The organism is Chryseobacterium sp. MYb328 (assembly GCF_037572595.1).
Classification (GTDB): Bacteria; Bacteroidota; Bacteroidia; order Flavobacteriales; family Weeksellaceae; genus Chryseobacterium; species Chryseobacterium pennae.
Map to the genome: position 1 here is coordinate 1 of NZ_JBBGZQ010000023.1, position 110,094 is coordinate 110,094.

The 110,094-nt window shown below is 36.5% G+C and carries 101 protein-coding genes and 3 tRNA genes; 53 read left to right on the forward strand and 51 right to left on the reverse strand.

Going from position 1 to position 110,094, the window contains the following annotated elements; genetic code table 11:
• The first annotated feature begins 940 nt into the window (after positions 1 to 940).
• The 4 genes from WH267_RS19345 (at position 941) to WH267_RS19360 (ending at position 3,567) form a co-directional block, all read left to right on the forward strand.
• Positions 941 to 1,780 carry a class I SAM-dependent methyltransferase gene (locus tag WH267_RS19345; RefSeq protein WP_340010369.1) on the forward strand — a complete coding sequence of 280 codons (840 nt, stop codon included), beginning with the start codon at positions 941 to 943 and terminating at the stop codon, positions 1,778 to 1,780.
• On the forward strand, positions 1,770 to 2,015 hold the full coding sequence (locus tag WH267_RS19350; protein ID WP_340010370.1) for a hypothetical protein: 246 nt from the start codon (positions 1,770 to 1,772) through the stop codon (positions 2,013 to 2,015). Before WH267_RS19345 ends, WH267_RS19350 begins: the two co-directional genes overlap by 11 nt.
• 594 nt (positions 2,016 to 2,609) lie before the next feature.
• A complete protein-coding gene (locus WH267_RS19355) occupies positions 2,610 to 2,750 on the forward strand; it encodes a bacteriocin-like protein (RefSeq protein ID WP_185018804.1) in 141 nt (46 codons plus the stop codon).
• 292 nt (positions 2,751 to 3,042) lie between these two features.
• Complete coding sequence (locus WH267_RS19360) at positions 3,043 to 3,567, forward strand: AAA family ATPase (RefSeq protein ID WP_340010372.1); 525 nt, start codon at positions 3,043 to 3,045, stop codon at positions 3,565 to 3,567.
• A gap of 9 nt (positions 3,568 to 3,576) precedes the next feature.
• On the opposite strand, the gene WH267_RS19365 is transcribed toward WH267_RS19360, so the two are convergent.
• The 11 genes from WH267_RS19365 to WH267_RS19410 form a co-directional block, all read right to left on the reverse strand.
• Positions 3,577 to 4,017, reverse strand: coding sequence for a tetratricopeptide repeat protein (locus tag WH267_RS19365; protein WP_123319487.1), 441 nt, complete (start codon positions 4,015 to 4,017; stop codon positions 3,577 to 3,579).
• 2 nt (positions 4,018 to 4,019) lie between these two features.
• Positions 4,020 to 4,943, reverse strand: a complete 924-nt coding sequence (locus WH267_RS19370; RefSeq protein WP_340010373.1) for an alpha/beta hydrolase family protein — start codon at positions 4,941 to 4,943, stop codon at positions 4,020 to 4,022.
• A gap of 572 nt (positions 4,944 to 5,515) precedes the next feature.
• A complete protein-coding gene (locus tag WH267_RS19375; protein ID WP_115973238.1) occupies positions 5,516 to 5,944 on the reverse strand; it encodes a hypothetical protein in 429 nt (142 codons plus the stop codon).
• Between the two features lie 15 nt (positions 5,945 to 5,959).
• Entirely contained in the window at positions 5,960 to 6,610 is a 651-nt protein-coding gene (locus WH267_RS19380) for an RHS repeat domain-containing protein (protein WP_340010375.1), read from the reverse strand.
• A gap of 194 nt (positions 6,611 to 6,804) precedes the next feature.
• Positions 6,805 to 7,005: an Imm43 family immunity protein gene (locus WH267_RS25200; RefSeq protein ID WP_115973244.1), complete on the reverse strand. Its 201-nt coding sequence runs from the start codon at positions 7,003 to 7,005 to the stop codon at positions 6,805 to 6,807.
• Positions 7,006 to 7,141: 136 nt separating this feature from the next.
• Positions 7,142 to 7,777 carry a hypothetical protein gene (locus WH267_RS19385; RefSeq protein ID WP_115973245.1) on the reverse strand — a complete coding sequence of 212 codons (636 nt, stop codon included), beginning with the start codon at positions 7,775 to 7,777 and terminating at the stop codon, positions 7,142 to 7,144.
• Positions 7,777 to 12,126 (reverse strand): DUF6531 domain-containing protein, encoded by a 4,350-nt coding sequence (locus WH267_RS19390; protein ID WP_340010376.1) that lies wholly within the window; start codon positions 12,124 to 12,126, stop codon positions 7,777 to 7,779. Before WH267_RS19390 ends, WH267_RS19385 begins: the two co-directional genes overlap by 1 nt.
• A gap of 6 nt (positions 12,127 to 12,132) precedes the next feature.
• Positions 12,133 to 13,521, reverse strand: a complete 1,389-nt coding sequence (locus WH267_RS19395) for a hypothetical protein (protein ID WP_340010378.1) — start codon at positions 13,519 to 13,521, stop codon at positions 12,133 to 12,135.
• Between the two features lie 4 nt (positions 13,522 to 13,525).
• A complete protein-coding gene (locus tag WH267_RS19400; protein WP_340010380.1) occupies positions 13,526 to 15,619 on the reverse strand; it encodes a type VI secretion system Vgr family protein in 2,094 nt (697 codons plus the stop codon).
• Between the two features lie 740 nt (positions 15,620 to 16,359).
• Positions 16,360 to 16,854, reverse strand: a complete 495-nt coding sequence (locus WH267_RS19405; protein WP_115973249.1) for a hypothetical protein — start codon at positions 16,852 to 16,854, stop codon at positions 16,360 to 16,362.
• Positions 16,855 to 16,977: 123 nt separating this feature from the next.
• Complete coding sequence (locus WH267_RS19410) at positions 16,978 to 17,328, reverse strand: immunity 51 family protein (RefSeq protein ID WP_123320102.1); 351 nt, start codon at positions 17,326 to 17,328, stop codon at positions 16,978 to 16,980.
• 811 nt (positions 17,329 to 18,139) lie between these two features.
• On the opposite strand from WH267_RS19410, the gene WH267_RS19415 reads away from it, so the two are divergent.
• The 12 genes from WH267_RS19415 to WH267_RS19470 all read left to right on the forward strand — a co-directional run bounded on the left by WH267_RS19415 (position 18,140) and on the right by WH267_RS19470 (position 26,551).
• The gene (locus WH267_RS19415) at positions 18,140 to 18,556 is read left to right on the forward strand and encodes a GNAT family N-acetyltransferase (protein ID WP_123319496.1); all 417 of its coding nucleotides are present in this window, start codon (positions 18,140 to 18,142) and stop codon (positions 18,554 to 18,556) included.
• A gap of 117 nt (positions 18,557 to 18,673) precedes the next feature.
• On the forward strand, positions 18,674 to 19,591 hold the full coding sequence (locus WH267_RS19420; RefSeq protein ID WP_340010384.1) for a GNAT family N-acetyltransferase: 918 nt from the start codon (positions 18,674 to 18,676) through the stop codon (positions 19,589 to 19,591).
• Between the two features lie 10 nt (positions 19,592 to 19,601).
• On the forward strand, positions 19,602 to 20,327 hold the full coding sequence (locus WH267_RS19425) for a class I SAM-dependent methyltransferase (protein WP_340010386.1): 726 nt from the start codon (positions 19,602 to 19,604) through the stop codon (positions 20,325 to 20,327).
• 78 nt (positions 20,328 to 20,405) lie between these two features.
• Entirely contained in the window at positions 20,406 to 20,744 is a 339-nt protein-coding gene (locus WH267_RS19430) for a nuclear transport factor 2 family protein (protein ID WP_340010388.1), read from the forward strand.
• 157 nt (positions 20,745 to 20,901) lie between these two features.
• On the forward strand, positions 20,902 to 21,852 hold the full coding sequence (locus tag WH267_RS19435; protein ID WP_340010389.1) for a helix-turn-helix domain-containing protein: 951 nt from the start codon (positions 20,902 to 20,904) through the stop codon (positions 21,850 to 21,852).
• A gap of 11 nt (positions 21,853 to 21,863) precedes the next feature.
• A complete protein-coding gene (locus WH267_RS19440; RefSeq protein ID WP_340010391.1) occupies positions 21,864 to 22,604 on the forward strand; it encodes a GNAT family N-acetyltransferase in 741 nt (246 codons plus the stop codon).
• A 3-nt stretch (positions 22,605 to 22,607) separates the two neighbouring features.
• On the forward strand, positions 22,608 to 23,087 hold the full coding sequence (locus tag WH267_RS19445; RefSeq protein ID WP_340010393.1) for a DUF7000 family protein: 480 nt from the start codon (positions 22,608 to 22,610) through the stop codon (positions 23,085 to 23,087).
• Positions 23,088 to 23,117: 30 nt separating this feature from the next.
• Entirely contained in the window at positions 23,118 to 23,684 is a 567-nt protein-coding gene (locus WH267_RS19450) for a Crp/Fnr family transcriptional regulator (protein WP_340010395.1), read from the forward strand.
• Between the two features lie 281 nt (positions 23,685 to 23,965).
• Positions 23,966 to 25,045, forward strand: coding sequence for a DUF418 domain-containing protein (locus WH267_RS19455; protein ID WP_340010397.1), 1,080 nt, complete (start codon positions 23,966 to 23,968; stop codon positions 25,043 to 25,045).
• A gap of 174 nt (positions 25,046 to 25,219) precedes the next feature.
• The gene (locus tag WH267_RS19460) at positions 25,220 to 25,519 is read left to right on the forward strand and encodes a thioredoxin family protein (protein ID WP_123319504.1); all 300 of its coding nucleotides are present in this window, start codon (positions 25,220 to 25,222) and stop codon (positions 25,517 to 25,519) included.
• Between the two features lie 12 nt (positions 25,520 to 25,531).
• Positions 25,532 to 26,020 carry a DUF2938 domain-containing protein gene (locus WH267_RS19465; RefSeq protein WP_115973259.1) on the forward strand — a complete coding sequence of 163 codons (489 nt, stop codon included), beginning with the start codon at positions 25,532 to 25,534 and terminating at the stop codon, positions 26,018 to 26,020.
• Positions 26,021 to 26,023: 3 nt separating this feature from the next.
• Positions 26,024 to 26,551, forward strand: coding sequence for a dihydrofolate reductase family protein (locus WH267_RS19470; RefSeq protein WP_340010405.1), 528 nt, complete (start codon positions 26,024 to 26,026; stop codon positions 26,549 to 26,551).
• Between the two features lie 118 nt (positions 26,552 to 26,669).
• On the opposite strand, the gene WH267_RS19475 is transcribed toward WH267_RS19470, so the two are convergent.
• The 4 genes from WH267_RS19475 to WH267_RS19490 all read right to left on the reverse strand — a co-directional run bounded on the left by WH267_RS19475 (position 26,670) and on the right by WH267_RS19490 (position 28,920).
• Positions 26,670 to 27,230 carry a DUF6624 domain-containing protein gene (locus tag WH267_RS19475; protein ID WP_340010406.1) on the reverse strand — a complete coding sequence of 187 codons (561 nt, stop codon included), beginning with the start codon at positions 27,228 to 27,230 and terminating at the stop codon, positions 26,670 to 26,672.
• A gap of 4 nt (positions 27,231 to 27,234) precedes the next feature.
• Positions 27,235 to 27,660 (reverse strand): GNAT family N-acetyltransferase, encoded by a 426-nt coding sequence (locus tag WH267_RS19480; protein WP_115973262.1) that lies wholly within the window; start codon positions 27,658 to 27,660, stop codon positions 27,235 to 27,237.
• 87 nt (positions 27,661 to 27,747) lie between these two features.
• Complete coding sequence (locus WH267_RS19485; protein ID WP_340010408.1) at positions 27,748 to 28,302, reverse strand: AAA family ATPase; 555 nt, start codon at positions 28,300 to 28,302, stop codon at positions 27,748 to 27,750.
• A gap of 261 nt (positions 28,303 to 28,563) precedes the next feature.
• Positions 28,564 to 28,920 carry a winged helix-turn-helix transcriptional regulator gene (locus WH267_RS19490; RefSeq protein ID WP_340010410.1) on the reverse strand — a complete coding sequence of 119 codons (357 nt, stop codon included), beginning with the start codon at positions 28,918 to 28,920 and terminating at the stop codon, positions 28,564 to 28,566.
• Between the two features lie 103 nt (positions 28,921 to 29,023).
• Here WH267_RS19490 and WH267_RS19495 point away from each other — a divergent pair, with 103 nt between their 5' ends.
• A complete protein-coding gene (locus WH267_RS19495) occupies positions 29,024 to 30,166 on the forward strand; it encodes an MFS transporter (RefSeq protein WP_340010412.1) in 1,143 nt (380 codons plus the stop codon).
• Positions 30,167 to 30,246: 80 nt separating this feature from the next.
• On the opposite strand, the gene WH267_RS19500 is transcribed toward WH267_RS19495, so the two are convergent.
• From WH267_RS19500 to WH267_RS19525, 6 genes are all read right to left on the reverse strand, one after another.
• Positions 30,247 to 30,882: an ABC transporter ATP-binding protein gene (locus WH267_RS19500; RefSeq protein ID WP_115973265.1), complete on the reverse strand. Its 636-nt coding sequence runs from the start codon at positions 30,880 to 30,882 to the stop codon at positions 30,247 to 30,249.
• Positions 30,869 to 31,780, reverse strand: a complete 912-nt coding sequence (locus tag WH267_RS19505; protein WP_115973266.1) for a hypothetical protein — start codon at positions 31,778 to 31,780, stop codon at positions 30,869 to 30,871. The genes WH267_RS19500 and WH267_RS19505 overlap by 14 nt, the downstream gene beginning before the upstream one ends.
• A gap of 26 nt (positions 31,781 to 31,806) precedes the next feature.
• Entirely contained in the window at positions 31,807 to 32,910 is a 1,104-nt protein-coding gene (locus tag WH267_RS19510) for a hypothetical protein (protein WP_340010414.1), read from the reverse strand.
• A gap of 284 nt (positions 32,911 to 33,194) precedes the next feature.
• Positions 33,195 to 34,691 carry a sodium/proline symporter PutP gene (gene putP / locus WH267_RS19515; protein ID WP_340010416.1) on the reverse strand — a complete coding sequence of 499 codons (1,497 nt, stop codon included), beginning with the start codon at positions 34,689 to 34,691 and terminating at the stop codon, positions 33,195 to 33,197.
• A gap of 442 nt (positions 34,692 to 35,133) precedes the next feature.
• Positions 35,134 to 37,701 (reverse strand): M1 family aminopeptidase, encoded by a 2,568-nt coding sequence (locus WH267_RS19520; protein ID WP_340010418.1) that lies wholly within the window; start codon positions 37,699 to 37,701, stop codon positions 35,134 to 35,136.
• 58 nt (positions 37,702 to 37,759) lie between these two features.
• On the reverse strand, positions 37,760 to 38,032 hold the full coding sequence (locus tag WH267_RS19525; protein ID WP_340010420.1) for a DUF7710 domain-containing protein: 273 nt from the start codon (positions 38,030 to 38,032) through the stop codon (positions 37,760 to 37,762).
• 167 nt (positions 38,033 to 38,199) lie between these two features.
• On the opposite strand from WH267_RS19525, the gene WH267_RS19530 reads away from it, so the two are divergent.
• The 5 genes from WH267_RS19530 to WH267_RS19550 all read left to right on the forward strand — a co-directional run bounded on the left by WH267_RS19530 (position 38,200) and on the right by WH267_RS19550 (position 47,320).
• Positions 38,200 to 39,081: a cupin-like domain-containing protein gene (locus tag WH267_RS19530; RefSeq protein ID WP_115973279.1), complete on the forward strand. Its 882-nt coding sequence runs from the start codon at positions 38,200 to 38,202 to the stop codon at positions 39,079 to 39,081.
• An 88-nt stretch (positions 39,082 to 39,169) separates the two neighbouring features.
• Positions 39,170 to 39,892, forward strand: coding sequence for a hypothetical protein (locus WH267_RS19535; RefSeq protein WP_340010422.1), 723 nt, complete (start codon positions 39,170 to 39,172; stop codon positions 39,890 to 39,892).
• 245 nt (positions 39,893 to 40,137) lie between these two features.
• A complete protein-coding gene (locus WH267_RS19540; RefSeq protein ID WP_340010423.1) occupies positions 40,138 to 40,674 on the forward strand; it encodes a TetR/AcrR family transcriptional regulator in 537 nt (178 codons plus the stop codon).
• Positions 40,675 to 40,733: 59 nt separating this feature from the next.
• Positions 40,734 to 41,576 (forward strand): tail fiber domain-containing protein, encoded by an 843-nt coding sequence (locus WH267_RS19545; protein ID WP_340010425.1) that lies wholly within the window; start codon positions 40,734 to 40,736, stop codon positions 41,574 to 41,576.
• A 95-nt stretch (positions 41,577 to 41,671) separates the two neighbouring features.
• On the forward strand, positions 41,672 to 47,320 hold the full coding sequence (locus WH267_RS19550; protein WP_340010427.1) for a hypothetical protein: 5,649 nt from the start codon (positions 41,672 to 41,674) through the stop codon (positions 47,318 to 47,320).
• Positions 47,321 to 47,406: 86 nt separating this feature from the next.
• Here the strand turns inward: WH267_RS19550 and WH267_RS19555 are convergent, their stop codons facing one another.
• Positions 47,407 to 48,006 carry a hypothetical protein gene (locus tag WH267_RS19555; RefSeq protein WP_340010428.1) on the reverse strand — a complete coding sequence of 200 codons (600 nt, stop codon included), beginning with the start codon at positions 48,004 to 48,006 and terminating at the stop codon, positions 47,407 to 47,409.
• Positions 48,007 to 48,182: 176 nt separating this feature from the next.
• Here WH267_RS19555 and WH267_RS19560 point away from each other — a divergent pair, with 176 nt between their 5' ends.
• The 6 genes from WH267_RS19560 to WH267_RS19585 all read left to right on the forward strand — a co-directional run bounded on the left by WH267_RS19560 (position 48,183) and on the right by WH267_RS19585 (position 54,579).
• Positions 48,183 to 49,016, forward strand: a complete 834-nt coding sequence (locus tag WH267_RS19560; RefSeq protein WP_340010430.1) for a sigma-70 family RNA polymerase sigma factor — start codon at positions 48,183 to 48,185, stop codon at positions 49,014 to 49,016.
• 44 nt (positions 49,017 to 49,060) lie between these two features.
• Complete coding sequence (locus tag WH267_RS19565) at positions 49,061 to 49,648, forward strand: FMN-dependent NADH-azoreductase (RefSeq protein WP_340010431.1); 588 nt, start codon at positions 49,061 to 49,063, stop codon at positions 49,646 to 49,648.
• A gap of 2 nt (positions 49,649 to 49,650) precedes the next feature.
• The gene (locus tag WH267_RS19570; RefSeq protein WP_340010433.1) at positions 49,651 to 50,007 is read left to right on the forward strand and encodes a nuclear transport factor 2 family protein; all 357 of its coding nucleotides are present in this window, start codon (positions 49,651 to 49,653) and stop codon (positions 50,005 to 50,007) included.
• Between the two features lie 156 nt (positions 50,008 to 50,163).
• On the forward strand, positions 50,164 to 50,547 hold the full coding sequence (locus WH267_RS19575; protein ID WP_340010435.1) for a hypothetical protein: 384 nt from the start codon (positions 50,164 to 50,166) through the stop codon (positions 50,545 to 50,547).
• A 119-nt stretch (positions 50,548 to 50,666) separates the two neighbouring features.
• Entirely contained in the window at positions 50,667 to 53,477 is a 2,811-nt protein-coding gene (locus tag WH267_RS19580) for a TonB-dependent receptor (RefSeq protein WP_340010437.1), read from the forward strand.
• Positions 53,478 to 53,481: 4 nt separating this feature from the next.
• On the forward strand, positions 53,482 to 54,579 hold the full coding sequence (locus WH267_RS19585; protein WP_340010439.1) for a phytase: 1,098 nt from the start codon (positions 53,482 to 53,484) through the stop codon (positions 54,577 to 54,579).
• Positions 54,580 to 54,712: 133 nt separating this feature from the next.
• On the opposite strand, the gene WH267_RS19590 is transcribed toward WH267_RS19585, so the two are convergent.
• Positions 54,713 to 56,962: an excinuclease ABC subunit UvrA gene (locus WH267_RS19590; protein WP_340010441.1), complete on the reverse strand. Its 2,250-nt coding sequence runs from the start codon at positions 56,960 to 56,962 to the stop codon at positions 54,713 to 54,715.
• Positions 56,963 to 57,014: 52 nt separating this feature from the next.
• Between WH267_RS19590 and WH267_RS19595 the strand changes: the two genes are divergently transcribed.
• On the forward strand, positions 57,015 to 57,437 hold the full coding sequence (locus WH267_RS19595) for a MarR family winged helix-turn-helix transcriptional regulator (protein ID WP_340010443.1): 423 nt from the start codon (positions 57,015 to 57,017) through the stop codon (positions 57,435 to 57,437).
• A gap of 156 nt (positions 57,438 to 57,593) precedes the next feature.
• The gene (locus tag WH267_RS19600; protein WP_340010445.1) at positions 57,594 to 57,872 is read left to right on the forward strand and encodes a hypothetical protein; all 279 of its coding nucleotides are present in this window, start codon (positions 57,594 to 57,596) and stop codon (positions 57,870 to 57,872) included.
• 266 nt (positions 57,873 to 58,138) lie between these two features.
• On the opposite strand, the gene WH267_RS19605 is transcribed toward WH267_RS19600, so the two are convergent.
• Positions 58,139 to 58,861 (reverse strand): sterol desaturase family protein, encoded by a 723-nt coding sequence (locus WH267_RS19605; protein WP_340010446.1) that lies wholly within the window; start codon positions 58,859 to 58,861, stop codon positions 58,139 to 58,141.
• A gap of 136 nt (positions 58,862 to 58,997) precedes the next feature.
• On the opposite strand from WH267_RS19605, the gene WH267_RS19610 reads away from it, so the two are divergent.
• Entirely contained in the window at positions 58,998 to 59,390 is a 393-nt protein-coding gene (locus WH267_RS19610) for a hypothetical protein (RefSeq protein ID WP_228438913.1), read from the forward strand.
• A 77-nt stretch (positions 59,391 to 59,467) separates the two neighbouring features.
• On the opposite strand, the gene WH267_RS19615 is transcribed toward WH267_RS19610, so the two are convergent.
• The 7 genes from WH267_RS19615 to WH267_RS19645 all read right to left on the reverse strand — a co-directional run bounded on the left by WH267_RS19615 (position 59,468) and on the right by WH267_RS19645 (position 68,947).
• On the reverse strand, positions 59,468 to 59,737 hold the full coding sequence (locus WH267_RS19615) for a hypothetical protein (protein ID WP_340010448.1): 270 nt from the start codon (positions 59,735 to 59,737) through the stop codon (positions 59,468 to 59,470).
• Between the two features lie 42 nt (positions 59,738 to 59,779).
• Positions 59,780 to 61,126 carry a S41 family peptidase gene (locus tag WH267_RS19620; protein WP_340010450.1) on the reverse strand — a complete coding sequence of 449 codons (1,347 nt, stop codon included), beginning with the start codon at positions 61,124 to 61,126 and terminating at the stop codon, positions 59,780 to 59,782.
• A gap of 6 nt (positions 61,127 to 61,132) precedes the next feature.
• A complete protein-coding gene (locus tag WH267_RS19625; RefSeq protein ID WP_340010452.1) occupies positions 61,133 to 61,873 on the reverse strand; it encodes a hypothetical protein in 741 nt (246 codons plus the stop codon).
• A 165-nt stretch (positions 61,874 to 62,038) separates the two neighbouring features.
• Positions 62,039 to 62,965: a T9SS-dependent choice-of-anchor J family protein gene (locus tag WH267_RS19630; protein ID WP_123319534.1), complete on the reverse strand. Its 927-nt coding sequence runs from the start codon at positions 62,963 to 62,965 to the stop codon at positions 62,039 to 62,041.
• Positions 62,966 to 63,043: 78 nt separating this feature from the next.
• On the reverse strand, positions 63,044 to 64,348 hold the full coding sequence (locus WH267_RS19635) for a hypothetical protein (RefSeq protein ID WP_123319535.1): 1,305 nt from the start codon (positions 64,346 to 64,348) through the stop codon (positions 63,044 to 63,046).
• 316 nt (positions 64,349 to 64,664) lie between these two features.
• Positions 64,665 to 67,946, reverse strand: coding sequence for a TonB-dependent receptor (locus tag WH267_RS19640; RefSeq protein WP_340010455.1), 3,282 nt, complete (start codon positions 67,944 to 67,946; stop codon positions 64,665 to 64,667).
• Positions 67,947 to 67,999: 53 nt separating this feature from the next.
• Positions 68,000 to 68,947, reverse strand: a complete 948-nt coding sequence (locus WH267_RS19645; RefSeq protein ID WP_340010457.1) for a FecR family protein — start codon at positions 68,945 to 68,947, stop codon at positions 68,000 to 68,002.
• Positions 68,948 to 69,189: 242 nt separating this feature from the next.
• Here WH267_RS19645 and WH267_RS19650 point away from each other — a divergent pair, with 242 nt between their 5' ends.
• Together WH267_RS19650 and WH267_RS19655 are read left to right on the forward strand one after the other, a co-directional pair.
• Entirely contained in the window at positions 69,190 to 69,816 is a 627-nt protein-coding gene (locus WH267_RS19650) for an RNA polymerase sigma factor (RefSeq protein WP_123319538.1), read from the forward strand.
• Positions 69,817 to 69,970: 154 nt separating this feature from the next.
• Positions 69,971 to 70,864 (forward strand): GNAT family N-acetyltransferase, encoded by an 894-nt coding sequence (locus WH267_RS19655; RefSeq protein WP_340010459.1) that lies wholly within the window; start codon positions 69,971 to 69,973, stop codon positions 70,862 to 70,864.
• A 16-nt stretch (positions 70,865 to 70,880) separates the two neighbouring features.
• On the opposite strand, the gene hxpB is transcribed toward WH267_RS19655, so the two are convergent.
• Complete coding sequence (gene hxpB, locus WH267_RS19660; protein WP_340010461.1) at positions 70,881 to 71,528, reverse strand: hexitol phosphatase HxpB; 648 nt, start codon at positions 71,526 to 71,528, stop codon at positions 70,881 to 70,883.
• 32 nt (positions 71,529 to 71,560) lie between these two features.
• On the reverse strand, positions 71,561 to 72,181 hold the full coding sequence (locus WH267_RS19665; RefSeq protein ID WP_340010463.1) for a helix-turn-helix transcriptional regulator: 621 nt from the start codon (positions 72,179 to 72,181) through the stop codon (positions 71,561 to 71,563).
• Positions 72,182 to 72,373: 192 nt separating this feature from the next.
• On the opposite strand from WH267_RS19665, the gene WH267_RS19670 reads away from it, so the two are divergent.
• The 6 genes from WH267_RS19670 to WH267_RS19695 all read left to right on the forward strand — a co-directional run bounded on the left by WH267_RS19670 (position 72,374) and on the right by WH267_RS19695 (position 75,978).
• Positions 72,374 to 73,000: a superoxide dismutase gene (locus WH267_RS19670; RefSeq protein WP_115973306.1), complete on the forward strand. Its 627-nt coding sequence runs from the start codon at positions 72,374 to 72,376 to the stop codon at positions 72,998 to 73,000.
• Positions 73,001 to 73,032: 32 nt separating this feature from the next.
• Positions 73,033 to 73,533 (forward strand): DUF2480 family protein, encoded by a 501-nt coding sequence (locus WH267_RS19675; protein ID WP_123319540.1) that lies wholly within the window; start codon positions 73,033 to 73,035, stop codon positions 73,531 to 73,533.
• A gap of 5 nt (positions 73,534 to 73,538) precedes the next feature.
• Positions 73,539 to 74,108 (forward strand): NADPH-dependent FMN reductase, encoded by a 570-nt coding sequence (locus WH267_RS19680; protein WP_340010465.1) that lies wholly within the window; start codon positions 73,539 to 73,541, stop codon positions 74,106 to 74,108.
• A gap of 1 nt (position 74,109) precedes the next feature.
• Positions 74,110 to 75,162 carry an NAD(P)/FAD-dependent oxidoreductase gene (locus tag WH267_RS19685; RefSeq protein WP_340010467.1) on the forward strand — a complete coding sequence of 351 codons (1,053 nt, stop codon included), beginning with the start codon at positions 74,110 to 74,112 and terminating at the stop codon, positions 75,160 to 75,162.
• 5 nt (positions 75,163 to 75,167) lie between these two features.
• Positions 75,168 to 75,491, forward strand: a complete 324-nt coding sequence (locus WH267_RS19690; RefSeq protein WP_115973310.1) for a 2Fe-2S iron-sulfur cluster-binding protein — start codon at positions 75,168 to 75,170, stop codon at positions 75,489 to 75,491.
• A 136-nt stretch (positions 75,492 to 75,627) separates the two neighbouring features.
• A complete protein-coding gene (locus WH267_RS19695; protein WP_115973322.1) occupies positions 75,628 to 75,978 on the forward strand; it encodes a 4Fe-4S dicluster domain-containing protein in 351 nt (116 codons plus the stop codon).
• Positions 75,979 to 76,071: 93 nt separating this feature from the next.
• Here the strand turns inward: WH267_RS19695 and WH267_RS19700 are convergent, their stop codons facing one another.
• The 3 genes from WH267_RS19700 to WH267_RS19710 all read right to left on the reverse strand — a co-directional run bounded on the left by WH267_RS19700 (position 76,072) and on the right by WH267_RS19710 (position 79,471).
• Positions 76,072 to 77,007 carry a ketopantoate reductase family protein gene (locus tag WH267_RS19700; RefSeq protein WP_340010470.1) on the reverse strand — a complete coding sequence of 312 codons (936 nt, stop codon included), beginning with the start codon at positions 77,005 to 77,007 and terminating at the stop codon, positions 76,072 to 76,074.
• Between the two features lie 888 nt (positions 77,008 to 77,895).
• Positions 77,896 to 78,474, reverse strand: coding sequence for a Crp/Fnr family transcriptional regulator (locus WH267_RS19705; RefSeq protein ID WP_123319544.1), 579 nt, complete (start codon positions 78,472 to 78,474; stop codon positions 77,896 to 77,898).
• A 202-nt stretch (positions 78,475 to 78,676) separates the two neighbouring features.
• Entirely contained in the window at positions 78,677 to 79,471 is a 795-nt protein-coding gene (locus WH267_RS19710) for a class I SAM-dependent methyltransferase (protein ID WP_340010473.1), read from the reverse strand.
• A gap of 287 nt (positions 79,472 to 79,758) precedes the next feature.
• On the opposite strand from WH267_RS19710, the gene WH267_RS19715 reads away from it, so the two are divergent.
• On the forward strand, positions 79,759 to 80,316 hold the full coding sequence (locus WH267_RS19715) for a GNAT family N-acetyltransferase (RefSeq protein WP_340010474.1): 558 nt from the start codon (positions 79,759 to 79,761) through the stop codon (positions 80,314 to 80,316).
• A gap of 162 nt (positions 80,317 to 80,478) precedes the next feature.
• On the opposite strand, the gene WH267_RS19720 is transcribed toward WH267_RS19715, so the two are convergent.
• The 3 genes from WH267_RS19720 to WH267_RS19730 all read right to left on the reverse strand — a co-directional run bounded on the left by WH267_RS19720 (position 80,479) and on the right by WH267_RS19730 (position 83,002).
• Positions 80,479 to 81,204, reverse strand: a complete 726-nt coding sequence (locus WH267_RS19720; protein ID WP_340010475.1) for a type 1 glutamine amidotransferase — start codon at positions 81,202 to 81,204, stop codon at positions 80,479 to 80,481.
• Positions 81,205 to 81,345: 141 nt separating this feature from the next.
• Entirely contained in the window at positions 81,346 to 82,293 is a 948-nt protein-coding gene (locus WH267_RS19725; RefSeq protein WP_340010476.1) for an NADP-dependent oxidoreductase, read from the reverse strand.
• Positions 82,294 to 82,453: 160 nt separating this feature from the next.
• Positions 82,454 to 83,002 (reverse strand): hypothetical protein, encoded by a 549-nt coding sequence (locus tag WH267_RS19730; RefSeq protein ID WP_340010478.1) that lies wholly within the window; start codon positions 83,000 to 83,002, stop codon positions 82,454 to 82,456.
• A gap of 293 nt (positions 83,003 to 83,295) precedes the next feature.
• Here WH267_RS19730 and WH267_RS19735 point away from each other — a divergent pair, with 293 nt between their 5' ends.
• The 11 genes from WH267_RS19735 to WH267_RS19785 all read left to right on the forward strand — a co-directional run bounded on the left by WH267_RS19735 (position 83,296) and on the right by WH267_RS19785 (position 93,343).
• A complete protein-coding gene (locus WH267_RS19735) occupies positions 83,296 to 83,673 on the forward strand; it encodes a hypothetical protein (RefSeq protein WP_340010479.1) in 378 nt (125 codons plus the stop codon).
• Between the two features lie 91 nt (positions 83,674 to 83,764).
• Positions 83,765 to 84,118, forward strand: a complete 354-nt coding sequence (locus tag WH267_RS19740; RefSeq protein WP_115972341.1) for a hydrogenase maturation nickel metallochaperone HypA/HybF — start codon at positions 83,765 to 83,767, stop codon at positions 84,116 to 84,118.
• A gap of 1 nt (position 84,119) precedes the next feature.
• Entirely contained in the window at positions 84,120 to 84,833 is a 714-nt protein-coding gene (gene hypB / locus WH267_RS19745; RefSeq protein WP_340010480.1) for a hydrogenase nickel incorporation protein HypB, read from the forward strand.
• A gap of 1 nt (position 84,834) precedes the next feature.
• A complete protein-coding gene (locus WH267_RS19750; protein ID WP_123319552.1) occupies positions 84,835 to 85,311 on the forward strand; it encodes an urease accessory protein UreE in 477 nt (158 codons plus the stop codon).
• Entirely contained in the window at positions 85,301 to 86,314 is a 1,014-nt protein-coding gene (locus WH267_RS19755) for an ABC transporter substrate-binding protein (RefSeq protein WP_340010481.1), read from the forward strand. The genes WH267_RS19750 and WH267_RS19755 overlap by 11 nt, the downstream gene beginning before the upstream one ends.
• Positions 86,314 to 87,324 carry a FecCD family ABC transporter permease gene (locus tag WH267_RS19760; protein WP_115972345.1) on the forward strand — a complete coding sequence of 337 codons (1,011 nt, stop codon included), beginning with the start codon at positions 86,314 to 86,316 and terminating at the stop codon, positions 87,322 to 87,324. Before WH267_RS19755 ends, WH267_RS19760 begins: the two co-directional genes overlap by 1 nt.
• Positions 87,321 to 88,091 (forward strand): ABC transporter ATP-binding protein, encoded by a 771-nt coding sequence (locus tag WH267_RS19765; RefSeq protein ID WP_340010483.1) that lies wholly within the window; start codon positions 87,321 to 87,323, stop codon positions 88,089 to 88,091. The genes WH267_RS19760 and WH267_RS19765 overlap by 4 nt, the downstream gene beginning before the upstream one ends.
• A 5-nt stretch (positions 88,092 to 88,096) precedes the next feature.
• Positions 88,097 to 88,615: a GNAT family N-acetyltransferase gene (locus WH267_RS19770; RefSeq protein ID WP_340010485.1), complete on the forward strand. Its 519-nt coding sequence runs from the start codon at positions 88,097 to 88,099 to the stop codon at positions 88,613 to 88,615.
• A gap of 29 nt (positions 88,616 to 88,644) precedes the next feature.
• Positions 88,645 to 91,080, forward strand: a complete 2,436-nt coding sequence (locus tag WH267_RS19775; RefSeq protein ID WP_340010487.1) for a TonB-dependent receptor — start codon at positions 88,645 to 88,647, stop codon at positions 91,078 to 91,080.
• A 327-nt stretch (positions 91,081 to 91,407) separates the two neighbouring features.
• Positions 91,408 to 92,163 carry a helix-turn-helix domain-containing protein gene (locus WH267_RS19780; protein WP_340010488.1) on the forward strand — a complete coding sequence of 252 codons (756 nt, stop codon included), beginning with the start codon at positions 91,408 to 91,410 and terminating at the stop codon, positions 92,161 to 92,163.
• Between the two features lie 25 nt (positions 92,164 to 92,188).
• On the forward strand, positions 92,189 to 93,343 hold the full coding sequence (locus tag WH267_RS19785; RefSeq protein ID WP_340010489.1) for an FAD-dependent oxidoreductase: 1,155 nt from the start codon (positions 92,189 to 92,191) through the stop codon (positions 93,341 to 93,343).
• 445 nt (positions 93,344 to 93,788) lie between these two features.
• On the opposite strand, the gene WH267_RS19790 is transcribed toward WH267_RS19785, so the two are convergent.
• The 4 genes from WH267_RS19790 to WH267_RS19805 form a co-directional block, all read right to left on the reverse strand.
• Complete coding sequence (locus WH267_RS19790; protein WP_340010490.1) at positions 93,789 to 96,833, reverse strand: reprolysin-like metallopeptidase; 3,045 nt, start codon at positions 96,831 to 96,833, stop codon at positions 93,789 to 93,791.
• Between the two features lie 618 nt (positions 96,834 to 97,451).
• On the reverse strand, positions 97,452 to 98,882 hold the full coding sequence (locus WH267_RS19795; RefSeq protein WP_340010492.1) for a tetratricopeptide repeat protein: 1,431 nt from the start codon (positions 98,880 to 98,882) through the stop codon (positions 97,452 to 97,454).
• Positions 98,883 to 98,919: 37 nt separating this feature from the next.
• On the reverse strand, positions 98,920 to 100,341 hold the full coding sequence (locus tag WH267_RS19800) for a tetratricopeptide repeat protein (RefSeq protein ID WP_340010493.1): 1,422 nt from the start codon (positions 100,339 to 100,341) through the stop codon (positions 98,920 to 98,922).
• Positions 100,342 to 100,448: 107 nt separating this feature from the next.
• The gene (locus WH267_RS19805) at positions 100,449 to 101,876 is read right to left on the reverse strand and encodes a tetratricopeptide repeat protein (protein ID WP_340010495.1); all 1,428 of its coding nucleotides are present in this window, start codon (positions 101,874 to 101,876) and stop codon (positions 100,449 to 100,451) included.
• Between the two features lie 521 nt (positions 101,877 to 102,397).
• Here WH267_RS19805 and WH267_RS19810 point away from each other — a divergent pair.
• Positions 102,398 to 102,847, forward strand: coding sequence for a GNAT family N-acetyltransferase (locus WH267_RS19810; protein WP_340010496.1), 450 nt, complete (start codon positions 102,398 to 102,400; stop codon positions 102,845 to 102,847).
• Positions 102,848 to 102,889: 42 nt separating this feature from the next.
• Here the strand turns inward: WH267_RS19810 and WH267_RS19815 are convergent.
• The 8 genes from WH267_RS19815 to WH267_RS19850 all read right to left on the reverse strand — a co-directional run bounded on the left by WH267_RS19815 (position 102,890) and on the right by WH267_RS19850 (position 108,638).
• Positions 102,890 to 102,962 (reverse strand) — tRNA-Lys (locus WH267_RS19815).
• Between the two features lie 252 nt (positions 102,963 to 103,214).
• Positions 103,215 to 103,916, reverse strand: coding sequence for a DAPG hydrolase family protein (locus WH267_RS19820; RefSeq protein WP_340010498.1), 702 nt, complete (start codon positions 103,914 to 103,916; stop codon positions 103,215 to 103,217).
• A gap of 250 nt (positions 103,917 to 104,166) precedes the next feature.
• On the reverse strand, positions 104,167 to 104,967 hold the full coding sequence (locus WH267_RS19825) for a helix-turn-helix domain-containing protein (RefSeq protein ID WP_340010500.1): 801 nt from the start codon (positions 104,965 to 104,967) through the stop codon (positions 104,167 to 104,169).
• 143 nt (positions 104,968 to 105,110) lie between these two features.
• Positions 105,111 to 106,436 (reverse strand): hypothetical protein, encoded by a 1,326-nt coding sequence (locus WH267_RS19830; RefSeq protein ID WP_340010501.1) that lies wholly within the window; start codon positions 106,434 to 106,436, stop codon positions 105,111 to 105,113.
• Positions 106,437 to 106,456: 20 nt separating this feature from the next.
• A complete protein-coding gene (locus tag WH267_RS19835; protein WP_340010503.1) occupies positions 106,457 to 106,939 on the reverse strand; it encodes a T9SS type A sorting domain-containing protein in 483 nt (160 codons plus the stop codon).
• A gap of 163 nt (positions 106,940 to 107,102) precedes the next feature.
• Complete coding sequence (locus WH267_RS19840) at positions 107,103 to 108,170, reverse strand: tetratricopeptide repeat-containing glycosyltransferase family 2 protein (protein WP_340010504.1); 1,068 nt, start codon at positions 108,168 to 108,170, stop codon at positions 107,103 to 107,105.
• A 254-nt stretch (positions 108,171 to 108,424) separates the two neighbouring features.
• Positions 108,425 to 108,497 (reverse strand) — tRNA-Lys (locus WH267_RS19845).
• A gap of 68 nt (positions 108,498 to 108,565) precedes the next feature.
• A tRNA-Lys gene (locus tag WH267_RS19850) sits at positions 108,566 to 108,638 on the reverse strand.
• 380 nt (positions 108,639 to 109,018) lie between these two features.
• Between WH267_RS19850 and WH267_RS19855 the strand changes: the two genes are divergently transcribed.
• Entirely contained in the window at positions 109,019 to 110,053 is a 1,035-nt protein-coding gene (locus tag WH267_RS19855) for a S66 family peptidase (protein ID WP_340010506.1), read from the forward strand.
• The last annotated feature ends 41 nt before the right edge of the window (positions 110,054 to 110,094 follow it).

The following is a 110,094-nucleotide window of genomic DNA, read 5'->3' on the forward strand; positions in this document are numbered from 1 at the left end:
AAAAAATATTTTAAAATTCAATGTTTTTTTTCGTGAAACATAAGGTTAATCAACCAAAACAGCCCTCAATTTTAAAGTAAAAGCGACAACCTTTAAATGCATTTTAATTATGATTAACGAAAACATTAAAATTGTACTCTTCAGTAAAATTGGAAACCTTATAAAAATTAAAAAAGGTTTAGTTTTTATATCTACACTTTCTTATAGTATAAGAATTCTATTATCTCTGTATTTGAATATCGAAACTAAAGCATATTTAGGTATGATCGTTAAGATTTTGTAGCTATTCAGATATAAAGAGTTGTGGCAAATTCGTGGCACTTTTGTAAAATATTTTAAAAATCAATTGATTTTCAATAACTTAAAACACAAGGTTCTAATCCATCACTCTCCACAATAAAGCAGAAAAAACCTACTGATTCCAGTAGTTTTTTTATTTACGGAAAATAATCCATATTTATTTGATTCACAGGAAATTTGCAACTTAGAGACAGCTACTATTGGTTATAGAGGTTTTAAACCCTATCTACCCTACCCACAAGCATCAAAAGACTAAAAATCAATAACTTTCAGTTTTTTTTAAAAAAAAAGTAAAATGGAGCGTATCAAAATGACCTAATTTACAGCATTCGATACAGCAGTGATAAAGATATCAAAAATTTGCTACTATTAAAAGTGTTAAATCTTAACGAAACCAATCCAAAATTTCTATCTTTGTGGTCTGTTATACTATATCTAACATATTATCTGCGTCTTACTCGAAAGACGAACTCAAAAAAGAGTGTTTAATGCATTAAATCTTTGATTTTTAATGCATAGAAATTATATCAACTTATTTTTTTAATCATAAATAAAACAAACGATTCTCAAATCGATTGCCCTACCACTTTTTGCAGTGTATTCTAACATTTCAAAATGATGATAATACGACAACAAAACAATGAATAGTAAACAGTTAATAAGTAGAAATATAGAGATATTTTATAATAAGGCATCCGAAGAAACTCGCCTTAACAAAGGAATGGGGGTATTTGAGTTTGAAAGAATTAAATCACTTATAGAAAAGTATATCTCAACTTCACCATTAAAAATAGTAGATATTGGTGGGGGTACAGGAAAGTATTCGGAATGGCTTGCCAAAAAAGGACATCAAGTTCATTTAGTAGAACCAGTCCCAAAACATATAGAAATAGCCCAAAAAAGAGCGAATAGATTAAAGAATACCTTTTCTGTTCACTTAGGAGAGGCCCGAAAATTAGAATTTCCAAATAGTTTTGCAGACCTAATAATACTTCATGGTCCTCTTTATCACCTCCAACGAAAGGAGGATAGAGACTTAGCTATTTGCGAAGCTAAACGTATTTTAAAAAATAATGGGATTATTTTGGGGTTTGCCATTAATTATACAGCATCAACTTTAGTTGGTCTTTTAAATGGCTTAATTCATAGTAAGTCATTTTTTGAAATGTGTAAAGAAGAATTAACAACGGGCAAACATAATCCGTCTGATGATTTTCCATGGCTTTTAGCTGAAGCATTTTACCATAAACCGGAACAATTAAGGAACGAATTTACAGACCAAGAATTAAAACACTTAAATACTTATGCGGTTGAGGGTATGGTATGGCTGGATAAAGATTTTTATGCCAGTATGCTAACCGATAAAAAGCGAAAGACATTGATAGAACTTATCCAAATCACTGAAAATGAAAGCTATCTTCTTCCATTCAGTCCACATATGATGATAGCTGTTCAAAAACAACATAACTATGGGAAATAAAGAAAAATATTATAAAGTATTAATAGAAAATGATGGTCAGCTAAATGAAATCGACCTCGGGGAAAGAATAGGACTTAGCGAAGATGAAACAAACGAAATAATTGTACAGCTTCTATCCGAATACAAAATCGAATATGTAGAAAATAAAGTTTGCAATTACAGCCAAATGAAAAGAGTTAAAAAAAGAATAACAGCAGAAAATGATGGCTCAAAATCAATTTTTAGATTGATGTAATGGAAAATTTCGCAATGAAACATTGACAAAACTGGAAATGACAATCAGCGAATTGGAGATTGAAGCTGATTACTCTATACAACGGATAGAAGCAGCTATAAATTTGATTTTAGAATGCCTTGGCAAATGAGCAAAAAGAGGACAACATCAAATAATACTGTCCTCTTTTTGGTAATTACATGTGTTTATAACGCTTTAAAAGCTTCATTATCCAGTTATGGTGCTACATTTGAAAATATTGTAAAAGAAAATTTACATACAACAGATATTGAAACCATGAAGAAATACAACTACGTTAGAAAGTGATTTTACAAAGGAGACTTTCCAGCCACCGCATGGGTACAAATAGAACGACTATATGCGCCGAAAGCAAAATTGGAAGTTGAATTGATTGCACACTTACCAAAATAATTTGATAGTTTTCCCTGCCACAAATATTATAAGAACTATAATTTCAAGACATTGTCCTTCTAATTTCCGCTATCTACGGGAATAAAAAAATCACCACCATATTATAGTTAAAATTTGTTAATCTCAACTATAATGCAATAATTATTTTTGACATTTGCTTTACAACATAAAAATATTATTAATATGAAAAATTTAAAAAAACTTGAAAAAGCAGAATTAAAAACAATTGTTGGAGGAGGAGATTGTATTAGGCTATGTTTTGTAAATGATAAATTAACATGTGTTCCATATAAATCATGTGGTGGTCCTGCACTAGAACCTTAAAAATTAAAAAGCTGTGTTTCAAAAAATATTTAAGAAACTACAGAAAGCAATAATTAAACTAAAATTAAAGGGATCTGTTAGCCTCTCGCTTTCTTGCTATAGAGACAACAGACCCTTTTCTCATAAATACCATACAGTCGTCCACAGAGAATCATTACACTCCTACCAAGTTCCTAAAACCTAGTTATAATTTCCAGAACTTAAGCAAACTACAAGAAACTGTTTAACAGAAATAATACTCTGAAAACTAATAATGAAAATGTAATTAACAGAATAAAGAAACTAATAAATTATGCGAATAGCTTTTACAGGTTCACATAGAGTCGGAAAAACGACTTTAGCAGAAGAGATTGTGGATAGTTTGCCTAACTATGAATTCAGGAATGAACCTTATCTACAACTTGAGGAGGAAGGATATTTATTCTCAGAAATCCCTTCATTGGATGATTATATAGAACAATTCAACTTTTCTGTAGAACAAATACAACACAGTGAAGGCAATATAATTTTTGACAGGTGTCCGTTAGATCTATTGGCCTACATTGATGTGATAAGCAAAACAAAAAATATATCAGCTCTTTACGAAGAAATGCGCTCCGCAATTTCCAAGCTGGACCTCTTAATTTTTGTTCCCATAGAAAAAGTAGATATAATAATATGTCCGGAATCAGACTTACCTAATCTAAGACACAAGGTAAATGATATTTTAGAGGATTGGATTGGAGACTTCAGCACTGAAATTTTAGAAGTAACCGGAACTTTAGAAAACAGAAAAAAGCAAGTATTGGACAAAATAATAAATTTAGAAAGGCTCTGATCCCAAAAGCTAGAATTTATACTTCCCCTTTTTGATGTCTCTTTTAAAGATCATCAAATTTGATTTTGCTGTCATTGAACCAAGCTCAGCTCCTTTTTTGTACAATTCATAGCTTTTCTTCAAATCTTGTGGAACTCCTTCTCCTCTTTCATAAAAATCAGCCAGATTATTGTAAGCTTCTGCATACCCTCCTTTTGCTGATTTTGAATACCAATAAATACATTTCTCAGGATTATATTGGGAATTATTGAAGGCCATAAATGACATTGTGTCAAACAATTGAGCATAACAATATTGTGCCTCTTTATTGCCTGAATAAGCGCTTTTTCTTATTAATTCCGAATATGTACAATAAAGTTCTATTCTTTCCTCATATGAGAGCACAGATGGATATTCAGTAATTTTTAATCCAATAGATTTGGCTGTTTCCAATTGTTTTTTCCCTTTCATATTCAGTTAGATGACTTTATATTTCTTATCCATTTAATAGCATAGTTAACAGGTTCATCAGAGCCTGAGAATGCAGTATTGTGTCCTAATTCCGGATACAATTTATATTCATAATTTTTGTTCCTAGACTTTAAAGAATTCAGATATTCAATAGATAAGTTCACAGGGACCTGTATATCTTTTCCTCCAAAAATCCATAATCCTGGAATTGATAATTTAGAAAGGGATTCTCGGGGGTTTGTGTCTATGAACTCATATTTATCAGGATCATTCATGATATGCTTCCGTGCATCTTCTTCTGAATGGGTATCCCAAAATTTTGAATTTCCATTGGTGTAAAACTGAAAACGAAGCTGTTTTTTGACGGTTATAAGTGCTCCGCTAAATATGGTCATAAATTTAATGTTCTTATTTTTTCCGGCAGCTAAAGGAATGATCCAGCCAGCCTGGCTACCTCCCATCAATCCAATCAATATCTTATCATTTAACAAATGTTGAGACAATACATTCACCGCGGCGCTTACGTCTGATGACAAAAGATTGAGATTTAGAGAATCTACATTATTAGTCCCTACTTCCGGTCCCGCATAAGTACCTCCTGATTCACCTACTCCCCTTTTATCAAACGTAAAAACAGCAATCCCATTTTTAGCCAAAAGTGTTGCCAATTCTATCATCCTTTTTTCTTGTCCGGACCCATGAACAAGAACAACAGCTGAAGAAATATTGTCGGGTTTAAAAAGGGTTCCAGCAAGCGAATCTCCTTCACTAAAAAACTTTACGTTTTTAACGGTAACATTCGATGGCATTGCTAATGCCGGACTGTAAATGAAGAAAAAGGATATTACAAGAGTAATCATCAGGAACTGCCTGGAAAATAAGCGATTTTTAAAAACACTCAATGCCTTAAGAATATTTAGTTTCATGTTTAGTTTATACTTTTTTATGAAGTAAAAAATAAAGCCTACAGGGTTATTTTGCAAACTTTTTTATAATACCTAAATCTACAAAAAGTTTTGTGCTTTTTTATTTATTGACAACAATTCCACATTTCATAAAACCATTTGTATAACTCTTACAGTTTGGACATAATTATACTCAGCACTTTCGAGATCATAATATCTAAAACGATTATAAGCCAACCCCGTCTCTGCATCTACATACTACCTTTGATATAAAAAAGGAACAAACTCATTATTTCCATTTCTTAAAGAACCATATGCATCCAATTCCCTTTCCAAAACCAAAGAACCAGTATGATCTGGATGTTCCTAATTAATCGCTGATGATACTGAACTGCTCTTCGCCAACATAGCACATTTCAAAAATTGAAATAATATCTATATAATAATTATTTTTTATTTCATACGATTCAATCGCCTCTAATCAGTTAGTCCTTATTTTCAGAATAAAAATCTTTAAAATAAAACCAAAGTAAGAGTTTTACTTTGGTTGCAATATTTATTTTTTCTAATGTTTTCAATATGTTGAAGTCAATCTATTCAACTCCATCCCAATCCAGTTGTTCTGCATTTACCCATTTTATGGATGTTGATTTTTGTTTTGGATGTTCAAAAAACTCATTGATTACTAACCATGCTGTATCTGCATCTAATAAAGATCCAAGTGGAATCATATTTTCATCACCTGCATCAATAATTTGATTTATTGAATCAGGATTTCCAATACTATAATAACTAGGCTCTGAACTTGAATTTGGGATATTGTCATCATATCTAAGAGAAAATTTTCCATTTACGGCAACAAAAAATAGGGTAATATCTCCACCCTCTTCATTCTTATATTCAAAATATCCTGAATTGGAATATTCATTTATATTTGCCTCATAATCTAAAAAGTAAGGCTTATAATCATTGATATTTGAATCAGATTTAAAATCTTCAATTAAAAATTGTGCTCCAATCATATTTATTAATTTATTTTAGTGTAAATGTAATTTTTTACCACTTTTATCTATTATTTCCAGTTCTTTAATACCCAAAGCTTTCATTACACCAGGTAGATATTTTTGACAGTTTGGACAGGTAGCCCTATCCACATATAAAGTCATTTTACTTGGTAACTCTCCAAATTTGGAATGCGCACTCATTAATGAATATGCTTCTGCATGGAAGAATACCTGACTTTTACCAGCACCCAACCCAATTTTGTCTCTCCATGCTCTTGAAAGATCCTTGTCACCATCTCCAAGTAAAGAAGAATTTATACCAAATATTTTCTCACCATTAACTTTAACAAATGCTACAGTACCTTTTCCATCACCTATTTTAGGAATTGAGTTCCCTAAAACTGGCATTCCATTTTGATCCCTGAAAAAGTCTATTGCATCCCATGCTGTACCTGCAAGCCCAAATAAGTCTACATAAGTTCCAATATCTTTTACATAACCATAAAGATTATCTTGTCCTGACAGAAGCCCTATGGGATCCTGGCTTATATAATTTCCCGCTTCACTATCATAATATCTAAAACGGTTATAAGCCAAACCTGTCTCCGCATCTACATACTGCCCTTGATATAAAAAAGGAACAAACTCATTATTTCCTTTTCTTAAAGAACCATATACATCCAATTCCCTTTCCCAAACTAAAGAACCAGTATGGTCATAAGCATGGGTTGGTGTTCCTAAATAATCACTGATGATACTGAACTGCTCTTCACCAACGAATTTACCACAAGGAACAAAGCTTCCCTCCTGATATAACCTTTATATTAAAAAGCAAGCCGAAAGCTTGCTTTTTAATATTTTGAAATGATTACATTATTCTATACAGTGACCAAATATTCATTATTTAAAAAAACTAATTCTTCATCATATTGATTATCATAAACAAATGGAAAACCTTTGGTTTTATAAATATAAACATCTGCAAACTTAGTAACAAGATCATCTACTAAATTTTTACTATTGAAAACCAATGAATTTCTATAGGAAAACTCTATTAAAACAAAGATATTTTTATCCAATATCAGAGTAAAACTTTTTTTTTAGAAGAGTCAAAAGAATCAAAAAGAGTAATATCGTCTCTTAAAGGAATGCTCTTTCTTTGTATAAAGCTTCTTGGGAAACTTACAAATCATTCATTTAATGAAGTCACTAGTATTAATATTCTTGATATGTTATAGAATTCATTGCATTAGAATCTCTGAACCTATTTCTATCTGCAAAGCCAAAGTCTTGTGGTGTCCCTAACTCTGTCATGAGTTTAATCTGAGCCTCTACCTCATTATTAACAATTGGTAAATCCATATTATTAATAATGAAACCTAATTCATTGGAAGCTACAATAAGTGCAATTACCTCAATTGGAGAGTTTCCCGCATATTCACCATACCTTTCCTCATTATTGACAATTCCTTTATAAATAGTATCAAAACGATAAATTAGTTGATTAATACATAATTCCGGGAGTTCATCATCACTATATTCATCATAATTACTCTGAAGAATACTTTTAGGATTTATAATTTCACCTGTTTCCTCATCCATTACAAATGGATAATTTTGTTCAAAAATTTGTTTAAATTTTTCTATTTGAATATTCCCTGTTTCAATTATTTCCCAACAGCAATTCCACATTGTATTGAAGATTTGGTATTCTTCAATATAGTCATCTTGATATTGGATTAAAATTTCAAATGGATAAGTAATATTCCATAAGTTCCAGAACAAAACATTTTCTTTTAAAATATTTTGATATTCACTTTGTACTAAATTTTGATATTCTTTATAATTCATTAATGATGATTAAAATGAGTTTTACAATTTGAACACATTTCATTTTTTTGTTTTGCAGCCCAAGATATTCCCCATTTTTTCACTTCTGCTCCTTCTGGTAAATTTCTCTCTATTATTCGTTCAGCATGATTAGCTAAGTTATCACCTTTTATACGTGGGTTTGGTTTCCTACGAGGAACTGTTATTATATTCTCCTCAGGAACTCCAAGGTCTTTTAACTTTTGTATTTGTTCTGGAGTAAAATTCTTTTCACCACTTCTAGCTGCATAAAGTGTGCTTTTCCCATTTACTTCAACTTCAGCTATAGATACAGTACTTCTTGTTTTTGCAATTTCGTCACGTGATAAATCATGTACCTGTCTAGCTAAACTCGCTAATTCTTCGTTTATCTCTCCAATTGGATTTAAACCAAAAATATCAATTGCACAATTGGAATTGCAAACATAAGCATACAAATTATCTTCACCACTTAATAGGCCAATTGGATCCTGACTTATATAGCTCCCTGACTCATTATCATAATATCTAAAACGATTATAAGCCAACCCCGTCTCTGCATCTACATACTGCCCTTGATATAAAAAAGGAACAAAATCATTATTTCCTTTTCTTAAAGAACCATATACATCCAATTCCCTTTCCCAAACCAACGAACCATTGTTATCATAAGCATGAGTGGGGGTACCTAAATAATCGCTGATGATACTGAACTGCTCTTCACCAACAATTTTACCACAAGGAACAAAGCTTCCGTCCTGGTAGAGCCAAGTTATTACATTTTCTGCAGATTCTGCAACCTCCTGTACATTATTTTCTTCATCAATAATCAGTTCCGGTGGGAAGCGGCCTTCATATTCCCATTCATGAAGAGGTACATTGCCATCCCACAGCCAGCGGGTTACTTTATTTTTATATTCTTTGGCAATACGTCTTCCTAAAGGATCATAGGAGAAGTTTACTTCACCGCCTTTTGGTAATACTACCCTGGCCAGCATTCCGTTGCCTTTCCATTCATATTGCCAGCCGACACCACTGCCCATAAGGCTGATGCCGTATTTATGTTCTATGGTAGAAGCTGATATAACGGCCTGTTGGGTACTTTTTCTGAATTCCTTAAAGATCAGGTTTCCTTCGGCGTCATAATAATAGTTGTAACGCAGATCTTTCAGAAGTTTTCCTCCTGCACCATAAGTACGGTCTGTATGGTCAGGAGTTTCAAACAGGTTACCAATAGCATCAGGAGCCTTGTAAATGGTTTCTGTTTCTTTACGGTTATGGTAGGTACCACTTACCAGATTATCCCAGGCATCATAACTGAAGGTTGCACTTGCTCCCGTCACTTCATTGAGGGTTTTCAGCAATCGGTTGGCTGTCCCCCACAAATAACGGGTTCTGTTTTGTTCTACATTATGGCTGCTGATACTTCTTCGTACTACCCTTCCAAGCTGGTCATGTTCTGTAATCTGACTGATTCCTCCGGTCAGTTCCCTTTGTATTTCCAGTCCTGTGGCGTCATACTTCCATTGAGCTTTCCAGTTTCCGGTTTCCATTTCAGTTAATTGCCCAAAATGGTCATACTGGCTGGTAATATCAGCTCCCAATGAGCTTTGTACTGATAAAGTATTCGCTTCTTTATCAAATTCTTTGCTTACCCAGTGTTGCCCCTGTTGCTCCTTAAGGATACGTCCATCCTTTCCTCTCTGAATCTTCAGATGGATGTCCTGGTTTAAAGCGCCTATTAAGAAACCGTCTTTGTTATAAGTATATCCTGCAAATGACAGGTCGCTATGCTGTTCTTTAATGACATTTCCTGTACCATTATAATCGTATTCCGTCCAACGGTTATCAGGGCGGATAACTTTTTTCACCCTGCCTATAGGATCACGCTCATACTGTCTGTGTAATCCGTCAAATCCCCATTCACTGATCACATCGCCTACTCCATCCAAGGCAAAGCGGTAGACTTCTCCTTTTTCATTGCTGATGCTTTTCAGTTGTAATTCGGTGTCATAACCAAATTTCACAGTACGCTCATTTTGGGTTCTGCTCAGCAGAATCCCTAAGCTTCCGTATCTGAACCGTACATCATGCAGATCATCTTTTGCATGCACAATATTATAGGAAGTATCATATTCAAAATAATGTTCGTTGCCGTCCGGTTCTTTTAAATAAATAACGTTTCCGGCATCATCATATTTATACCAGGTAATGTTGCCACGTGGATCTTTTTCACTGATCTCATTGCCCTGCTCATCATATTCCCATTTGCTGTAAGTATCATTCGGATAGGTGATCTGAACGAGATGATGAGCTTTGTCATAAAAGAAGTGAACAGCCCGCTTTTTATCATCGGTAATTTTTCGGAGATGCATTCCTTCATATTCGTAGTAGAGCTTTTCACCGGAAGGAAGTTTTTTGGAAATAATCCTGCTCAATTCATCATAGGTCCATTCCAGTTCTGCCCCACCGGGACTTGTGACCTTGATCAGATCAAAGGAATCGTCATATTGAAAAACAGTCTGCTCATTATTTTCATTTTCAATGGATTTCAACAGTCCATTTTCTGTGTACAGGTATTTCCGTGTAAGCCCTTCGGCATTTACAATCAGTTCGAGCTCCTGAAATCTGTTATATTTCTGGTGGGTAACCCCTCCGTTTTCATCGATGATCTTATAAATCAGTTTACTTTCATCAAAAAAGTATTCTGCTGTGAATCCCAGACTATTTTTTGTAACCGTACGTCCCGGTTCATATTCTGTAAAATATTCCAGAATTCCGCCGTCACCCCAGGTGTGAATACATTTGGCATCATCGCCTTTTCCATCATATTCCCAATAGAAGTTCTGTCCTGTCTGGTTAGTAAGTTGTACCAGCAAATGACCATCATAATAAAAATGTTTCTCAGCACCGATCACATCTTTATTTCGGATCATATTCCCCAGCTCATCATATCGATACTGAATGTAGGTAATTTCCCTGTTCTCAGCTACAGTATACAAACGGGTAATCCGATAATGCTGATCACTTTCTACCCTGATGATCCTGCCTGTACTGTCTGTAATCTTCTGCAGACAGCCATTGGAATGATAATCAAATGACAAACTGAATCCATCTGCCGTAGCTATTGAGGAAAGCATACGATAGCCTTCTCTGTTTAACCCGCCATTAAAGCGATAATGTAGTTTATCGGAATCAATCAGTAAATATCCTTTTTCGTCTTTCGTAAAAGTAAGCTGCTCTTTTCTGTTAAAGTATTTTTCTCCGGTATCCAATAAAGGGACAACAGTTTCACGCCCATCTGACAGCCGTAAAGAGGCAAAATCATTTCCAAGGTCATACAATCCCATATTATAACTGTGATGCCAGTTATACCCTAAAGGTCCATTAGCCTCTGCATCACTGTAATAAGTACGCTGCCAGACGAAAGGAATCGGTCCTGATAATTTAATATCGGTATTGGTTGAATATACTCTTCCTGTAGCCGCATCCACCGGTTCACCAAACAACCGGCACTTTACAGGCTGTAAAACACTGGCCAGCTTCTGATTCTTTGGTTTAATACCATCAATAACATCCTGGAATTTATCTCCTGTTTTCTTCCATAGTTTACCCATTCCTTTTAGCCCAAGGCTCATCGCCAGCTGAAAAAGATCTATGGTGGGTGGTCCGCCTGCCAATACAGGTTTCCCGGCAGAAGTTATGATGAGAAGCATTGAAGTAGGAGCCATCAGTGCCACTTTAGGTTTTGGTTTGGTAATCCTGAAGGGAGCAGGAATTCCTATAAGATTACAGGATAATGCAAGATGGAATTGGGTACTGCATGGTCCGCCATCGGCTAATACAGTACTGCTTCCTAAAAACATTTCGGAGCTTGCAATCGGTTTTACAATAGGAAATGGAATATGCAGGAATATTCCCGGTAAATGCTGAATTCCGGTTCCTGCGTTAGCTACCCATTGTCCATGAACCTGAACAGAGGGTTTCATTCCATTGACTATTGCTGTACAAACAGAAGCAAAACTGGTTGGTGGTGCCGATCCGTCTGCAGGAGGCGCAGGTGGTTCCGGCAATACACTTGAAATGGCATTCATGATAGCACTCATGATATCAAAAACCATCCCGATGTGCGGTACAGGCAACAAAGGTGATGGTGGAAATATTGTTTCATGGAAATCTATCCCAATAGCCAGGTCGAAATATTTACCTACCGGCATTCCCGGTATGGCCGGAAGAATACTGGCCATATCCTTCTGTAAATGATCTAATTTATTTTTGGCTTCACCAAACAGTTCCCCAAAGCCCTTTCTTGGAGCCGGAGCAGTTGCTACTTTTCCTATTATATCTGACATGGGATATTATTTAAATTTTGATAATTGTTTGTCTAAAATTGATGGGTTTGTTTTTAATGACGCTGAATCTACCCCAGCCTGTGCCAATAATATTTCCCAGTCGTCTCCCAACCAATCTGCCAATTGCAGCTTTATTTCGTTTACTTCAGCAGCTGTTTTAATTTTTTCACCCAGGTAAAGGCACATAAAAGCTGCATGTAAAAACGTAGATTGTCTTCTCACATCAATTTCAAGATAAGCTCCTGCGGCTAAAGAGAAAAGGATATTTTCAAAGGCTTTAGCCAGTTCATTTTTCTCATAATAGATATGGGATATCAATCGGTTAGCTTCCATCACATAATACGCATCCTGTCTTTTGGATGCTTTTTCAGACAACTCTTCATAGATCTTCAGAGCACCATTCTTATCTTTATTTCCAAATAGCAGAGCTGCTTTCAGTAACATACAGGATTTCCATACCGGATAACCCGTTGCATCATCTTTTTCCATTGCTTTTGATGATTCTTCAAGTGCCTTATCTGTATATTCTTCACTTTTTTTAACTTTCTGTAAGGAAAAATAGGCCTGAGCAGCCACTAATAATCCTGCAATTTTTGACGAAACAATTCCTATTTCCTTGGTTATATCAAGCAGACGTTTTACTTCAATATCGGTCCTGTTCTGAGTTTTTTGTGTTGTAGAATCCATAACCACAATGACCTGTTTCCTGAATCTTGCATCAGGATCTACCGAATTGTAATTATCACTGGCTTTATACATTTCATTTTTAATAGCTTCAGTCATTTTAAGCTTCGGATACAAATAATGATACAATGACTCGTTATCTTTCTTTCCCTGAAGCTGAATACGTCTTTCCTCCGCAAGATCCATAGAAACTAAACGCAGGTTATCAGGAAGATGTTCTACAACCTGCTGAAACCACTGTGCTATATTCATTTTGGTCTGTACTGCCAATGGAAAATAAAGACAGAAACAGAACTGTTCATTTTGATCCTTTATACTGGCCCTTAACCGTTCAAGTTCACCAAATAGATTTATAGCGTTGGGGACTAATGACTCATCCGGAACAAAAGGTTCCGTTATAAAGTTGTTTTCCCATAATGCCCGATGAATGTCTTTATCTTTTTGAGAATGTGGAGTAAACCATGAGAGAAATTCATTCCATAACTGTTCTTCAAATAATGGTCTGTCTCCCTTATATTCTGTTTCAAAACGGAAAAAAATATCGTTTGATTCACCAACAGGAGATTGTTCAATCTGCATGAATTTATCGATCATTTCTACATCAGCATATTGTGCTACCCAAACAGCCAGTTTCCAGTTTGTTTTTTGTTCAGCAGCAAGCCATAGATCCCGGATTTTATAATATTCCTGGGCAATTGATGAAGTTTCCATACTATTATGAATTTAACTTAACCAGACCTCCCGTTATGATTGTTTCTCCTGATCCATCCATGGATACCTTAGTACCACTAATGCTGGTATCTTTCCCGGTAATTTGTACTTCTTTACTGCCGGAAGTAGTAACAGTTACTCCGGAAAGTGCTGCCACATTGGCTTCTGAACTTAATTCTATTCCAGCTTTACCACTTCCCATAGAAACAATAGTTTCACCCGTAATATGAATATTTTTAGCCTGAATCGTAATAGTCTCATCATCGATTGTGATTGATGACTTTCCGTTATCCAGTGTCACTTTTTTACTGGCTACCGCAGAAATGGTATTGGTACCATCCACTGTGATAATATTTCCGCCGGTTCTGTCTGTAATTGTAATTCCGCCAGCATCGTTAAGGCTGATGGTATGGCCGCTTTTACTGCTCAGACTTTTGACATTATTGCCCTGACCGCCGCCGCCGCCGGCACCGCCATGAAACATTCCACCCATTACAAACGGTCGGTCGGGGTGCTGGTGTACAAAGTTGACAATAATATGATCATCTACTTCCGGAATAGCCATAAATCCCCGATTCTTACTTACTTTCTCACTGCTTCCGGCATCAGGTGTCATTACTCTGATAAATTCAGTGGTATTAGAGCCATTTTGCCAGTCAAACTGCACCTGTATACGGCCTTGATTTAAGGGATCTGTATTGGAAATTACTTTTGCAAACTGAGGTTCAGCTTTGGGACTGTTAAAATCTGGTCGTGGCATAAAACCTGTATCTGCTGCAATGGCTTCGAAAGAACCTGTATAATATCCTCTTGCATCTACTTCATGAGTAACTTCAGTCATCATCAGTTTTGTAAAATATGAGGTCTCATTGCTATCAGGCTTACGCATTTCAATATCTGCCGTACATCCCGGATACAAAAATGGGACTGAAGTGGTACCGGATGTTGTAAATACATTTACCGAATTGCTTCCGGCCGCACTTTTTTGAGAGGCATCAACATCAGTCATTTTTGCAGCTTTTATTGGTGCAACGCTCAATGATGGGGTGATAAATGTCTTTTCTGAAATTTCATAAGCCCTCTTCGCAATATCAGAAGTATGGCTGATCTTAGAATTACCGCCTGTTAGCTTTTCATTTTTGCTGCTGTTATATCCATAAAAAGATGGCTTCACGTGCTGTGCCTTCATTTTGATCTTTACATCAGCCACATTGCTGCCATAAGTAAGAGTTACCGGTTTCTGCTGCGGAGGAAGCTTTCCGAAATGAAGAACTTCACCGTCATAGAAAAACTGTTCTCCATAAGCTTCAGCAATTCTCGCCAGATAATTATAGTGGGTCTCATCATACTGAGAGCTGTAAGATACGTTTCCGTACTGTGAATCTACTCTGACATCAAATTTACTGCTTCCCAATCCTTCCTTCATTACCTGGTCAGCAATACTGTTCAGGCTGATTTCCTGTTTTCCTCCAAAACTCTGTGTATGGGGCGCAGAATCCAATAGAATCGTTGGGCTGTAGCCAGTTAAAATGACATTACCCAAACTTCCTTTATCCTGTCCAAAACCGACTTCTGTGATGACACCTACAAAGTTTCGTTCGGGGCTATTTTCAACATCCTTATATTTAAAAACGACAGTTACTCTTTTACCCAGAAAACTCTGTGCCTCTTCAAGGTTATGGTTTTCAGCGCTTCCTAAAGTGTCATGAGCCAGAACAAGATCAAACTGGTGGTGTTTGACAGCGCTTTGGGTAAGTTTAAAATTCTTGAAAAATTTAATTTCTTTACCTTCTACAAAAATTTCAAGTTTTACCACTCTGTTAATTCCTGCAATGGCACTTTCTGAAATACCTTCTGCATTGAAGATCTTTGAAGTGGGTTGTTTTGACCAAACTTTATCCTGCACTATGGTTGGAGAAGTAGGTATCAGAGGTTGGTTCATAAAACTCTGAGCAACACTGCCAGCAGTTTTAATATTTGATAGAGTCTTATTGGAAGTCGGGATATTCGTTGCTATCTCCTGGATATTATTTACTACATCTACTTTTTTTACTGAATCTGTTCCTTTTTTGGACAGGTTATTTTCTTCTTTAAACATGATGTGATCATTTTATCGGTTGTGATATATAGAAATTTTTACCTTCAGAGGCTGGACCATTCTGCTCAGGTAGACGGTCGGTAAGATACAATGGCCTCAATGCAAACTTACTTCCGGACTGTCTTTGAGGATAATTTTCAGAAAGAGTATCAAAAGGATCAATACTCAAGGCTGTTTAGCAGCAATTATTATTCAGGTGAATGCTGTTATTTTTCATTAAGTTTTTTTATTGATTTGGTTATGCAATATATCACCTTAAATATTCACATCAAAATGAATTAGCTGTTATTTTAAAAATTGTAGTAGAACTACGACTTTTTGATAATGAATAAGATAACATCATTTTTCGATTCATTGTTATAGAAGAACTTATAAGAGATTACGCAAAAGAAACACCCCTTATTTGGTATAGAAACAGAAATAATCCGGGCTGTTTTACAGTCTGAATTATCAGTAATTTAAATTCTTTAAAACTTATATTTTAACTACCCTATTATATCTGGAAAAAATGTTTACAATACATTTCTGTTATTGTCATAAAATTTCATTTATATATGGTTTTAAGGCTTTCCGGAAGATTATTTATTTCCTTAAAACATTAAAGCGGTATCTGTCATTTTGCTATCTGCAGTGATATCAACAGAGCAGCATAATGATTCTCCCCCATAAGAAAAGTTCATCATTCTGCTCCAGAATATTTTCTATACACCAGACAATAGCTTAAACATTGATACAGTCCATTAATTAAAATAATAGGTAGTAGCAAGATCTCCGTTAAAGTCTGGTTTGGCTTCCTGCTTTTTCGTGTTAAGTTCAAACAGCCTTTCCCCATTCTTATGGCCGGCACGTATTCTTAGTGAGAACCATCCGTTTTCCAGATTGAGCCTTATGCTGTTTTCATCGTTAATGGTTGAAATATCCTTTAAATAACCAATTCCTACCACTCTCAGTTCATTGTTGGAAGTCTGAAATATCCAGCCATCAGACTGAGCAGAAACTTCTTCGTTCCCAAGGATCCGATCTTCATTAGCCGAAATGCAGAATGAATAATAATCCTCTTCCACCCCTATCACAGGAATGGCAATTCCGGATCTTGTGATCTCATCTCCATGCTCATTTTCAACGAAATATTTCAGGATATTGTTTCCCGGCAGATTATGATCCTGCAGATATTGAGCTAAAAGTTCCGGACTGTATATCACAAAGCCTTTAAGTTCTGAAAATATTTTCTTCATATTATTTTTTATTAGATTGTTTTAAAATATTGTTTGCCGAATCCTGTCACCTCAACTCTTTTTCTATTAAAAACTGATGGACTAATTGCTGATGTTTCCACAACCTCCACTTTATGGTGAGCATCAATCCAATTCGGCTCTTGAAAATAGATCTCTTATTAAGGCTTCATCTTCGCAGGCTTTTTTAAAATCCAGAATAAAGTCCTTCAAATTATCTCCTTCAGAAGAATAGGCACAGAACATTCCTCCTTCCGGATCAAACCGTATACTTTTGCTTAGATCCGGTCTTTTCTCAGTAAGAAAAATCTGAGCTAAAGATCCCCAGTCGTAACCGTTTCCTTCAAAACCTTCGTCTGCCCTGGAGGTAAAGACTTCCTGTTTATAACTTCCTGCTTCCAGACAAACTGAAAAGCTGTTATCATGTTCTACCCAGAAAAAAGGTTTAATTGTTTCTTTAAAATGATTAATGTCCATATTGTTCAAGTTTGTTAATTTCCTTCCGGTACCGTAATTCTTATAATAATTTGATATGTTATTTCTGCTCTTTTTTAGCATCAGAGAATACCTCCGAAACCTAAAGCTTCAGAAATAATTTGATATTAATAAGTCAAAAAAGAGTAATAGTCAGCAGATAAGAATAGTATTCCGGTAAAAACGGTGATATTCGCCATCATGATACCGTTCGAAACTGTATAATTAGTTAACTGCTGTGGATCAGAAAATGCTTTAACCGCTTTTGTTCTTCTCCTTTTCTGAATGTTAAGATTCCTCTCTGGCTGTTGTCATAATCGTAAATTTTAATCGTTAATAATATTTTGTTATTGAGTGATGGTAAAACAAATATAAAACGCTTATTTATATTCAAAAAATTTTAAGCCCTTAATCTGAAAATTTGTAGTAGTTCTACGACTTTTTAACAATAATTCCATTATTATGGATATAAAAAAAATCGGTAACATCCTTTTTTTCAAAACAATACTCACAACATAAAACATTTATAAAAAACACTTTTTTCACACTAGTAAGTGAAATAATTAATCATTTTATCGTTATTGAAAAAAAATAACCACAATTACCAACTACAATACTTACTGAAAACTGTAAACGTGGAGTTTACCAGAAAATAAAAAATACTCTTCCAGCCTTCCTTTATAAGGATCATCACAATGGTATAAAAAAACAACATCCCATAATTTTTCCGGGTTTTGTCACTCATTTTTTTGTAATTTAAACCAGATTTTAATCCATATAGCTTTCTCTGAAGCTTTTACAGCTATATTTATCCATGGAAATAATAAAAAAAGACCGTATTACAGAAGAATATTATGATACCGTATCAAAACTTCTTTATCAGCATAATCTACACAATACGAAGAACATAGACAGCATTAACGAACCTTTAGAAATTGTCATTTTTGATAATGATCGGATAATAGGAGGTTTATACGGACGTTCTATCTGGGGCACTCTGGAAATTCAGAAGCTGGCGGTTTCTGAAGAATATAAAAACAAAGGATTGGGAAAACAACTGATGAATGCAGCGACAGAAGAAGCAAAGGCCAGAAAATGCAGCTATATTGCGTTGAATACTTTTAGTTTCCAGGCACCTGAATTTTATGAGAAACTTGGGTTTGAAAAAATAGGAACTGAGCATGATTTTCCCAAAGGTTTTGAGAAATATTATTACCGGAAAACGTTGTAAGGCCACTAAGAGACAAAAAAGTTGTCATTATCAAACTTCAAAAACTGTAACAAGCTATTATGAATTAAGACAGATATAATGAAACTTAGGCTGAAATACTATTTAAATACGTGAACAATGAAGACAGAAAGCGTTTCTATCAGTAACAAAAATTACACTTTATATATTCAATATCAGGACCAAGAAAAATTACGCTTGGAATTTAACCGCCTGACTCAAAATGTCTGGGAATTTAATTTTGAAAACTATTATCAGTCAGGATTTTGGGATGACAGCTGTATTTTATATTCTTTATTTGACGGTGATATTATTGTTTCCCATACTACGGTAAGCTTATTTGATGGTAATATTGAGGGAAAGTCTAAAAAACTGGTTCAATTAGGTACCGTAATGACAGATGAAAGCTATCAGAATAGAGGACTGAGCCGTTTTTTAATGGAGAAAATCCTACATGATTTTAAAGGGAAGACAGATGGAATATTTCTCTTTGCCAATGAAACGGTATTGGATTTTTATCCTAAATTCGGATTTATTCCGGTACAGGAATTTGAAGCCTTCCAGGCTTTTGAAAATCTTGATTTTTTAAAGAAAACAACAAAGAGAAAGTTGGAACTCGATCAGGAAGCTGATTTAAAATTATTTGAATATCTGGTTGAAAATGCTGTTTCAAATACGGCCTTTCCCACAAAAAGTAAGGGTCTTGCTTTCTTCTACTGCTATGCTAACCCGGAAATGGGCTACAAAGATTCTGTTTACCTGATTGAAGAGCTTAACTGTGCGGTTGTGATTGAGATACAGGACAAAACACTGCATATTTTAGAGATTTTCAGCCCCGAAAAAACAAATCTCTCTGAAGTTATCGCAGCGTTTGATGATATTCTGCTTGATGAAGTGGTACTGGGCTTTAGTCCGGAGCAAAGGTATTTTCAGTACAGGCCATGGAAAGATGATGATTTACAACTTTTTGTCACGCCAGAATTAAAATCTGTTTTTGAAAAAAATTCTTTGATCATTCCAGTGCTGTCACACACTTAAAAGGAAGATTATGAAGCAGAATATTTATGATGATCCGGACTTTTTTTCCGGATATAGGGCACTCCGTGATGGAGATAAGGGTTTAAATGAATTACTGGAACAGCCGGTAATGAAAAACTTATTACATCCTGTTCAGAATAAAGCTATTCTGGATATGGGATGTGGACTTGGGCATCAGATCCAGTCTTTATTACAACAAAACCCTAAACAGATAACCGGGCTGGATATTTCACAGAAAATGCTGCATGAGGCACAAAGCAGAATCTCCTCTCCCAATGTAGACTGGGTACATTCTGCCCTGGAAGATTTTGATTTTGGCAATAATAGATATGATCTGGTTATAAGTTCCATGACGTTGCATTATATTGAAGATCTGACTATTCTTTTTCAAAAAATATACAATGGATTAAAGAATAACGGACAATTTTTATTTTCCATGGAGCATCCTGTCTGTACTGCAGCACTACAACCATGGAAAAAATGGAATGGTGAAAAATACTGGCTCGTGAATCGCTATACTGAGGAAACCCGGAGAAAACAGGACTGGTTTGTAAAAAATGTTGAGAAATACCATCATCAATTAAGTACTGTTATCAACGCGGTATTAAAAGCCGGATTTCTTTTAAAAAACGTGGAAGAACCAAGTCCAGACAAGGAACTGTTACAGCTCCGTCCAGATTTTGAACAGCATATACACCGTCCTCCTGTCATAATTATCAATGCTGAAAAAAATTAAAATTATATTCATTTTGTGACGATAGTCACAGAGCAGTTCGATACTTATCTTCTAATTTTGTTTTATAAAACAATCTAAATGAGTAATACAAACCAAAATATCGTGGAACAGTTTATCCAATACTTAAATGATGAAAATTTTGAACAGGCAGAAAGCTTTCTTGATGCTGATTTTAAATTTATCGGAGTATTGGGAACAAGAGAAGGTGCTTCTGTCTACATGCAGGAAATGAAGCAAATGAAACTTAAATACCAGATTATTAAATCCTTTACTTCAGGTGAAGATGTTTGCCTTTGGTATACGATTGATATGGGAAACAAAGCTGTAGAGGCTTCAGGATGGTATCAGATTATTGATGGAAAGATCCGTTCCTTTAAGGTATTATTTGACCCGAGACCGCTGCTAAACGATCAGTAACTATTTTTCAAATATCATATAATCCGGCAGCCACTTCTGAGAAATGGCTGCCTTATCTATATTTTCTATCTAATTCATAGATGCTTTGCTGTACGAAAACCATGATCTGTACTTATCTTTATGGCAACAGAATAACCTTCGGAAAAAATATGAGAATATGAAACAGGCTGAGATCAGAGAACTACGAAATGAACAGGATTTCAAAGAATTTTATCTGAAGAATGCCCCTGCTACTTTCTGTGAAGAATGTAACAATATTACTTATGTCCACGGAAATGGTTTTTTGGAAATCGCTAAGCTGGAAGATCTTAAAAAAGGTCAGAAACCTGTAGAAGGCAAACAGACAAGACGAAATTTTTACAGTATTATTCTGCTTACAGAAGGGGAAATAAAGGAAAGCATTGGCCATAAACTCTACCATTTTCTACCTGGAACCCTCTATTTCATTGGAGAAAATCAGCTTCATGCCATAGAACGCTGGAGTGATAACGTAAAGGGTGTTTTTTGCATGTTTGATGCTGATTATTTTTTGCTTTGTATTAAACATCAGATCAAACTCAACCAGTTTCCTTTCTTTCAGGCTAATCAGGAGCCGTTCATCAAACTTTCGGAAAGAGAAATCCTGATGATGGAGCATCTTTTCTGGAAGCTAAACAGTGAAAAATGTCAAAAGACTACTTTTAATGATGACCTTCTCACCCGTATGTTTCTGAATGTTATCCTTCTGGAGTCTGAACGTATTTACAATAAGCAAACTTCTGCCGATGCCTTCTCTCTATCCAGAAAGGACCAGTTGACTGCACAGTTTCAATTATTGGTGAACCAGCATTTTATGGAAAAAAAACAGGTTGCGGACTACGCGGAGCTCCTGCATATACACCCTAATCATCTCAATGATGTCATTAAGGAGGTTACCGGATTTCCTGCCAGCCATTTTATTCAGAAACAGCTGATACAGGAAGCCAAATCAAGGCTTATCCAAACCAGTGATACAGTTTCTATGATTGCCATGGATCTTAATTTTACAGATGATTCCTATTTTGGACGCTTTTTTAAGAAACAAACCGGTGTCACTCCGCTTCAATATCGTAAAAACCATAAACATTAAATAAAGAAAGAATGTACACCACTAAAATCACCTCTCCCATTGTTCAGGAATACTGGAAAGATCAGTTTCAGGGGGAAGTTCTCTGTGACCATCCCACTTTTACCTTATTCCTCAATGATGATCTTGAAGAAGACAGCCAGATCATGACCCTGGAATTTCCATCCGGGAACAACTGGGCGATCATCAATTCTAAAGTGGTACAATATTTCAAAAACATCAGTCTTACTACGCTTGATTTTGAAAAGTTTGTGAACATTTTAAAGGATAAACAGATTTTTCTCTATGGTGCAGATTATATTTTTTATTTCCCTGAAGAGGAAAAAAGGGCTATTTTAAATCTTCATTCACCGGAAAACACACGCCCTTTAACCGAACATGATGCTGAGCTTTTTTCAACTTTTGAATCGTTGTCTACGGAAGAAGATCTGGATGGAGCTTTTGTGGAGCTCGATCATTGGAAAACATTTGGTATCTTTGAAGAGAATCAGCTGGTTACTGCAACAAGTATGTACCCCTGGCAGGACACTCAACTTTCGGATATTGGAGTGATTACATTAAATGATTTTCGGGGAAAAGGCTATGCTCAACAGGCAGTCCGGATGATTTCAAAAGCAGCATTACAGGATGGCTACGAACCCCAATACCGCTGTCAGCTGGACAATACGGCCTCTATTGCTTTGGCTAAAAAATTAAATCTCAGCTTATTTGCTAAATGGAATTTAATATCCCCGGAATCTGTAAAAAATCTGTAACCGATGAAAGACATTAATTTATCTGTAAAAAGCTATCAAAAAATAGTTAATGAAGACGAAATCCCCCAGGTTTATCTGTACCTCCTGCGTTTTATGATGCAGGTGAAAGCTGATTTTTCAAGGCATTTCAAAGAAAAATTTTCTGTAGGAAATATTTCTCCAGGCTATATGGACTACACTTATTTTCCGTTTTTTGATTCTTCTCTCCGTGACCATAAACTGCGTTTCGGTATTGTTCTCAATCATAAAAAGATGCAGCTTGAGTTGTGGCTGATGGGACAAAATGCAGAGGTTCAACAGGAATATTGGGAAAAATTAAAATCAGCTTCGTGGAATAAACATCTGGTGACAATGCCTCAATATACTGTATTGGAAACTATTTTTGTAGAAAATCCTGATTTTGAAAATGAGCAGGCTATTCAGGAAGTCATCAGAAAAAAAACATTGGAAACCGTTCCTGAAATTATGAAACTTCTGTCATAAAAACAATAAGATAAGAACAAAAACTCAGTTATGACAGAACACATTGAGAAAATTCAGTTCCTTATTTCCAGGTTTGACAGGGAAACTCTTGAAGCTCTAGAAAAAATAACAGCTAAAGAGCAGTTTAAAAAAGGTGAAATCCTGTTACAGCAAGGCAAGGTGTGCAGGAAAAGCTATCTGATCACTGAGGGGGTTGCCCGAAAATTCACTTATTCTGATAAAAAAGAAATTACGACTGAATTTTTCTTCAAAAGTGACATTGCCATTTCCTTTACAAGTTATATCAACCAAAAACCAAGCAGGGAAATTATCGAATGCCTGACTGATACAACCGTAGAATCTGTAGATTTTAACGCTTTTGAAACTATCAAGAAGCAATTCCCTCTACTCATGGAATATGATATTCTACTCACAGAACTATATATCCTGTGGCTGGAAGACAGGCTTTTTGATTTTCATTCTCTGAATGCTACGGAACGGTATGAACAGCTTATGAAAAAGTCCCCGGAATATTTTCATCATCTGAAGCTTACCCATATTGCTTCTTATCTGGGTATTTCTCTGGAAACATTAAGCAGGATAAGGGCAAAAAGGTAATAAGATGGGAGCTGAAAGTGCTGAGGCTGAACTTTGTTAGATAAATCGTAAGGAAAATAAAAATTTTAAACAAGTTAAGATTCATTAAAGATGAATAAAGAAGTTCGCTTTATCAATAATAGCTTTAGCTCTACTCTTCACTTACCTCAACGCTCCTGATCCAACTCAAAAGCCTTAATTACTCCTAGCTTCCTGCTTCCAGTCCTTCTTGATTTTTTTGACTTTTATCAAAGGAATCCCCAGCCATAATTTTGATTTTTGCTGCAAAATTATTCTGCAGTATGAAAAAAAGAATCATCGGATTTGATCTGGCCCAGGCGTACGCTATTTTCGGGATGTTTATTGTCAATTTTAATATGGTATTCGGAAATCATCATGATGATTCTCTTTCAGGGAAATTTCTGGTACTTTTCAGCGGGCATTCCAGTACTGTATTTGTGATCCTCGCAGGAATGGGTGTTGCTCTGATGACGAACAGAATTCGGGAATATACCCTAGAAGACAGGAAAAGACTCCGTCACATCATTCTTAAAAGAGCCGTTTTTCTTTTTGTATTCGGAATGTTGTTTTGCTGTTGGTGGCCTGCAGATATTCTTCATCTTTACGGCGGCTATATGAGTATTGGTGCATTGCTTGTGTTCATGGATAAAAAATATTATCTGGTTGCGGCTGCAACGGCCATTATCATATTTCATTTTTTACTGCTTGTCATCCCGTTTGAAACAGGCTGGAATCTGACGACCCTTGAATATCCTGATTTCTGGACGTTTTCCGGATTCATCAGAAACACATTTTATAACGGCTGGAATCCTATATTTCCATGGTTTGCCTATTTTGCGACAGGACTTTATCTGGGAAGACTTGACTGGACTTTGAGGAAGACGCAACAAAACATATTTCTGACAGGTCTTATTCTCTATCTTTTTGTGGAAGGTATGCGCTATGGTAGTACATTTATGGATCTGAGTGCTGAAACCTGGGAATTTATCTATGCAGATTATATTCCACCTGTATTACCTTTTCTCATGAATACAACCGGTTTCGGAATGATGCTGATTACAGGATTTATGTTTGTAAGTCAATATATTTCCGAAAAAGCCTGGGCTATAGATCTGGCAAGAACCGGCCAGATCACGCTGACTCATTATGTATCTCATCTCAGCATCGGGCTTATTGTATTCTCTTTACTACAAGGTAGTCATTATTTGGATGTTATGAGCAGGAAAAATACTGTAGAACCAATCTATATTTTACTGTATTCCGGACTATTTTTTATTCTCAGTATGTATTTCAGTAAGCTATGGAGCAAAAAGTTCAAACAGGGGCCACTGGAAATGATGATGAGAAGAATAACAGATTAACATAAAGCTCACATTCAAAACACAATACATCCATCATTTTTAAAAACTATCATAACTTCCATCCTTCAGTTTCTTTTCTTTTTAAAATCTTTGATTTGTACCATTTTCACTCTGATTTGTGTCAGCAAAACTCCACCAGGCTACTCTAATTTTGTATCAATAAATTTTAGAACAATGACAGAGAGAAACCAAAACGTACAGGAAATAGATTCACTAATGCTGTTTCAGTTTTATGCTGAATGGTGTTACCCATGTAAAATGATGATGCCTGTAGTGAATACATTAAAAGTGAAACTGGATGAATGGCTGAACGTACAGCAGGTAGATGTGGACGAAAACCAGGAATTAGCAGTTAAATACGGGATCAGATCAGTTCCTACATTTGTGGTATTAAAAAACAATGTAGAAGTGTGGCGAAGCTCAGGCGTGCTTTCGGAAATGATACTGGAGCAGAAACTGAACAGTTTAAGATAAATCTGAAGAACAATGAATGTGTTAATTAATGCGGTGTTACTTGGTGTGGGAGCGACCATCTTTATGGATGTGTACGCTCTTATCATCAAGAAGTTCTGGAATATTCCTTCCCTCGACTACCGTATAGTAGGGCGATGGATCGGGCATTTCAAAAATGGAACATTCAGCCATCCTAATATTATACAGGCCACTCCTATCCCGGGAGAAAAAGCTCTCGGGTGGCTGGCCCACTACTCTATTGGGATTGCATTTGCCTATATTTTACTTTTACTCTGGGGCCAGGGCTGGCTGGTACATCCTACGGCTTTTCCTGCTATTTTTATTGGTCTTGCCACAACCTTAGCACCGTGGTTTATGATGCAGCCTGCTTTTGGTTTTGGAATTGCGGCCTCTAAGCTGCCTAATCCTCATATTGCCAGACTTCGAAGTCTTCAGGCCCATCTTATTTACGGGATTGGTTTATATATGTCTGGAGTATTAATATCAATTTTGTTTAAGTAAATTATGAGAAAATTGGTTTTATATATTTCTTCTTCACTCGATGGTTATATCGCTGGCCCCAATGATGATCTCAGTTTTCTCAGCCGGGTGCAAACAGAAGTTGAAGACTATGGATATCATGAATTTACAAATACGACAGACACTGTAATTATGGGAAACAGAACCTACAACTGGATCCTTTCTCAGAACGTGGAATTCCCGCATCAGGATAAAACTTCCTATATCGTCACAAGAAAAACACGGCAGTCTATTGGTAATCTCCACTTCTATACCGGAGACCTTAGCAAACTGGTTCGAACTCTTAAAAAGGAAGAAGGGAAATCTATTTTCTGTGATGGTGGTAGTTTTGTGGTTAATGAACTTTTAAAAGCCAAGCTTTTTGATGAATTAATAATTTCTGTAATCTCTGCCATTTTAGGGAAGGGAACAAAATTATTTAAGGATGAGATTCCCGGTCAGAATTTAGAACTGCTCTCCAGTAAAAGATTTGACAGTGGACTTGTACAGTTGCATTACAGGATAATGTATTAATTTATATCTTTAAATCAAAGAGTCTGAATAAAAATCAGGCTCTTTTTCATATAGCTTTTAAAGACACAGATATTCTTCTGTTTTTAAACCATTTAACACTTGATTTTAAACATTCCTCTTAAATCCAGCCCACCTTTCTTCTCCAGACTGTATAATCTTCATCCCTGTTATCAATTTCCGGAATATTTTCCGGATCGGGAATTTGGTTAATTTCTTTTTCTGATAACGATGGCAGGTCCACTTTCTTCCGTTCACTGTTCAGGTTTTCTTTATCTTCCACAGGATAAGGAATTCCGTCAGCTATAAGCTGAGTACCATATTTCTGAGGTCTGCTCTGGAAAACCTGAATCCGGTCATACAGATAGGCTTTATTTTTTGGGGTAATATCATGACTGTTTTCCACCATCATTTTATGACATGCCTTCATAAACTCAGGTTCACCAATAGAATGCTGAATGATAAGCCAGGCAGCATCGCTGGCTTTTACCCCTACCTTTGAAATCGTTGGATATCCTATATCACTGATTATTTCCCAGAGTCTTTTGACATTGGTTTTATGAACACGCTCCATTTCAGGATGATACCCTCCTGCGAGTTTTCCTTCCGCAGACAGCTTTTCTCTTGTTTCAATGTCATGCTCTGCAAGGCGTATTAATTCTTTTCCAATCTTAGAAGTCATTACATTACAGTTTTTTCATCAGATATTTTGGAGATTCTGTATATCCTTGCCTGTCATAAAACCGGTGTGCCTGTTTTCTCTGGAAATTACAGTGCAGCTCTATCCTGTCACAATTGCGTTCTCTGGCTACTTTTTCGCAGTATTCTTCTAAAAATCTTCCAATTCCTGAACTCCGGTAATTTTCATCAACAGAGAAATAGCTTATTCTTGCAAAATCTCCCTTAAGAGCAATCTGCGGGATGACATGAATGGAGATGAACCCTACAACATTTCCTTCCTGATCTTCTGCAACGATAAGATATTCATCAGGGTTTTCTAAAAGTTTTTTTATTTTTTGAGGTAAAAATTCACCGGTATTGGGATATCCTAACTGATCCAGCAGTTTTACAACTGTATTCAGATCTTCTTCAAGCATTGTTCTCAGATTCATATTGCGATTTTTAAAATGTATTTAGCATCTCTCTCAAAGTTACAAAAAAAGAAGCCGGTTGATGAAAAACAATGAATATCTTATGATTTACAGGGTATTAAGAACAAACCTGACTCTTTGCTCTACTGTTACTCTGGGAATTTCAATAATATTATAACCATACTCCCGGTAAATTTCATACATGCATTCAAAAGTATGTTCAGCCACTTCTTGAGTCTGTTTTCTTTCGGAATCATTTTCATAGATTTCCTTCCAGGGCGGGAGGATAAAGACATTTTTGTTATACTCCATTTCACGGGCTGTTATTTCCATCCGCCTGGGTACAGGAATCTCTTCCAGCCTGAGATAACCGATCGTGTCTAATATTCCACGATCAAAAAAAACAGGTTGGATACCGGAGATTGGTATCATTTCGTTAAAAGTTTTTACAGAAGCATCAAACATCAGTCCGGCAAAAATCTCTTTATTGATCCACGGTAACCCATCTCCATTAGATAGCAATTGTTCTTTGATAATTCTACGTCCTTCTTCGGGTGCGGTTGTAAATCCTAGACGGTTTAATTCATTGATTAATGTGGTTTTTCCAGCTCCCGGACCCCCAGTAATAACATAGAGTTTTTTTGTAATATTATTATTTTTCATTTTTAAATTTTGTGGCTTGAATCGTTAAAAATCAGAATTATTGACGGAATACAATCTGAAAAAGTATTCATCTAAGCACAGGGCATACCTTGAATAATGGATAAACGAAATCAGAAAAGAAATGTCTGGACAGACAATAAGTATAAAGAAGCACAAGAGCTCTAGTAACAATAATTATATTTCTGAAAATGAATGTATCAGAAATCTTTACCAGTAAAGATACTCTATTTTTAATTACGAAAATAAATAGGAAGAACTCATTTAGTCTTTGGGTGGAAAAGTAATGCCGGCATCCTGAATCAGATCATAACCATAGCGCATGATGGTTTCAATAACTGGAATTGCTTTTTTCCCTTTCTCAGTAAGACTGTATTCTACCTTCGGCGGAACAACGGGATATACTTCACGATGGATCATTTCTTTGCTTTCCAGCTCCCGAAGCTGGCTGGTCAGCATTTTGTCTGTGATATGGGGAATATCCTTTTTCAGTTCACTGAAGCGAAGCGGTTTCTCCTGTAATCTCCACAAAATAGGCATTTTCCAGGTTCCACCGATATGGCTTAAGGCAAATTCAATAGGGGTATAATACAATCTTTTATCGTGGAAAAACTGAGGCATAATTATTCTTTTATCGTTACCCTTTCAAAAAGGGAAGTATAGAACTAAAAAGTAAGTATATAGCTTTCTGATAGTCTATTCTGCAAATTTGCACAAAAAAATTATGAAATCGAAAAGAAATCTTTATGTGCTTGCACTTGGTGTATTCGGAATTACTACAACTGAATTCGGAGTGATTGGAATATTACCGGAAATTACTTCTTCTTTCAATATTTCTATTGAAAAAGCAGGCTGGCTCCTGAGTGCTTTTGCATTGATCGTAGCTCTTTTTGGTCCGTTTATGCTGATGGCATTGTCATCATTTAAAAGAAAAAGATTGTTGATTGCATCACTGTTTATTTTTGCTGCAGCCAATATTATTTCTGCTTATATCGGGAATTTTTATGGATTATTGGTTGTCAGAATGATTCCTGCATTTTTTCATCCGGTTTATTGGTCCATTGCGCTGTCTGTTGCTGAAAAGGCTTCTGCCTCCACCGACAAATCAAGGGCTGTAAGTATTATTTTTTCCGGGCTTACTCTGGCTACTGTATTGGGAGTTCCTTTGGCTACTTTAATGTCTGATCTGTTTTCCTGGCAGTCTTCGTTTCTGCTTACGGCATTTATTAATTTGGTGGCACTGGCAGGTGTTCAGCTTTTATTACCGGACATTGAAAAAGAGACAGAAGCTTCACTGACCTTCAATATTAATATTTTACGCAGTCGGTATTTATGGATTGGTTTATGTACAGCATTTTTTACCATTGCTGCTATGTATTCTACCTATGGATATATGGCAGATTTTCTGAAAAACATAACTCAGATGAATGGAAAACAAATCAGTATTATGTTGTTTATGTTTGGAGTTGTCGGCATTTTCGGAAACAAAATTGCCGGAAAATATATGAGCCGGTTTCCGTTTCAGACTACTCTTATATTCCTGATTTTTTTGGCTGTCATTCACTTATTCATCTATTATTACGGAAATTCTTTTGTTCCTATGATCTGGATTATAGGATTCTGGGGACTGATCCATTCGGGAGGTTTTCTGATCAGTAATATCAATGTCACCTCTTCAGTTCCCGGGTCTTCTGAATTTATCAACAGTATTTTTACTTCCTGTGGAAATTTTGCAGTAACCGCCGGAACTTTATGGGGTGGATTCTGGATTGCTCATTTCGGCATTGAAAATATCATAGGATCAAGCATTATCACTATTATATTAGCTGTAATTATGGTATTTATCAGGAAAATGCTCATGAAATAATCTAAAACAGGATTAATAAAACAGATTGGAAGCAGGAAGAATGAAACGGAAGATTTAGTTTCCCACTTTTATTTTCAGCTTTAAAATCTGAGTGTATTCAGCTGACTGAACTCTTCTTTATGGTAAATAGCTTCAATACTTCCGTTTTGCAGCAATGCAATTTTATCACAGGTATGGAAAAGGGTTTCAATAATATGGGAACTGATCAGGACCACTTTATTTTCAGATTTTAACTGCCTGATAATATCATAAAGGGTATGAACGCCCTCAAAATCTACTCCGTTGAAGGGTTCATCCAGAATATTAATCGGCTTATTCAGCATCAGCATCCCGATGAGGGCCAATTTTTTCTTCATTCCACTGGAATAGTATTGTACATATTTTTTCAGTGGAAGGTTGAATTTTTCAATGATTTCTCTTATTTCATCTACTTTTTTTGAAGAGAAATAAGACAGATATTCCTCTCCTGTTATATAAGGATAAAAATAATTTTCCGTTTCAAGATAAGAGATCTGCTGCCGCTTTAAACGTTCATTTCTCCAGGTAATGCTCCCTGAAAATGACTGGCTTTGATATAAAGATTCAAATAATGTAGTCTTCCCTGCACCATTCTTTCCGAGAATTCCCAAAATACAGCCTTCTTCTATAGAAAGGTTCAGATCGTTTAAAACTTTCTGATTCTTAAATTCAACATTTACATTTTTAACTTCCAACATATGTTTTGATATTTTGATTAGCCGCTTTTATACCTGATTTAAGCATGAACAGGGCCGGAATTATTGTCATACTACACAAAAAGTATTCTAAATAAACACCCATATTATAATCGCTGTCTTTATTTTTATGGTTATAATTTTTATATTTTCTGACCAGGCTCAGCAGAAGATAGAGGTTCATAAAGACAAGGTAATACACCACATATAGACTTTCATATGGATTTAAAATCAAAAAAGAACAGTAAACCGGCAAAAGCAGTATATTGAAAAACAAAGTATTCTTTCTTATTTTTTCCTTCAACGTATATTGTTTAAAATACATTTCGAGCATTTCTTTACTCTCATGTGGCTGGTAAATAAAAGAAATAAAATCCAACGCGAAAACACCAGCAAAGATCAGAGTAAGTGGATGATAGGATGAAAGAATGATAATGATAAATCCCAGTATTGCTCTCCAACTGTTTTTTCTCAGAAAGCTTTTCCATTCAAACAGAATGTTGGGAATAAAATTCCAGTTCAGGGACAGCCACTGTTTTGTTCTTGGAGGAATAAAGGCCAGTACAACAATCAGAAGATATAAAGCAACTCCTGTTTTTTCAATCTTATAATGGACATTTCCGAACAACAAGGCTGTATACATCATACCTGTTTCCAGCAGGATAATCCATCGCCAGCTTTGTACAAAAACTTTCTTCAGAAAAGGAATATCCTTCCTTTCACTATGGAAAAGGGCTATGAGAATAAAGAATATAACCGGATAGTATTCATTTTTGGGCAACCTTACTGCGATGAGCATCCCTAAAACAAGTAAAACAGGAATACTTACCTTGGGATTCAGGTTGAGGATTCTGAAACTCTGGATGAATCTGAATTTAAAATGGCTGATTAGTTTTTTCAAAGGATTCTGATGATATCTATAAAAGGTTATTGAACAGGTTTTATCAAATACAGTTTGTTTTCAGTAGTTGTAAAAAGTTGGAAGTTCAGGTTTTTATCTGAAAAATACAAATAAGGCAAGTATTGTTTTTCCAGTTCGACTTTAAGCTTCCGGATGTCTTCGCCTTTGGTATTATAAAATTTTTCGGTGGTAAAATTTTCATTGAAGGACATTGATTTTTTAAATTTCAGGGTGTCTCCTTTTACTAAAAGTTGGCAATACAAATCTCCGTTCCAGCTTTTTGAAGTCGTACTGATAGCTCCTCCTGATGCACTGCAGGCAGATTTATCCAATACTTTTCGTTGAAAATAGACAGGCATAATATTCGGGAAACGACCCGGATCCAGTTTTCTTTCTCCAAAAGGACCAGTTCCGAAAAGACTGTTGTTATATCCGGGATTTGTCATAGAATATTTTCCGGAAACTTTTCTGTCGATATACATCTGATACCATTTTCCATCCATATAATATGTCACACGATCTGATCCGCTTTTTGATTCTCTTAAATAGTCATCCGAATCTTCAGTAATATTCTGATATTCAACATCCTGCTTTTCTCTGCTCCATTTCAGGTCTTCATTCTGAACGATCATTGGCTTTCGCACTGTATCTCCATCTTTTATCCAGGTTCTGTAATATTTTTTGTCGTAATTCACAATAAAGTCACCAAACAGTAATTCGTTCCAGTTTTCACGGGTACTTTTATAGGTATAACGGTCTTTGATATTTCCATCTTTATCCAGTTTATAAAAATGATAATCCATATAAAAACGGGTACTTCCTACCGAACCATCTTCTTCTACTTCTTTCCGGTTCCTGTCTTTCGGGATTTCGTTGGTTACAATAATGACGTTTCCTTCCGAACTTATAACATGTTGAATCCGTGTATAGCTTTTCCACATCAGGTTTATTTCATGATGTCCGAAACGAATGGATTTAGTACTGTCAATATACTGATAGTTTTTATATTTTTCCGGCAATTCTGAACGGTTCATCTTATTGAGAAGATAGACATCCAGACCGCCAAAATTGTAAAATACAACAATAGCTAACAGAAGAACAGCTCCTATAATAAGGAATATTTTTTTCATTTCAATGTATGATTCTTTAAAGGTATTAATTCTTCCAGAATTAGAAAAAACATTTACCATATAACAAGGCAAGGGCCGATGACAATAGCAGACGTCTTGAATTTATGAAAAAATAAAAGCACTGATCTGAAAGTTATAAAGAGTCTCAAAATATAATCAGAATACTATTTTTGCATTTGGGACCATTGAATACTCCCTTCCAGCTACTCTATTAAAATACAAAACCCTCGCTATTGGCAAGGGTTTGTTTTTTATAGTCTGTTTCGGTTAAAACTACAGGCATCCTATTCCTGCATAATCTTTTTAACTTCTTCAAATTCATTTTCTATTGCTGCATCAGGCTTATAAGTTACCAAGGATACGATAATATTGGTGAGTAAAGAAAGAATGAATCCCGGAATGATTTCATACCAGTCTTTCAACGGATTCTGAAGATAAACCCATGCCAGCACGGTGATTCCCCCTACCAACATTCCGGCAAGTCCACCCTGCCATGTTGTTTTCTTCCATAAAAGCGACAACAGGATCAACGGTCCGAATGCGGAACCAAACCCTGCCCATGCGTTTCCTACAAGGTTAAGGATACTGTCTTTTGGGTCTAATGATAAAAGAACAGCAATTATGGCTACCAATAAAACTGAAAGTCTGCTGGCAATCAATAATTGCTTTGACGTTGCCTTTTTATTCAGGAAAGCTTTATAAATGTCCTCCGTTAATGAACTTGAAGTTACCAATAGCTGAGATGAAATGGTGCTCATTACAGCTGCCAGAATCGCAGTCAGCAGGAATCCTGCAATAAACGGGTGGAATAAAATACGGGAGAAGTAAATGAAAATAGTTTCTGCCTCTGTTTTTGATCCGTCAAATTTCATCATGGTTTCCGTATCAAATTTCTGCAGATAAGCAATTCCTACTAAACCAATAGCCAAAGCTCCGGCAACAGTAAAGATCATCCATGTAATCCCGATTCTTCTGGCTTTAACCAAATCTTTTGGTTTATCAATGGCCATAAAACGTACCAGAATATGGGGCTGTCCGCAATATCCTAATCCCCAAGCCAATAAAGATAAAATGCTTACTGTAGTAGTTCCCCTGAATAAGTCCAGATATTTGGGATCTTTAGCTTCAATCAGGGAAATTGTTTCTCCAACTCCTCCAATTTCTATGATGGCAACAATTGGCACAATCACCAGTGCCAGTACCATAATGGTTCCCTGCACAAAATCGGTAAGACTTACTGCCAGAAACCCACCTAAAAAGGTATATAATACAACCACTAAGCTGGTTAACAATAATCCTACGGTATAATTCATTCCGAAAGCGGATTCAAAGAGTTTTCCACCGGATACCATTCCTGCTGAAGTGTAAAGAGTGAAAAATACAAGAATAAAGATAGAAGAAGTGATCTTCAGGAGATGGTTTTTGTTTTTAAACCTGTTTTCAAAAAACACAGGTAATGTAATTGCATTCTGGGCTACTTCGGTATAAATTCTAAGCCTTGGCGCTACAATAATATAATTGAGAAATGCACCAAGCGTTAGCCCTATTGCAATCCATGAACTGGAAATACCGGAAAGGTACATAGCTCCCGGAACCCCCATCAGCAGCCAGCCACTCATATCTGCTGCTCCTGCAGAGAGTGCTGTAACAGCCGCCCCCATTTTTCTTCCTCCAATTAAAAACTCCTCTGAATTGTTTGTTGATTTTCTATAAGAATATATGCCTATACCTATCATCAATAATAGATACAACCCCACAGAAATCCCTTCGTATACTTGCATATTATTTTTTTATGAAGCCGAATATAGCCATTTTCTGAGAAATTAGAGGGCTATCACAAAACAACAATATTACACCGATACAAGAAAATAATGTAAATTTTTAATTAAAAATACAATATATTAAATCATTTTGCTAAATAAACAACCGGATATTTAAATTGATCTTAAGTTTTTTATTACTTATTTTCAGAACACAAAACCCTCGTTACTACAAGGGTTTTCTTCTTATATGTTTACAAACGTGGAGTTTAGTCCAAATAAAAAACTCCTATTTTTCAATCTTCAATAATAGGAAAACAGGGGCTCAGAATATGATCATTAAATTCGTCTAATTTCCCTTTGGATAATCTGATGATAAAATAATGATTTCCGTAATCTCCTTATTTACATCCGTATAATACTTCATCATACAAACGGTTTACTCATTATGATTACGGACATGTTACTTTATCAGTGTCTGAGCTCTTCTCAGATTGTCGGTTGCCTGTAAAATTTTATTTTTCAGGATGGGATTATAATCCGGATTCTGCAAAAGGAAGTGATGAACCACATCAAGGGCTTTTGGATCCTGATAGTTGCTGAATGTGGAACGAAGCCAGTTATCCGGGAAAAAGATAGCTCCCGTTTTCTGAATTTCCTGTAGAACCTCTAAAGACTTAGGAAGATACTGAATAGAAGCCTGCTGTCTTAATGGATGATGCAGATATCCCAATGCAGAACCGACTGCCGATTCATTTGCTCTGTTCTGTTTTTGCATCAGCCCGTTAAAGAAATCATCCCGTATCTTCTGATCCGATGAAGCTGCCTGCATAATAATTTTAAAACGGTTTATCCGATCCGGGTTCTTAATTCTGGTCAGTTGCTCCTGTAACAGATCATTGTTGGCATTATTTCTCAATGATAAAGCAAGGGCAAGGTTTGTAAAGTCTTCGTCGTTCAGAGATACATCTTTAGGTGGTATCTGGGATTTCCAAATTTTATACAGGTTGTCATAAGCCTTCTGAGATTGGAAAATTCCCTGATAGCAGTCAAAGATATTTTTCTTATTATTCTTTGCGGTCTGTGCCTCCAGCGCATTCCAAAGTACATTTTCTATATTTCCGGATTCTTTCAGTCGGGTATTTTCCGGTAAGAAATTCCAATAGATAGAGGAAATATAACCAGTAATCAGACGAAGATTCAGTTCTGTAGTTTCTTTTGGTAACTGCTTTTCAAAAAACTGTAATAACTCCTGGGGTTTCGAACCAGATCCGTTCAGCATATTTTCATACAGTGAGATATAGGCGCTGGCACGGTTTATTTCGTCTTTTATCAAAGAAAAATCAGTCATTACTGTTCTATCTGTTTTAAAAACTCCATACCCAATTCCTGATGAGTTCTGCAGAATGAAAAGAGGCTTCTTTTTTCCTTTTAATTCTACAATTTCCTGTTCTTTCTCAGACAGCTTTACGTTCACTTTTTCAACCTTGTCATTGTAAAACAGGCTGATCTCAAATTCCTGAGGCCAGTTTTTTTGCTCTTTTCCATATTCCGGTCTTTGGGAAATGGTAAAACGGTGTATTATATCCCCTTTATATTTTATATCATAATCAATAATTGGTCTTCCGGGATCATTAACCCAAACTTTATTCCAGCTTTGTAAGTCTTTTGGGGTATGGTTATCAAGAATGGTGATAAGATCCGGCCAGCTTGCGTTGGTGTAAGCGTATTTTGTAAGGTATTCATTGACGCCTTTTCGGAAGTCCTCCTCCCCAATCAGTAATTCCAGCTGGCGCATCATAATCGGTGCCTTGTTATAAATAATCGGGCCATACATCATTCCTGCATTTTGCAGATTGTCTAAAACCTGGCGGATTGGATTAGCACCCAACGTACGGTCTACGGAATAGGCTGCCGGAAAATGCCCGGTCAAGAATTTAAGATCATAAACTTTTTTATCTGAAGATGCTCCGGTACTTTTATCTGCCATAAAATTCGCAAAAACTTCTTTCATCCATACATCATTGAACCAATCCATTGTTACCATATCTCCAAACCAAAGGTGCGCCACTTCATGGGCAATAAGATTGGAACGGTTGTTCAATTGATTCTGTGTTGCATTATTATCCAAAAACAATGTGGAATTTTGAAACAAAATAGCTCCCGGATGCTCCATTCCACCAAACTGAAAATCCGGAACGGCAACCAGGCCATGTTTTTGAAAAGGATGTTTAATACCTGTCCATTTTTCGTAATAAGCTAAAGAATTTCTGTATAACGAAAAAATAGAATCCATGCTGTTTTTAATTTTCAGAGAATCGGTTTCGCGGTATAAAATTCTGGAATCCTGTTCGCTGATCTTCTCAGTATGGTTTTTAAAATCTCCGGCAGAGAAGGAAAACAGATAGGTAGGAAGCAAATCCGACTGATTAAACTTCAGGGTCTTTTGTCCTTGTTGTATTGTTGTTTCCTTAAGTTTTCCATTAGCGATAGCACTCCATTTTTCCGGAACCGTTAAACTCAGAGAGTATTTTGCCTTTAAATTAGGCTGATCAAAACATGGAAACATCGTTCTTGCACGATCCGGTACAAATAATGCATACAGATACCCATCACGTCTGTTAAGGGCACCATTTCCGGCAAGGAAATTAAAATTAATCTGATTGGATCCTGATTTCAGGTGTTTGGCATCAATGACTACATGTTCATTTTCCAGAATCGGTTTTATCGTCTGTCCATTCACTGATACAGATAACAATGAAGAAGGATCTTCTTTAAAATCTATCAGCAGTGATGTTTCATTCTGTTTTTTATAATTAAATGTAAGAACTTCAGTTCCTGAGATCCTTTCTGATTTACTTTCAGGAATTTTAAGCCTGAGCTCATATTGAATATCACTTAATGTGCTTTTTCTCAACTGGGCCAGCTCATACGAAACTCCGGATTCAATTTTAGATAAGGATTTCGTTTGTGCATGATAACCACTGTTGAAAACGACAAGAAATAATGCTAACAGACGTACTTTTTTCATACATCAAATATAAGAATTGGAAGCTAAGGGAAAAACATCAATTGAAAATTACATAGACCTATCCCCTTTCTCCATTTTCAAAATGGAAATGCTCTATTGACGCACATGTAAATTGTTGAATAAATTTCGCTTCTTTCTGATGTTCATTTTTAGCCTTAAAAAAATCGTTCTCTATAGCCCAATCATAGAGTCCTTCATCTACAGGATATTGGCTTAATATTCCGCTTAATGAATATTTTCTGATCCATTGTTCTGCATCTTGTGTTGTAGTAAAAACACCGGAAGGGAAACGAGATCCCTCACCTACAAAAATATATATACCATTTTTCATAGAACCAACTTTATTATTAAACAAAACACAAATAACACTGATAATAAATACTTTGCAAAAAAAACAACTCTCTTCTTTTTCTTCTATTTATATTAATTCCAAATAAACGAAATTATTTTTTCTCATTATCATAAATTATTAATAATTTAGCGGTATAATTAAAACGAATGGGCATACTCCTTAAACCAATTGATATTGTAGATGATATTTCACAAGAAGATTTCCGTGAAAAATATTTAAAGCCTCGTAAACCAGTGGTCATCAAAAACATGGCTAAAAATTGGCCTGCATATCAAAAATGGACCATGGAGTATATGAAAGAAGTAGTTGGTGATGTTATTGTTCCTTTATATGACAGTGCTAAAGCTGATCCTGCTGCGCCTATCAATACACCTACTACCAAAATGCCTTTTGGAGAATACGTGGATTTGATTCAGCGGGAACCTACAGATCTGAGAATTTTCTTTTTTGATCCTATCAAATTTGCGCCTAAATTATTGGATGATTATATCCCGCCTAAGACTCTGATGGGTGGATTTTTGGATAAATATCCAAGTATGTTCTTTGGAGGTAAAGGTTCTGTGACTTTCCTTCATTATGATATTGATATGCCTCATATCTTCCACACCCATTTCAACGGAAGAAAGCATGTTCTTCTCTTCGAATACAAGTGGAAAACCCGTTTATATAAACTTCCTTATGCAACATATGCGCTGGAAGACTATGACATTTCCAACCCTGATTTTGAAAAATTCCCGGCTCTGGATGGTATTGAAGGAATAGAATGTTTTCTTGAGCATGGAGATACCCTGTTCATGCCTACCGGCTGGTGGCACTGGATGAAATATCTGGATGGTTCTTTCTCTCTATCTCTTCGTGCATGGGATAAAAGCTGGGCTGTAAAAGCTCATTCTCTATGGAATCTGGCTGTTCAGCGTAATTTTGACAACTTCATGAAAGGCAGGTATAAAAAAAGATACATGGACTGGAAAGAAAGAAAATCAGTTGAAAGAGCCAATATAGCACTTAAGAAGGGGCTTCCGAAATAAATTACATCTTACTTCACTGGTTTTATGCGATATGCAATTTAAAAAATGATTAAATTGCATAGTGAACCCGTTCCCATAATACCTGTGTATGTTCGAAAAATTGATTGACAGTTTTGAGAAACTGTGTCTTCAGATTATTATTGAAATATTGCTGGTTCCGGTAACCATTTTCAAATTGTTTCAGGATACCCGCCGATGTTATGATTTTTCTGTTCATGAGATGGAAAAAGAGGAAACTGAACGTTTCCGCGATTATCTGTCTCCCATCAAACTTTCCGTGTATACTTCTGTAATCGTTTCGGTACTTTTAATGGACTACAGCGGGGAGCAGAGTTTTCTTTCCAAGATCAAAGGATTAAGCATGGTTGAAAAAGCTTTGTTTATCTTTCTGATGAATAATTTTACAGCTGTCATCTTCAGTGTAATCCTGTTATGGTATAAAAAGGAAAAGGTAAATACCGTGACTTTCCGTACTTTACTTTTTTCCTTTATCTATACTACTGTTTATACCTCTACTCCATTTTTTATTCTCATTCTTTCCGCTATGTTCATTGGACATACCGTAAATATACAGTCTTATATGGATCATCTGGACAAGTTGAAAGATTCAGGAAATTATGCATCCGGAGATTATGTATTTTTCATGGTCTTCTTTGTATTTATCATTATGGCTATTATCGGGCTGATCAAATTATTCAAAGCGCTGCATTATATTCTGAAGGAAAACTTGAGTTATCATCCTTATGTTGTAGCATTCTTCACGCTGCTGTTTTTTATTATACAGATTTATTATGCCGGAGGCTTTGTTTAATCAATATTCCTGTATTAAAAAGAGATAAAAAATGGACTAAAAATCCAAAGTACGAAATAAGAACAGTACGACCAACCTTCCTATCTATCGCACTTTCAATTGAGTACTATCCTTATTTGTATTTGTGATTTTCCGGATTTCCGCCATGCTTACGGATAGCCCAATGTGAAATATTATTTAATGATTTTTTAACAAACACACCAGTCTGTTCATTTTTTAATTACATTTGTGAAAAACTTTAACCAATGTCCAAACCTCGCGAAAGAATATTAAGCACAACCCTTCTTTTGTTTCATAAACAGGGTTTTAACAGTACTGGTATTAATCAGATTATTGAAGAAGCCTGCGTTTCAAAGGCTAGCTTCTATCAGCATTTCAAGTCTAAAGATGATCTGTGTATTGAATTTCTCAACAAAAGGTATGACTATTGGGTATCTGAACTGGAAAAATTCATATCTCATACCTCAACTTCTGAAGAAAAAATACTGAAGTCTTTTGATTTTCTTATGTATATGAATAAAAAAGAAGACTTCCGGGGCTGCAGCTTTTGGAATATTTTATCTGAAATACCTGCTGACAAGGAAGAAATTCATTCTGTTCTCCGTCATCATAAAAATAAACTGAGAATTTTCTTCAATGACGAAATTAAGGATGAGGCAGTGGCCGCACATGTTTATCTCCTTTTTGAAAGCTCTATACTGACCAGTCAGCTCTACAGATCAAATGAGTTAATCGAAACCTCCAAAACCGTTATTAAAAATCTATTTCACTCCTCACACTAGGGAAGAATTAATATACTCAAATAAAAGCAATTAAAGAAACTATGCAAAACTCTACTTTTGTGCAGAAGCCTCATTCTGCAATGGTAAGGCTATGTCTTATCGGAAGCATCTCCATCAGTTCATTTTTCTATTCTCAGGCCGGAAGAATCGGAATGAATACTCCCGATCCTAAAGCTACTCTGGATATTACAGCCAAAACAGACGGTACTTCACAGGCTGAAGGTCTTATGATTCCCCGTCTTACCGGAGACCAGATCCAAACCATGACAGCTAGCATCCAACCTGGAAATGAATCCCTGATGATCTACGCAACGGCCACCCCCGTTTCGCCTACTTCAAAAGTGGCAAAGATCACACAGCCCGGTTATTACTTCTGGAACGGAACACAGTGGGAAAGTATGGGAACGAATTCTAATATTTATACTTCTGATGGTGCTATTACAACTCCTTTAGCCTCAAGAAACGTAGACCTTAATGGTAAAAACCTTGTCTTTTCCGGAACTGGAAGTGTAGGGATTGGGACAGCTCCTTCTGCAACAGCAAAACTGGACGTAGCAGGTACAGTAAAAGCAAGTGCCATAGACTATAATTCTGATGAAAGGCTGAAAAAAAACATTACAGAAATAAAATCTTCTCGTGAAATCATCAACAAATTAAGACCGGTCTCCTACTTCTGGAACGAAACAGGAAAAAAGAAAGGCGGAAATTCCCAACTTCAATATGGGCTTATCGCCCAGGAAGTGGAAAAAGTACTGCCCAACATCGTCAGCACTGATCATGATGGTTATCAATCTGTCAATTACAATGAACTGATTCCCCTATTATTGCAAACCGCCCAGGAACAAGGTAAAAAAATCGAAGAATTACAGAAAGAATTGCAACATCTGAAAAACAGCAAATAAACAGTACCAGAGCGCCTCAATTCAGTGGGGTGCAATGTTTAGCAAAGATTGAGACAGGCCTCTCAATCTATTACCAATTTTGTAATTCTAAGAACATGAAACATAAATTATATTTCATATTATTATTCCTTACCTGCCAAATTCTGTTTGCCCAGAATAATTATTACTGGGTGGGCGGTACCGGTAGCTGGAGTGACCTCAACCACTGGAGAATAGGTTCAGCATCCGGACAGGCTGCTACTATTATCCCTTCAAGGTATGATAATGTTTATATTACTTCAGGAAGCGGTTTTCCTGCCAGTGGAGGAACGTTAACCATTCCATCATCTGCTACCTGTAAAGATTTTATTATAGATGATTCATTTACTACCAAACTAAGTTTTCCATCAGCAAGTATTTTTAATGTATATGGAAACCTGAAATGGAAGTCTAATGCAACAGCACTGTATAATCTTACCATGAATCTGTTTTCAGAAAGCACCAATCTGACTCCCAATATGATTGATGTTCCTGATAATATGATTGATCCCTCCTATATCAGTGGCGGTTATCAGTCATCTTTTAATCTTAAAGGGAATGGAACCTTCAAACTTGTGAAAAACTTTGCCAGCAATGGTTTTTTCAATTTCAACATCAGCGACAGCGCTTTTTTAGATACGGATAATAAGAATATCAATACAATGGTATTCAATTACAATTCTACAGCGGCCTCTAATTTCAGGTCATCTACGGTAACTACTACAAGTACAATGACATTAAATTCGGCTGCCAACTTTACCCAGGCAACCCTTACCTTCCCTGTCCTGAACATACAGACTACCCAGAATATCAAAAAAATTCTTCTTACTTATTCGGGATTTGCTCAGATATCTGGTGGTAATCTTCTGACGGTGGATGAGGTTTCCGGTGTGGGGACCTCAGGGGCTAATTTTACAGGATCTCAGTTTCATTTTAATAAATTTAATTTATATTCCTGTATCATTAACGCTGATCTTCTGAAAGCCAATGATATGGTTTCAGGAGATGGAAGTACTGAATTATTAGGAAACCGGTTTGAAATAAAAAATTTGACCCTTGGCAAGGGAAACAACATATTCAGAGCAACCCAATTTGACATTAATAATCTGACACTGAATGGCGGACAATATAATTTCCGACAGACTTCTGGTCCGGCTTCTTATTTCCAGGTGAACCAAACGCTTACTGCTAATGCTCCATGCAACGGAATCATTCCTAAATTTGCTGCTGTAGATCCTGCATTGCCAGTAAATCTAATCCTTCCGGCTTCTATCAATGGAAATGGAGCGGTCTATTTTAATGGTTATAATTTAGGTATTGTAAGGCTTACAGGAGGTGCTTCTGTAACAGCGGGAATAAACGGTGGAAATAATACAGGTAATATTACCTATCCGGGAATAACAGCAAAAACCTATTACTGGATAGGTGGCGGTGGCAATTGGAGTGATCCGGCTCATTGGTCTTTTACTTCAGGAGGTCCTTCTGCCAACTGTATTCCTACCTTGTATGATGATGTCATTTTTGATGGAAACTCAGGCTTTACAACCGGGAATAACAGCATTAATAACAACGGGGCAGTTGCCTCAGCAAGAAACATGACCTGGAATAATGCTCCAGCCAATCCTGTTTTGAATATCGCAATGACTTTATATGGTAACCTTTACTTTCAAAAGGATATGTCTGCTCCTATAGTCATGAACTTCCTTAAATATGATGGAGGAGATCCTGTTACCAATCGTTATATGAGTTTTGAAGGCCAGAAAATAACCCAATTGGCTATCTCAGGGAATGATAATTTTTATCTCATGCCTTCTAGCTCAGGAACATCTTATGATATTGAAGTAGGAGGTGTTTTCAATTTTGACAATAATGCTTTAGCCAGTAACCTTTTTGCTAACGGCATAAAAATAAAAGCAGGCGAACTTTGGTTGGGTGGTAATATAGTTAATATAGATAATGCTTTATTAAGCCAAAATACCATCAATGTATTAACCAAACAAACCATTACTGCACCCAATACGTCTGTGTACATGCAAAACTACAATGGACGTTATTCCAGTTCAGGAAATACCAGTCATCTTTTCGGTAAAGTTTATAAGGAAGGTACCAGTGTTGGAAATATACAGTACATGAATACTGACACTTTTCAGGTGAACGGAGGTGACATAAGATTCTACGGAAGCAACAAGGCAAAAAATGTAGTCATTAATGCAGCGTCTAATCTTATTCTTTGGGATAATACAGTAAAACTTACTATCACCGACAACTGGACATTCAATCGTGCAGACTGTGATCTGGTTCTCACTTTTACGGGCCAGGGCGGTAATAACCTGATCCTTGGAAATAACATTAATGGTAATGGATTCGTTCAGCTCAACAGAATGAATATTTCAGGGATCAACGCAGGCTATATTACTCCTGTTGCAGGGGCTAAGCCTATCAATGCCAGTAACTCTATAGACAGCGGAAATAATTCAGGAATCAACTTCACAGCTACTCCTGCTAAAAACTTTTACTGGAAAGGAGGTAACGGAAATTGGAATGATCTCAGCCATTGGTCTTTGGATCCTTCCAGCAACAGAACAACAGCCAACTGTGGGCTTCCCAGCATTAATGACAATGTTTTCTTTGATCAGCATTCAGGATTTTCCACTACTGGGATTACCAGCATACAGCTTACCAATGATATTTCAATTAATGACATTACTTTCAGTGGATTAAATCCGGGATCAAGATCTCATTTTACAGGAAGCAGCAATTACTATAAAATGAATGTCAATGGAAATATGGTTTTACATTCCGGATATTACGATGCCGGATATTTCAGTGGATTTACATTTACAAATATCAGTAAATCTACAGGGATCTTAAAAAATGTAACGCCCAACGGAGCTACAACTGCTTTAACTTTCTCGGGTGATGCTCAATGGAAAATCAACAGAGGGACATCACAGTATGATCTTATTAACTCTTCCAGTATCAGTCAGACAGATATTCCTGGTAACAGTTTGGATATAAGCGGTACAGTAATGAATATCAACAGTTTTAATCTCAATGGTTCACAACTGGCGATGGATAATACAGATCTTACCGTTAATGCCAGCTTTGCAATCAATACTAAACAACCGGTTACAAAGACTTCCAATAGTGTGATCAAATTATTCAGGTCTTCTGGAGGTTCTGATGCCGATATTGCTTTCAGTAACATAAACCATTTTTTTGAAAAGATAGAATATACCAATACTACAACAAATACAGATTATATTATCTCTTTTAGTTTCCCTGGGGGCATGATCAATAATTTTATTATTCACTCTGCAATCAATCCAAGAATTGATAAAGTAAACCCATCCATTCTAATTAAAGCAAATATGGCCGTAAATAATCTGGTTATTGAAAAGAATAATTATGTTGCCTTAGACAGTGGAAACTTACAGGTTACCCAATCTTTGAAAATGTTAGGAGATTGTTTAGACAGGCTTACTTTTGCTGGCACCAATGCTCCATCAAGATCCTTAATTCTGCCTAATTACAGTACAAATCCAGCCAATTATGTAATAGATAAAGTACAATTAAAATCAATTTCTTCTTCTGGTGGGCAAACCTATACTGCTACAGGAAGTACAGATCTTGGCGGAAATACCGGAATCAATTTCCAGAATGCGATTCCTTCTACTCCTAGAAATCTTTACTGGGTTGGAGGACAGGGATTATGGAGAGATCCTCAGCACTGGTCATTAAGTTCAGGAGGAATATCTGTTTCAGGCTGTGATGTCCCAACTGCAATTGATAATGTATTTTTCGACCAGAATTCGGGATTCACAGCAGCTTTGAATAAGATACAGATTCGGGGAGCTTATCTTTCAAAAGCTAATCATGTTACGTTCAACAATGCAACCAATCAACCGGTTCTTGATTTTACTACGGATGGCGGAAATCCTTATTATCTGTCTGTTTATGGTAACCTTACACTACAAAGTGATACAAAAGTCATTGTTCCGATGTCTACTTTCGGACTGAGCCGAAATATTATTATGGCTCAGGGAACAACTACTGGAAAAACAAGATATATTGATACCAAAGGAGCCTTCATTCACCTGAATATCAATGCTCAGGATTATTTTGAACTGAAAAGTCCATATCAGGGAGATATTAACTTTCTTAATGCTGCAGGTTTCAAAACCAACAACCAGCCGATGACATTGGTTAATTTCAGCTGGAATCAATCCATTAACAACAATCCGGTTGTAGATCTCGGACAGTCTGTTATTACGGGAACACGAACTAACAGTGCTGGTATTGCCAACTATTATATGCCATCACTCCCTTTTTATAATTTTTACAGTCCTTATTTTTATATCAGTACCGGAAATAATCCACTGACTTTAAATGCTGCTGAGGTGAAAGCCAACATGGGGTATTTTACAACCAATACTCCGGCAGGCTTCAATTTTGGAGACCTTACCGTTTGGAAAGACGGAATTGTAAACACCGGAACAAGAATCTGGAACTTCAACAAGATGATTTTCCTTGGAAGCACTACTACCAATAGTGTAAGTACATTGAGTTCCGCAGGAAAGTACAAAACATTGTACTTCAATCCGGGATCTTATCAGGTGGATAATCATCAGGCCATTACTGAAAATCTCTTCATGACAGGAACTCCATGTAACAGGATTTCTGTCCTGAGATCTACGGCAGGACAAAATACAATCAGTCTGGATCCTGTAGCAACATACACTATGTTCTACGCCTCCATCAGAGACATGAATTTCTCCCGTGCAGTAAGCGCTTATGGAAACAGCCAGGATTTAGGAAATACCACTAATCTTTCGATTATTCCTACAGATGTTCAGGCTGCAGGATTTGGTGGAAACAAAGCGCTTTGTGCTTCTGAATTTCCTAAAACTTATGATGCCTCTGCTTTATTTGGAACAGATCCTAATGCGACTTACACTTGGACAAAACTTAACAGCCCAAATCCAGGAGTCATAAGTACAGAACGTTTGGTAACATTTACACAACCTGGAAATTACAGGGTAAATGTAACCTATAGTCAGGATGGCTGTAATATTACGGAGGATTTTACGATTTCTTCTATTGCCTTACCTGCAGATAATACCACATCTTCATCCATGAGTACTGCGAAGCAGGCTTCAGGAGATATACAGGTAAAGTTTAAAGGTTCACTTGCACAAACGTATATCTTCACCTATACCATTAATAACGGTCCGGATCAGATGATTACTTCTGCACCTAACGGAGAAGCGATTGTACTGCACTCTAAAGGACAGGTAGGAACAATGGTTTACCGTCTCAAAAGCATTCGTTTTGCTAATGGAGAAGCATGTCCGGTTGCAATTAATAATAAAGAAATTATTGTAAACATCAATCCGGATTGTCCTACACCAGGTGTTGTGATGCTTATGGATACTATTCTCAGAGGCTGCACTTCCGATATGGGAGCGAGACGCCTGTCCGAATTAAATCCGGTAACAGTATCCAATCCGCCTTCTGATACAGGGGTAACAAGAATTGTTTCAGGAACAGGAATAGTAATAAAAGAAGGAAATGAGGTATTTATGATCCGAAATAGCAATGCTTTACCGGAAACCCTTACCCTCCCAGCCAATAAAACTCATATTAAGGGAGCAATCATCTACCATAATGATCACTTCTATGAAGGAGTAGACAACGGGAAATGGATCAGAGTAGATAATGATTAAGACTTATTAGAAATTCATTCAAACCAACTAATAACCATGAGCCGCATTGAAGTAATTTCAATGCGGTTTTTTATTGACTAATCTCTTTACTTTTTCATCCCATCAAAAAAATATCGTATCATTTTTGCACTCTCTCCAGGGCTTCTTAAATGAACAAATTCCCCATGCTCATCTATTGTAATATGTCCTTTAAAAGCATCAGGCATTCTGTCATATTGCTCGTTCACCTGTGCCAAGAGTTCCTTGAATGAAACATAATTGTATTGTTCAACCAAAAAAGGCAATGCATTCTTTCCTTTCAATAATTCGTATTCCTGGTAATTATAAGGAGTTGTTTTTTCCGTTTTGGCCAGTGAAGCTTTAAGCTTATCAACCAGCTTTATGATCTCTTTTTCTTTCGCAAACTGTGCCAGTCCCCGTAAGGCATAAACCTTCATGTCACGATACCTTTCTTTTTTATAAGCCATTTCAAAAAACGGATGAAGTTCAGGTTCTCGATGATTATACAGTAATTTAAGGATTTTATTCCGGTAAGAAATCTCTTTAGTAGTGGTATAAATCCGAATCAGATGACCCAGCTCTTTAACCGTGATCGCATTAGGAGTAAGATCAAATAATGCTTTCTTATAATCAGAGTGGCTTTCTTTTGCATTTTCATCAGTTAAAATCTTCGGGAATGAACTCATTTTGTTGATTGATTTTAAAGGTTGGTATTTTCTAAGTGCAAATTGGGAAAAAAAAATTACAATTTTGTAGTGCTGTGTTTGTTTTAGGTTTTGTTGTTTAATGACAAGATCTTTTATCTTTTATCTTATAAATCCGTCACGTTTTGTTCACTAAGTTTGTCTTAAAAAGAAATATCATGCAGGAAAATTACAACAGGCTTCTTACTTATGCCTATAATATTACCGGTTCTTATGAAGATTCACAGGATTTGGTACAGGATGTAATCGAAAAATATATTTCTTTAGATAAATCTGAAATTAAAAATGAAACCAATTTTCTGATTAAAAGCACTATTAATCATGCCATCAATTTTAAAAACAGGCACAGCAAAAAAATGGTCTATGGCGAGTGGCTTCCTGAACCTCTTTCTTTTGAAAATGCAGAAAATAAGCTTATTAAAGAGCAAACTACCCGCTATACCCTGCTTGTTCTTTTGGAAAAACTAAATGCAAGGGAACGCGCCGTATACATTCTAAAAGAAGCCTTTGATTATTCTCATCAGGAAATTGCAAAAACCCTTGACATTTCCATTGAAAATTCCCGAAAACTCCTGAGCCGCGCAGGAAAACAATTGCAGAATGTAAAATATACTCCTGATAACATCAGCATATCATCAGGAACTGATATCCTTCAGAAATATCAACTGGCATTGAGTGAAGGCAATGTTCCCGATATCGAAAAGCTGCTCATTGACGAGATAAGGCTGTCTGCAGATGGAGGGAAACGTGTTCGTGTTATCAAAGCTGTGGAAGTTGGTAAATCAGCGACAGCACAGCTTTTGGCTTATGTACAACAGCAGTTTCTGGGTAAAAAACCGCATACTTTCCATATGTTTAATCATCAGCCTGCTATTTGTTTCTGGCAGGATGACCGTATTTATAATTGTCACATCCTGGATATTGATTCTGAGGGAATGATTCGTGAGATTTATTCTATTGTAGATCCTGAAAAACTAAAAAGATTGCAATAATCTGTCACGTTTTAGAAATGGAGTGTGTCTTTAAAGAAAAAAGTATGAACACACTTCTAAGAATCGACAGCAGTTTAAGAACAGAGAATTCCTATTCACGAGCATTAGGTGATTATTTTATTCAACAATGGAAACTTAGTAATCCGGATGGAAATATCCTGGAACGGGATGTCAGCCAACAGCTTGTTCCCCATATCACCCAGAAGACTGTTGATGCTTTCTTTAGCGAAAATCCTGATACGGAAAGCATCCATTTATCTGATGAACTGATTGATGAGCTATACCGGTCTGATGAAATCCTAATCACCTGTCCTATGTACAATTATGGAATTCCGTCTTCGTTAAAAGCTTATTTTGATACGGTTATCAGAACAAAGAAAACGTTTACAGGAAATACTTCGCTTAAAGGCTTGCTTGAAAATAAAAAAGCCTACATCATTTCTTCCATGGGAGGCATAGCCCTTGATCCGCATCATCGAAATCCATTGGAAAACCATCTCACCCTGCTTTTAAACCATGTAGGCATCACCAATATCTGCTATTTTCCATTGAATGGTACAGTGATCGATGAGGTCAGAAATACAGAGAAAATAACTTTACAGCAATCCGAAATTTTAAAACAACTCAATTAATTATGGAACAGATTAAACAGGCCATTGAACAATTCATTAAAGGTGGTGATAATAGTGACACAACACTTCTGGAAGAAATTCTTCACGAAAATTACCAGAATATTCAGGGCGGTTTTTTTGATAAACCGGGAATATTTATTATTTCCAAACAGGAATACATCGGCCTGGTAAGTGATAAAATATTTGGTGGAAAACCTCGTCAGATCACCTATCATTCTCTGGAACAGAAAAATAATATTGCGTATGCCCAGGTTTCTTTGGAAAGTCCCACTTTATTATTTTCTTCCCTTATCGCCTGTGTTCAGGAAAACGGAAAATGGCAGGTAATCACCAATATTCCTTCTATAGAAATTAAATAGTTTAGAGGCCACGAATGCACGAATAAAAATACAAGAGTAAAAATAATTCGTGGATTCGTGGCTAAACGTTACGATTATTTTTTCAACAAACTGTTTACAAATGTTATCGTTTACGGATAAAGATAGGAGGTAATTTTGCTTCATAACGATACACCTATGAAACACATTATCCAACAGGTTTTTCTTAATATTTTAGAAAACCCGGTATTTGATTTATCATTCATTGAAAAATATTTCTCAAAAGACTACATTCAGTTTGTAGATCACCATCAGCTCAATTATGAAGAGTTTATTCTGCATATTAAAAAGCTTAAAGAGAAAGTAGCGGAACAAAAGATTGAAATCCTCAACTATGCTGAGAATGGAAATGTCATTTTCACGCATCATCTTGCCAAATCAGTATTAAAAGATGGAGGTATTGTCCTGCATAAAGTATTGGCAGAGTTCACCATTGAGGATAAGAAGATTGTGAAATGTGATGAACTTACTTTGCTATTGGAAGGAGATTTTTCATCTAAAAATCTGGGATCTGAAATCTGACAAAAATCTTACATCCCGCTCCAGTATTAACAAATCTTAAAACAACCTTAATTTTCTATTCAAATCATTTTCCAAACAGACGTTTAATTTTGCTGTAATTTATATCTAATTAAAAGAAAGTGAAGAAAATTTTTACCTCTGCGTTGTTCTGTGCTTCTCTATTTTTCTATGCACAAACCGGAACTCTTTCCGGAAACATTAACGACGACGCTAAAATTGCCCTGCCGGGAGCCAAAATCTCCTTAAATCCGGGAAATATCTATACCACTTCCGATGAACATGGAAATTTTGTATTTCTGAATGTTCCACCCGGAAATTATACCATGAAAGTAGATTATCTGGGCTACGGTATTCACCAATATAATGTTACTGTAGAGTCTGAAAAAAATACAAAACAAAATATTGTTTTCGATAAAAAGGAAACAAGTATTGCTGAAATTGTAGTTTCCGGAGCTACCCTGAAAAACCAGGCAAGAGCCTTAAATAAGCAGAAGAACAACTCCAACATCACGAATGTGATCTCTGCTGACCAGATTGGACGTTTTCCTGATGCCAATATCGGGGATGCCTTAAAACGTGTTCCCGGGATTACCATACAGAATGACCAGGGTGAAGCCAGAAACCTTATCATCAGAGGGCTTGCTCCCAACCTGAACTCTGTAACTTTAAACGGAGACAGAATTCCTTCCGCTGAGGGAGATAACCGTAATGTTCAGATGGACCTTATTCCTTCTGATATGATTTCCACCATTGAAGTGAATAAAACCCTTACTCCGGATATGGATGCTGATGCCATTGGAGGTTCCGTTAATCTGATTACCAGAGCTTCTCCTAACGGCCAAAGGATTTCTGCAACATTGGCAGGAGGATACAGCCCAATCCGTGAAAAAGGAAATTATACTGCAGGATTAGTATATGGAAACCGCTTCTTCAATAAAAAACTGGGAGCTGTACTCAGCTTATCGTATAACAATAATAATTTTGGCTCAGACAATATAGAACCGGTATGGAGCCTGGCGAATGACCGGGCTCAGACTGCTTATGTAAGCAAAATGGGAGTTCGCCACTACAATGAACACCGCATCAGACATAGTTTTGATCTTAATATGGATTATGAATTCAATTCTAAGAATAAAATCTATGCTTCTGCGATGTACAATTTCAGAAATGACAAAGAAACCCGTTTTGCCCTTGGATATAAAATAAAACCGGTGTACAATGCTGATGAGTCTGAAATTATAGATTGGAAAGGCAGTATCACAAGACAGAATAAAGGTGGCGATGCCGCTAATGACAATACCCGTCTTGAGAAACAAAAAGTTCAGAATTATGCTTTAAGAGGAGAACATTTATTGGGGTCTAAGGTAGATCTTGACTGGTCTATGAATTACGCTATAGCCAGCGAAGATAAACCTCATCAGCGCTATATTGAATTTGAGAACAGTAAAATGAACTTTTCTCCGGATCTTAGCGATCCAAGGAAACCCATGTTCAATCTTCTTGCAGCAGATAATCTGGGGAGCTATAAATTAAGTGATCTTTCTGATGCCAACAGTTTTACCCAGGAAAAGGAATTTGGAGCCAAAGTAAATGTGCGTTTTCCTTTTTCGGTAATTGATGGTCAAAAAGGAAGACTTCGCACCGGTGCCCGCATACGTTTGAAAGAAAAGGAAAGAGAGAATGATTTTTATGCCTTCACTCCTACCACCAACATGGGAAGCCTTCTGTCTGTACCTACTTTATATCTTGACGGGCAGAATTTTCAACCGGGAAATTATGTTCCGGGAGCATTTGTTGATCCTGCATATTTAGGTGGATTAGACTTATTTAATCCTGCCTTATTCAATGGTAAATCGAAACCTTCAAAATTCCTGTCCAACAATTATAGTGCAAAAGAGCAGATTTATGCAGGATATATCCGTTGGGATCAGGATTTCAATGATCAGCTTTCCATGATTGTTGGGGCTCGTGTAGAAACAACCAAGATTGACTATACAGGAAACTACGTTATGAACGAAAGTGATCTGGTTGGAAAAATCAATAATACCAATACCTATACGAACGTACTTCCGAGCTTATCTTTCAAATATGTTCCGGTTCATGATCTTGTTCTCCGTGCAGCATTTACCACTGCTCTGGCCCGCCCGAACTATTACTCACTGGTTCCTTATCTTAACGTTATCTCAGAGGATGAGATTGTTTCAGCAGGAAATCCTAACCTGAAGGCAACCTACGCTTACAATTTCGACTTCATGGCAGAGAAATATTTTAAGTCAGTAGGAATTCTTTCCGGAGGTATTTTCTATAAAAACCTGAAAGACTTTATTTATACTTTTTCCCGAAGAAATTATACTACAAATGACTTTGCTTCTGATTTTGCAGGACAATCCAATCCCATTCCTGCAGGAGAAAACAACTGGAAATTTACCCAACAGCACAACGGAGATAATGTAAGCATCTACGGTTTTGAAGTAGCTTTACAAAGACAACTAGATTTTATTCCGGGAGCATTCTGGAAAGGCATGGGAATCTATGTCAATTACACCTATACCCACTCCAAGGCTAAAGGGATTACCAATGAAGAAGGTATTGAAAGAACAGATGTAGGTTTTCCAGGAGCTGCACCTCATATGTTCAACGGATCGCTTTCCTGGGAAAACAAACGTTTCTCAGCAAGGGTTTCCATGAATTATGCTTCTCATTATATTGATGAGTTGGGTGGAAAGTCCTTTGATGACCGTTATTATGATAAGCAGTTTTTCCTGGATGCCAATGCTTCCTACAAAATTACAAGTCAGCTAAGGTTTTTTGCAGAAGCCAATAATCTTACCAATCAGCCGTTAAGATATTATCAGGGAATCCCAAGCAGAACTGCACAGGCAGAATATTACAGACCACGATTTACCTTAGGTGTGAAATTCGATTTTTAGAAACATGAAAAAGATAACATATTATATAGCAACACTTGCCATTTTTCCTTTGGTGATAGGCTGTAAAAGCCAGAATCAGTTAGGAGAGAAATTAAAACCAACCGTTATTACAGAAACCGTGGTTCATGACACCGATGATCCGGCCATATGGATCAACCCTGATGACGCATCAAAAAGTATCATCATCGGAACAGATAAAGACACGGATGGCGGGCTCTATGCCTTTGATCTTAATGGTAAAATCATCCACAAAGTCTCAGGACTTAAACGTCCTAATAACGTGGATATTGAATATGGTTTTGTTTTAAATGGAAAAAAGACAGACATAGCAGCAGTTACCGAACGTGAAACCAATAAGATTAATCTGTATTCTCTTCCTGAATTGAAGGAGGTTGGCGAAATTTCTGTATTCGAAGGAGAAACAGAGCGGGGTCCAATGGGAATATCCATGTATAAAAATCCGGAAACAGGAGATATTTTTGTGATTGCAGGAAGGAAATCCGGACCTAAAGATGGTTATTTATGGCAATATAAGCTTTCGGAAAAAAATGGAAGCATCATCGGGGATGTTGTCCGCAAATTTGGAAAATACAGCGGTTTGAAAGAGATAGAAAGCATTGCTGTGGATGATGAGCTGGGATATATTTATTATTCTGATGAACAGTTTGGAGTTCATCAATATTATGCAGATCCGGCAAAAGGAAATGAAGAACTTCTTGTTTTCGGGCAGGGTGATTTTACATCCGATGTAGAAGGGATCTCTATCTACCCTACTTCCAAAGGAAAAGGATATATTTTGGTATCTGATCAGCAGAATGATTCTTTCAATGTATACCTGAGAGAAAATCCTGCAAAAGGAAGAATAGCAGCCATTCCGGTTTCTACACTAGAAAGCGATGGTTCTGAAGTTACCCATGTTAATTTAGGTCCAAAATTTCCTAAAGGCGTTTTTGTAGCTATGAGCAATGGCAGGGTATTTCATTTGTATGACTGGAGGCTTATTGATGAAAGAATTCAAGCTGCTTTAAAAGCTCAGAAAAAGCAATTTTCAAGCACAAACAGCACAATAATTGATAGTTGTGAATATTTGCAGTTACAATAAAAATTTAAATCATTAAGATTTAATAAGAGTTTAAGGATAATTAAAAGTAGCTTCGCTTTAAATAATGCTTATTTAAAACCGTAAGATTTTTCTCTTAACAATTCTTACTTTCTTCAAAATCTTAATGGTTTATTTATTCAATATGTTTTCTCAGAAATTCTGCAGTATATGAAATCTTATTTTTCAATAATGCCTCAGGAGTTCCTTCAAACAAAACTTTTCCACCAAATTTTCCGGCACCGGGACCAATATCAATGATCCAATCTGCCTGAGCAATGATGTCCAGATTGTGCTCAATAACAATTAATGTATTATACTGGTCTACAAGATCACTAAAAAATGACAGCAGTTTTTGAGTATCACTTGGATGTAAGCCGGTGCTTGGCTCATCCAGGACAATAATCTGATGGGTATTCTTCAGTTCACGGGTTAGTTTCAAACGTTGTCTTTCACCACCTGAAAAACTGTCCAGCCTTTGTCCAAGCATCAGATAATCCAGCCCCAGTTTTACCAGCAGATCAAAGTTTTTTAAAATATTTTTATCTGTAAAAAAATGTTGAGCATCCAAAACCGTCATATTCATCACTTCTACGATAGTTTTCTGATGATATTGATATTGCTGAACTTTCGGATCAAATCCTGAACCACCGCACACTTCACAGGGCTGCTCAATGTCATCCATAAAAGCTAAATCTATTTTTTCAACTCCTAATCCTCTACAATTTCTACAGGCTCCTTCACTATTCCGGCTGAACAGCTTTTCGGAAACATGATTGGATTCTGCAAACAGTTTTCGTACTGTATCGGATATATTTAAATACGTCAGAAGATTAGATCGGGTGCTTGCTGTAAATAAAGATTGATCTATCACTGTTAAATCCGGATAAAACAAGGGCAAAATATGGTTAATCAAGGTGCTTTTTCCGGAACCTGCCACACCGGTAACAACAGTCATAATTCCTGTCGGGATATTTACACTGATATCTTTAAGGTTGTGCAGGCTGGCATTCTTAATTTCAAGGTAGCCATTAGCTTTTCTGAACTCGTTTTTTATGACTGCTTTTTCTTTAAAATAAGATCCTGTTTTTCCTTTAGATTTTCTTAATCCTCCGAAGTCTCCTTCATAGATAATTTCTCCACCACTTTTTCCAGAGCCAGGCCCCATATCGATTACCCAGTCGGCCATTTTTATAATATCCGGATCATGTTCTACCACCAAAACAGAGTTCCCTTTATCCTTAATCTGCTGAATAATGGTATTAATATTCTGCAGATCTTTTGGGTGAAGACCAATACTGGGTTCATCAAAGATATACAGTAAATCCACCAGACTGTTTCCGAGGTTCCTTACCATTTTTATTCTTTGGGATTCACCTCCGGAAAGAGAATTTGTGCTTCGGTCCAATGTGAGATACTGCAGCCCTATATTAATGATATTCTGAAGTTTTGCAGAAAGCTCTTTAATTATGACTTCATAAGCTTCAGATTTCAGGCTTTGGATAAATTCCAACAGCTCATCAATAGAAAGTGCAGTACAGTCTGCTATATTTTTACCTTTGATCTTACAGCTCAGAATCTTTTCATTCAGCCGTTTTCCTTGGCATGACGGGCAGGCTTTTGTGATGACAACATTACTCAAAGCATCCTTCCTTGTTATATTTTCTTTGGAATCTTTTTTAAGAAACGTTTTTTCAATCCGGGGAATAATCCCTTCATATTTCACAGTTTTGCCCCAGTTTTTATCAGGGCATTTAGGTTTATGTTCAGGTTCATATAACAGGATATCCCACTCTTTAGCGGTAAAATCCTTCAGCTTTTTATCATTATCAAAATAACCAGATTGTGTATATCTGGTTAAACGCCATCCGCCCGGTTGAAAGGTTGGAAACTTAATAGCACCTTCATTTAAAGACTTCGTCTGATCAATCAGGGTAGTAACATTTACTGTCTGTACAATCCCCAGACCTTCACATTCCGGACACATGCCCTGTGGATTATTGAATGAAAATACGTTGGAATATCCTACAAAAGGGTGTCCCATTCTTGAAAACAGCAGCCTCAGGGAAGCATATACATCGGCAGCCGTTCCCACTGTGGAACGTGCATTTCCACCAAGTCTCTTCTGGTTGATGATAATGGGAACATTAAGATTTTCGATTTTATCTACATCCGGAATGCCGTAATGCTGCAAACGGTTTCTGATAAAACTGTTCTGCGTTTCATTAATCTGACGCTGTGCCTCCGCTCCTATGGTCTCAAATACCAGGGATGATTTCCCTGATCCCGATACTCCCGTAAAAACTACGATCTTATATTTTGGAATTTTTATGGAAATATTTTTGAGATTATTCTGTCTTGCATTAGTAATTTCTATGTTTTCCATTTTAAATTATTAACTTTGTTAATAGTTAACTAAGTTAATCAAAATTCATTCCATGAAACCTACTGAAAAAAAATTTTTTGATACGTTTACCGATTTCCAGTGTCTTATTCTCGCTCATATGAACAGAGGAGATATTAATGGAATAACGGCTTCTCATTATAATATAATTGAATTTATTCTTAGTAAAAAAGGATCAACAGGAAAAGAGATCGCTACCGCTTTTAAAATTACTCCTGCAGCCGTTTCCAAGCAGTTGAAAATACTCATCAGCAATGGCTTTATTGTTCAAATTCAGGATGAAATGGACCGGAGAAAGTTCAATCTTTCAGCAACTGAAAAAGGCAGGTTTGTGGTTGAAAACTCTGAAACATTCCGAAAAAAAATCACACAGCAAGCTGCAACAATACTCAGTTCCGCTGAGCTTAAACATTTTAATGACCTGCTGGGCAAAATTTTGAAGGAAATCAAACTTTAATCTATCTGATTCGCCATAATTAATTTATGTTTTTGGAAAGTCCTAAATGTGGCAACACCATAATCATTTAAAAAGTTAATTTTCGACTCTATTATTTAAAAAAGCAGTAATCTGCTTTGAGTTCATCTAAGATTTATACTACAATTTTCTTTAAAAATGTCAAAAAAATATACTGAATGTTCATTACATGGAAAGCAGGAAATAGGATTGCTTTGCACCCACCTCGCTCATAGTCTTCTGGATAGAATTCCTGTAGGCTTTCATGAGTTTGATGAAACTGACCTTGGTCGCCCCGATGCCTGGTGTGATCAGTGTGCAGAAACTGAGAAACAGATTGAAACAGACCAGGATCAGGAAGACTGGTTTGTGAATTGTGACTATAAAATTCTCTGTGCAGCCTGCTGGGATGAAGCTAAGGAATTGAATGTGAATTAGGTTGGAAGCGGGAAGCCAGAAGTTGGGAGTTATTATTCTCCATCTACTTCCGGACATCTTTCTTATAAATATTCTAAGTATGTGGTAAAAAAAATTAAAACCACATTGCAACATAGTTTTTAAACAAAATAAAACTATTAATTCGTGTATCTGTGGCTATTAAAAAGCCTTTAAAAGATCTACATAATCTGTAAAATCTGCGTGAGAATTTACCCATTCCAATTTTATCTCAATTAATTTTATCCTAAGAAATAAACAGATGTCATCTACTTATACGTTTTAAACAATCTGTCCCAAATGGAAGTGTAGAAACCAAAATTCTTAGTTTCATCCAAATGATGCTGATTATGGAATCTGGTGGTTCCTACAAAAAACTTATCAAAACTGGATGGAAAAAATTCCCGGTTTAAATGTCCTATGGTTCCCCAAATGAGATTGATCAGCAGGTAAATGGAAATGGAAACCGCAGAAAAGTCATAACAGACCAATAACACCAGCATCATCAATCCAAACCCTATGGTTTCAAAAGGATGAAGAACAAAAAGACTCAGATAATTGGTGCTTACATGCTCATGATGCTTTCCGTGAATCAGTTTATAAACAAAAGGTAAATGGGCAGCATAGTGGAAGAAATACATGCAGAGGTCCATGAAAAGGAGTAATGCCATAACCTCAAGACCAATCCTCATTATTGATTGAGTGCTTCCCAGTTCAATCCAGCCGCTCTTCCATAAAAATACACCTATCAGCATGACAAGGCTATTACAGATAACGGTAAAAAGGCTGAGATAAAAATCGGATGCTGAAACAGGATGATCTTTCTCCTGCAAAGGACTTTTATGGCAGGTTTTATCTATGAAAAGATACAGTCCGATAGAAAATAAGTACAAAAGAACATTGCTGATCAGGCTAAACATGAGCCATTCCGGCCAGGAAAACTGCCAGAATATTTTTAAATAACCGGAAAGTACAGTTTCATTAAAATTCATAAACTTGTTAACTTTCAACTTGAGACTATAAAAATATGAATTTTACCTTTAATATCAGCCTCCATCACTTATCTATTACGGATTTCCATAACAGGAATAATGTAATTTTTCACTTTCTTTGCGCAAAATTTTTAAAATGAAGAAATTATTATTGATGTTGGCAATCACAAGTGCATCATTCATCTTTGCACAAGAAACTCCTAAGTACGTTTACGCGGAAATTGTTGGAACTTCCAAATTTATGAGTAAAAAAGTAACTGTTGAAATTGACTATGGTCAGGCTACAAGTTTCTGGGAAAGCAACAGAATGAAAAATCAGGATGGTTCTAATAAAGAATTTAACTCGATGGTGGATGCTATGAATTATATGGGATCATTGGGATGGGATTTTGAACAGGCTTATGTTGTTACAACAGGCCAGCAAAATGTATATCACTGGCTAATGAGAAAAGAGTTTGCCAATCTTGATAATGATATTAAAGAAGAATTAAAGAAAAGTTTCCCTACAAAACGTGATTTAAAACAATAATCTCAATAATAAAAAAAGCCCATTTAGGGCTTTTTTATATTAATAGTACTCCACTTGATCTACTGGTGGAAAACGAATTACTTATGTCTTGTTTTTCTCTTAATTTCGCGGAGCCTCACTGTCAGTTTCTTTCTTAGATCATTATGATAGGCTCTGTAGTTTTTTATGCTTTCTTCAAGGTTCTTTTTATTTTTCAGATATTCTTCATACAGATTACTCAACTCGGCAATCTGTGTAATGACGTCAGATGAAGGGGTTTCAGAATCATCTGCAGCTTCTATCAACAGGCGGTAATATTCAATACGGCTGGTAAGGCTTGTGTGAAGTTTTGGTTCTATTCCCTGCATGGTCTTAATTTTTAATGAGCGTTTCTTAGGTCAGAGTGTATGCTATAAATTCCTGCCAACAGCTATTGGAGGCACATCACTCTGATATAAGATCTTAACTTCTCCGGTAGATGCTTCTTTATGTACAGATTTAAAATAAGTTCCGTTCAAAACAGAGGAAATCAATGTTTCATCGGCGTGACCTAAAGGCAATAACGGCAATGCAGCATATTCATTAACTGAAACCTGTGGCAAAATTCCGTTACTGTATTCACCAGCACCATTAGCATTAAATACTTTATAAATTACCGGATGCATCTGCCAACGGATCTTTTGTGGCTTCCGTTTGTCTTCCACGGTAAATCCTGCCATATCTTTTCCCAGCGTTACATCCCCAACCTGAATTACCTGAAGATAAGGTTTCAGATTATTGATGACTATTTCAGCAGCGGAAGCTGTACTGTTTGAAGTCAGAATATAGACTTTATTCAACCCTAAAGCATTTGTACGTAAAGTATTAAAATCAAGCGCTTTCGGGTCATAAGCGATCTGCTGGGCAAATGTTCTCTTCACTTCACCACCATTTTTATTTCCTTTAAAAATGATGAATGGAGAAGCAGATGATATTCCCGAAGGAATCAGAGAGCAGAGAGCAGCAGCGGCAGACACTGATCCTCCGTAATTATACCGAAGATCAAGAATAAGTTCCTGTACTCCGGCGGCTTTAAACTCTGCAAATCTCTGGCTGAGTTTCTGTGTTATTCCATCCGGAAAATCATAAATATAAAGATAGCCTGCCTTTTTACTGTTTTTTTCAAATATTTTAGACAATAACGGTTGCTCAAAGGATAATCCATAATATACCTTAATCTCCTTTTCACCAGTAACCGTTCCATTGCTCCAGCTTCCTACGTTAAGATCTAAGACTGTAAGATCTTTCATAGAAGAAGTTATGGCTTCAGCGTTGCTTGCCGTCACTGTTTTTCCATTGATTTTGGTAATAATCATTCCACGCTCAAGTCCCGCATTGAATGCAGGGGAATCTTTAAGAACTAATTTAATCACCGTTACCACTTCCCCATTGGTCTGCTGAAGAACAGTATAATCGAAACCATACATATTCCGGATCGAACGTGGATAACTGGAGGGATCTTCAGTATTTACAATAAAAGAAAACCGGTCCTGGGGAGCCAGCAGACTTTTAAAAAATTCTTTTACAGGAAGATGATAGTCCGGTTTGGCGGGTATCTGATCTGCCCAGTAATAATACCGTTTCAGACTATCCCGTACCCAAAGGTTAACAGATTCTGTACTTCCTTCAGGAAAGGCAGGAGGGTTTTCATCATTATCCGTGCAGGAAATGAGGAGTATGATGACTGCTATGAATTGAAGTTTAAAAAAGTTTTTCATCCCTGATTATAAGTATTCTGCTACATCAACATCTCCTTTTACTACCCATACTCCATTTTCTGACTTTTCCTGCAGGATGATCATATTAGCACCCATATCCTGTTTTATTTTTACCTTAATCATTGCTGACCCGGCATAAGGTTCTGTAGTTCCGGGTTTGTACAATTCTAGATATACAGGAGCTGTTGAACTGAAAGAACTATAGATTTTTACAGGGGTGAAACTATCTTTTCCTATATTATCAAATTCTGCCAGTATGGTACCGTTTTCTCTTTTTAAAACACCTTTGATATTTTTAAGGGGTGATCCTGAAAATTCGCCCAGATTTGGGAAAATAAATTCAAACCCTACTTTCCCAAGATTAACCTGTGGTTTTATCGCCTCAGCCTGCAGAAAGATCCCCGGAAGATTGAAGAAATATAGTTTTTTATAGTTCTCTATGTTATCATAGGTAAGGTTATATTGCATCACTTCCTTCCCTGTTTCATTATTATATATTGCCAGCTTGTTGGTTTCTCCTTCATCCACGACAAACTCAAGCTTGGTTTCTATTTTATTGGTATAGGAGGTTTTCCCGTCAATAGATACAGGTTCTCCGTTAAGCCTCAACTGAAGTATGTCCGGCTTAGAGTATCCTTTGATAGTTACTTCTCCAGGTTTTTGTGCCACATCATATTTTCCCATCACCGTATTGTCTGTACAGGAACACAATATGATGCATAATAGCAGTGCAAAGATCTTATTCATCTTTTATATTATTTTAATCTTAAAAATATTGCCCTGCCTCATTGTGCAGGGCAATACACAATTATAAAAAAACTAGTTGGATATGTTCTGGATAACCTCTTCTTTTACAAGGGTCATCCATTATTGTATAGTAAAATTTCATGGTCAGTTTTTAAAACAGAATGTTTATTTTTTAATAAAACTCAAACGTTCTGTAGTTTTTCCATCAGTTATTTCCGCTATGTATACTCCTTCTGATAAAACTGCTGTACTGATTAATCTTGAGTACTGAGTTGTAAGAACTTTCTGTCCTGCTGCATTATAAATATGAATTGCTGTTATATTTTCTTTTAATGCAGGATTAAGCTGAAGCTGTAAGTATTCTTTCACCGGATTTTCTGCAATTTTTGTCAGATTTTCTTTCTTTTTTACATCTTTTGTGCTTAGAGTTGAGGATGTAGCATAGATAGCCATTTCATCAATATTGATATTCATGATATTATTTCCGCTGGCATTTCTGTTGGCCCACATTCCTATATAAATTTTCTTTCCTGCAAAAGCAGAAAGGTCTACAAGGCTTTCTCCAAATTGAGTAAGATCTGCCGGAAAAGGATTAGTTGAAGAACCTACCTGTATTTTATATGGACTTTGAAGATAGTTTCCTGACCCATCTACTGTCATTGCCTGAAAATCAGCTAAACCAGGAACTTCTTTTTGAGGAGTACTTACATAGATATAAAGATCCCGGCTCACAATAATATGGGAAGCTCTCTGTCTTCCAATGGCAGAAGTAAGCGTGATAGTTCCTGATGCCCCGGTGAGGTCAATCTGAGGAGAAATAATCCAGTCATTTTCAGTTCCAAATCCTGTAGCACTTCCTGATGGAACCAGGTTTGTAGAGTGTCTTAGAACACCTGTGCTTCCGTAGGTTAAAGAGGTACCATTGTGATAGATATTGGCTCCTTGAATCCATCCGTTGTTGTTACCATTCAGATCATGGAATGTCCACCCCTGAAGATCGTCAGGAGTATCAAAAGTATTTCCCCAAACCAGAGATTGTGCTGTGGCCAGCTGAGATAAAAACAGAACAGATGATAAAATTATTTTTTTCATGATACTGATTATTAATATTTTTAAAAGAAAAAAGAAAGCAAGGAATGAACATAGGCCGTTCCTTGCTTGTATAATTTTTTAGTTTACAATAGCAAAATTGTATTTTGTCCAATTACCCTGGAAATTTCCACAGTTTCTTGGCGATACATTCCAGCTTCCTTCGTTAAAGAATGGCTGACTCATTCCCCATAATGCAGCTGTACTTCCTGTAAGAAGGTTAGCTGTTGGGATTCCCGTAGTTCCAGCTCCTGTAACAGAAGTTGTAAATCCATGCACCTGAATTGATGCGAAATTAGAAGCTGAAGAAAGCTCAGATCCTGGATTTTCTACTTTGATTCCTACAGGATATCCTGTTACCACAGCATTGTTTAATGTTAATTTACCATATCTTCTGATGTGGATACCATTTTCGTAAGCTGCTCCCTGTCCTGCATTTCCGAATTTAGCTCCAATAATAGTAAGGTTATTGATAACAGGATTTGTGATTAATGCTGTAGCCGTACCTGTTGCATTGTTATCAAGCTCAATACCGTTAGAGTCAGGGCTACCACCGCTTACAGTGTGTGATGAATTGTAATCAGCTAAAGAAAGAGCACATGTAATTGTTCCTGTATACCCGTTGTCAAAGTCAAAATTATCATCTTCTGCAGCAAAAGAAATCAGATTGGAAGCATTCACTGTTCCTCCGAAGAATTCAAAAGAGTCATCCTGTCCGTAAGAAACCTGGATGTGATCTAAAGTAGTCCCGTTTCCAACACCAGCTAACGTCAAAGCATTAACTTCGTTTCCTGAATTAGCCCCTACAAAATCATAACCTGCAAATTCAATACGAACATATTTCATGATCCCAGCATTATGTCCAGAGATTGTTCCGCCAAAATAGAATTCAGGATTATTAGTAGGAAGCCCCTCTACAGTTGTTGTAAAAGGTACGTTGGTAGGAGCATCTCCCAAAAGAATTACCCCTCCGAAATCTCCCGGAGTAGCTGTAGTATCTTCATCTCCGTCTAAAAGTCTGTAACTTGTAAAAACAATAGGTTGAGATTCAGTTCCGGTAGCGTTGATTTTTCCTGTTTTGGTAATCACAAGGATTCCAGAACCTTCTCCTATAGCATTAGGTTTTGCTTTGATAAATGTGCCTGGCTGAATGGTAAGTGTTGCTCCGTCTTTAACGGCTACAGTACCATCAATTTCAATGACTCCACTCCATGTTGTATTGGAAGTAATAGGTCCACTCACTTTAGTAACAGGTAGTGCAGAAGCTGTAAGATATTCAGCTGAAGTAGATTTCATTTCAAATGGAGTTGAAGAATCTGCTAAATGATCGTTCTGACAAGCTGTAAGAGATAATGCAGCAACTGCAATTAGAGTTAATCTTTTCATTGTTATAATTTTTGGTAAATCCGGTTATTTATTTTTATGACCGGAAGTTTTTTTAATATTCAGAAATATCCACCTCTATATTTCTGCGATTTGGTTATTGTTTACATCTTACAGACCATGAGGAGCTGAGCTGTCTGAGTTCCCTGTTTATCCGCTATTTTCCGGGAAAAGACCATAGCGTCCGGTTTTTGATTGATCTGGTACTGCTGTGCGCATCATCAGTATTATTCCGGGCCATTTTCCAGGTTTCCGAAACCTGTACACCTCTATATTGAGAGCTCTTTTTATTGTTTGAGTTATTAGTATTAATGCGATATTAGAATGTATAATTGATACTTAGCCCGAATATTCTTCCGCTGTAAGCACGGAATACAACTTTATCAATATCTTTATCATATCTATTGGTAGCACCAGGTACAAGTTCCTGCAGTTCTCTGGCAGTCTTATTCCCTATATTGTCAGTATATCCCAGATAAGAGTTGAAATTGTTATAATATTCCTTTACCCTGTTGAACATATTCCTTACATTCAGCTTCAGTTCCAAATTCCTGTTTTTTAAGAATTTATATGAGATCTGTGCATCTGCTACAGCATAAGGGCGCTGGATTTCTTCTCCGTTATAAGCATATCCTACAGTAATATACTGATCCCCTTTAGCATTATATAAAAAGCTGAATCCCAGTCTTTCTCCATCATATATTAATCCTACGTTATAAGCATAAGGAGTTTGCCCGTAAAGAGGTCTGTCTACTTCATAAGTGGCATCCTGATCTGTTGTATTCCCTTTATCTTTAAAGGCAATTACTTTGGTAATATTATAGGTGAAATTTCCATTGATGAAGAGCTTTTCCAGGAAAGAATTAGGTGCAATGAAGCCCAGATTTTTCCTAACTTCTGCTTCAAATCCTTTCAATTTTGCATTTTTAGAATTTCCGTTGTAGAGCTGTAAGTTTCCTTCTCCGGTAATGTATCCTTCCCTTTCAATAGGTCTGTCAATATCTTTGTAATACAGCCCTGCTGAAAATATTTCTCCTAATCCCGGAAACCACTCAAATTTAAAATCGTAATTATTAACTGTAGATGATACCATATGGGTATTGAATATCTGCCCATTAGCTATCGGATCAAAATAAGGCAATCCGGTTCTTTCATTAAACTGGGGACGAATTACCGTCTTATTGTAGGCTAATCTCAGATTTATTTTACTGGTGGGACTATACGTAAAATTGGCTGAAGGCATCCATTGCCATGGCTTATCATCTATACCCGTTTGGGGGAAATTATTGGAGTCTTTGGATTCCATTTGCTGAGAAACAAGGTCATATTGAAAGTATTCTGCACGCAATCCCCAGACTAATCTGAATTTATTTTTCCAGCGGTTGTCAAACATCACATACATAGCATGCTGCTCAACTTCTCCTTCATATTTACCATCTACATACAGTGGTCTTGTCTCCCACCCTATTCCTCCAGGTGCATAATGAGAGCCGTCAAACCAGTCAGCAAGAGATCCGTACATTTCCAAAAATTTAGGATTTGGAACGCTCCTGTTTCCATCTACTCTCAATAAAAATTTCTGCTGTTGATTGGTATTGGATTTTGAAGCTCCTGCGTATCCTATTTTAATATCATTTTTAAAGTCCCCTCTGTTCATGCCCCATTTGAAAGAAGCTCCATAATTATAATCTGTTTCTTTGCTGGCAATGAATCCTCTTGCAAAATCACTTGCAGAATTATTGGCTACGTGATAATTCAGAATCTCACGTCCTATAAATTTATATAAAGTATTGTATTGAGTATAATCCTTAGTGTCTGATGAAACTCCCGTTCTGGCAGCAAACCAGTTAACCTCTATATTTCCGAACTTATGATTTCCTTCCAGCTTATTCTGTAAAAACATCTGATAAACAGGATAAACTGTATTATTTGTAAAAGGTTTGTCTAATGACGCGATTTTTGACGGATCATTATTAGGAGCTATTCCGTGATAAAAATAATTGTACGAAGCTTCTGCTTCAGCGGGTGAACCACTTCCATTAGTATACTCATCCCATCCTGTAATCCTTGTCAGGGTATTATCATAGATATGGGTATATGAATTACGGAATGAAAACCTGTTCTTTCCTAACTGCAATCCAAAATTCAACATCCCAGCTACCGTAGAATTATAATTATAAGAAGCTCCTGAATTTTTAAAATTATAAAAAGGCATTTTCCCATTGGCATCAAATGCAGTACCTGACGTATCCAGCCAATTGCCCCTTCCCGTATGATCTATATCCAGCTTATTCTGTTCGTTTCTCATAATAAATGCTCCGGCAAAGCCCCATTTGTTATTATTTTTAAGAGCATAGGTTCTTCCTAAAGCAAGCTGTAAATTGGAGCCCATATCTCCTCTTGTCTTGTAATTTGTGAAGTTGTCATTTTTAAACTGGCGGGATTGTTCAAAAAACATCGGATTGGTCCAGTTCATAGCCTGAAGACCCTGAGGAAAATCTCTTGTTCCGTCATCGTACCCGAAATAATCGTACTTTCCTCTTTTGCGGGTCAGGAATTCTTTAAAAGCAGATTGATCGTTATAAGAAGTTCCCATACTTATGGTGGTAAAGTCTTCATTGGGAATATCTTTGGTTCTTACCTCTACAAAACCTCCTGCAAAACTGGCATTCATATCCGGTGTTGCAGATTTACTTACAACAACACTTTCCACCATTGACGTAGGAATAATATCAAAAGAGAAGTTCTGATTGTAAGCTTCCGTACTCGGCAGATTAATTCCATCCATAGCAGCTGTATTCCAACGTTCTCCCATAGATCGTACCACAACATATTTATTATCTATAGTGGTGATTCCTGTTACTCTTTTCAATGTTCCGCCCAGATCATTATCCGGTGTTTTAGCAATCTGTTCAGCAGAAATTCCGTCACTCATCTGGGCTGCTTTTTTCTGCTGAGCCAATAATCCAGCCTGAGTATCTGCTTTACGGGTTGCTGTCACTACTACTTCTTTAATATCTGTAATTTTATCAGATGCCCTGTTCAATGCAAATGAAACCGTATTCGTCTCTTTATTGCTGACTGATAATTTTTCTACCCGAAGCGTATTGTATTTAGGTGCTTTCACCGTCATGTTATAAAGCCCTGAAGGCAGATCTACAGAGAAATCTCCATTATTGTCTGTCACAGCTGATTTCCCGGCAATATTAATCTCTGCTCCGACCACTGGATTTCCTACTTCATCTACTATTTTTCCGGAGATCCGTCCGTTTCCCGGAATAGAAGCATTAGAACTCTCATATTTTACTGAAATAAGATCTCCATGTAAACGGAATACTACAGGAAGTCCATTGGTAATATCTTTCAGGCAATTATTGATAGAGGAATTTTCACATTTTACTCCTTTTACCTTCAGCTCTTTAATATCATATTTTGAATATGCCAGCCTCATTCCTGTTTTCCCTGCAAATTCTTCCAGAACTTCAATTAACGGTCTGCTGGAAGGAACAGAAAATGAAACTTTCTGAACCAATTCCTGTGCTTCTGCTGCAACAGTAAAAAATAGGGCTGCTATGGTAAAACCACATTTCAAACTTTTCATACGTAAGTGTTCTCTTTTGATTAAGGTTATCTGATTATTTGTTTTTTTGATATTTATTTTTTCAGGATATAGGCATTATCATTTTTCTGAACTTCACACCCCAGAATAAAGGCTAGTGCTTCAATATTTTCACCAACAGTTCCTCCTGTGAAATCTGCTGTAATCTTTTTATCTTCTGCTTCTTTTGGATAATGAATTTTTGTACTGTAATTCCCTTCCAGCACTGTAATCACCTCTTTTAACGGAACATCATTAAAACTTAAAGACAGGAGCTTAGGATTCTCTTTCCCGGAAACTTTGTCAGGAGCGAATGAAATAATAGCTGTTGTACGGGAAACCCCAAGATTGGTCCATTTCTGATTGGGCTTCAGATAAGAAACAGGCACGCCGGCAGAAGATACAGCCACTTTTCCTTCATAAAGATCTACTGCTTTTTTCTTCCCGGATTGGGAAACTTTAAACACCGTTCCCAATACTTTCGTACTGAAACCTTCGGCATGAACAATGAAAGGATGAATTTTTGATTTGGCTACAGAAAAAATAGCATCTCCTTTTAAATCCACTACTCTGGTAGAAGCAGGAAATGATTTTGCCACCGTAAGTTCTGCTCCGGGTAATAAGGTTACAACAGATCCGTCTTCAAGACGAACAATCCTGTTTTCGGATACAGCAAGATAAACATCCGGCTTGATGAATGTATGGTAAGTAAAAAGTCCGCCTAATGTTAAAAACAGAATAATGACCGCAGCGATTTTGTAGACACTGCTCTGAAGACGATTTCTTTTCCCTATTATTTTATAAGGAATGAAATAATGCTCAAGACCAGCCAGTACTCTTTCTTTAGCTTCCTGCAAATGAACTTCATCCAGATCTTTTTCTGCATAAACTTTCCATTTCTCTAAAATTTCCTTTTCCTTTTCAGAGATCTTTTCCTCTGAAACTTCACGGCTCCAAAGTCTGAAAACAAAGGCCTCGATATTTTTATAATTAAAACGTTTCATAAAATATTTCATAGTATTCACCGATACTTCTATCAATAAGACTATGAAAATGAGAAACTTCCCCAGGTCATTTTTAATATTCTGTTCATATTAACAGCGAAACCCAAAGAGTTTTCAATCTATTTTACATTTACTAAACATTAAATTCACAATTAATGGATATTTGCCATAAATATTTAACCTTACCATAATTAAAGTTCACAAAAAGTTAATTTTCCTTTAGGTAATTTTGTTGCAGCAATATGAGCCTAACAGATTCTACTTTATTAAAGCAAATAAAATCAGGTGACAGACCTGCATTTATGTTGTTATATGACCGGTATTGGGATAATCTATACCGTTTTGTTTTCGTGCGGACAAGGGATAAAGAGGTTTCCGAAGAGCTGCTTCAGAATTTATGGATAAAGATTCTTGAAAATACAGAGATGATACAAACAGATGAAGCAGAAAGTGCGAAAGGCTATCTGCTGCGCCATCTGCATTATCGGATTCTGGATTACTATAATAGCCTTAAAAAAGCACCCCCAACATTAAGTATTGATGAATTTGATATTCCTGCAGAAATAGATGTTTCAGACAGTGAGTATTTTGAAATTCTTGAGGAAAATGAGGTCAGTATTTTATTATCTATGATTGATGAAATCGTTCTGCAACTTCCGTCAACCGAACAGCAGGTGTATGATATGAGGATCCGAAAAAACAGATCTGTTAATGAAACAGCAGAAGCCCTGGGAATTAGCAATAAGACAGTAAGTAATAAATTAAGTAAAGCGCTGGGCGAGATCCGAGAACAGCTGAGCCCGGAATATCAATCTTCCAAAAAACTAATCTCCATTTTAATGCTGATGGAACTGCTCACGAAATATTGAATAAAACAGGTACACATTTTACTTGCTCTATCAGCAACCAATATTTTCTTTAAATTTATTATTTTTAAATCCTTCCGCTTTTCTTATAGATAAATCTCTGAATTATAGCACAGAATCTATTTTTTTATTATTTTTAGCTACTAAAACTAAAATCATGCAGGAGAGAACGATTCTGGAGGGGCACGAAAATATAAAATACCATTTTAAAAGTTTTAATGAACTTTATGAGCTAGCATTAGATGGCGACTATGAGCCTTGGTATTCTATGGAATATTGGGATGAAACTTTTATTCCTTTTTTTATTTTAGAAGACACTAAAGTAATTGCTAATGTCTCTGTAGCTCCCATGAATATGGTTTTAAAAGGACAAAATTACTACTGTTTGCAAATCGGGAGCGTTATGACTCACCCTGAATATAGGAATCAAGGGCTATCCAAATATTTAATGAATTATGTAATGGAAAAATATAAAGATCAATACGAATTCTTTTATTTATTTGCTAATGAAACAGTATTGGATTTTTACCCAAAATTTGGTTTTACCCGCGTTGATGAGAGTGATTTTATTTTAAGAGATACGACGAATATTCATGGTAAAAAATCAGACTGGCAGCCTTTATCAATCAATGATCCGAAGCATATTTCCTTGATGGAGAAATTCAGTAAAGTACATGCTTCTTTATCTAATACTATAGATTTCAGTCCCAATTCCTGCTTGGCAATGTATCATTTTCTTCTTCAATTTGATGAATCAATTTATTACTCAGCAGAAAAAGAATGCATCGTGATCATGGAATATGACAAAGAAATGCTCAGAATCTATGATATTTTATCTACAAAATTGTTTAATCTGGAAGAAATAGTCTCAACAATAATCCTAGAAGAAACCCAACAGATACAATTCTTTTTTGTTCCTGATACTGATTTTGGAGGCAAGCTGGAGGTAAAACTTAATCCTTTCGATGAAGATGCACTGCATATTTTTCCTCAGGAAAACAGAAAACTTTTTCCAAAGCATTTTATATTTCCTTTAACCTCACATTACTAGTAGCAAGTAAAGATAATTAGTGGATTAAAACAGGTAACAAACCTTCTTTAAAATCCTTTATTTTAAAATCTGCCTGCTCAAAATCTATACTTTGATCATTGTTGGTAAAGACTATGGTCTTCATTCCGGCTGCTTTAGCAGCCTTCAATCCGGAATGGCTATCTTCAATGGCAATACAGTGCTCTGGTGATATTCCCAGTTTTTGGGCAGCAGTAAGATATACTGCCGGATGGGGCTTTCCCTGCTCCTCAAATTCCGATGAGTGAACCGTATCGAAGTAATCACGGATCTGAAGTTTTTCAAGAACAGCATCAGCAACCCGTAAAGGGGCATTGGTAGCCAATCCTATTTTATATTCTTTATTTTTAAGATCTTTAACAAATTCCTGTATTCCGGACATCGTACAGTTTTCAGTCTGTATCAGCTCAATCACTTTAGATACAACTTCATGTTCTACAGAAGGTACATCCAGATTTTCCCAAGGAAATTTTCCGTACCAGAATTCTGTAACTTCTTTTGTAGTCATATATTTTGTCTGGGCAGCCAGCTCATCCGTTATCTGAACACCATATGATGAAAATACTTCCAGTTCCGCTTTTGCCCAGAAGCCTTCAGAGTCTACAAGAACCCCGTCCATATCAAAAATTACTGCCTTTAAAGCCATACGTAAGAATAAGTTTAAAGAATTAAAATATATTACTGACTGATTTTATAAACACACCGCTGTCCACCTGAAATAATATGATCTACCCTTTCCACATGATATTCTTTTCCAATCAGTGACTGGAAATTTGAAAGCTCAGCTCTGCAAAACCCTTGACATTCCGTAGCAGCAGCACAAATAGGGCAATGGTTTTCTATGAGGAAATATTCTTTTCCTTCTTTTTTCCACTCTGCCATATAGCCTTCCTTGCTTCTGGCTTCGGCCAGAGCTCCCAACTTCTGTTCTAAAGTTTTAGTAGTGGAAAGCTCCTTTTCATAACGTTCATAAGTATTCTTTTCCCTGTCACTTATTAGCAGATCCAAGGCATTTTCCCCCAAAATATTTTTTACAGATTTTAAAAGCTGAACCGTTACTTCCGCATGGGTATCCGGAAATTGCGCCAATCCTTTATCAGTAAGGATATAATAAGTAGAAGGACGACCTACGCCTTCACTCTTCATTGTCGGTTCAATCAATCCGGCCTCTGCTAGGTTCAGTAAATGCTTTCTCGCTCCTTCTTTTGTGATGGATAACTCTTTAGCAATCAGAAGTGAAGTGGCTTCCCCTCTCATCTTTAAAAACATCAGAATGCGATCTGCTGCCGGTTTCTTCATTTGACAATATTTAGGTTGTTTTATTTTCCACAACAAAGATAGTCATTTTCTATAATCTTTAATTACAACAAGCAAAACACTGTTTTACAACACATTATAATAAAACTTACTCCAATTAATAAAACAACCATAAAGTTGTTTTATTCAAATATATTCTTACCTTTGTCTCACATTAATCAAAAAATAAATGCAATGAAACCATTTACACTACCTCAATTGTCTTATGCATATGATGCATTGGAACCCTTTATAGATAAAGATACAATGACTATCCACCATCAGCGTCACCATCAGGCTTATGTAGATAATCTGAACGCTGCTTTGGAACAGACCAACGAAACCAATCCTGATCTTGATTCCTTGCTACAAAGAATCAGTGAATACAGCCCGGCAGTGAGAAATAACGGTGGTGGACATTTTAATCATTCTTTATTCTGGGAAATTCTTTCTCCACAACCTAAAACAAGTCCTGAAGGAAAATTAGCGGAAGCTATTACTACCACATTTGGAAGTCTTGAAGATCTTAAAGCAGAGATGAAAAAGGCAGGACTTGGGCAATTCGGTTCCGGATGGGTTTGGCTGTATGTAAAATTCAACGGATCTATTGGGGTAAGCGCTACCCCTAATCAGGATAATCCTATGATGGATGTTCTTCTGGTAAACAGAGGCTTTCCAATTCTTGGAATTGATGTTTGGGAACATGCCTATTATCTGGCTTATCAGAATAAAAGAGCAGATTATCTGGATTCATTCTGGTCGGTATTAGATTGGGCTTCTGTAGAGAAAAAATATGAAGAAGCGCTTTCAAAAATAAGATAACACATAACATTTTCAGTATAAAAATAGAAGCAATGGATACTCAGGTTTTCGTCAATAAAGCAGCTGCTTCAGGCATTATTGCATTTGACTTTTTAAACTATAAACCCACTACAGAAATTGTAGAATTAGATATTAAAGATCATCTTTTTATGGGGATGATTGTCAAGGAAAAAGAATTTAAAGAGTCAATTTCAGCAGTAGACTATTCTGTGTACCAAAACAAGGCTGTTGGAATTGTTTGTTCAACGGATGCTATTATTCCGCCCTGGGCTTATATGCTTCTCATGGAAAAGCTTTCACCCTATGCTGTTTATGTAGATTTAAACAGTGCCGAAAAAGTATTGCTTGATCTTTGGAAACGCCGCCTGATCTATGCGGACCTAAGAGATTTTAAAGATCAGAAAGTAGTTGTCAGGGCAAGTAATTCCCATGATCCTGCCCTTTATGTATTGGCCACTGAGCTTTTAAAACCCTTAGTAAAGAGCCTGATGTATGGTGAAATAGGGCTCCCAAAAGTAATTTTCAAAAAATAAACAAAATGAAAGCAATCATATTCAACGGATCTCTGGAAAGAAGAACAGAATCTACTTCCGGATTAATCTCTGCCTATATATCAGAGCAGCTGGAAGCACTTGGGATCCGCACTGATATTTTTACCCTCGCCGATTCCGGGATTCCCTTATTTGATATCACTCTGAATAAAACACCTTTGGCTGTGGAAAGAATGACTCAAATGTTTCAGGATGCCGATCTTCATTTCTGGCTGGCTCCTCTCTATCACGGAAGCATTCCGGGTGTGATGAAGAACTGCCTCGACTGGCTGGAAGTAACGGCCAATACTTATGAGCCTTATCTTACAGACAAAACTGTTGGTCTGGTATGCTGGGCAGATGGATTACAGGCAATGCAGGGAATCAATGCGATGGATACCATTGCCAAATCATTACGGGCATGGCCACTTCCCTTTAGTGTTCCTATTCTCAGAACATCCTTATTTGATCATGAGAATCCAAAGCAAATCTCAGCATTCTATTGCGGTAAGCTTGATAAGCTTATCAGTATTGCTGCAACAAAGAAAATAGAAAAAACGATAATAAATCAATCATAACATGATAGAAACAGATATACTGATCATTGGTGCCGGCCCCGCAGGGTTATTTACAGTTTTTGAAGCCGGCCTTCTCAAGATGCGTTGCCATATTATTGATGCATTACCACAGATGGGAGGCCAGTTATCAGAATTATATCCCAAGAAACCCATATTCGATATTCCTGGGTTCCCAAGTGTATTGGCAGGAGAGCTTGTTGATAATCTTTATGAGCAAATCAAACAGTTTGAACCCGGATTTACCCTTAATGAAACGGCTGTACATCTTCTGAAACTGGAAGAAAACCTGTTTGAAGTGATCACAGATAAAGGGACAAAACATAGAGCTAAGGCAGTTGTGATTGCCGGCGGTCTGGGGAGTTTTGAACCTAAAAAACCACCTATTGAAGACATTTCCCTGTATGAAGACCGTGGGGTGAACTATTTCATCAAACGTCCGGAAGATTATGCAGGAAAACGTGTAGTCATTGCCGGTGGCGGAGATTCTGCCCTGGACTGGACTATCCATTTGGCAGAAATAGCTTCGTCATTAACTTTAATTCACAGACGGAATGAATTCAGGGGCGCCCTGGATTCGGTGGAAAAAGTGAAAAAACTAAAGCATGAAGGAAAAATCAATCTGATCACTCCGGCAGAGGTTATTGGCCTTAAAGGCAAAGATTCTCTACAGGAAATTGTGGTGGACAAAGAAGGCGTTATTAAGACCATCGAGACTGATCATTTCATCCCTTTATTTGGATTGGTTCCTAAATTAGGACCATTGACAGACTGGGGACTGGAACTGGAGAAAAATGCAATTAAAGTGGATAACAGCACCGATTTCCAGACTAATATCGGTGGCGTTTATGCTGTAGGCGATATCAATACTTATCCTTTTAAAATGAAGCTGATTCTATGTGGATTCCATGAAGCAGCCATCGTCTGCCAAAGTATCTACCAACGATTGAATCCTAATAAAAAATTTGTCTTAAAATATACTACAGTAAGCGGTATTGAAGGTTTTGACGGAACGAAGAAACAAGCCGAAAAGCAAGTAGTAGCAACGATTGACTAATAACCATGAAAGATGAAATTACAATCACAGTGACAGATCAGACCGGTATTCAACATACCCTGATCTGTCCACTGGAGATGGGACTTACTTTAAAAGATATCTGTAAAGCCTACGAATTACCTATGGAAGCCATGTGCGGCGGAATGGCCATGTGTGCCACCTGCCATTGCTATATTCTGAATGGAGCGGCCTCATTGTCTGAAAAAAATGATGTGGAAGAGGCCCTTCTTTCGGAGCTTTTTACCTCTAAGGAAATCAGCAGGTTAGCATGCCAGATCTATCTGACTGCTCAAATGGATGGACTTTCCATAGAAATTGCAGCAGATTAACAGATTCAAGATAAAGTTTGCACAGTTTATGATGTAATAAATTGGTGGAACTGTTTTAATTAAGTTTAGTAGGGATTTCTAAAACAGTACAATGTTGAAGGAATCCCTTTTTTATAACATTTTAAAAATAAAAACTATGGCTATTAAAATAACAGATGACTGCATCAACTGTGGTGCCTGTGAACCGGAATGCCCTAATTCAGCCATTTACGAGGGAGCCATCGACTGGCGTTGGCAGGATAAAACCAAACTTTCAGGTAAAGTAACTTTCCCGGACGGTACAGAAGCAGATGCCGGAACTTATAATCAGGCCGTTTCAGATGACGTCTATTATATTGTATCCGGAAAATGTACGGAATGTAAAGGTTTTCATGAAGAGCCTCAGTGTAAGGCTGTATGCCCGGTAGACTGCTGTATTGATGATCCGGATCATCGCGAAACAGAGGAAGTATTGTTTGACCGGCAGCATTTCATGCACGGCGCTTAATTCAAAACTATGAATTACTATAGTTATTCTGTCTTTCTAAATTAAATTAACCACATAGAAGTCTATGTGGTTAATATTTTTTATTTCGCTTACCTATTTTGCTTTAATCTCATTATAGATCTTTTGAGTAAAAGAGGTATCAAGATGAACATCTGCTCCATATTTTAAAACCGCTCCGGCAAACAGTTCCAATTCATTATCTTTCTTTCCGGAATGAATATCTAATTGTAAAGAGGTTGGAGTTTCAAAAGGAAATGTAGACGCTTTTTCAAAAGTTTTTTCTATAATATCTTCCGCAAGCTGGATTTGTTTTTTATCGGCAATCTGCTTTATTTCTTTCATAATTTCCGTGGCTTCGTGTTTCTGTTCTTCATCTGCACAAACAGTTCCTATAGATGAATTATGTTTCGCAGTTACCAGTCCGAAGCTTGCAATGAAAATAAATTTAGTCCAGATATCCGTTAAAGAATTGTCTTTAAAATCAAAATCTATTTTACTTTCCTGAAACAAATCCGTTACCCATGCAACATCATTGGAAAAATGCTCAGGATCTCTTCCCACAATCATCTTTCCTGCTTTTCCTTTATGCTCTACCGTTCCTCTTTCTTTAATATGAGATGCCACATAAATACAGGTTGGCAGAATAACATGGTCCGGAATCATTTTTCTGATTCTGTCATAAATATCTGCACCATTCATCATAGGAAGGAGTATTGTATCTTTAGTAATAACCTCTTTAAGCTGTCTGCAGACATTTTCAAGATCATATTCTTTTACACAGATCAAAACCAGATCAGGATTTTGAATATCAGTGATATTTTGCACAATAGCATTAGGATGAGTGCGGTCATTGGGATGTTCCGGTGAAAGTAAAACCAATCCGTTTTCTTTTACTTTATTATAAGTTTCCCCTCTTGCCACAAAGGAAACGGTATATTTTTCCGAAGTCTCATTAACCTGATTGATCTTAAAACCAAAATATCCGCCTACTCCTCCTAATCCTACAACTACAATATGCTTTTTGTTCATGAAATTATTTTTGACAAAGATGGATGACAAATTTGAATCTACCACTTGACAAATGAAAAGAAATGATAATTTGAAAGACAATATTGGAAGAGGGAGGCTGGAAGCTGGAAGTTATGGAGGTCCCAAAATAAGTTTTATTCTATTTTAACAGATTTTCATGAGTTTGTTGAAAATCGCGAAGGCGCAAATGGTTTTGAATGCTGAGAATATTTTTAAGGCGCAAAGATTTTATCTGCGATAAAATTGTATGCTGCAGATTTGATAATGCATATTTAAATAAAAAAACCATCAGAAGCAATCCGTCTGCAATAACTTCCAACCTCCAGCTTCCCACTTCCCACTTCCAGCTTTATTTATGAAAGCTTGATCAAATAAAAAAATTATCAGGAGTGATCCGTCTACAATAACTTCTAACCTCCAGCTTCCCACTTCCAGCCTTTATCCATGAAAGACTTAATCAAGTAAAAAAATTATCAGGAGTGATCCGTCTACAATAACTTCGAACCTCCAGCTTCCCACTTCCAGCCTTTATTCATGAAAGACTTAATCAAGTAAAAAAATTATCAGGAGTGATCCGTCTGTAATAACTTCCAACCTCCAGCTTCCCGCTTCCAGGCTTTATCCATGAAAGACTTAATTAAGTAAAAAAATTATCAGGAGTGATCCGTCTGCAATAACTTCCAACCTCCAGCTTCCCACTTCCAGCCTTTATTCATGAAAGACTTAATCAAATAAAAAAATTATCCGGAGTGATTCGTCTGCAATAACTTCCAACCTCCAGCTTCCCACTTCCAGCCTTTATTCATGAAAGACTTAATCAAGTAAAAAAATTATCCGGAGTGATCCGTCTGTAATAACTTCTAACCTCCAGCCTCCCACTTCCAGCCTTTATTTATGAATATCTCTTCTGATTCTGCTGAGCGAGCTATCCTTAATTCCAAGGAAGGAAGCAATCATCTTTAATGGAACATGTTGAAAAATATCAGGGTCTTTCTTCATCAGGTTAGAATATCGGGTTGATGCTTTCTGGCTTGCCATTTCTATGAGCCGGTCGTGAATATTGTAATAATTCAAGACAAAAAGAAGTCTGCTGAACTCCCGGAATTCTGGAATATTGTGAAAGTTATGCTGTACGTTTTCCAATCCGGTTTCCCAGAATGTACAGTCGGTAACAGCCTGGTAGATCTCTTTAGTAGGCTGCTGTCTGAAAAAAGATAAAAAATCATTTACAAAGCAAGGGGCAGCATAAATATTAGTGGTAATTTCCTCATTGTCTTCATTCAGCAGATACGAACGTACATATCCTTTTTCAAGGAAATAAGTCTTTGTACTAATAGTATTTTGATCCAACAGGACAGCATTCGCCTTTAATTCGAATGGCTTGAAGGTTTCCGTGATTTTCTCAACCACTTCATGTCTGATACTGAACAGGGAATGGAAATAATTATTGATCGATGATTTATCCATTGGAAATTACAATACTATCTATTTTGGCCATCTAAAATAGGGATAATTCTGTGAATTCAGTGAAACTATACATTGAAGATCAAGTGAGGCACCACTCCGGCAAAAATTCTTTGAATTTTTGCCACCCGTCCAGTGGAGGGGAATGATTACGTCTTCCACTGTAATATCAGTAACTATTAAATTGTACCTTCCTCGTTACAACTTAGCCTAACTTAACAGCCTTAGTGGCAATAAAGGTTGGCAGATATTGATCAATTAAAAACCTTGGATGGGGCTGCATTTCTTCTGTAAAATCTGCAATCACAAAGCCCGCTTTCATTTGACCGCCAATCAGATCAGAAAGAGTATGTCCAAAAACCAATGCTTCCTGATTCTCCATTTTTCTGGCAATTTGTTCCTGATTCAGATCTCTTATATCTGCATACGGTAAAGTATATTTAGGTCTGATAATTCCATCTGCCATATCCTTTGGATTGCGATCTGCTACAAAAACCACCGGATTGAAAAAGCTGGCCAATAAAGAACCGCCTTTTTTCAAAACTCTGTAAGCTTCTTTCCAGACAGGATTTACATCTTCCACATAATGATTGGATATGGGATGGAAAACAATATCGAAAGACTCATCTTCAAAAACACTGAGATCTCTCATATCTCCCTGAACTGTTTTCAATGATAATCCGTCACGCTCTGCAACCCGCTCATCCTGCTTCAACTGCTCTTCTGAGATATCAAAAACTACAACATCCGCTCCCACTGCTGCCAGTACCGGAGCCTGCTGTCCACCTGCAGATGCCAGACATAGGATTTTCTTTCCTTTTACAACTCCCAGCCATTCCTTAGATAAAGGTTTTGGAGTGAGATGTACCTCCCACTTCCCTTCTTTTGCATTATTGATCAGCTCTGCACTTACAGCCTGAGACCATTCGTTCTGTTCCAGTGCCTGTTTATTCCAGGCTGACTCATTATGATGTAAAAAGTCAATTTTTTCTTCTTGCATAGTATTATCTTTTTCATTGGCATTATAAAAACATTTACATGCATTACAATATTCAAATATAGAGACTTTACAGCCTGTCTATGTTGAAAAGACTATCCATTTTCATGAAAAGGACTGCCAAGCAATTATATTTTGGCTGTATTCGATTATTTTATTACAGAAAAGGCCTTTAAATATTTAGCTTAAAAACTCTATTTCAAAATGTATTTTCATTTCTTATCCAAGGTTGAGAATATTATCTAATCCCTAATTTTATTTATCTTTATATCGATCAAAAAAGATTATTAATGAATGACTTTATATTGAAATCTCAACGTTTAACCTTACGTACATTCAAAGTAAGTGATGTTTCAAATGTTCATCATATGCTCTTACAACCTGAAAGTACGCTATTTAATCCCAGTTCTTACTCTGAAGATAAAAAGGAAACTCAAAAGTTAATCAATATCTGGAGGTCAGAAGCAGAAAGCGGGCAAAGCCGCAAAAAGTTTACGTTTTTAATAGAAACAACTACTGGCTGTACCTTTGTAGGCATTATTGCCATTGATCTTATTAAACTTCATTACAAAAATGCTGAAACATGGTATAAGCTCAGCCCTGAAATCTGGGGAAAAGGCTATGCAACAGAGGCACTGGAAAGAATCATCCGGTTTGGTTTTGAAGATTTGAAGCTCCATAGAATTGAAGCAGGCTGTGCTGTTGATAATATTGCCTCTTATAAAGTCATGGAAAAGTGTGGAATGATAAGGGAAGCCCACCGCAGAAAATTACTTCCCTTAAAAAACGGATGGAGTGATAATTACGAATATGCTATTCTTGAAGAGGATTATTTTTCAAAACAATAACTCTATAAAAACTAAACTCCTGCAAAGTATAATAATCTTTACATGATCCTGTATCTATCTTCTGTTAAACATATAAAAGCCTACTTGTAAAATTAATTTTATAGAAGTAGGCTTAGATTTAAAATCGAAATAAAATATTAATCAGGCAATTTCTATTCAAAATTACATTGCACTCTTATGATATATTTTTACAAGCTGATCCAAAAAGATAAACAGCTTGGCATTCATTTCCCGGTAGTCAAAACTGCGGATTTCATCCGGACTTTGTACAAACTTATATTGAGAACTTTTCAATACAAGCTCCTCATCCGAAGCAATAAGCTGTTCCACCACTTCAGGAGTAAGCTCCATATGGCATTGAAACCCATATACCAGATCAGAATAGGCAACAATTTGTCTTGGGCAGCCTTTACTTGTTGCCAAAATTTTACTTTGAGCAGTCAGCCCGGGCATATCATTATGCCAGTGTCCTACAGAAAGAGTTTGACCAAAATGAGAAAGCTTTTCATCTCCTAATCCTTCCTCTGTAAGTTCTATAGGAAAAACACCGATTTCTTTTTCCGGGCTGTGGCTATAGGAAGCACCTAAAGCCTCACCTATCAGTTGAGAGCCAAGACAGACTCCTACAACGACTTTCCCACCATTGATTGCTTTCTGAATTAAATCAGTTTCAGCTTTGGCATTAAAGTGAGGACATTCTTTCTGAGTAGTAGACGGATTTTGTGGACCTCCCAGAATAATAAGTACATCAAGATGATCAGCTGTTTCAGGCAATAGCTGATTATCATATATCTTAGAAAATGTAGCATGATATCCTCTCGTCATTGCCCAATCCAGATATGCTCCGGGGGCTTCAAATACTTCATGTTGTATAAAATGTATATTCATATTCTCTCTCTTTTATTCTGAGTGGACAAAAATACAGGATCTACAATGTTTGCAGGTGATACAGATTTTTTTAACCCAGATGGTCCAGTGGGTATCAGTATGTCTTTTAACTCCTGAAAAGTCTATGATTTCATCTAAGCTTTACAGCTTAACCACTACTTTTCCTATCGTACGTCCTGTTTCAATTTGTTGGTGTGCTTTTGCTATTTCATCGAAAGCAAATACATGAGAAATATGAGGCTTTATAACTCCTTTTTCTAACAAGGATGCGATTTTACTCATATCCTTTCCACTAGAATATACAGACATAAAATAACAGGCATGCAGATTCTTTTCCCCTGCTAATCTTTCGTCTTCCTCAGTATATCCGGATGGCAAAGCAACAATAGTCCCGAAAGGTTTTAAAACCTTAACTGATTTCTGAAAGTTTTCTCCGCCAACAGCCTCCAAGACAAAATCAAGATCATAAAGAACTTCGTCGAAATGACTCACTTTATAATCAATATGCTGATCTGCTCCCAATTCCAGAATAAAATCCCGGTTAGCAGCTGAAGAGGTGGCAATAACAAAAGCTCCCATATGTTTGGCAATTTGTACGGCAAAATGTCCTACTCCTCCTGCCGCAGCATGAATGAGTACTTTATCAGTGGATCTCAGTTTACCATAGCTGTCAAATGCCTGCCAGGCCGTCAATGCAGCCAAAGTACTGGCGGCAGCCTCATTGTGAGTGATATTGTTGGGTTTAAAAGCCAAATGTTCTGCCGGAGCAGCCACATATTCAGCATAGGCTTTCCCATGTCCGGCAAAATTAATCATCCCGAAGACCTCATCTCCTACCTGAAATGAAGTTACTTCACTTCCTGTTTCAACAATAACCCCGGAAATATCCCAACCTAAAATCAATGGGTTATATTTTGCTAAGCCTTCTGCTAATGGGGCTTTTCGGCTGCGTACTTTGACATCTACCGGATTAATACTGATGGCTTTCACTTTAATCAGTACTTCATTGTTTTTGATGCTTGGTTTTTCAATTTCTCTTTCTACAAGATGTTCTACACCACCAAATCCTTCTAATACAATTGCTTTCATAGTATTTCACATTATAATAGCAAAAATAGACTGATTTTAAGCATTAAAACAGGTATATTTCGTTCACGTTTGGGTATATTTTAAATGCCACGAATACACGAATCCCTTTTTCATTCGTACATTCGTGGCATCAAAAGCTAAAATCTATGATTAAAAACCTTTATATCGATGGTGATGGAGAATATTCTGACTGATCAAACACTCTTCCTGTCTTTACTTCTTTGATTCTGATAATTTTATTCCCCTTTTTTGTTACGTCAAGGGTTATTTTTTCCTTTTTAGGATCTTTTTTATCAGAAATCGTCATTTTATTTCCTTTCAGTTCGATGGTATCATAGTCATCATATTTTACAGTATACCCAAGAAGAATTATACGATCATCACCTTTATCCGGCTTTTTAAAACTTACTGTTTCAAGCGGATAATTGGAAATAATACGTACGGCATACATTCCACTGAAGTCATAGATTCTTTCCACAAGATCATCAGGAGTAAAGGTGGTTAATGTTTCAGGCTCATTCTTCCATCTGAATGCTGTATTACCATCCATTTCTGTAATAAAACTCTCCGGTTTTTTGGGAGTGGGTGGAGCATATTCTACTTTTTTAGGAGGCGGTGGCGCCATTTCTCTATTTTTCTTCTTCTGAGCAGATGCAGCCATAGAAAACAACATAAAAAACAGGATAAACAGGTATTGGGATATTTTCATTTTGTGATTGTTTTTAAAGTAAATGAGTATCTCAGACAGAACTCCTATCAAATTTACTCTTTTTTTATATTCAAACTGAATAAGTCATTTTTTTCAACATTCTCACTAAATCTCAAACCTTCGCTATACCTTATACAAAATTCTGATTTACAGCAATATAACAACAAAAATACACTAAAAAAACATAAACCTAGTGTTATTTCAGCAAGTCTATTCCGTCCTGATTTTGAACATTTTTAAAAGGTTTTTGGTAAGAAAGTGAACTCTAAAATAATGTAAATTTGCTATACTCAATGAAGAAGTCTCTTTACATATCAATTACTTTCATACTTGTCCTGTTTTTTACATTACTACTGGGATTTGCCAACCACAAGAAAAGTAATATTTCTGTTCGTTCTTCAGAGAATCAAATAAGTTTTAAAGTATCTAATTCTGTTCAGCAGCATGACCTTTTGTTCATCACGTCTATCGCTGAAAATGATTTTGATGCCGATAAGACTTTTTTTGAGTTGCCTTTCGTCCTTTTTGAAAAAGAAATGTTTTCATGGGGATCTGCCTTACACTCTAATATGGTAATGAATTCTGAAACAGAATTGATACATCATTATCATCTTCCCAAATACCTTTTATTCCATAATTTAAAACTTTACGCTATAAATACAGCTCTGTAGACTCCATTCAGAAAAGGTTTTACATCTATTTTTTTCATTAAGATTATCCGAAAAATTCAGGTAATCAGTTTCACCTATAAAAATATAAGCTATGCATGAATTAAGTATAGTGAAGGATATCTTTGACACTTTAGAAGAGCATTATGACGCTAAAGTAGAGGATATTCAGCAGGTTCAGGTAACGGCAGGACTGTTATCCAATGTTCAGCCTGTCCTGATTCAGAATGCGTTTGATGCCTTCATTACCGACCATCCGTACTATCAGGAAATGGAACTTGAAGTACTCGTTAACGATATCATTGCTCACTGTAGCCAATGCAACAAAGATTTCCAGGTCAGGTACCACAAATTTGTCTGTGAAGACTGCGGAACTCCTTCCGCAAATATTGTTCAGGGAAACGAACTCTTTATTTCAAAAGTAATTTTTAAACAAAAAGACCATTAATATGTCAACAGCTAATCCAAAAAGTTTAGGAAACCGCGTAGGATCGGTTCAGTGTGATAATACCACTCTACATTTACTAAAGGCTAATGATTTTGTAGCCAAAGCCATCAGAGACCGTTTAAAGGATGTTTGTGTCATCAATGTATGTTCATCTCCGGGATCCGGGAAAACAACTTTAATGCAGGAAACCGGAAAAAGACTGGCTCAGGAGCTTAATATTTCAATCCTTGTGGGTGATCCTGAAACAGAACGTGATGCGATCAGAATGCGTGAAGCAGGAATCAATGCCCTGCAGATTGTAACCGGTGGAATGTGCCACATTGAAGCTCAGATGATTCTTCAGGCCTTAGATCATATCGATTTAGAAGGTCTGGATTTATTATTCATCGAAAATGTAGGAAACCTTCTTTGCCCGTCTGCATTTGACCTTGGAGAAGATTATCGTGTTACACTTCTGGCTTCTACCGAAGGAGATGATAAACCTAAAAAGTATCCTCGTATGTTCTTAACCAGTGAACTGATGCTTGTTTCCAAGGCAGATCTACTTCCTTACGTTCCATTCTCTGTAGAAGCGGTAACAAAAGATGCCCATGAAGTAAACCCTAACCTTGAAGTAATGACCATCAGCACTTTAAACGGCGACGGAATTGACGAATGGTGCAACTGGCTGAAAGAAAAAGTAACACTGAAAAAAGAAAGCGCTAAAGAAGCTTAATATGAATACAGTACAACCAGTCGTAATTGATGAAGTAAAAAGTGGATTGCATCTAAATGATCCTGCCCCTGACGTTCTGGAACTCGAATGGTTTGAAAACAAAAAACAAAAACTAACCCGGACCACCAGATCCGGGCTGGTTTTGGAACTGAGATTAGGAAATACCAAGGAATGGCACCAGGGAGACAGCTTATACAATAATGGACAACTGATTGCTACCATTCACTTTAAAACCTGTCTTACCATAAGCTTTCCCACAGAAAATGAAGCTGAAGTGGCAGACTTCTGTTATTTTATCGGGAATCAGCATCTGCCGGTATTTTTGACCCCCAATCAACAGTTTGCCGTGCCTTATGACGGAAGACTCTATGAACAGTTGTCCTTCAGATATGGAGCCCGTATTCAGCTCACTGATGCCCAGCTTCTATCCCATCAATCCTTACGATATCTGGCAAAAAATAGAACACATGAAAATTAAAAGTCTGTATATTACAGGATTTGCAGCACTGCTATTAGCATTACAAAGCTGTAATAATCCTCAAAATTCCAATACCAAAGAAACCTCAGCTAATGCGGAAGTATCTGCAACAGACAGCAGAGGTAAAAAAATTACTCTTCCTCATGAAGCGATGCGGATTGTTGTTTTATATAATGCATTGGTAGATGATGTTTATATGCTTCAGGCAAGTGAAAAAATTGTAGGAATTCCCCAGCAGATTTATGAAATGGAAGACACTTACAGCTTTCTTTCCAAGCTTGATGACCGTATTAAAAACAAAAGCATTGCCACTCCTACTTTTGGCGGACAGTCCAGTAATGCGGAAAGTATTGTTGGCCTAAAACCTGATTTGGTGCTAACCTTCAATACAGATCAGGATAATATCAATCAAATTGAAAATCTTGGCATTCCGGTATTTACTTTTTCTTCTTTAAATGATGAAAAGATTCTTGATGAGCTGAAAAATGTAGGGAAACTGCTTGGAAAGCAGAAACGGGCTGAGGAAGTGACTGGATATGTTGCTGAAGAAGTAAAAAAAATGAGAACATCCCAAGCCACATCTCCTAAAAAAATCTACTACGCCTGGTCAAAAGGGCGTATTATGTCCACTTCAGGAAAAGGAAGCCTTATTGATATGGCCATTACCCTTTCCGGGGCTCAGAATGCTTGTCCTGTTCCGGTAGAAGCACCCAATATAAGTGCCGAAACCATGTACAAATGGAATCCCGATCTTATTATTCTTTGGAATTCAAAACTATCGGATGTTTATAGCCTTAAGGAATTGGAAGCGCTTCCTGCTGTAAAAAACAAACAGGTCTTTGTGATGTCTCCATCATTTCCGTACGATCCCCATACCGTGAAGTTTATGTTGTTTGCCAAACAGCTCCGTCACTGGTGCATGCCTGAATATACGCAGGAACAGCTGGATCAGGATGTAAAAAAAGCTTTTGAAATGATCTATGGTAAAAAAGGATTGATCTGATGATTAAAAGCATTAAAACAATCTCTTTATTAATACTGTTGCCGGTTCTGCTTGTGTTTGTTTCACTGATTATAGGTTCCAGCCAGAATATTGGTATGGGCGAGCTGTTTCATCACATCACTCTGGAATTGGGTATGTCTAAAGATGAAGCGGCTCTTCAGGGAAGCCTGCATACGATCTTATGGCAGGTACGTTTACCACGGATTGTCCTTACTTTCCTGGTAGGAGCCTCTCTGGCCTCTGCCGGAGGAGTTCTGCAGGCTGTTTTCAGAAATCCTATTGTTGATCCGTTTACATTGGGAATTTCTTCAGGTTCTGCATTCGGTGCAGCATTGGCCATGTTATTTCCTGTAATGGCAGTTAATATTTCGGCATTTGTTTTCGGAGTCGTGGCAGTGGTCATTACTTATCTTGTCTCATATGCCGGAGCCAAAACATCCATTGTCAGTATGGTTCTTGCCGGAATGATCGTATCCGGAGTATTTACAGCTTTCCTTACTGTTTTACAATATCTGAGTGATCCCTATAAATTACAGGCAATTGTACAATGGACCATGGGAAATCTGCATACTGCTTCCTGGCAGAAAGTTTATACAGCAGTATTTCCGATCCTTATCGGTCTAACAGTGATTGTTATTCTTCGATGGAAGCTCAATCTTTTAGCCTTAGGAGACCATGAAGCTATGGCAGTCGGAGTTAACCCAACAGTTTTAAAACTAATTCTTATGGCTGTAGCAACCATGATTACAGCTTCCTCTGTGGCAGCCGTTGGAGTCATCAGCCTGTTTGGGTTGATTGTTCCCCATATCAGCAGAATGATTTTTGGACCGAATAACAGCATTACCGTTTGGGCTAATATCAGTATCGGTGGAGCATTTTTATTATTGATTGATGATTTTTCGCGTACCGTAATGCCTTTTGAAATTCCGATTGGGGTCTTTACGATGATTATCGGAGCGCCAATTTTTATTTATTTAATGCGTAGAAACGCTATAAACTGGAACTCATGAACAGTGTGATTAATATAGAACAGCTTTCTTTTGATTATGGAAAAGACCAGGTTCTGAACCATGTCAATGCAAAATTTCCAAAAGGAAAATTATCCGTTATTCTGGGAAGAAACGGAAGTGGTAAATCAACCTTATTTAAGATCATTGCCGGACTGGAAAAGAACTACAAAGGAAACGTATGGATTGCTGATAAGGAACGTCGAAAAATAAAAATAGGAACTATCTCACCTGTCCGTATCGGATTTTTAACCCAGTTTCATCAGACCACTTTTCCCTTTAAGGTTTTTGATGTGATCTTAACCGGTAGAGCTTCTTTTTCAAAATTTTCACCCAGACAATCGGATTATCAGGAAGTAGAAACCATCCTTCAAAAATTTAATTTAACTCATTTAAAAGATAAACCCTACACTTCTCTTTCCGGTGGAGAACGTCAATTGGTGCTACTGTGCCGGGTATTGGTTCAGAAACCGGATATTCTGATGCTGGATGAACCCACCAATCATCTGGATCTGCATTATCAAGTCGCTGTACTGGGAGTCATTCGTCAGTTGGTGAATGAAGGAACTACGGTTTTATGTGTCATGCATGATCCCAATCTTGCTTTTCTGTTCGGTGATGAATTTTTTGTGATGCGCCATCATGAACTGGTTGCTGTTCAGTCATTAAAGAAAGATGAATTAAAGCAGCTTCTTGAAGAGACCTATGAAGTTCCGCTACTTGCCCTGGATAATCAGGGAACCCCAATGTTTGCGCCCCAATTAAAATAAAATATATGAAAAATCATGAAGAAATAACAATTTCATTGGTACAGGATTATCAGGTATTTGAAGTACTTCCCTATGTCATGGAATTCAGACGTCAGTTGTATCCTTTGCTGGATCCGTTAATCGTACCTAAAGATCTGGTCAATTTTGAACAGAATTACCTTCACTCTCCCATCGGAGCTTTTTTACAGGCCCGGACTTCCAATGGAAAGCTGATTGGGGTGATCGGCATGATGCCTTTTGATTATCGTTTCCCTCATCTGGATATTGATGAAAAGACAACTGTAGAAGTCGCCAGACTATTTGTTAATCCTGAATACCGGAGAGCAGGAATTGCTACTCTCTTATTTCAGGAACTGGCTAAAACCGCACAACAGAAAAATATAAAAAGATTATATCTGCATACCCATCCTTTTCTGCAGGGAGCTTATGATTATTGGCTAAAACAGGATTTTAAACTTCTGAAATCCTGCTACGAAGGCACTTATCCTACTCTTCACATGGAATTAATGATTTCCGCAGAATAATAAATACTACAACAGCGTAGAAACATACAATGAAACATACCACCAAAAAAGCGTTGTACATCAATGGTATAATGCTCTTACTTCCTTTTGCTCTATCAGCGCAGGAAACCCATTCTATTTTCGGAAAAGTACTGAATCAGGAGGGAAAAATAATTTCTAATGCCTCGGTTTCCATTAACCAGGGAACTGTCACCACAACAAGTAAAGACGGGAAGTTCCAGTTTGAAACTCCGGTTCAGTACCCGGCTCAGTTAATGATTGATGCCAAAGGTTATTCCGGGTCTAATATTATGCTGGATTCTTTGTCTTATGATGATAAAAACGGAATCACAATTCGTTTGGTGGAAAATCAAACGGATCTTCAGGAGGTTTTGATTACAGCCCGCAGAAATAACTCCTATCTTACCAATAATTTGGAATTGGGTGGAAAATTTTCGGGAAATCTAAAGGATCTTCCACAATCAGTTTCTATTGTCAGCAGCGAATTTATGGAAGACAAGCAGGCATATACCACCCGCGATGTTGTACAGGATCTGGCAGGAGTAACCACAGCTTCGTCTTACGATGATCTTATTATTCGTGGTTTTAAAAGTGGTTATGAAACCGGAATTCGGCTGGTGAATGGGTTACGTTCAGGGTACAGCTATGGAAACAGCTACTACCGTTCGCCTTTAACGATCAACCTGGAAAGTGTTTCCGTTTTAAAAGGTCCCGGTGCTTCGTTATTCGGAGATGTAACTCCTGGAGGAACGATCAATATGGTGACTAAAAAACCATTGGATAAGCAGAAAGGTTCTATTAATTTCTCTGTCGGCAGTTTCCAGACCATCCGTACAAGTATTGATCTGACAGGACCGTTGGATAAAGAAAAGAAAATTCTGTACCGCCTGAATGCAGGGTATGAAGACAGCAAAACCTTCCGAAATGTGAATCAGCAGAAAAACTTTATGATCGCTCCGTCTTTTACCTTTAAACCATTGGATGGAACTCAGGTAGATATAGACCTTGTATATGATCAGTTTCATGGATATCTTGACCGTGGAATGGGCTTAAGAAACAATGACTTTTATGCTCTGGACCGCTCTTTTACTTTAAGTCAGCCATCGGATTTTTATAATACCAAAACACTGTCGTTAAGTGCAAGATTAAGCCAGCGCCTTACTCACAATCTATCATTGAACGCCAGCTATATGAAGTCGATCTATCAGGAAGATGTGAATGAACACCGCACCCTGAACAGCTATGCTGATGCTCCTAATAATACGATTATGAATATGCGTTTCTTTGACCGCCATGGAAAAGACTACACCGATAATTCCGTAGTTTATCTGAAATGGGATCTTACGGGGCACAAAATCGAAAACCACATCGTAGCCAAAGTAGATTACGCCCAATATGAAGGAGACAGTAACAATCAGCAGCGTGAAGCAAGACAACAGAGAATAGATGGTAAAATTGTTCCATTAACATTCGACCTTAATAATCCTACTTATACTACTCATGATCTGGGTAATTATGTATGGTTATCTCAAGGAAATTATCCTTTTTTAAGTCCATATAAAACTACCGGAATCTATGTACAGGATCAGATTTCATTTGCGGACCGATTAAAACTTATTGTGGGACTGCGTCATGAGCATTATTATTCTGAAACAGTAAGTGGTAAAGACCGTTTTCATGCCACTCAGAATGCATGGCTGCCCCGTATTGGGCTGACATATCAGATTAACGATCAGGTTAATTATTTTGCAAGTTATTCACAGGGATTTGCGCCGGTTGGGGCTAATTTTATCCAGAATTATCAGGATTATGGTTCTGACAAACCTTTCACTGCAGAACACAGTTTCCAGATTGAAACAGGGCTAAAAACGGGGTTCTTTAAGAATCAATTACAAATGGATCTGTCCCTTTTCCAGATTGAGCGCCAAAATATACTGATTGCAACAGGGGAAATCAGTACAACAGGATTTCCGGTATACAGACAATCAGGAGAAGCTGTATCAAAGGGTATTGAACTGGATATTCGCGGACAGTTGACCAAAGAGTTTCAGATTATGGCCAACTATACCTATGATGATACGGAGGTAAAATCTTCTTCCATTGCTTCAGAAGTAGGACAAGCTCTGCCTGGAGCACCTAAAAACATGGCTAGTTTATGGATGAAATATGTTTTTTCAACCTCTGCTGTGAAGGGACTTGGCTTTGGTGCCGGAATGTATTATGTAGATACAAGACGTATGGATAACAGCATAGGAAAAAACAGCAATGGAAGCGCCCTTTGGGGAGAATGGCCATCTTATACGACTATAAATGCGGCAGTTTACTATCATATCGGAAAAATGAAAATGGCAGTGAATGTCAGTAATATTTTCGACAAATATTATTTCCTGGGCGGGTTCGATTATACACGGGCCTTCCCTGGAGCTCCCAGAAATGTAACGGCTTCTGTGGGATATTCTTTTTAAACTTATTTTTAATCTTGATAAAGCCTGGGGTGTTTTTTACATTCCGGGCTTTTTGTTGGAAAATGCAAAGATTTTATCTCCGATAAAATTGAATACTGCTTTATCTTCATATGCCACGAATTCACGAATAAATAATTTATATGCAACTCGAAAATCTATGTCCCTATGTGGTTGAAAAAAATAAACCATAGGGACATAGATTTATAGGATAATGTAAAATTTATTCGTGAATTCGTGGCTTAAAAACAGCTACCCATTAGCTAATATATTAATTATTAGCCTATTTTTGTAACTTCAATTTATTAAAGAATACTGTTACTTTTCATTATGGACCATGATTTTCAGTTTCATTTTATTGAACCGGATCAGAGTATTTCAGATTTTGTGGAAAATTTGGGAACATTCCATAATCATTCTGATGAAGCTAAGGAAGTTGTTATTATTCCGGATGGAAGGGTTGATCTATTTTTCATGCAGTCTCCCTCAGAACCTTTTCATGTTGCCCTGATCGGATTGGAAACCTATCCTGAACAAAGACAGATCCCACCCCAAACCCAGGCTTTTGTAGTGAGCTTTAAACCTATTGCTGTGGAATATATTTTAAATACAACCATTGCTGATGTATTAAATACAGCAAAGAAGCTTCCGCAGGATTTCTGGGGATTTAAGGCTGAGGATTTACAGGACTTTGAGCTTTGCTGTACAAAAGCCACACAAAAAATACGGGAACTGGTTCCTCAGAAAACAGATGAGAGAAAACATCAACTTTTTGAACTTATGTATGCTTCAAAAGGAGAAATTAGCGTAAAAGACCTTTCAGAAAAGGTAGGCTGGAGCAGCAGACAGATCAACCGTTATTTCACAAAGCAATTGGGCTTATCTTTAAAGGCCTACTCTACTATCTTGCGTTTCAGGGCTTCTCTGGAACATATTGCAAAGGGTAAATTATTTCCGGAGCTTAATTATACAGACCAGAATCATTTCATTAAGGAAGTGAAGAAGTTTTCAGGTGTTGCCCCCAAAGAATTATCAAAAAACAAAAACGACCGATTTATACTATTATCAGTATTGAAGGGGCAGTAATTTTGTCCTGTAAAATTTAAATACAATGCTGATAGACAATATATCAATAGCCATCGTTGGTGGTGGCCCTGCCGGACTTACACTGGCCAGACTTTTACAGCTGAAAAATGCAAATGTAAAAGTATATGAGAGAGATTTTAATAAAGAAGCCCGTGTGCAGGGCTCTCCTCTCGACATGCATGAAGATTCAGGGCTGGCAGCCCTACGTAAAGCCGAATTATTAGAAGAGTTTAAGAAAACATTCCGTCCGGGTGCAGATAAAATGCTCATTGTGAATGAACAGGCAGAAATACTGTTCAGCGACCATGATACCAAGCCAGAGGAAGATTTTGGTGCCGAACATTTCCGTCCTGAAATAGACCGTGGACCGTTGAGGAATATGCTGCTGGACTCTCTTCAACCGGAAACCGTTGTTTGGGACAGTCATTTTTTATCCATGGAACCTCAAAATGATGGCTGGATGCTTCATTTTAAAAACGGAACATCGGCTTATGCTGATCTTGTGATTGCATCAGATGGTGCTCATTCTAAGATCCGCCCCTACCTTACAGAACAGAAACCGGTTTATTCGGGAGTTATAATGCTGGAAGGAATTGTTTCAAAAGAACATGCCCCTCATATCAATGCATTGATTAACGGTGGAAAAATAATGGCTTTCGGAAAGTCTAAGAATATTCTGATGGGACAGAAAGGCAATGGTGATCTTGGTTTTTATGCAAGTTTTAAAGCTGATGAAAACTGGACAATAAACAGCGGACTGGATTTCTCTGATAATACAGCAATCCTACAATGGTTTAAAACAGAATATCCGGAATGGAGTGAAATATGGTACGAATTGTTTGAAAAAGCCACAATTCCTTTCATCCCCCGTCCTATTTACTTTATGCCTTTAGATCAGACCGGGGAAACAAGATCTAATGTAACATTAATGGGTGATGCCGCTCATGTGATGCCTCCGTTTGCAGGAGAAGGGGCTAATATGGCGATGCTTGATGCTCTTGAACTCAGTGAATATTTAACAAATAACCATTACAGTACTTTACAGGAAGCTATTTCTCAGTATGAAATTACGATGAGAAAACGAGCTGCAGCTGCTACCAAAGATTCTCTTGAAAATGGAGAACGGATGCATTCTGAAACAGCTTTAGCAACCATGCTGGAATTCTTTAAAGAACATTGAAACAAACAGGAAGAAAGGCTTGAAGGGTTATTGGATGCTCCTGATCTAGCTCTTTAATAGGATTCAATAATGTCCTGCTTTCAGTCTCCTTACTGTATCATATTTCTACCCATGAAAAAAAGCTGCCTCCCTCAAGGCAGCCATTTTTTCGTCTTAAAAATAAATAGTTTTTCTCTCCTTAAGATCCTGATTTTGGAGATTCATTTGTGTGTGTGTTTTGGTTTGTATTTTTATTTATTTTTTTCTTATAATTAAAATATTTTAGAGGATTAATAATTGTTAAAACAGGTACCAGAATATGACTAAGCAAAGTGATCACTCAATGACAGTCATTTATATTTTGGGAATAAATAGCTGTCTCAGGGGTAAAGACAGCTATCTTCCAACTAAAACAAATACTACTTTCATCTCCGATAAATTCCATTCCCGGAGCCCCATTTGTGTTTTATTTTTTAATCAACTTCGTATTGTAAGTATTTTTATCATCTTTGATGGTAACTACATACATTCCTTTTATTAAAGAAGCTACGTTAATTCTCTGACCATCAATCTTACCTTCCTGAACTAATCTTCCATCCGCAGAATAGATTTTGTAACCTGCTTTACCTTTTAAGTTTTTCACTTCTACGAAAGTATCGGCAGGGTTAGGATAGATAGATACTTCTGCCGGTTTTGTACCTCTTACCTCGTCTGTTCCTAATGTTTCTGAAATTTTAACCGGAAAATCTTTAAATGAACCATATGAATAGATTTCTCCTCCTTCTGTATAAGTTGGAAAACCACAAGGTCCGCTTGCTGCATTGAAAGAAGTACTGGCCACTCTCATTCTTAAGGTCTTATCTCCTGCATAAGCACTGGCTGGAACAGTAAAAGTCATTGTTCCTGCATGTAGAGCATTACTGTCTGTAGCCCCACTATTGGAACCAATTTTTTCTGATTCTTCGAAAATACCATTTCTGTTATAGTCAATCCATACTTCTATAGTATCAGGATAACTATCGGATTCAAGTTTATTACCTACATTAATGTAAGATAATGTGAACGATGATCCTTTTGTTAGATTAATTAATTTGTCTGCATCTTCGCTATAGTCCAAATAGGTTCTAAAAATAGTTTTATAAGTTGCATCTAAATAGTTTAAATTAGCCAGGTTTAGTTTAGCTAAGCCGGTATTAAGTGCCAAATTTGCAAAACTGTTGCCTCCGGTTCCCATTAAACAATAATCTACTCCGGTTTTTAATCCTTTCGTTTTAAATGCATAAGGAGAGGAGAATGTTCCGGCCACTGTATTCACTACCGCAGCCACCTGAACCTCATAATTGGTTTCATCCTCAAGGGTACTTAATGATACTGAATTGGTAGTACTTGGAATATTTGTCCAGTTTGTAGTTCCGGTTTTTCTGTAATTAACAGAATAGGTAGCACCTGGAACGCCATTCCAGCCTATAACTGCTGATGTTTTCAATACTTCCGCATCAATGGCAGACACTCCGGTTGGTGCATCTGTAGTGGATGTTGGCGCTGCTCCGATAGTAATCTTAGGAGATACCGCGTAGAATATATTTCCAATGGCAGAAATTTTCAGTTTAATGGGTCCTGTTACTCCTGAAGGTATCTGAGTGGTATAACTTCCCGTATTAGGTGTAGAAGCTACAAGTTCTGTCCAAGATGATCCGTTAACAAGATCTGTTGTATATTCTATTTTTACATTAGCTACGTTATAGGGGGCATTATTAGTATTTACGACATCCCATGCAATGGTATTGACAGCATTATTATAAAATACTGTAGCATCACTAAGACCTTTAAATGTGAAAGGACCATCTTCTTTAACATCCACACTAGTTTCGGCAGATACCAGCATAGGAGTAGTATTCTCATCTCTAACAGTTACAGCATAATGAAGAAGTCTAGGAATATAAGAAACACTTTCCCATTTTGTTTTATCAGTCAACTTTCCAGACATTACTATAGGAAGGCTTGGAAAATATCTTCGTCCACTTGTTGTTCCGAAATAAGATCTTGTCAATGCTCCCTGAGCATTATATCCCCAACCGATATCGCCGGAAACTGAATGAAAGGCATCTACGCTGTCATACTGTTCCCAGGTATACTTAATAGGATCTGCATCTGTAGCAGAAGCTTCCAGGTAATAGGCAGTCCCCTTAGGAATACTATAAGAAGGTAAAGGTGAAATTACAGGAGCTGTATTGGTTACGATATCCTGTGATGTTCCACAGCCTTGTTTACTATCCAGGCTATTTAACACCTGGCCAACAGAGAAATAATGAAAATAAGCATCTGTTACCATCTGAACATTATCTCCGGTAATCCCGGCATATCCCATTATCGTGGTTCCGCCTCCAGGTTCAACATTTGCTCCGGATCCTTCTGATTTATGCGAGAATGTATGGTTAGCTCCCAGCTGATGTCCCATTTCATGAGCAGCATAATCAATATCAAACGCATCTCCTACTGGATTCTCCATCTGAGTAAATGCAGATCCTTTTGCCAAAGGGTCTGCTGCTGTAGGGTTAACACATGTAGACCCAATGGATCCTGCATTACCATTTCCTCCTACTGCATGAAATACATGTCCCATATCATAGTTTTCATTTCCTACATCCTGAGTCAGCATTTGCTGGAGCTGAAGGTTAAATGAAGGATCATTATCTGTTGCAGGAGGAGTATAAAAATCTGTTGCAGGATCTGTATATATGATATTTGGAAGATCCTGGATAATCAGTCTAATCCCGAAATCTTTCTGAAAAATTCCATTGACACGGTTCATGGTGGCATTCATTTGCGCTACAGTATTAGTAGTTCCTCCATTAGGGTCAAACTTTTTCGTATATTCTCCTGTCACAGCCAACGCAAGTCTATAGGTCCTGAATCTTGTACTTGCAGGTCTGTTGGTAATACCGGCATTAATATTAGAAAGGTTTTTTTTTCCATTAATCTCTAATGCTTTTATACCTTTAAGGTTTTTCTCTTCTGTTGTACATTCAAATCCATGCTCTCCTTCTGTTCTTTTTGTTTTATAGAAAACTCCATATACCTTCTTATCGGTAGTAATAGGTTCTATAAACTGAAACACACCATCTTTGATAATCATCGACTGCATTTCTGTAGGAGAAGTACTGAATCGTAAATATTTAGATGGATCATCTACCCCTGTTCCTACATAAGATCCCAGCTGGTATCGATCGGCAATAGATTTCTCCATTACCGGATCGCTGTACACAGCAAATCTTTCAATTTTTCCTTCTGCAGTAGGTAAAGAAACAATCACTGCCTGTGCGCCTTTTCCGGTTTCCACAGCATTTTTTAAAAGGCCTCGTAATGACTGTAAATCTAATTTGTAAGAATGTTTTACTTCAACTTCTTTTCTGATTTCAGACCTCATTTGTGAAGTTGGTTCCCACCTTTGTCCATAAGCACATACCACTCCCATAGCTAATGCACTTATCAATAATACTTTTCTTTTCATAGATTTTATTTTATGCTTTTTTGTTTTTTAAGCAGATTATTCTTTTATGAAAAACAATCAATCATCCAATATTAATTATGAATCATTTAAATAAAAACAACATAAATAACTCATAAAACATAAAAAACCTCAATTGTTCAATTATATCATATTACAGAACACTTACAAATCTATATTTTTATTCCAAAAAAGAAAAAAAACAACCTACTACACCCATACAACATCACAACAAAACACTGTATTACAATACATTACAAAAAAAAAGCAAAAGAATTAAATAAAAAAATAAATATTACTGATTAACAAAATAGGTTAAGGAAATACATAAAGAAAAATGATACAAAACATTGTATAACGCTCATGATATATCACATCTGCCAGAGTAATAAAGCTCTTTTTTTCAAATTTTCAAAGATCAGAACACAAAAACACAAAAAAAGCCCAAAGCATTAATTTATAGATATTTAATCCTAAAAAAAACTGCTGTAGTACTCGTGTAGTAGTTCTTTTTTTTAGTATTTGATTAAAAATTTTCAAATTTGAACAGAGAAAGCCAAATGGCGAAAAAAAACATTTCGAATACTGCCTGATGTGATGAATCAGGCAGTTTTTTTTATACTACGTTAAATCATCAAAAAAATGATACGTATCTGTTTCTGTCGGGATATTGAGTTTTTTCCGGATTCTGTACTTCTTCTGCTGAACCGTCCTATGCTGAACAAGGGTATAATGAGCAATTTCCTTGGAGGAAAAATGCATTTTCAGCAGGGCACAAAATGCCAGCTCAGAGTCTTCGAGATTGGGATTAATAGTTAAAAGATTACTGATGAACTTCGGATATGCTTCTTTAAACTGATTGAGAAATTCAGGATCGTTGTTTCTGGCCAATTCCATAATTTCTTCATCTTTTTTATTGTTCATTATGTTTTTTAAAGATTCTGATTCGAGTCTAAGGTTCTTCTTTTTCGTTCTCAGGATATTGATCATCTTCCAGGTATAGATTCCCAAAAGAAAAAGACCAGCAACAGACAGGAAAATAACCCATCTTATATTTCTTTCATGTCTTTCCGAATCTTTCTTTGCTTCCAGAATAAAAGACTCCATATCCTGATTAATCGTTCTCAGCAATGCGCTGTTGGTTTTATCTGTGGCATCCGCATAAAGCTGTAAATAATAATATGCCTTATCCTTATCTCCTTTATCCTCATAGAGCCGCTTTAAATCATTGTAGATATACTTGGTATACTGAGCATAAATGTGTCTCGTTTTCTTATCAATTTCTAAAGCCCTGTTTAAGGCTGCCTCTGCTTTATCAAACTGTTTCTTTTGAATATAGCCCTCTCCCAATATTGTATTTGCTGCAAGAGCATCTACATCCATAGCGGCCTCCGGATTTGGATCTTCAATAATTTTCCGTAAATATATTTCAGTAGAATCCAATTTCAATTCAGCAAAACTGGTATAATGATTTCCAAAAAATAAATTGATCCGCCTTGAATGATCAATGCTTTTTGCTTTATATAGGTAGAAAATTGCTTCTTTATGTCTTTTTTTCAAATTAAGATAATCTGAACTATAGCCATAAGTTTCTGCCATAAGTTTTCGGGCAAATGCAGATTTTTGATCATTTTCAAGATACTTTATTGCTTCCGCATTATTTTGAAGAGCCTGATCTAGTCTTCTAAGCTCTGCATTAAAACGGGCATAATTGCTATTAAATACAGCTTTATGTAGATTATTGTCTGATTTTTTTAAAATTGCATCCGCATTTTCAAAAAGGATTTGTGCTTTTTGATAATTCTCCAAAGTTGTATTTACTCTTGCCAGATTCACGTAACATAATGCCTTTCCTTCCTCATAGCTCATCTCTTCAGCCTGTCTGTAATAGTTTTTATTCAGATTGACGAGAGAATCATATTCTCCCAAATTCCGGAATCTATCATTCTTTTCCAACAACGGAATATCAAAACTGTTTTCATACTTCCGGTTGTCAGAACTGCATGAAATAAAAAAAAGAAGGAATATATAAGGAAAAATGCGGAACATCATACTTATTACTGGTGAGGTATCTTAAAAAAGCAATTAATCAACTGATATTATCAAAAAAAACATAAATATCTGTTTCGGTAGGAATATTCATTTTTTTTCTAATCCTGTATTTCTTCTGTTGAATAGTCCTATGCTGAACAAGCATATAATTGGCGATTTCCTTGGAACTGAAATGCAGTTTCAGCATGGCACAGAAAACCAATTCTGAATTTTCAAGCCCGGGATTAATTTCTAAAATCTGCTCTATATATCCCGGATATACTTCTTTAAAACTGGAAAGAAACCCAGGATCATTCCTTTTGGCCATCTCAATGATCTCTTCATGCCTGTTATCATTAATCCGGTTCTTAAGATTTTCAGCCTCTGATTTCAGAGCCGCCTTTCTTCGTCTTAATGTATTGATGATTCTCCATGTATATATAGCCAATATGGAAAATCCTGCAAGAGACAGAAAAACAACCCACTGTACCTTACTTTTATGTTTTGAAGTATCATTTTTTGCTTCTGAAATAAAGGACTCCATATCCTGATTGATGGTTGCCAGTAAAGCAGTATTGGTCTTGTTTTTGGCTTCCGTATATGCACTCAGATAAAAATAGGCTTTTTCCTTATCCCCGGTTGATGCATATAAAGATCTCAGGTCATTATAAATATATTTGGTATACTGTGCAAAAATGCGCCTAGTTTTCTTATCAATTTCCAAAGCTGTCAGAAATTCTTTTTCAGCCTTATCATATTCTCCATAAGCCATATAATACTCCCCCATCACCGTATGAATATTGAGGGCATTAGCATCTACTTTTTTGGACTCAATCATTCTATTGTAGGCTCTTGTTATATACTTATAGGCAGAATCTCTATTTCTATGTATGTATATGTAATCCCCTATAACACTCCCTACAATCCCATCCTCATCCAGAGCTCTTGCTTTATGAAGATACTCCAACGCAGAGTGATATTTCTTTTTGTGACTGTAATAAATTCCCTGCCGTAAGCAGATATTATAAAGAACTGTTTTTCTCAATTCAGAATTTTTGCTTTTCTCAATATGAATCAATGCCTCTTTGTTATACTCGAAAGCCTTATCCACTCTTCCCAATTCAAAATTGAGCCGGCTATAATTATTATAAAATATGGCTTTATGCAAAGAATTATCGGAGTCTTTCAGAATGTATTGAGCATTATTAAACAGAATATTAGATTTCTGGTAATTTTCCAATGACATATTAACCTGAGCTAAATTAATATAGCATAACGCTTTACCATCTTTATACCCAATTTCTTCTGCTTTTCTATAGTATTTTTTATTAAGATTAACCAGAGAATCGTACTCACCGGCAAGACGAAACTCTTCATTCTGCTTCATTAAGGGAATATCAAAATTCTTTTCATATTTCCTGGAATCAGGGCCGCAGGAAATCAAAAGAATGAGTAAAACAAAAAGAAGAATGCGTACCATAATGTTTTTCCCTTTAACTAAATGATGTATAAATTAAGATTAAAAAATGATTTTTCCAGACTTGTGGTGTTACATTTTCTTTAAATTATCTATATATATTTTATTTTTTAACTGTTTATTTTATCAAAAAAGTCATAAATATCCTCTTCTCCCGGAATATTAAGCCTTTTTCTGATCCTGTATTTTTTTTGCTGAACAGACCTGTGCTGTACAAACGTATAATCTGCAATTTCTTTGGATGAAAAATGAAATTTCAACATGGCACAAAAAGCCAGCTCAGAGTTCTCAAGATCCGGATTAATTTTCAGAAGAGCATTTATAAAATCCGGATACAGTTCTTTAAATTTCATCAGGAATGCAGAATCATTTTTCTTAGCAAGCTCAGTAACCTCTTTTAGCATTTTTGTTTTAACATGGCTCTTAAGTTCTTCTGTCTCTTCCTTTAGAGCTCTTTTTTTCAACCTTTGGGCCCGAATTGTTTTCTTTACATATATCCCGGAAACGGTAAGTGCAGTAATGGATAATGCAATAGCCAAAGGCAGATCGCTTCTATGCCAATCCGATTCCGGTTTCATTTCAGAAATAAAATTTTCTGTGGCTTTATTCATTGTATTTATTCGGGCAACATCCAACCGCCCTTCTTCTTCCATATATTTTTGCAGATAATAATAAGCCTTACCACCATCATTTTTCTTTTTATAAAGCTCTGCAAGAGATTTATATACATTATTGATATGTGAAGAATATGTACGCCTTGTTTTTATATTGATTTCCAGTGCTTTTTTAAGTGCTTTTTCTGCCTGATCATTATTATTAATTTCATTATAATAGTATCCCATCGTGTAATATACCCAAAGAGATTCTGCATCACTGGTCTTTTCATTGAGCATCTTCTCTTCAGACCTTGCAATATAAATTCCGGCAGAATCCGGCTGATGTCTGAACAGATAATACTGGGCAACCATACAGTTGCTGTAGGCTGAGTTTTCTAATTTATTCCCTTTCAGAAAAGACTTTAGCGATGTCCCATACCATCCTTTAAAAGCAAAACTACTTCCTTTATTGATATACAGTCTTGAAAGCAGTTTCTTTTTGAGTTCCGAGTCTTTTGCTTCTTTCAGATAAAGAAATGCATTATTATTACATTCTATAGCCTTATCATATAATTTAAGATGAGAATAATACTGGCTATAATCATCATAAAATACAGCTTTATGAAAGCCATTTTCTGAGTTTTTAAGATCTTTTTCCGCTTTATCGAAAAAAAACAGCGCGTTTTCATAATTTCCGGCAGATATATTTACCTCTGCCATATTAAGATAACAAAGACCTATTCCCTCTTTATATCCCATTTTCGCAGCTTTTTTCAGATAATCGATATTCAGTTCAATAAGTGCTTCATATTCTCCAGAAAGTTGTAAATCTGAGCTCTTTTTTATCAGTGCAGTATCAAAAGTGTCTTTTTCTTTATCCTGAATATTTTTATTACAGGAAACAACGCACAGCAAGAGACCTATGCTTAATGCACAGACCATCAGACTTCTTATGACTGTTGTATATGTTGTATTATTTTTAATAATGGCCAGCTTTTATTTCCCCTTTAAAACGCATACCTACCTACACATGCCTTAATAGATGAACAGAAAATATTATTTTATTGATTTTTGTGTCAATCTATATTATAAATATACATAATTTATATCATCAATGCTTATATAAAATCATGTGAATATGAAAAATAATATACTCCCTTTAGTTTTCTGCAACCTAGTTAATACATTAAATTCAAAATTGAAAATCAATATTTTATAATAAAAAATTGTTATCTATTCAACAACAGTTGTATGATTAAGTAACTCCCTGCCTTTTTATAATAAGACAGTCTGAAATAATATTTGTTACATTTTTCATTCAATTTTTATCTGATAAATCTTATTCCTTTTTTCTTTACTATCAAAAAATCCTGTTATATTCATCTTTTTTTAAAGAAACTAATTTTAAAACTTTTTATTATAAAAATCAACTATGAATATTGAATATCGAAAACTTCTGGCTCATGAAAGTAAAATATAGGGACATCCGTCTGGAAAGCCTGGAACAGTTCCCTGATTCCTTTGCAGCCAGTTATCAGGAATCCCTGAAAACCGAAAAACTTAGCATGGAAATCAATATTGAAAATCAAACTCCTGGAAAGGTTGCCTTCGGTGCTTTTGCTGATCAAAGACTAATCGGCATTTGTATATTTGTTAAAAATGAAAACAACTCCGCAAGCATCTACCAAATGTATGTAAAGAAAGGCTTTCAGGGAAAAAATATAGGATCTGGCCTTGTGCAGGCTGTCATTCATGAGGCTAATGAGAAGTTTACTGTCAATGAAATATATTTAGAGGTCGCTGCTAACAATCATTCAGCATATCAGCTATACAAAAAGAATGGATTTAAAGACATTAGCAATGAAAATGGAGCAAACGACACTTCAGAGATTGTTATGAAATATACTGTATAAAAACAAAAAAAAGAACTACAAAGCTGTAGTTCTTTTGATCTGTGACCCGGCTGGGATTCGAACCCAGGACCCATACATTAAAAGTGTATTGCTCTACCAGCTGAGCTACCGAGTCGGTCACTTATTTTTTCAAATAAATCTCTTTGTTTAAGAGATTGCAAATATAGAAAAAAATCCTTTAAATCCAAGCCTCCACAAGCTTTTTAGCTAAAAAAAATATCTTTCATTCCTGATATGAATTAATAATTTTCACTAATCCCAACTCAGGTAAAAACTCAAATTTCTGATAATAAATAATTTGCAATAAAAAACGCAATGTAAAGCGAACATTGCGTACTCATAATTCTATTGTAAAAATTTATCTTAATTACCAAAGAAGAGGCGCTTTGTCCCCATTCTTATTTTCAGCATAATAAAGAGAAGGAAGAACCTGGGCCAGATAAGTAAATTCACTATAACAATGCTCCATAAGCCCGAATCCAACTTCATCCGGCAGCTGATTTTCACTATCTGCCATTAATGCACCAAGATAAAAATGACTTCTCAAGGTAGAACCCTGCACCGTATCCCTGACTACATGGAACATATAACCATCCACCGGATCACCGTTATCATCTAAAAGTGTATCTTCACCAAAGCCTATCCTTGCATACACCACTGCACTCACAGCCCCTTCAGCATAAGCCTGGTTCAAGATATCCACATCAAATATTTCTGCAGGATCATGAAATTTTATAGTAGCAGGCACCGGAGGAATATCACCCAGAGATTCTGTAGCATGTATGGTAGCCCCTATATAATTTTTATTTTTGATCCATTTGCTGTCCCATCCACCGTGTTTCACATGGTCATGAGGGTGCCATAACTTAAGGTCTGCCGTTGTTTCAAAATATTTGAACCACCAATCCAGCATTCTTCCTTTACAATTGTGCAGAACATTTCTCATGGCAATGTGGAGCATTCCGTTCTCTAACCTCCTGATTCCTGCTTCCAGGGCTAAGGGTTTAGGAGATAAAAGAGCATTGATATCCCCGAACATGACTTCTTCAGTTTTTTTTGTTGGTTTCATACCTGATATTTTAATTAGATTACCTGATCTCTCAATTGAAGAACTAACAGTAAGGATTATTTTGCCTCTTCCCCACTCGTTTTCTGAACTATTGATTGATGTACAAATTTAAATCAGCAAGAACCTGAGACAGCAGTATTATTTTCTAATCCACCGGTACAATTTGGAAATTCAGGATCATCTGATTACCCAACAGCACCTGAACTGTAAAACATAAAATGGATCTGAAAAGTTAAAAGTATACCTACATTTACAGGCAGGCATTATGTTTTTTGAATTCTTCAGGAGTCTGTCCTGTTTGTTTTTTGTAAAACCGGGAAAAATAGGCTGGATCTTCAAAATTCAGATCGAATGCAATCTCTTTTATGGTCAATTCTCCTGAAATCAGCATCCGTTCAGCCTCTACAATGACCCTTTCGTGTAATAGCTGTGTAAGGGTTTTATTCATTTTTTCCTTCAGAATCTGATTAATCCGTTTTTCACTGATCCCCATTTTTGAAGCATAAAATTCTGCTTTACGTTCAGTTTTATAATAGTCATCCATCAACATAATGAATTGATAGACCCGTTTCTGATGGATATCCTGGTTCAAAAAATAGTGTTGACTTGCACGAATCAGGTTTAGCAGAAAGACTTTCAGTAATGATTTTAGAACCAGATAACTTCCCATTGAGTTTTGATACTCTTTCTCAATCAATATTCTGAGGTATTGAAGTATTTCTACAACATCATTATCCAAACGAAGATGAGTATACTGCCCATATATATTGAAAAGATTGAAAACATCCAACGCAAACTCCCTGTCATCTTCTTCCAGATATTCTCTTTTGAAGGCTATGACATAGCCCTCCTTATTTTCAAAACTTATTTTTTCAGAACGATACAAAGGAATTAAATACATAGAATCTCCGTCACTGGTTTCCGGATCATTCTTAAACCAAATCATTTCAAAAAAGTCAGCCCGCCGAGAATTCTCCATATAAGGATTCTGGAAGCGCTGAAGTTCAAAAAAGGCAAACTTTAATGGATCGATCTGGTGAATGAATTTCATATTCCTGATTCAATTTTGTAGAACAGTACAAATATACGTGACTATTAGGTGAGAATACAATAAAAAATAACCACCGAAACAGTAGTTCTTTGTATTTATGACAGCACGGAGGGGTGATTTTACATTTTTATAAAAAATTAACCTTACTTGATTACTGTAGCTTTAAAAGAAAAAGATAAGCCAGCAATAGAACCAGCATCATACATATAAACAGTTATCGTATTGGCGGATGTTACTTTAGCAGTATAGATTGGGGGGAAATCTCCTGTTGGAATATTTCCTAAAGGATTTACAATAACCGCATCCCCTATTGCTGCTCCATTGACTGTTATTGTAAATGAATTCGGTGTACTAGCTCCCGGCATAGTCACAGTATTAGTTCCTGTTAGCAGTTGTGTTCCGCCACTACTGCTAGGCGTAGCCCAGGTTCCATCGCCTCTAAGATAAGTAGAAGAACCTGCAGTACCTGCAGTGGTCGCTATTTTTGCTACTGTTACAGAAGCATCTGCTATCTTGGTTGTAGTTATTTTATTGGTGCCAATGGTTAATGTACCAGAAGCATTTATAGTGGCATCTCCACTCATATTCACAGGAGTTCCAGGTGAAAAAGGCGCTGAGGAATTAGTCAAAATGAGTTGTCCTCCAGTGGTTCCATTAGAAAACCCAGCCCCGGTAATCCCAGTAGCTCCGGTAACTCCCTGGATACCTTGGGCACCTGTAACTCCTGTTGCACCTATTACTCCCTGAGCTCCTATAGGTCCTGTTGGACCAGTAATTCCCTGAATACCTTGAATACCAGTAGCTCCGGTAGCCCCCTGAATACCTTGAGCACCTGTGATACCAGTAGCACCTATTATCCCCTGAGCTCCTATAGGTCCTGTTGGACCAGTAACTCCCTGAATTCCCTGTATACCTTGAACACCAGTGGCTCCGGTAGCTCCCTGAATACCTTTAGCGCCAGTAGCCCCAGTAGCTCCTACTAACCCCTGAGCACCTACAGCTCCTGTTGGACCAGTAATTCCCTGAATACCTTGAGCACCGGTAGCACCTTGAGGGCCAGGAACAGAACTTCCCGAAGTTTTTGCATATAAAGCATAAGGCACGCTTAGCAACTGTGATATTCCTGTTATGGTATAATTATTTGCTCCGTTAGGATCTGTTTCCATTTTTATAAAGTAAATATCTGCTCCCCAGTTAATGGTAGAATACGAGCCACTTACTAAAGTCCCAGTACCAATTTTTGCAGTTACTAAACCATTCATATTGGTAGATTGAGATTGCGTCTCTGAGTATACTACAGTTCCTGCTGTGGAGCCTTTCAATATAGAAAATCTCATTCCTACAGTTTGGTTACTTACCAATTGATTACTTGAATTTCTAATAATAGCCTGATAGCTCATTGCATCCTGCACTTGTGAAAACATTAGAGCAGAAGCTAAAGAGGCTGCTAGAATGGAAAGCTTTTTCATAGGTAATTAGTTTTTATATTTTATTTGTTTTTTAGAACCTTAAAAATTTTGACATTCTTTCCCCCTTTTGATATTTTTAATAAATAAATTGAAGCAGGATATGGTGTCATTGTAATTTGAGTTTGCGGCTGAGTTATGGATTGGCTTGTCAGTAATTTACCACTGCCATCAAAAAGATCATAGTGATATTTACTGTAATCTTTAAATCCGATTTTCAAATTAAGAATATCTGTTGTGGGATTGGGAAAAATAGCAAGGTTCAAATTGATTTCAACAATATCGACTCCTAATGTCGGTATGATTTCATAGGGCTGCTGAATACCAGCAGCAACACTTCCTGCAGAAGAAGTTATGGTTTCATAAAAACTTTGACCAACAGAAGCTGCAACATTGCCTGTAGTCCCTGACATATCATTACCGCTAGTATTTACAATTTCCTGTGCAGAAATCTGAATAGAGAAACTAACAAGAAATAACGAAAGTGTAAAAAATGTAGTTTTCATATCATATAGATGTATATATTATTAGTTTTTCAATTATTCAAATATATAACTATATTATGACAACCATATTAATATATGATTAAAAATACAAATACTATATCAATCATATAACATCTTTCTTAATCATTCTATCATTTCATTTTATTTTAAAGCCTTGAAACAGCTAGATAAGTTTTCTTAAGTAGTCTCTATTTTGCTTTACAGAAGGACATTCCGGTCTTGAAAGAGCAGCTTTTTCATTACATTCATCAGCTTTTTTATACTCACCTAAAAAAGACAGGCAGACACAGGCTTCAATATTAGGTATATATCCTGAATAATCAGAAAATACAAAGCCTACCGAATGAGATATTGGCAGTCTTGTCGCCAGATCAAACCATTTAAAAGCCTGATTATAATCCTGTTTATCTTTATAGTAATAGCCTAATTCACAACAGATTTCTGGTCTGGGAATGTCATATTCGAAACTTTTCAGTAAAGTGGGTAAGATTTTTTCTTTAACACCATTTTTTTTATATTCAACAGCCAACTGCTGGCAACAGGTAATTACATCTTCTATCCAGCCTGATTCTGATGCTAAAAATCTTTCAAAAAAAGTTATTGCTTTATCTGTTTCATTGTGCTCTTTCAATTCTCTTGCATAATAGTACAGCTGTCTTGCAGAAAATTCTTTTCCACTTTCTTCTAAAGTTCTATATATATCAATATTTCTTGTTGAAATCACTTTAGATTCTTCTTTTTTATGCCAGACTTCAATCTCAGTATAGTGTATATTGCCTATCAAAGGAATACATTCGTGAACAGGCTCAATCCATTGATAATTCTTGCTCTTCTTGAATAATCTTTCACGCGTTGAATAAAAAGCCGGATTATTGTTTTGATCAAATGACAAAACGTATTTCATTGTGACAATCTCAATATCATCATTCAATTTTTCCTTCAGATCATTAATTTCCCTAACTGATTTTTCCGGGATAACATCATCAGCATCCAGCCACATCTGATAGTCCATAGTCGCTTTAGAAAATGCAAAATTACGGGCAGCAGAAAAATCATTAATCCATTCAAAATCAAACACTTTTTCTGTAAACTTTTCAGCAATTTCTTTGGTTCTATCCGTAGATCCTGTATCTACTATAATGATTTCATCTGCAAATTTTGCTGCGCTTTCCAGACATCTGCTTAAAAATTTCTCCTCATTTTTAACAATTAAGCATACACTTATTTTCATGGACTTTTAATAATTTTTATGGATATAAATATACTAGTATTAATTGTAGATTATAATAATGAAGTCACCCTGCAATTCAGGGAAAGGAAAGACAATCACTTTCTCTCTTCAGGTAAACTAAATCTTTTGCTAGTCTGGAGTTTTGAGCCTGATTCTAAAAAAAGAAATAATAAAGAAATTGTAAGGAAATATATTTATCAAAAATAGTTGACAAAACAAAAAAGAACCACTGAAACAGTAGTTCTTTTTATTTGTGACCCGGCTGGGATTCGAACCCAGGACCCATACATTAAAAGTGTATTGCTCTACCAGCTGAGCTACCGAGTCGGCCACTTACTTTTTCAAGTAAATATTTTTTAAGATAAAAACCACTGAAACAGCAGTTTTTTAGTTTGTGACCCGGCTGGGATTCGAACCCAGGACCCATACATTAAAAGTGTATTGCTCTACCAGCTGAGCTACCGAGTCGGTCACTTACTTTTTAAGTAAATCCCTTTGTTTAAGGGACTGCAAAGATAGAAAAATCTCCTTTAAACCCAAGTTTTTTTTAGCTTTTTTATCATAAATTTTCACTCTAAATCAGCAAACATCTGTTTATAAATTAATTATGTAATTTATTTTATAAAAAAAAATACCCTGACATCGGATTGTTTAAATTTCACAGAATTTCTTTCTGAATCAAAATCTGTAAATATTCAAATAAAAGCCACTTCATTACTTTATTGCTGTTTGTTATTGTATTTCTTATAAAGATGTTCTATTTTTGGGCAAAGTGCCATACAGCGCTATTCTTAATTTATCTTTTCAATAAATAAATCATCTCAAAATCACAGTTTCTATTTTTATTTATGAAATTAATTACTCCCAAAAGATTATCCGATGGTGATAAAGTGGCAAGCATTTCTATGTCATGGGGTGCTGCCGGAGATTTACCACACCGATATTTAAAAGGTAAGGAACGATTGAATCAGATTTTCAATCTGGAAGTTACTGAAACTAAGCATTCCCTACAATCTGCCCAATGGATCTATAATAATCCGGAAGCCAGGGCAAATGATCTTATGGAAGCATTTTCGGATCCATCTGTAAAAGCTATTATTTCAAATATTGGCGGTGATGACAGTATCCGGATGCTGAAATATATTGACCTTGATATTATTAAAAACAATCCCAAGATATTTCTCGGCTTTTCCGACAGTACCATTACTCATTTTATATGCCTGAAAGCCGGTTTAAGTTCATTCTATGGGACTTCTCTACTGGTTGGTTTTGCAGAGAACGGAGCTATGCATGACTACCAGATCAATGATATCAGACGAACTCTGTTCTCTTCTGCTGCTATCGGACAGGTTCATCCAAATGATGAAGGCTGGACTACTGAATTCCTTGATTGGTTCGATATTTCCCTTCAGGATGTAAAAAGAAAATTAATTCCTTCTACCGGATGGCGATTTATCAGAGGAAATTCTATTGTACAGGGACCACTGATTGGGGGTTGTATGGAAGTACTGGAAATGCTTAAAGGAACAGACTATTGGCCAGATTCTGAAGTCTGGAAAGACTCTATCCTGTTTTTTGAAACATCAGAAGGCAAACCAAACCCTGATTATATCAGATACTGGCTCCGAAATTACGCAGTAATGGGAATTCTGAAAAATGCCAAAGGAATTATTTTCGGACGGCCTTATGACAACCTCTATACTGAAGAATATGAAACTGAGCTGTTGAAAGTTCTGGACGAAGAAGGCTTAGATGATCTTCCGGTGATTACACAGATGGATTTTGGGCATACCTGCCCTACTTTCACCATTCCTTATGGAAAATTAGCAGAAATCAACTGTATTGATCAGACATTTTCTATCCTGGAAAACGGGGTTGTATAAAGTTTGACATTATATAAAACAGTTTCGGCGGGCCTTTGGCC

Excerpts from the sequence above, each read along its gene's own strand:
- WH267_RS19345 (WP_340010369.1), top strand. The coding sequence starts at position 941 with ATGAATAGTAAACAGTTAATAAGTAGAAATATAGAGATATTTTATAAT.
- WH267_RS19350 (WP_340010370.1), top strand. The coding sequence starts at position 1,770 with ATGGGAAATAAAGAAAAATATTATAAAGTATTAATAGAAAATGATGGT.
- WH267_RS19355 (WP_185018804.1), top strand. The coding sequence starts at position 2,610 with ATGAAAAATTTAAAAAAACTTGAAAAAGCAGAATTAAAAACAATTGTT.
- WH267_RS19360 (WP_340010372.1), top strand. The coding sequence starts at position 3,043 with ATGCGAATAGCTTTTACAGGTTCACATAGAGTCGGAAAAACGACTTTA.
- WH267_RS19365 (WP_123319487.1), bottom strand. The coding sequence starts at position 4,017 with ATGAAAGGGAAAAAACAATTGGAAACAGCCAAATCTATTGGATTAAAA.
- WH267_RS19370 (WP_340010373.1), bottom strand. The coding sequence starts at position 4,943 with ATGAAACTAAATATTCTTAAGGCATTGAGTGTTTTTAAAAATCGCTTA.
- WH267_RS19375 (WP_115973238.1), bottom strand. The coding sequence starts at position 5,944 with ATGATTGGAGCACAATTTTTAATTGAAGATTTTAAATCTGATTCAAAT.
- WH267_RS19385 (WP_115973245.1), bottom strand. The coding sequence starts at position 7,777 with ATGAATTATAAAGAATATCAAAATTTAGTACAAAGTGAATATCAAAAT.
- WH267_RS19390 (WP_340010376.1), bottom strand. The coding sequence starts at position 12,126 with ATGTCAGATATAATAGGAAAAGTAGCAACTGCTCCGGCTCCAAGAAAG.
- WH267_RS19395 (WP_340010378.1), bottom strand. The coding sequence starts at position 13,521 with ATGGAAACTTCATCAATTGCCCAGGAATATTATAAAATCCGGGATCTA.
- WH267_RS19400 (WP_340010380.1), bottom strand. The coding sequence starts at position 15,619 with ATGTTTAAAGAAGAAAATAACCTGTCCAAAAAAGGAACAGATTCAGTA.
- WH267_RS19405 (WP_115973249.1), bottom strand. The coding sequence starts at position 16,854 with ATGAAGAAAATATTTTCAGAACTTAAAGGCTTTGTGATATACAGTCCG.
- WH267_RS19410 (WP_123320102.1), bottom strand. The coding sequence starts at position 17,328 with ATGGACATTAATCATTTTAAAGAAACAATTAAACCTTTTTTCTGGGTA.
- WH267_RS19415 (WP_123319496.1), top strand. The coding sequence starts at position 18,140 with ATGGAAATAATAAAAAAAGACCGTATTACAGAAGAATATTATGATACC.
- WH267_RS19420 (WP_340010384.1), top strand. The coding sequence starts at position 18,674 with ATGAAGACAGAAAGCGTTTCTATCAGTAACAAAAATTACACTTTATAT.
- WH267_RS19425 (WP_340010386.1), top strand. The coding sequence starts at position 19,602 with ATGAAGCAGAATATTTATGATGATCCGGACTTTTTTTCCGGATATAGG.
- WH267_RS19430 (WP_340010388.1), top strand. The coding sequence starts at position 20,406 with ATGAGTAATACAAACCAAAATATCGTGGAACAGTTTATCCAATACTTA.
- WH267_RS19435 (WP_340010389.1), top strand. The coding sequence starts at position 20,902 with ATGAAACAGGCTGAGATCAGAGAACTACGAAATGAACAGGATTTCAAA.
- WH267_RS19440 (WP_340010391.1), top strand. The coding sequence starts at position 21,864 with ATGTACACCACTAAAATCACCTCTCCCATTGTTCAGGAATACTGGAAA.
- WH267_RS19445 (WP_340010393.1), top strand. The coding sequence starts at position 22,608 with ATGAAAGACATTAATTTATCTGTAAAAAGCTATCAAAAAATAGTTAAT.
- WH267_RS19450 (WP_340010395.1), top strand. The coding sequence starts at position 23,118 with ATGACAGAACACATTGAGAAAATTCAGTTCCTTATTTCCAGGTTTGAC.
- WH267_RS19455 (WP_340010397.1), top strand. The coding sequence starts at position 23,966 with ATGAAAAAAAGAATCATCGGATTTGATCTGGCCCAGGCGTACGCTATT.
- WH267_RS19460 (WP_123319504.1), top strand. The coding sequence starts at position 25,220 with ATGACAGAGAGAAACCAAAACGTACAGGAAATAGATTCACTAATGCTG.
- WH267_RS19465 (WP_115973259.1), top strand. The coding sequence starts at position 25,532 with ATGAATGTGTTAATTAATGCGGTGTTACTTGGTGTGGGAGCGACCATC.
- WH267_RS19470 (WP_340010405.1), top strand. The coding sequence starts at position 26,024 with ATGAGAAAATTGGTTTTATATATTTCTTCTTCACTCGATGGTTATATC.
- WH267_RS19475 (WP_340010406.1), bottom strand. The coding sequence starts at position 27,230 with ATGACTTCTAAGATTGGAAAAGAATTAATACGCCTTGCAGAGCATGAC.
- WH267_RS19480 (WP_115973262.1), bottom strand. The coding sequence starts at position 27,660 with ATGAATCTGAGAACAATGCTTGAAGAAGATCTGAATACAGTTGTAAAA.
- WH267_RS19485 (WP_340010408.1), bottom strand. The coding sequence starts at position 28,302 with ATGAAAAATAATAATATTACAAAAAAACTCTATGTTATTACTGGGGGT.
- WH267_RS19490 (WP_340010410.1), bottom strand. The coding sequence starts at position 28,920 with ATGCCTCAGTTTTTCCACGATAAAAGATTGTATTATACCCCTATTGAA.
- WH267_RS19495 (WP_340010412.1), top strand. The coding sequence starts at position 29,024 with ATGAAATCGAAAAGAAATCTTTATGTGCTTGCACTTGGTGTATTCGGA.
- WH267_RS19500 (WP_115973265.1), bottom strand. The coding sequence starts at position 30,882 with ATGTTGGAAGTTAAAAATGTAAATGTTGAATTTAAGAATCAGAAAGTT.
- WH267_RS19510 (WP_340010414.1), bottom strand. The coding sequence starts at position 32,910 with ATGAAAAAAATATTCCTTATTATAGGAGCTGTTCTTCTGTTAGCTATT.
- putP (WP_340010416.1), bottom strand. The coding sequence starts at position 34,691 with ATGCAAGTATACGAAGGGATTTCTGTGGGGTTGTATCTATTATTGATG.
- WH267_RS19520 (WP_340010418.1), bottom strand. The coding sequence starts at position 37,701 with ATGAAAAAAGTACGTCTGTTAGCATTATTTCTTGTCGTTTTCAACAGT.
- WH267_RS19525 (WP_340010420.1), bottom strand. The coding sequence starts at position 38,032 with ATGAAAAATGGTATATATATTTTTGTAGGTGAGGGATCTCGTTTCCCT.
- WH267_RS19530 (WP_115973279.1), top strand. The coding sequence starts at position 38,200 with ATGGGCATACTCCTTAAACCAATTGATATTGTAGATGATATTTCACAA.
- WH267_RS19535 (WP_340010422.1), top strand. The coding sequence starts at position 39,170 with ATGTTCGAAAAATTGATTGACAGTTTTGAGAAACTGTGTCTTCAGATT.
- WH267_RS19540 (WP_340010423.1), top strand. The coding sequence starts at position 40,138 with ATGTCCAAACCTCGCGAAAGAATATTAAGCACAACCCTTCTTTTGTTT.
- WH267_RS19550 (WP_340010427.1), top strand. The coding sequence starts at position 41,672 with ATGAAACATAAATTATATTTCATATTATTATTCCTTACCTGCCAAATT.
- WH267_RS19555 (WP_340010428.1), bottom strand. The coding sequence starts at position 48,006 with ATGAGTTCATTCCCGAAGATTTTAACTGATGAAAATGCAAAAGAAAGC.
- WH267_RS19560 (WP_340010430.1), top strand. The coding sequence starts at position 48,183 with ATGCAGGAAAATTACAACAGGCTTCTTACTTATGCCTATAATATTACC.
- WH267_RS19565 (WP_340010431.1), top strand. The coding sequence starts at position 49,061 with ATGAACACACTTCTAAGAATCGACAGCAGTTTAAGAACAGAGAATTCC.
- WH267_RS19570 (WP_340010433.1), top strand. The coding sequence starts at position 49,651 with ATGGAACAGATTAAACAGGCCATTGAACAATTCATTAAAGGTGGTGAT.
- WH267_RS19575 (WP_340010435.1), top strand. The coding sequence starts at position 50,164 with ATGAAACACATTATCCAACAGGTTTTTCTTAATATTTTAGAAAACCCG.
- WH267_RS19585 (WP_340010439.1), top strand. The coding sequence starts at position 53,482 with ATGAAAAAGATAACATATTATATAGCAACACTTGCCATTTTTCCTTTG.
- WH267_RS19590 (WP_340010441.1), bottom strand. The coding sequence starts at position 56,962 with ATGGAAAACATAGAAATTACTAATGCAAGACAGAATAATCTCAAAAAT.
- WH267_RS19595 (WP_340010443.1), top strand. The coding sequence starts at position 57,015 with ATGAAACCTACTGAAAAAAAATTTTTTGATACGTTTACCGATTTCCAG.
- WH267_RS19600 (WP_340010445.1), top strand. The coding sequence starts at position 57,594 with ATGTCAAAAAAATATACTGAATGTTCATTACATGGAAAGCAGGAAATA.
- WH267_RS19605 (WP_340010446.1), bottom strand. The coding sequence starts at position 58,861 with ATGAATTTTAATGAAACTGTACTTTCCGGTTATTTAAAAATATTCTGG.
- WH267_RS19610 (WP_228438913.1), top strand. The coding sequence starts at position 58,998 with ATGAAGAAATTATTATTGATGTTGGCAATCACAAGTGCATCATTCATC.
- WH267_RS19615 (WP_340010448.1), bottom strand. The coding sequence starts at position 59,737 with ATGCAGGGAATAGAACCAAAACTTCACACAAGCCTTACCAGCCGTATT.
- WH267_RS19620 (WP_340010450.1), bottom strand. The coding sequence starts at position 61,126 with ATGAAAAACTTTTTTAAACTTCAATTCATAGCAGTCATCATACTCCTC.
- WH267_RS19625 (WP_340010452.1), bottom strand. The coding sequence starts at position 61,873 with ATGAATAAGATCTTTGCACTGCTATTATGCATCATATTGTGTTCCTGT.
- WH267_RS19630 (WP_123319534.1), bottom strand. The coding sequence starts at position 62,965 with ATGAAAAAAATAATTTTATCATCTGTTCTGTTTTTATCTCAGCTGGCC.
- WH267_RS19635 (WP_123319535.1), bottom strand. The coding sequence starts at position 64,348 with ATGAAAAGATTAACTCTAATTGCAGTTGCTGCATTATCTCTTACAGCT.
- WH267_RS19640 (WP_340010455.1), bottom strand. The coding sequence starts at position 67,946 with ATGAAAAGTTTGAAATGTGGTTTTACCATAGCAGCCCTATTTTTTACT.
- WH267_RS19645 (WP_340010457.1), bottom strand. The coding sequence starts at position 68,947 with ATGAAACGTTTTAATTATAAAAATATCGAGGCCTTTGTTTTCAGACTT.
- WH267_RS19650 (WP_123319538.1), top strand. The coding sequence starts at position 69,190 with ATGAGCCTAACAGATTCTACTTTATTAAAGCAAATAAAATCAGGTGAC.
- WH267_RS19655 (WP_340010459.1), top strand. The coding sequence starts at position 69,971 with ATGCAGGAGAGAACGATTCTGGAGGGGCACGAAAATATAAAATACCAT.
- hxpB (WP_340010461.1), bottom strand. The coding sequence starts at position 71,528 with ATGGCTTTAAAGGCAGTAATTTTTGATATGGACGGGGTTCTTGTAGAC.
- WH267_RS19665 (WP_340010463.1), bottom strand. The coding sequence starts at position 72,181 with ATGAAGAAACCGGCAGCAGATCGCATTCTGATGTTTTTAAAGATGAGA.
- WH267_RS19670 (WP_115973306.1), top strand. The coding sequence starts at position 72,374 with ATGAAACCATTTACACTACCTCAATTGTCTTATGCATATGATGCATTG.
- WH267_RS19675 (WP_123319540.1), top strand. The coding sequence starts at position 73,033 with ATGGATACTCAGGTTTTCGTCAATAAAGCAGCTGCTTCAGGCATTATT.
- WH267_RS19680 (WP_340010465.1), top strand. The coding sequence starts at position 73,539 with ATGAAAGCAATCATATTCAACGGATCTCTGGAAAGAAGAACAGAATCT.
- WH267_RS19685 (WP_340010467.1), top strand. The coding sequence starts at position 74,110 with ATGATAGAAACAGATATACTGATCATTGGTGCCGGCCCCGCAGGGTTA.
- WH267_RS19690 (WP_115973310.1), top strand. The coding sequence starts at position 75,168 with ATGAAAGATGAAATTACAATCACAGTGACAGATCAGACCGGTATTCAA.
- WH267_RS19695 (WP_115973322.1), top strand. The coding sequence starts at position 75,628 with ATGGCTATTAAAATAACAGATGACTGCATCAACTGTGGTGCCTGTGAA.
- WH267_RS19700 (WP_340010470.1), bottom strand. The coding sequence starts at position 77,007 with ATGAACAAAAAGCATATTGTAGTTGTAGGATTAGGAGGAGTAGGCGGA.
- WH267_RS19705 (WP_123319544.1), bottom strand. The coding sequence starts at position 78,474 with ATGGATAAATCATCGATCAATAATTATTTCCATTCCCTGTTCAGTATC.
- WH267_RS19710 (WP_340010473.1), bottom strand. The coding sequence starts at position 79,471 with ATGCAAGAAGAAAAAATTGACTTTTTACATCATAATGAGTCAGCCTGG.
- WH267_RS19715 (WP_340010474.1), top strand. The coding sequence starts at position 79,759 with ATGAATGACTTTATATTGAAATCTCAACGTTTAACCTTACGTACATTC.
- WH267_RS19720 (WP_340010475.1), bottom strand. The coding sequence starts at position 81,204 with ATGAATATACATTTTATACAACATGAAGTATTTGAAGCCCCCGGAGCA.
- WH267_RS19725 (WP_340010476.1), bottom strand. The coding sequence starts at position 82,293 with ATGAAAGCAATTGTATTAGAAGGATTTGGTGGTGTAGAACATCTTGTA.
- WH267_RS19730 (WP_340010478.1), bottom strand. The coding sequence starts at position 83,002 with ATGAAAATATCCCAATACCTGTTTATCCTGTTTTTTATGTTGTTTTCT.
- WH267_RS19735 (WP_340010479.1), top strand. The coding sequence starts at position 83,296 with ATGAAGAAGTCTCTTTACATATCAATTACTTTCATACTTGTCCTGTTT.
- WH267_RS19740 (WP_115972341.1), top strand. The coding sequence starts at position 83,765 with ATGCATGAATTAAGTATAGTGAAGGATATCTTTGACACTTTAGAAGAG.
- hypB (WP_340010480.1), top strand. The coding sequence starts at position 84,120 with ATGTCAACAGCTAATCCAAAAAGTTTAGGAAACCGCGTAGGATCGGTT.
- WH267_RS19750 (WP_123319552.1), top strand. The coding sequence starts at position 84,835 with ATGAATACAGTACAACCAGTCGTAATTGATGAAGTAAAAAGTGGATTG.
- WH267_RS19755 (WP_340010481.1), top strand. The coding sequence starts at position 85,301 with ATGAAAATTAAAAGTCTGTATATTACAGGATTTGCAGCACTGCTATTA.
- WH267_RS19760 (WP_115972345.1), top strand. The coding sequence starts at position 86,314 with ATGATTAAAAGCATTAAAACAATCTCTTTATTAATACTGTTGCCGGTT.
- WH267_RS19765 (WP_340010483.1), top strand. The coding sequence starts at position 87,321 with ATGAACAGTGTGATTAATATAGAACAGCTTTCTTTTGATTATGGAAAA.
- WH267_RS19770 (WP_340010485.1), top strand. The coding sequence starts at position 88,097 with ATGAAAAATCATGAAGAAATAACAATTTCATTGGTACAGGATTATCAG.
- WH267_RS19775 (WP_340010487.1), top strand. The coding sequence starts at position 88,645 with ATGAAACATACCACCAAAAAAGCGTTGTACATCAATGGTATAATGCTC.
- WH267_RS19780 (WP_340010488.1), top strand. The coding sequence starts at position 91,408 with ATGGACCATGATTTTCAGTTTCATTTTATTGAACCGGATCAGAGTATT.
- WH267_RS19785 (WP_340010489.1), top strand. The coding sequence starts at position 92,189 with ATGCTGATAGACAATATATCAATAGCCATCGTTGGTGGTGGCCCTGCC.
- WH267_RS19790 (WP_340010490.1), bottom strand. The coding sequence starts at position 96,833 with ATGAAAAGAAAAGTATTATTGATAAGTGCATTAGCTATGGGAGTGGTA.
- WH267_RS19795 (WP_340010492.1), bottom strand. The coding sequence starts at position 98,882 with ATGATGTTCCGCATTTTTCCTTATATATTCCTTCTTTTTTTTATTTCA.
- WH267_RS19800 (WP_340010493.1), bottom strand. The coding sequence starts at position 100,341 with ATGGTACGCATTCTTCTTTTTGTTTTACTCATTCTTTTGATTTCCTGC.
- WH267_RS19805 (WP_340010495.1), bottom strand. The coding sequence starts at position 101,876 with ATGGTCTGTGCATTAAGCATAGGTCTCTTGCTGTGCGTTGTTTCCTGT.
- WH267_RS19810 (WP_340010496.1), top strand. The coding sequence starts at position 102,398 with ATGAAAGTAAAATATAGGGACATCCGTCTGGAAAGCCTGGAACAGTTC.
- WH267_RS19820 (WP_340010498.1), bottom strand. The coding sequence starts at position 103,916 with ATGAAACCAACAAAAAAAACTGAAGAAGTCATGTTCGGGGATATCAAT.
- WH267_RS19825 (WP_340010500.1), bottom strand. The coding sequence starts at position 104,967 with ATGAAATTCATTCACCAGATCGATCCATTAAAGTTTGCCTTTTTTGAA.
- WH267_RS19830 (WP_340010501.1), bottom strand. The coding sequence starts at position 106,436 with ATGAAAAAGCTTTCCATTCTAGCAGCCTCTTTAGCTTCTGCTCTAATG.
- WH267_RS19835 (WP_340010503.1), bottom strand. The coding sequence starts at position 106,939 with ATGAAAACTACATTTTTTACACTTTCGTTATTTCTTGTTAGTTTCTCT.
- WH267_RS19840 (WP_340010504.1), bottom strand. The coding sequence starts at position 108,170 with ATGAAAATAAGTGTATGCTTAATTGTTAAAAATGAGGAGAAATTTTTA.
- WH267_RS19855 (WP_340010506.1), top strand. The coding sequence starts at position 109,019 with ATGAAATTAATTACTCCCAAAAGATTATCCGATGGTGATAAAGTGGCA.